Origin of the sequence: Periweissella cryptocerci (genome assembly GCF_004358325.1) — a bacterium.
GTDB classification, from domain to species: Bacteria; Bacillota; Bacilli; order Lactobacillales; family Lactobacillaceae; genus Periweissella; species Periweissella cryptocerci.
The window spans coordinates 1,672,476-1,787,818 of sequence record NZ_CP037940.1 but is presented as its reverse complement, the minus strand read 5'-3'; the positions used below and the strand labels follow the sequence as shown (position 1 = coordinate 1,787,818).

Annotated in this window: 75 protein-coding genes and 1 pseudogene (2 of these 76 cut by a window edge); 5 read left to right on the top strand and 71 right to left on the bottom strand. The window is 41.9% G+C overall.

The annotated features are described in order from the left end of the window. The 18 genes from EQG49_RS07880 to EQG49_RS07795 form a co-directional block, all read right to left on the bottom strand. Positions 1 to 221 carry the 5' portion of an HD domain-containing protein gene (locus EQG49_RS07880; protein WP_133363465.1) on the bottom strand. Its footprint begins 442 nt before the window's first position, so 221 of the gene's 663 nt are visible here — the first part of the coding sequence; the start codon lies at positions 219 to 221; the stop codon falls past the left edge of the window. 121 nt (positions 222 to 342) lie between these two features. Continuing rightward, complete coding sequence (locus EQG49_RS07875) at positions 343 to 834, bottom strand: YbaK/EbsC family protein (protein WP_133363464.1); 492 nt, start codon at positions 832 to 834, stop codon at positions 343 to 345. 83 nt (positions 835 to 917) lie between these two features. Continuing rightward, positions 918 to 2,324, bottom strand: a complete 1,407-nt coding sequence (locus EQG49_RS07870; protein ID WP_133363463.1) for a transporter substrate-binding domain-containing protein — start codon at positions 2,322 to 2,324, stop codon at positions 918 to 920. Continuing rightward, the gene (locus tag EQG49_RS07865) at positions 2,281 to 3,201 is read right to left on the bottom strand and encodes an ATP-binding cassette domain-containing protein (RefSeq protein WP_133363462.1); all 921 of its coding nucleotides are present in this window, start codon (positions 3,199 to 3,201) and stop codon (positions 2,281 to 2,283) included. The genes EQG49_RS07870 and EQG49_RS07865 overlap by 44 nt, the downstream gene beginning before the upstream one ends. Before the next feature lie 319 nt (positions 3,202 to 3,520). Beyond that, the gene (locus EQG49_RS07860) at positions 3,521 to 4,414 is read right to left on the bottom strand and encodes a peptidylprolyl isomerase (protein ID WP_133363461.1); all 894 of its coding nucleotides are present in this window, start codon (positions 4,412 to 4,414) and stop codon (positions 3,521 to 3,523) included. A gap of 5 nt (positions 4,415 to 4,419) precedes the next feature. Next, positions 4,420 to 5,460 (bottom strand): WxLIP family cell surface protein, encoded by a 1,041-nt coding sequence (locus EQG49_RS07855; protein WP_133363460.1) that lies wholly within the window; start codon positions 5,458 to 5,460, stop codon positions 4,420 to 4,422. A 279-nt stretch (positions 5,461 to 5,739) separates the two neighbouring features. Then, positions 5,740 to 6,531: a WxL domain-containing protein gene (locus tag EQG49_RS07850; protein WP_133363459.1), complete on the bottom strand. Its 792-nt coding sequence runs from the start codon at positions 6,529 to 6,531 to the stop codon at positions 5,740 to 5,742. Positions 6,532 to 6,645: 114 nt separating this feature from the next. Then, positions 6,646 to 7,530 carry a WxL domain-containing protein gene (locus tag EQG49_RS07845; RefSeq protein ID WP_165964835.1) on the bottom strand — a complete coding sequence of 295 codons (885 nt, stop codon included), beginning with the start codon at positions 7,528 to 7,530 and terminating at the stop codon, positions 6,646 to 6,648. A 127-nt stretch (positions 7,531 to 7,657) separates the two neighbouring features. After that, positions 7,658 to 8,122, bottom strand: a complete 465-nt coding sequence (locus EQG49_RS07840; RefSeq protein ID WP_133363457.1) for a hypothetical protein — start codon at positions 8,120 to 8,122, stop codon at positions 7,658 to 7,660. Between the two features lie 38 nt (positions 8,123 to 8,160). After that, positions 8,161 to 11,268 (bottom strand): pectate lyase-like adhesive domain-containing protein, encoded by a 3,108-nt coding sequence (locus EQG49_RS07835; protein ID WP_133363456.1) that lies wholly within the window; start codon positions 11,266 to 11,268, stop codon positions 8,161 to 8,163. Between the two features lie 12 nt (positions 11,269 to 11,280). Then, positions 11,281 to 12,063 (bottom strand): class A sortase, encoded by a 783-nt coding sequence (locus EQG49_RS07830; RefSeq protein ID WP_165964834.1) that lies wholly within the window; start codon positions 12,061 to 12,063, stop codon positions 11,281 to 11,283. Between the two features lie 423 nt (positions 12,064 to 12,486). Further along, on the bottom strand, positions 12,487 to 13,587 hold the full coding sequence (locus tag EQG49_RS07825) for a hypothetical protein (RefSeq protein WP_133363454.1): 1,101 nt from the start codon (positions 13,585 to 13,587) through the stop codon (positions 12,487 to 12,489). Positions 13,588 to 13,658: 71 nt separating this feature from the next. After that, positions 13,659 to 14,282 carry a sortase gene (locus tag EQG49_RS07820; RefSeq protein WP_165964833.1) on the bottom strand — a complete coding sequence of 208 codons (624 nt, stop codon included), beginning with the start codon at positions 14,280 to 14,282 and terminating at the stop codon, positions 13,659 to 13,661. A 198-nt stretch (positions 14,283 to 14,480) separates the two neighbouring features. Further along, positions 14,481 to 15,950, bottom strand: coding sequence for an MDR family MFS transporter (locus EQG49_RS07815; RefSeq protein WP_133363452.1), 1,470 nt, complete (start codon positions 15,948 to 15,950; stop codon positions 14,481 to 14,483). 659 nt (positions 15,951 to 16,609) lie between these two features. Beyond that, positions 16,610 to 18,196, bottom strand: a complete 1,587-nt coding sequence (locus EQG49_RS07810; RefSeq protein WP_133363451.1) for a SpaA isopeptide-forming pilin-related protein — start codon at positions 18,194 to 18,196, stop codon at positions 16,610 to 16,612. Between the two features lie 219 nt (positions 18,197 to 18,415). Beyond that, entirely contained in the window at positions 18,416 to 21,625 is a 3,210-nt protein-coding gene (locus EQG49_RS07805) for a pilin N-terminal domain-containing protein (RefSeq protein ID WP_133363450.1), read from the bottom strand. A gap of 152 nt (positions 21,626 to 21,777) precedes the next feature. After that, complete coding sequence (locus EQG49_RS07800; RefSeq protein WP_165964832.1) at positions 21,778 to 25,269, bottom strand: SpaA isopeptide-forming pilin-related protein; 3,492 nt, start codon at positions 25,267 to 25,269, stop codon at positions 21,778 to 21,780. 65 nt (positions 25,270 to 25,334) lie between these two features. Then, positions 25,335 to 30,992: a Cna B-type domain-containing protein gene (locus EQG49_RS07795; protein ID WP_133363448.1), complete on the bottom strand. Its 5,658-nt coding sequence runs from the start codon at positions 30,990 to 30,992 to the stop codon at positions 25,335 to 25,337. Between the two features lie 273 nt (positions 30,993 to 31,265). On the opposite strand from EQG49_RS07795, the gene EQG49_RS07790 reads away from it, so the two are divergent. Together EQG49_RS07790 and EQG49_RS07785 are read left to right on the top strand one after the other, a co-directional pair. Continuing rightward, positions 31,266 to 32,153, top strand: coding sequence for a class C sortase (locus tag EQG49_RS07790; RefSeq protein ID WP_133363447.1), 888 nt, complete (start codon positions 31,266 to 31,268; stop codon positions 32,151 to 32,153). A gap of 98 nt (positions 32,154 to 32,251) precedes the next feature. Beyond that, the gene (locus EQG49_RS07785) at positions 32,252 to 39,142 is read left to right on the top strand and encodes a SpaA isopeptide-forming pilin-related protein (RefSeq protein ID WP_133363446.1); all 6,891 of its coding nucleotides are present in this window, start codon (positions 32,252 to 32,254) and stop codon (positions 39,140 to 39,142) included. A 346-nt stretch (positions 39,143 to 39,488) separates the two neighbouring features. Here the strand turns inward: EQG49_RS07785 and EQG49_RS07780 are convergent, their stop codons facing one another. The 14 genes from EQG49_RS07780 to glgB form a co-directional block, all read right to left on the bottom strand. Further along, a complete protein-coding gene (locus tag EQG49_RS07780; protein ID WP_133363445.1) occupies positions 39,489 to 39,977 on the bottom strand; it encodes a hypothetical protein in 489 nt (162 codons plus the stop codon). Between the two features lie 99 nt (positions 39,978 to 40,076). Next, a complete protein-coding gene (locus EQG49_RS07775; RefSeq protein ID WP_133363444.1) occupies positions 40,077 to 41,000 on the bottom strand; it encodes a phosphate/phosphite/phosphonate ABC transporter substrate-binding protein in 924 nt (307 codons plus the stop codon). A gap of 397 nt (positions 41,001 to 41,397) precedes the next feature. Beyond that, positions 41,398 to 42,780 (bottom strand): branched-chain amino acid transport system II carrier protein, encoded by a 1,383-nt coding sequence (gene brnQ / locus EQG49_RS07770; protein WP_165964831.1) that lies wholly within the window; start codon positions 42,778 to 42,780, stop codon positions 41,398 to 41,400. A 312-nt stretch (positions 42,781 to 43,092) separates the two neighbouring features. Next, complete coding sequence (locus EQG49_RS07765) at positions 43,093 to 43,755, bottom strand: hypothetical protein (protein WP_133363442.1); 663 nt, start codon at positions 43,753 to 43,755, stop codon at positions 43,093 to 43,095. A 130-nt stretch (positions 43,756 to 43,885) separates the two neighbouring features. Beyond that, positions 43,886 to 45,934 (bottom strand): prealbumin-like fold domain-containing protein, encoded by a 2,049-nt coding sequence (locus tag EQG49_RS07760; protein WP_165964830.1) that lies wholly within the window; start codon positions 45,932 to 45,934, stop codon positions 43,886 to 43,888. Positions 45,935 to 46,137: 203 nt separating this feature from the next. Then, complete coding sequence (locus tag EQG49_RS07755; protein ID WP_133363440.1) at positions 46,138 to 49,056, bottom strand: SpaA isopeptide-forming pilin-related protein; 2,919 nt, start codon at positions 49,054 to 49,056, stop codon at positions 46,138 to 46,140. 36 nt (positions 49,057 to 49,092) lie between these two features. Then, on the bottom strand, positions 49,093 to 50,058 hold the full coding sequence (locus EQG49_RS07750) for a class C sortase (RefSeq protein WP_165964829.1): 966 nt from the start codon (positions 50,056 to 50,058) through the stop codon (positions 49,093 to 49,095). Continuing rightward, positions 50,051 to 55,711: a Cna B-type domain-containing protein gene (locus EQG49_RS07745; protein ID WP_133363438.1), complete on the bottom strand. Its 5,661-nt coding sequence runs from the start codon at positions 55,709 to 55,711 to the stop codon at positions 50,051 to 50,053. The genes EQG49_RS07750 and EQG49_RS07745 overlap by 8 nt, the downstream gene beginning before the upstream one ends. Positions 55,712 to 56,763: 1,052 nt before the next feature. After that, on the bottom strand, positions 56,764 to 58,587 hold the full coding sequence (locus EQG49_RS07740) for a glycoside hydrolase family 13 protein (protein WP_133363437.1): 1,824 nt from the start codon (positions 58,585 to 58,587) through the stop codon (positions 56,764 to 56,766). 34 nt (positions 58,588 to 58,621) lie between these two features. Further along, positions 58,622 to 61,045 carry a glycogen/starch/alpha-glucan phosphorylase gene (locus tag EQG49_RS07735; RefSeq protein WP_133363436.1) on the bottom strand — a complete coding sequence of 808 codons (2,424 nt, stop codon included), beginning with the start codon at positions 61,043 to 61,045 and terminating at the stop codon, positions 58,622 to 58,624. 204 nt (positions 61,046 to 61,249) lie between these two features. Then, on the bottom strand, positions 61,250 to 62,686 hold the full coding sequence (gene glgA / locus EQG49_RS07730; RefSeq protein ID WP_133363435.1) for a glycogen synthase GlgA: 1,437 nt from the start codon (positions 62,684 to 62,686) through the stop codon (positions 61,250 to 61,252). Continuing rightward, positions 62,679 to 63,839 (bottom strand): glucose-1-phosphate adenylyltransferase subunit GlgD, encoded by a 1,161-nt coding sequence (gene glgD / locus EQG49_RS07725; RefSeq protein ID WP_133363434.1) that lies wholly within the window; start codon positions 63,837 to 63,839, stop codon positions 62,679 to 62,681. The genes glgA and glgD overlap by 8 nt, the downstream gene beginning before the upstream one ends. Further along, positions 63,836 to 64,984, bottom strand: a complete 1,149-nt coding sequence (locus EQG49_RS07720; protein ID WP_133363433.1) for a glucose-1-phosphate adenylyltransferase — start codon at positions 64,982 to 64,984, stop codon at positions 63,836 to 63,838. Before EQG49_RS07720 ends, glgD begins: the two co-directional genes overlap by 4 nt. 51 nt (positions 64,985 to 65,035) lie before the next feature. Then, a complete protein-coding gene (gene glgB, locus EQG49_RS07715; protein ID WP_133363432.1) occupies positions 65,036 to 66,919 on the bottom strand; it encodes a 1,4-alpha-glucan branching protein GlgB in 1,884 nt (627 codons plus the stop codon). A 357-nt stretch (positions 66,920 to 67,276) separates the two neighbouring features. Between glgB and EQG49_RS07710 the strand changes: the two genes are divergently transcribed. Then, entirely contained in the window at positions 67,277 to 67,663 is a 387-nt protein-coding gene (locus tag EQG49_RS07710) for a hypothetical protein (RefSeq protein WP_133363431.1), read from the top strand. 785 nt (positions 67,664 to 68,448) lie between these two features. Here EQG49_RS07710 and EQG49_RS07705 read toward each other — a convergent pair. The 6 genes and pseudogenes from EQG49_RS07705 to EQG49_RS07680 all read right to left on the bottom strand — a co-directional run bounded on the left by EQG49_RS07705 (position 68,449) and on the right by EQG49_RS07680 (position 74,332). Next, positions 68,449 to 69,510, bottom strand: coding sequence for a Gfo/Idh/MocA family oxidoreductase (locus EQG49_RS07705; protein ID WP_133363430.1), 1,062 nt, complete (start codon positions 69,508 to 69,510; stop codon positions 68,449 to 68,451). Between the two features lie 277 nt (positions 69,511 to 69,787). Continuing rightward, complete coding sequence (locus EQG49_RS07700) at positions 69,788 to 70,405, bottom strand: DUF1361 domain-containing protein (RefSeq protein WP_243115699.1); 618 nt, start codon at positions 70,403 to 70,405, stop codon at positions 69,788 to 69,790. A gap of 600 nt (positions 70,406 to 71,005) precedes the next feature. Continuing rightward, on the bottom strand, positions 71,006 to 71,356 hold the full coding sequence (locus EQG49_RS07695; RefSeq protein WP_133363428.1) for a hypothetical protein: 351 nt from the start codon (positions 71,354 to 71,356) through the stop codon (positions 71,006 to 71,008). A 273-nt stretch (positions 71,357 to 71,629) separates the two neighbouring features. Beyond that, positions 71,630 to 72,898 (bottom strand): annotated as a pseudogene (locus EQG49_RS07690) (ClC family H(+)/Cl(-) exchange transporter); the annotation flags it as partial. Continuing rightward, complete coding sequence (locus tag EQG49_RS07685) at positions 72,899 to 73,186, bottom strand: DUF7671 family protein (protein WP_133363426.1); 288 nt, start codon at positions 73,184 to 73,186, stop codon at positions 72,899 to 72,901. Positions 73,187 to 73,324: 138 nt separating this feature from the next. Next, positions 73,325 to 74,332, bottom strand: coding sequence for an NAD(P)/FAD-dependent oxidoreductase (locus EQG49_RS07680; protein ID WP_133363425.1), 1,008 nt, complete (start codon positions 74,330 to 74,332; stop codon positions 73,325 to 73,327). Between the two features lie 223 nt (positions 74,333 to 74,555). Between EQG49_RS07680 and EQG49_RS07675 the strand changes: the two genes are divergently transcribed. Beyond that, positions 74,556 to 75,548: a nucleoside hydrolase gene (locus EQG49_RS07675; RefSeq protein ID WP_133363424.1), complete on the top strand. Its 993-nt coding sequence runs from the start codon at positions 74,556 to 74,558 to the stop codon at positions 75,546 to 75,548. A gap of 63 nt (positions 75,549 to 75,611) precedes the next feature. Here the strand turns inward: EQG49_RS07675 and EQG49_RS07670 are convergent, their stop codons facing one another. Continuing rightward, positions 75,612 to 77,864, bottom strand: a complete 2,253-nt coding sequence (locus tag EQG49_RS07670; protein WP_133363423.1) for a vWA domain-containing protein — start codon at positions 77,862 to 77,864, stop codon at positions 75,612 to 75,614. A gap of 194 nt (positions 77,865 to 78,058) precedes the next feature. Between EQG49_RS07670 and gad the strand changes: the two genes are divergently transcribed. After that, positions 78,059 to 79,459, top strand: a complete 1,401-nt coding sequence (gad, locus tag EQG49_RS07665; RefSeq protein ID WP_133363422.1) for a glutamate decarboxylase — start codon at positions 78,059 to 78,061, stop codon at positions 79,457 to 79,459. A gap of 76 nt (positions 79,460 to 79,535) precedes the next feature. Here gad and EQG49_RS07660 read toward each other — a convergent pair whose 3' ends face one another. The 32 genes from EQG49_RS07660 to EQG49_RS07505 form a co-directional block, all read right to left on the bottom strand. Beyond that, on the bottom strand, positions 79,536 to 80,681 hold the full coding sequence (locus EQG49_RS07660; RefSeq protein WP_133363421.1) for a cation:proton antiporter: 1,146 nt from the start codon (positions 80,679 to 80,681) through the stop codon (positions 79,536 to 79,538). A gap of 257 nt (positions 80,682 to 80,938) precedes the next feature. Then, entirely contained in the window at positions 80,939 to 81,376 is a 438-nt protein-coding gene (locus EQG49_RS07655; RefSeq protein ID WP_133363420.1) for a DUF4395 domain-containing protein, read from the bottom strand. A gap of 561 nt (positions 81,377 to 81,937) precedes the next feature. Beyond that, a complete protein-coding gene (locus tag EQG49_RS07650) occupies positions 81,938 to 82,168 on the bottom strand; it encodes a hypothetical protein (protein WP_133363419.1) in 231 nt (76 codons plus the stop codon). Between the two features lie 652 nt (positions 82,169 to 82,820). Then, positions 82,821 to 83,501 (bottom strand): beta-phosphoglucomutase, encoded by a 681-nt coding sequence (gene pgmB / locus EQG49_RS07645; RefSeq protein ID WP_133363418.1) that lies wholly within the window; start codon positions 83,499 to 83,501, stop codon positions 82,821 to 82,823. Positions 83,502 to 83,517: 16 nt separating this feature from the next. Then, positions 83,518 to 84,534 (bottom strand): aldose epimerase family protein, encoded by a 1,017-nt coding sequence (locus EQG49_RS07640; RefSeq protein WP_133363417.1) that lies wholly within the window; start codon positions 84,532 to 84,534, stop codon positions 83,518 to 83,520. Positions 84,535 to 84,629: 95 nt separating this feature from the next. Continuing rightward, positions 84,630 to 86,891 carry a glycoside hydrolase family 65 protein gene (locus tag EQG49_RS07635; protein WP_133363416.1) on the bottom strand — a complete coding sequence of 754 codons (2,262 nt, stop codon included), beginning with the start codon at positions 86,889 to 86,891 and terminating at the stop codon, positions 84,630 to 84,632. 52 nt (positions 86,892 to 86,943) lie between these two features. After that, entirely contained in the window at positions 86,944 to 88,296 is a 1,353-nt protein-coding gene (locus EQG49_RS07630) for an SLC45 family MFS transporter (protein WP_133363415.1), read from the bottom strand. A gap of 1,022 nt (positions 88,297 to 89,318) precedes the next feature. Further along, positions 89,319 to 90,272: a LacI family DNA-binding transcriptional regulator gene (locus tag EQG49_RS07625; protein ID WP_133363414.1), complete on the bottom strand. Its 954-nt coding sequence runs from the start codon at positions 90,270 to 90,272 to the stop codon at positions 89,319 to 89,321. A 102-nt stretch (positions 90,273 to 90,374) separates the two neighbouring features. Continuing rightward, positions 90,375 to 91,751, bottom strand: a complete 1,377-nt coding sequence (locus EQG49_RS07620) for an FAD-dependent oxidoreductase (RefSeq protein ID WP_133363413.1) — start codon at positions 91,749 to 91,751, stop codon at positions 90,375 to 90,377. Between the two features lie 35 nt (positions 91,752 to 91,786). Next, positions 91,787 to 92,422, bottom strand: coding sequence for a sulfite exporter TauE/SafE family protein (locus tag EQG49_RS07615; RefSeq protein ID WP_133363412.1), 636 nt, complete (start codon positions 92,420 to 92,422; stop codon positions 91,787 to 91,789). 154 nt (positions 92,423 to 92,576) lie between these two features. Continuing rightward, positions 92,577 to 93,374: a bifunctional hydroxymethylpyrimidine kinase/phosphomethylpyrimidine kinase gene (thiD, locus tag EQG49_RS07610; RefSeq protein WP_133363411.1), complete on the bottom strand. Its 798-nt coding sequence runs from the start codon at positions 93,372 to 93,374 to the stop codon at positions 92,577 to 92,579. Between the two features lie 789 nt (positions 93,375 to 94,163). Next, the gene (locus EQG49_RS07605) at positions 94,164 to 94,955 is read right to left on the bottom strand and encodes a metal ABC transporter permease (protein ID WP_133363410.1); all 792 of its coding nucleotides are present in this window, start codon (positions 94,953 to 94,955) and stop codon (positions 94,164 to 94,166) included. Then, a complete protein-coding gene (locus EQG49_RS07600; RefSeq protein WP_133363409.1) occupies positions 94,948 to 95,682 on the bottom strand; it encodes a metal ABC transporter ATP-binding protein in 735 nt (244 codons plus the stop codon). The genes EQG49_RS07605 and EQG49_RS07600 overlap by 8 nt, the downstream gene beginning before the upstream one ends. Further along, positions 95,682 to 96,572 (bottom strand): metal ABC transporter solute-binding protein, Zn/Mn family, encoded by an 891-nt coding sequence (locus tag EQG49_RS07595; RefSeq protein ID WP_133363408.1) that lies wholly within the window; start codon positions 96,570 to 96,572, stop codon positions 95,682 to 95,684. Before EQG49_RS07595 ends, EQG49_RS07600 begins: the two co-directional genes overlap by 1 nt. A gap of 14 nt (positions 96,573 to 96,586) precedes the next feature. After that, a complete protein-coding gene (locus EQG49_RS07590; RefSeq protein ID WP_133363407.1) occupies positions 96,587 to 97,039 on the bottom strand; it encodes a MarR family transcriptional regulator in 453 nt (150 codons plus the stop codon). Positions 97,040 to 97,280: 241 nt separating this feature from the next. Next, a complete protein-coding gene (locus EQG49_RS07585; protein ID WP_133363406.1) occupies positions 97,281 to 97,517 on the bottom strand; it encodes a hypothetical protein in 237 nt (78 codons plus the stop codon). Between the two features lie 226 nt (positions 97,518 to 97,743). Further along, on the bottom strand, positions 97,744 to 98,742 hold the full coding sequence (locus EQG49_RS07580) for a D-2-hydroxyacid dehydrogenase (protein ID WP_133363405.1): 999 nt from the start codon (positions 98,740 to 98,742) through the stop codon (positions 97,744 to 97,746). Positions 98,743 to 99,173: 431 nt separating this feature from the next. Next, a complete protein-coding gene (locus EQG49_RS07575) occupies positions 99,174 to 100,274 on the bottom strand; it encodes a PTS sugar transporter subunit IIC (RefSeq protein WP_133363404.1) in 1,101 nt (366 codons plus the stop codon). Positions 100,275 to 100,435: 161 nt separating this feature from the next. Continuing rightward, positions 100,436 to 101,182 carry a LytTR family transcriptional regulator DNA-binding domain-containing protein gene (locus EQG49_RS07570; RefSeq protein WP_133363403.1) on the bottom strand — a complete coding sequence of 249 codons (747 nt, stop codon included), beginning with the start codon at positions 101,180 to 101,182 and terminating at the stop codon, positions 100,436 to 100,438. Between the two features lie 4 nt (positions 101,183 to 101,186). Beyond that, positions 101,187 to 102,833 carry a LytS/YhcK type 5TM receptor domain-containing protein gene (locus EQG49_RS07565; protein ID WP_133363402.1) on the bottom strand — a complete coding sequence of 549 codons (1,647 nt, stop codon included), beginning with the start codon at positions 102,831 to 102,833 and terminating at the stop codon, positions 101,187 to 101,189. Positions 102,834 to 103,127: 294 nt separating this feature from the next. Next, positions 103,128 to 103,982, bottom strand: coding sequence for a 4-(cytidine 5'-diphospho)-2-C-methyl-D-erythritol kinase (gene ispE / locus EQG49_RS07560; protein ID WP_133363401.1), 855 nt, complete (start codon positions 103,980 to 103,982; stop codon positions 103,128 to 103,130). A gap of 256 nt (positions 103,983 to 104,238) precedes the next feature. After that, entirely contained in the window at positions 104,239 to 104,481 is a 243-nt protein-coding gene (locus EQG49_RS07555; protein ID WP_133363400.1) for a Veg family protein, read from the bottom strand. Positions 104,482 to 105,176: 695 nt separating this feature from the next. Further along, a complete protein-coding gene (gene rsmA, locus EQG49_RS07550; RefSeq protein WP_133363399.1) occupies positions 105,177 to 106,067 on the bottom strand; it encodes a 16S rRNA (adenine(1518)-N(6)/adenine(1519)-N(6))-dimethyltransferase RsmA in 891 nt (296 codons plus the stop codon). A 16-nt stretch (positions 106,068 to 106,083) separates the two neighbouring features. Beyond that, positions 106,084 to 106,665 (bottom strand): ribonuclease M5, encoded by a 582-nt coding sequence (gene rnmV / locus EQG49_RS07545; RefSeq protein WP_133363398.1) that lies wholly within the window; start codon positions 106,663 to 106,665, stop codon positions 106,084 to 106,086. A 2-nt stretch (positions 106,666 to 106,667) separates the two neighbouring features. Then, the gene (locus tag EQG49_RS07540) at positions 106,668 to 107,468 is read right to left on the bottom strand and encodes a TatD family hydrolase (protein WP_133363397.1); all 801 of its coding nucleotides are present in this window, start codon (positions 107,466 to 107,468) and stop codon (positions 106,668 to 106,670) included. Positions 107,469 to 107,471: 3 nt separating this feature from the next. Beyond that, positions 107,472 to 108,038 (bottom strand): GDSL-type esterase/lipase family protein, encoded by a 567-nt coding sequence (locus tag EQG49_RS07535; protein WP_133363396.1) that lies wholly within the window; start codon positions 108,036 to 108,038, stop codon positions 107,472 to 107,474. A gap of 86 nt (positions 108,039 to 108,124) precedes the next feature. Then, positions 108,125 to 110,173 (bottom strand): methionine--tRNA ligase, encoded by a 2,049-nt coding sequence (gene metG, locus EQG49_RS07530; RefSeq protein ID WP_133363395.1) that lies wholly within the window; start codon positions 110,171 to 110,173, stop codon positions 108,125 to 108,127. A gap of 448 nt (positions 110,174 to 110,621) precedes the next feature. Further along, the gene (locus EQG49_RS07525; RefSeq protein ID WP_133363394.1) at positions 110,622 to 110,999 is read right to left on the bottom strand and encodes a helix-turn-helix transcriptional regulator; all 378 of its coding nucleotides are present in this window, start codon (positions 110,997 to 110,999) and stop codon (positions 110,622 to 110,624) included. A gap of 3 nt (positions 111,000 to 111,002) precedes the next feature. Further along, positions 111,003 to 111,344, bottom strand: a complete 342-nt coding sequence (locus EQG49_RS07520; protein ID WP_133363393.1) for an SHOCT domain-containing protein — start codon at positions 111,342 to 111,344, stop codon at positions 111,003 to 111,005. A gap of 288 nt (positions 111,345 to 111,632) precedes the next feature. Next, entirely contained in the window at positions 111,633 to 112,871 is a 1,239-nt protein-coding gene (locus EQG49_RS07515) for an MFS transporter (RefSeq protein ID WP_133363392.1), read from the bottom strand. A 457-nt stretch (positions 112,872 to 113,328) separates the two neighbouring features. After that, entirely contained in the window at positions 113,329 to 114,411 is a 1,083-nt protein-coding gene (locus EQG49_RS07510) for an FAD:protein FMN transferase (protein WP_133363391.1), read from the bottom strand. Positions 114,412 to 114,538: 127 nt separating this feature from the next. Further along, positions 114,539 to 115,343, bottom strand: the 3' portion of a protein-coding gene (locus tag EQG49_RS07505; RefSeq protein ID WP_133363390.1) for a Cof-type HAD-IIB family hydrolase. It continues 11 nt past the right edge of the window; the window shows 805 of its 816 coding nt (coding positions 12–816); the start codon falls outside the window, past its right edge — the gene reads right to left on this strand; the stop codon is at positions 114,539 to 114,541.

Genomic DNA, 115,343 nt, shown 5'->3' with positions numbered 1-115,343 from the left:
TTAGCTGCTGCCACGTCGGTAAATAACTTATCATCATACGTATCGTGTAATGTTGCTGCAGCGATTACAATAAATGGATCAGCAGTAGGTTCCGTTGCTAAAATAGCTCGTGCACTTTGAACAACGCGATGAATATGGGACATGTCGTGCCCAGATTTATCACCACCCAGAACTCGCTCCGTAAATTCTGTGATGGCTTGTAATTGTACTTCTTGCTTCATATTTGCTTCCTACTCTTCCATATGTCTAGTATACCAAGGACCCCTAACATTTCTGTGAATGCTGATTAGGTCTTTTTATGCCCTAAATAGGACCAAAAAACTTTTCCTTCACAAAAAATGTCTATTGGCGTAAATCTACGAACTTTGCGTGAACAAATTCTGCTAATTCTGTGGCGTCAATCTTAATTGAGCGGCCAACTTCACCACCTGAAACAATCATCGTGCCTTGGCGTTTGGCTTCTTCATCAATGAAAATCGGAAAATGCTTAGTTTGCCAGATACCGACCGGATTGTTAGCACCGTGCACATAACCCGTTGTCTTCACCAAATCCTTCAGTGGAATCATGTCCACTTTTTTATTACCAGAAACTGCTGCTAACTTTTTTTCTGATAAATGATAATCCAAAGGCACCACACCAACCACCGGTCCGGTAACATTTCCAATCAATGCCAAAGTCTTATAAATACTGTGTTCTTCGATATCCCCATGTTCAAACTGAGCGACACCATGTTCTTCATGCCAAGCAAAGGCTAAACTTTCATACGCCACACCGGCTTTATCCAGCATTTGTTCTGGCAGTGTCTTCTTTAATTTATCTTTTTTCTTACCCACGTTCGAGCCTCCAATAACTTTGAATTAGAATCAATATATTAGTTATAGTGTACAAAAAAGCCAAGCAAATTGCTTGGCTTTTGTTAGTTATTATCTTCAATTATGTGGACCACTTTACGTTGCCAAATTGTTAAAATACTCAGAATTACAATAAAACCAACGAAGATACCACTCCAAATTTCAAACGCATACACATCTACCATCATTTTAATCGTGCCAGTTGCAGTGGCAATGTAATATCCAGCCATGGCAAGAACTAAAATATCACGCACCACACCACGTAAATGGTATTGCCGTAATACTTTACGCCGTAGCTTAGTGTCAGCAATTGTAACTTGGTCCAAGCGCTTGGCAAATGCCAATCCTTCTAAGAGGGTAATCAAAACCACTCCAATAATCCAACCAACCCAGTTAAACGTAGAAAACTGTGCCAAGACAAGTGCCAGTACTACCCCAACAACAAGTACTACAACATTCCCAATTATAAATGCTGGGATTCGTTCCAATAAATCATCAAGTTTTGGGTGCTTCTTGCTATGGTGATACAAACTAAGCGCCAATGCTCGTGCCAGCACCCAAATCACACCAAACATCACTACTAATAACACTAAACCAAGTAGTAATACTTTTTTGTTAGCCCGCCAAAAATCGCCCATGTCAACGGTCGTCATTTCGGCAGTGATGGTTGGTTGCGGTCGTTTTGTCGGCATATATTGCTTAACAATTTCATCATAGCGGCCACTCTTTTTTAGTTGCGCCAAACCATGATTGAATTTTTGAATCAATTCAGAATTAGTACCCTTTTTAACTATCAATGAGTTACTAGTAATACTTACCGGTTTAGTAATAATTTTTAACGGCACCCCGTTATCAATCAGACTTTCAATGATGGGTTCGTCGTCAAATGTTGCCGCGACTTTGCCAATGATTACATCGTTATACACGGCGTGCGTGTTACTCGATTCAACAACTGTAAAATTATATTTTGCCGCTAATTTGTAAGCGTGCATCGCATCCGTTGTTCCACGCTTAACCCCAACTTTTTTACCCTTCAAATCCTCTAAACTATTGATATCGGTCCCTTGATAAATCGCGGCCACGATTCCTGATTTAAAAAACGGCTCTGAAAAGTCAAAGCCAGCTTGACGTTCCGGTATAATCGAAACGGGCATTGTCGCATCAATTTCACCGCTTAAGACTTGATCACTTGCTTCCTTAAAATTCTTTTCCACAAATCTGCACTCAAAACCTTCCAGTGCCGCAATTTCTTTCATTAAATCCGGTGATATTCCCACCCACTGACCTATTTCATTTTTTGATGAAAACGGGGCATAGTTATCCTCAAGACCGATTGAATATTCCCGTGTATCAGCATTCATTTGCCCACCAAAAATTTGCAAACCAAAGCACACCGCAATAACCATCAAGACAATCTGGCGCACTTTATTATTCTTGGTCGTCTTTTTCATTCGCGTATTCATCATTTGCATCCTCTACCTCCCCTTCATCAATTGTCACATGATATAAATCATCCAAGGTCACACTTAAAAACTCGTAAAAAATCGGATTTAGCGCTTCAATTTTTTGATGGGTTTCATCTGCATATTCACTAAATACAATTTTGAACACGTGTCCTTCGTGCTCGATAACCGTCCCTGGAATATCCGAAAAGTCAGTATCTTCGTCGCGGACCACAATTTGTAGCTTACGTGCCTTTTCGTTAAGTTCGTTATGGGCGTATTCATGCCACACGGTCCGATTACGTAAAATAACAATACGATCGGCTAATAAATCAAGCTCGTTCAAGTGGTGCGAAGTAATCACAACGCCTACTTTGCGTGCCGCCATTTCCTTACGAATTACCTCGATAACTTCTTCACGCCAAATTGTATCAATCCCATTCAAGGGTTCATCCAATAAGATATATTCCGCATTAGTCGCAAAGCCCAACATGACCCGAAAAAGTGCCTGCATCCCCGTTGAGAGTCGGCTATACTTTTCTTCGACTGGTACCCCACGTTCTTCAAGTTGCCCAAGCAGCGAATACGTTTTAAAATTCGGGTAAGCAATTTCAAAAGTTTTCGCAATCTGCAAAAGCGTATTACTGCTAAAAAAATTCCACGTCGCGTTGGTAAAGTTTATCTTTTGTAGTAACTCCGTTTTCACAAAAATTGATTCACCATTATATAAAACATCCCCGGCATCAATCTTTGAACGCCGGGTTAGCGTTTTTAAAAGCGTTGATAATCCAACTGAATTTCGGCCAACGAGCCCCACGATTTCACCAGTTTTAAATTCAATGTTCACATTTTCTAAGACGACTTTATTTTGAATACTTTTTGTTAAATTTTTAACTTGTAAGGTCATTATGGCCTCCCATCTTACGCGCACGCTTAGTATAGTTATTTACCATCATACCGATTCTTAATACATTTTCTGATAAGAAACTATGAAGTTACCGTGACACTTCTCAGCTAGACTAAATAAAAAAATAGCAAATGATAATTTTATTTAGTCTAGCGCGGAATTGTCGTTTCTGTACATTTGGTTAAGAATACTCACGCACCACGAATATCCCTTATGCACTATTTTGATCACATCACAAAATAACCCGATTACAGCCTCAGAAGAAGGCGTAATCGAGCTATCTAATATGTTGTACCATCACATAAATATCACTGATTCATTATTTGACTGTTTCTAATGACTTGAGTGACTTGTCAGTAATATCCACGTTGGCTGCTTGATAAAGTTTTTTGATAATTTTTTTCATACCGGCGCCATGTTCGCCCGCGATATATTCATCCACAATTAAATTCTTTAATTCAGCCTTATGCGCTTGCCAAGTGCCTTTGTCGGAGTTACTCAACATCTTAATTACGTAGTAACCCTCTGCCCCTTTAACTGGGGTGCTGCTGTACTCGCCTTTTTTTAATTTGAAGGCGGCGGTCTTAATCGCTGTATCAATTTTGGTATTGTTATCGAATGGCGCTAACTCACCATCATGACTATTGGTCGCCATGTCCAAGGATTCAGTTTTTACCAATTCATTAAAATCAGCCCCTGCATTAAGTTGCTTAATTACTTTTTTAGCATCTTTTTCATTACCTAGCATAATTTGTGCAATTGTAACTTTAGGTTGGAACGTTTTGAACCGTGCCACGTAGTCTTGATTACTTAACTCCATGTTTTCAGTGATTGCGATCCGCATTTCAAAATTATCACGAATTTGTTGCTTAAAGGTTTTCTCAGTGTAACTACTTTTCTTTAGAGCCGCATCCCAATCCGCACCAAACGCCGCGGCGGTATTTTGATAGCTTTCATTAACCATTTTGTCACTAACTTTATGACCGTACTTGTGCTGCACGATTTGCTTTGTGATTTCGGCTTGCAGCAATTGTTTAGCACTCGTACTGTCTTTGATTTGATTATAGTATTTTTGTTGGCTAATTTTACCGTATTTAGTCGTAACTAACGTTTCACTGGCGTGGTCACGTTGATTTGCACTACCAAACCCCATTGCGCCACCCAAAATTACGCCGGCTACCGCCGCATACATAATCTGTTTATTAATTTTCATTGTCGTTATTTACCTGTTTCTTCCAGTTGGGCCCGCAAAGCTTTATTTTCTTTATCCTTTTTGCGCAACCGATAGTAGATCAAGCCAATCACTCCCACCAGTAATACCACTCCGGCAGCGACAAACCACCATGTGTTATCCTCGGTAACCGTAACATCTTGCTCATTGAGGCTCCGTGCTTCGCGGCGGGTAATTTCAAAATCTTCTGCAAAATGCCATTCATCCGTACCAGCTTTTACATCAACTTTAATCGTGTACTTCCCGGCTTGTAAACGTTGTCCACCTAGTGAAGTTGGATAGTCCATGATTGCGTTTGGTGCCATCTGCAATTGATTTTTCTTATTAGAATAGAGGGCTTTAGTTCCGTTCTTCTTGTAAATTTTTGAAGTAACTTCAACTTGGTTAATATATTTGGCTGAAGTGTTATGGAGTTCGGCAATGATGTTATTGCGGAAGTTAACTTGCCCCGCATACGCTTTTGGCATCGTCATGGTTGCTGCTACTGGTGTGTTTTCTTCACGTAAAACTACCCCCACAACGTAAGCGTACTTATTAACAATCGAAACCCCTTTTTTCTTTGCAGCTTCTTTAGTTGTGCTAACTTCTTTGAATGTAATCCCACCCGCTAATACACCTTTAAATTGTTTCGCCGGCATCTTTAAGGCCAAATTTAAGTTCTTTGCTGACTTAGCTGGAATCGTAATCGTTTCGGGTGCTGTTAAAATGTCTTTAATGGCAACTGGTAAACTTTTGTCTAGTTTTAATTTGTCGGAATTGTACTCAACAACCCCATTACTATTGGTTTTAGCGGTATTAATTTGAGCTTCAACTACCACCGGTTTATCGGTATCATTTTTAAGTTTTACTTCAAGTGTTTGCTTTTGATTGGGGGCAACTTTTAAATCAAAATATGAATGTTTTTTATTAATCTGATTCTTAGGCAACTGCGGCTCAACAGCAAAGTTAAACTGGTTGGCACTAACTGTTGTGGTCATCAACGTGAACATACCTAGTGTTGCAATGATACTAGCGAACAATTTTTTCATGAGGACGCATTCCTTCTTATTCAATAATTTATGTATGCTTGGCAAAAAATTACTAATCTTGTAATTCTGTTAATTGTAGCAAGCATTTTTGAACAAATAATCAGCCAAATGATGTATTTTTTGTGAACATCTGGCCTGTATTCAAGCTAATACGTTAAAACCATGGGCGTACAAAATGGGGGAAACAGACGTCGGTTCTATTTATTCCAGCGCGGGATTGCCATTCCTGTACTTTTCAATCATCGAATTACTGAGATTCTATTATTAGTGTTGGTTTTACTATGGTGTATCTTCCAACGTCCACGTTAACGTTGTAGTGTAGGTGTTATCTCCGGCTGTGTTACTTTCAGGAACCGTTAATTGTGCCCCACCCGTCGTCAATGGCATATTGGTAAAATCATTTTGTTCTGTTGGAAATGCTGATGATGAACTCGCAAGCGCGCCAAAAGTTTTGACCCAAGTACCAAAACCTTTACTTTCTTCAGCGGTCATTACAATTTGTTGTTCACCGCTGTCATCTAGTTCAATGTCATCATTAACAGGTACTGGTGCATAGTCACCATTGGTATATGGTTCCTCCAAATTATTTGTCAGCGCACCTTGCGTTCCCAATGATAACGTTGCGCCATTAAGTTGCTTACTATCATCACTAGTCCACGTACTCTGTGCCACCTTCAACGACCAGCCCGTCTTCATAGCACGATTATCAGTTACTTGCACATAGGGCGCTACATATTTTTTACTAGTGTCCATACTGATAATCGTGGCATAGGCGGCATACTGCTGTGCTACAGTCGATGTCTTTTGCATACCAAAATTTAAAGATGACACATAATCAATACTCAATGGTCCCGCCGTGCCGACACCTGGTTTGTGACCGTTCGGATCGGCTGGCGTTACCACATTAGTTGGACTCTCTGGATCAACCTGCGAATTATTATCAGTGTTTTCGTGTAATTTAACATGGGTCGCGGTTGTATAGTTAACCGTATCATCTGCCGCACTAGCATTGGGTATTGCAAACCCTACGATGCATATCGCGGCGCATATTACTTTTATTGATAATTTCATCACGCTATACCTCGTATTCCTCTCGATGTGCCCACCCAGTATTGTGTTAATAATCTTTTCTATATGTACAGCAAAGCAGATTACAAATCCACTGCTTGCTATGTTGCTTATTGCCTAATCACTTCCAGGGGTATCACTTAATTCCCAATTGACTTCCGCTTCATATGTGCCATCAGCAATTTCTGCACTTTCAGGAACTACTAATCTAACTGCCTTGTCCACGTTACGATCACCACCGGTTGCATCTTTCTCCGTACCTAAATCACTAGCAGATCCAAATACTGACAACCATGTTCCAAAACCATTATGTGTCGCAGTGTCATCAGTTCCGGCTGACATAATCGTTGTTGCGGCATTGGGCACTAATTCAACAGAACCAGTGGGGGCACCAGGAGAAATTCCTGCCGTATTCCCCTTCTCAGTAATTGTATTAATGCCATCAATCTTAATTGAGACACCAGCTAAAGTTTCCCCTTTATTAGTGAAATCTGAGACTGTCGCTTTCAACGTCCAGCCCGCATTTTCATTCCCCCGTTTATCGGTAACTTGCGCATACAACGGTGCTTTATCGGATAAACTGCCACCTAAATTCGATCCAATTTCACCTGGATCACCTGGGGAAACAAAACCATCCCCACTGTCATCGGGTTCACTAAATGCTTGCGCCGTTGCATTGTATTCATGGTCCTTCCCATCACTAGGAATTAACTGCGTCCCAAATTCAAATGATGACGCATAATCAATTGATAAAGGTCCGGCCGTCCCAAGGTTTGGTCCGTCTGGCATAATGGGATCAATTGGACGAACAGGTTTATCTGGATTAGGGTCAAATGGATTTTCTGGTAAAGTGACTGCATTATCACTTTGAAAGATAATTTGCCCATACGATTGATATGGCGGCAGGTCTGCACTCACTGATGTTAGTGGTACCGCGCCTAAAATGAGTGTTGCAAATAAAGCTGATGTCACAATTTTTGAAAGCTTATTTGATCTTTTCATAATTTTTCTCCTCACACTTTTTATGCTTGCGGGCCTAATTGGCTCCGCATATTCGATTGTTCGAGCTACTCGGTTAATTCCTAAGTAGTTTGTCATTTAACCTATGTTTTATCCTGAAGTACTCGGCTTAATCCTGGTTGGTTGGAGCTCGCCAAACTTGTTTTCCCAAGCCATATGCACCGAGTAAAACTAATCCGCCCAGAATCATGGCAGCGAATTGTAGTTCATTTTGTAACCCTGATTGCGGTAGTTCAGTATTCGTAGTCTCGTTAATCGTACTAACGTTAGTATTGCTATTGCTCCTACCCGAACTGGGTAATTCACCAGTAGTACCACCAGTGTGCTGACCACCACTATTGCCACCAGCATCAGGTAGCTCATCCGGCACATCAATTCCATCCGTATTCGGTGGCGTATAAAACACGGCGGGATTATTCGGTGCTTCAGTTTCGTTCGACTTAATAAATCCAATTGACCCATATGATTGATATTCCGTTGCTAGCGTTGTCGTTGTCGGAATCGCAATCAGTGTCACTGCGCCTAGCGCAATCAAGACAACACTACCTTTTTGAACTCTGTGCGCAAGCTCCATTCGTATCACCTCCTCTCAAGGTACAAAAATCTTTTCCACTACTCAGCTTCGTCATTAGCTGGAACGAAGCCTAAATTCCATTCGATTTCACCAGTTTGATCACCCGCAACGTAACTATCAGAGGCTTTCAAATTCATGAAAATTCCCGGTGCCGTCATGTCTTCGTTCCAACCGGCCGAGAGCTGTTGGCTACTTTTACCAGCTAATGTCCCCGCTGAAATCAACAAACTTTCCTCGTTAATTGGTACTAACTCACCATCAGTTGCCGCCCGATACTTGATTGCATCATCTGTAATCAGTGGTACCGTCAAAGTTGCGGTTAAGGTCCAGTCAACTGCGTAATTGTAATCATTCACGACACTCATACTGCCGAGACTATCTTTATCAGCCATGAATATTTGGTCTTTTGGCACGACATCGTGTGTCCCAAAATCAATCACATCTAGCTGACTTCCCCAATACACCGAATCACTAATGGTATATAGCGTGGCTTTGGGAAAGGTCGCATCGTGAAAGCTCGTTGTCACGGCTGGATTTTCATTACCAACCCGCCCAACAGTATCAATCGTGGGATAAGTCAGTGGGTCATTTGTCCGCCCACTATTATCCGTCGCAAAAATTTGAATTTGATCACCCTGACTTAGTCCACCTGCAACCGGGATGGTCCATTGGTTATTTGTAACTGTGACCGGTGCGCTAAAATCACTCCAGCTACTTTCACCTGCGGCTAATATTTTCAAGCGCACGCTACTGGTGTCTGCCGTAGCCGTGCCGCTGATTGTCGTTGCAGCATGACTCGTGACTTGCACCGGCTCAGGTGGGGTAACATCAATTACGTTAGTCTGGGCTGCCCCAGTTGCACTAACATCAGTTAACCCACGACTACCACGGCTAACAACCGCCTGAATACCTAACCCACCGTTGGTTGTCGCTATTTGAAATGGTGTATCAGTGTCGCTAGTTTTAACTAATTCAAAACCGTTGTTACCAACACTGTTATCGGCTGGTTTTAAATTTTCGACATCACTCGCTAACGAATCAACCGTGATATTCGTCATTTTAGTATTTTTATTTGCCCAAATTGGTGCCATGGTCAAATCACCCGTTGTGTAATTTGGTTCCACTTGACTCGGCAAAGTTCCCAACTGAATACGTGTCCGCACCGCTTTATCGGCGTCTGTAATCAAATTCTGCTTGGTCGCGTCATTGTTAGCTTGGTTCAACAGTTGCGTTAATAAATTACTCGTTGGCAATGTTGAATCTGTCCATGGTTGAATGAAAACTTGCGGGGTTGCACTTACACCCATGATTCGGTTAAATGCCACCGCCCCATTTTTATCCGTTCGTGCTTTGTACGCGTCGGCCAATGCTTGTTCAGATGATGTCACGACTGAGCGATTGGCTAGCGTAGTTGCGGTACCCGACCGTGTGGCGGCAAAGTTTCCAACTTCGACAGCATCATAATCCGGTGGTGTGATAATTGCCCCATCGGCATTCGTCGTTAATAACGAGGTATTGTTCCATAAACTGATATCACTGTTATTAATCTGGAAAGTTCGCGTATGTGTTAGCGTTGTATCACCACTAGTTGAATCACCAAGCGTCATCACCGAATTTTGACCATTGCTATCCGTTGGGTTATTAACACCAATGTTCTTAATATCAAAGGCTTTCGGTTGATTCATGATTAAACTTGCATTCCCCGTCGTCCAGTTAATGACCGGCGTCGTTCCCGACATATTACCAGTAACAAAAAAACTACCATTAGGGTTAATCGCAATCGTTGCTCCGGCTGAGGTTGCTCCATTTGTGTTACGAATAATTTCGGTCGTTGTGGCCTTCGTCAGCGACGAACGCGCATTAATTGTCCCGCCGTTAACAATATAGTTACCAAAACCACCAGTAGTTACACCACCCGTTGTGGTTGCTGTCACAACAGGTGTGGACGAAGGCCGCTGATACCAGTTAATCCCACCGGCCGCCGTTCCTAAATCCAAGACTGCATCTTGATTGACTGTTACATTGCCAAACGCCCACGCAATTGCAGAATAAGAGCCAGCATCGGCGGCACTTACACCCGCCGCCGTTGAGGTTGCCGCAACCGTACCAGGAACATTACGCAATGAAACTTTTGCCCCCGCCAAGAGTGTCACTTCGCGGGAATCAGCCGTCGAAATACTAGAATCTTTTTGCTCATTATTCATCCACAAAATTGGGTTGGGTTTCGTACTAATAAGATTGACGTGGGCATTTTCAGAAAAAATCACACTCCCAGCAATCAACGGCTCATTAGCGGTTTGAATCGTCACATTTCCAGCAAAGGTTACTTCACACCGCGCCATACTCGTCAGGTGCGCACTAGCTGAGTTAATCGTTACATCCTGAAAAACCGCGCGCCATGAACCACGATTCGGCCAATTCCCATACTGGTTGTTACCGTTAAAATCGGTAAATATCGCACCTGAAGTCCCCGTACTACCAGTTGCATCCTGAATTGTCGAAGTGATTCCCGCAAAATCGTGGACATATAATGTTGAACCACCCGTTATTTTGCCGGTGGTACTGTCTTTGGCGAGATTCGTTTCTGTACTTGGTCTCATCGTCATTGTGCTATTACCTAAATCAAGGCTAAAGCCATTCCCATTCAATTCAACACTCACTGTGCGATCTGATTTTGAAGGATCTAACTGACCAGTATTATTAGGCACTGTAATATTATTTTGTAATTCAATATAGCGAATTGCCGTATTGTTCCAAGCAGTTACTAAGTCAGCGCTTGTACTAACTAGTGCTTTTTGACTAGCCGTATAATCACCTGCAGCTCGGGCCGTTTTTTTACTGACTGGTTTTTTCGCTGGCGTTTCTTTGGCCGCTATATCGTGGTTATCTTCAGGTGACTGGGCGATTTCATCACTAATCACTTTTGTAATATCGGTATTTTCTGCCAATAAATCAGCGACATTATCATCCGCAAAAACATCAATATTGTCTTCGCCCGTTGAATCAGCTGTATCAGTTACTTCTGGGTTAACAACATTAACTGAATTGTCATTATTAACTTCGATTGCAGCTACCGCCGGCATTGTGATTAATTGCGCTGATAACATCAGGGCTGTCACAATTGGGATAATTTTCTTGCTCATCATTTGGCTTCCTTTTTAATTTTTTCTAACTAAGCTCACCACCACGGCAGTTAATGCGACTAGTAGTGCAGCTCCCAAAATTGCAAAGCTCAACCAGTTAACGTTCAAATACGTACTCGTACTACTTTTCGTTACTTGAGCAACTTGCTGTTCGACATTTTGTTTATTGGTCTTAACTAAGTCGCCTTGCACAATAATTCGCCGTAACGAATCACTCGTACACAACACTAATGTCACCATTTTTTTATTGCCTTGATCATTAATCACCGAAACTTTATCCGGATTAACAATCGTAATTTTATTTACTTTGTATTGCCAAACTTGCTTTTTATCAGTCAGATAAATTTTGGCATTTTTCTCGATGTTCTCGACCGGCGCAAACAACGTTTTTTTATCGTGTACGTTATGACCGACAACTGCAAAATTGCGTTTTCCCATCTGCTGATTAGGTTTAAGGGTTCCCGCTCCAAGTAGCAGCGCTTCGTTACTAGTCCCATTAACAATTGGGATATTAACACCCACTGACGGAATAATTATTTGCCCCATTTTATCAACTTTTTTCGTATCGACTTTTGATAAACTATTTTGCAAACTATACTCACGCACACTGGCAAAATCGTATTTAACCGGCTTTGTTTGGACCGTCTTCACAATCGGCATTTCTTCAGAAATTTTCCGACTACGGACATCAACAAATAAATTCAGAATTTGGCTGCTAAAAATCAAGACAATCCCAAGTAACGTTAACAAGCTAATTACGATATAAAATTTATTGCGTTTATTTTTATTGCGGCGCATGGACAATTCCTCCTCATAACTTCGTTGCATTCGGATAGTTCCCCCACCCTAATTAATACCTACTTATAATCATAAATAAAACTTATTAACTTTTTGTTGGTGAAGTATGCCTATTTCGCGAACATGATTTCCATACGCTTCATTCGCGCACAAATCCGTCGAAAAACGCGCCACTGATAATCATTTTATTTATTTGTGTATTTTATCCGTCGTTTATCACTCGCAAAGAGCAATGCAACTTAGTTAAGAATCAATTATCAGTAACTACACAAAAACACCCCCACTATGAATAGTAGAGGGTGCTAATTTATTTGGTTATATTTTTTCTAACGTGAAATTGTCGTCTCTGTCCTTTTCAATCATCGAATTACTGAGGTTCTGTTGTCAGTGTTGTTTTCCGTACTACTGCGACGTGCATTTATATCAGGGCGTCATATCGTCTTTTGGCTTGTGGCGGCTTTTCTGATTAAGCACAATTGGATATTGTAAAACCGCTGGATTATAAATTAATTTTGCCAGGATAATCACTAAGATTGCCAAAATGAGTAGCAACATCGCGATATTTACTACCAGCGTTTCGCGTTCCCAATAAAAATAATCACCCGCTAGGATAATCGCAGCATATACCGGAATTGCAATCATCATTGGTTTTTTCAGGTATTCATGGCGAATAAATGATTCATCGGCTTCGCGTAGCAGTTGCTCAAATAGTTTTTGTCCCGCATACATCAGCAACACACATATTATGGCGATAGCCCACACAAACGGCCACCCGGTAAACCATTTCCAGACATAAATGTTAATTGCCGTATTGGGCATGTCGGTCATAAGTCGCATAAGTTGAGCCAAGATACGTTGACAAGCAGTTACAAAAGATAGCACCGTGAAGCCAAAACCGCCTAAGATAACTAGTAACCACGGGGTAGAGCCAAACATCAGGAAGCCACATAAAATTATCAAGCCACCAAACAGTAGGATCAATCCCTGTAACGTAATTGTGTACGGACTATATTGTGTACTCATATTATTAAACCGCTCGAGGACGTTTAATTTAACAAACTGTTCAAAAACTAACAGCCCCAAGCCGGCGGTTGCAATCGGCGTAAAAATAAAGCCGGCCACTTTCACCCAGTATATTTGGCGCACCTTAAACGGTAAGCTAAACAAGAAAACATCATAGTTATCATGCTTATCCATCATCCACAAGAAAATATTAGTTGCCATAACTAATAAAAAGACCGCAAAAAATGGATTCGCCACATCAACCCGTTCAATCGCTGATTCATTAAAGAACGCCATTTCTGAATCAACAAAAGATTGATAACTAATATCTTCACCAAAAATGGCGGTTGGATCGGCCAAATATTTTTCTTTAAATTCGGCTGATGTGTACTTATGATAATATTTACTCCACAATGACACATCAAAAATGGTTGCTAACAGATATGTGGAAAATATTGATGCTAATAAGACGCTAAAAATAGTACGATTTCGGAGCCAAAGCATTTTAAGAAGTTTCCGCATATCCTTCACCTTCCTCATAAATTTTGTGTTCAACGTGGTTTCAATGCCGCAACAGTTGGTGCTTACACCGATTATTTAGCAAAGATTAACCGGTTTTTTGTACTAGTTAAGCACGTCTGCAACGTAATCCGTTCGCCAGGTGCAATGAAGATATTGTACATTTCTTTTTCATGCGTTTGGACATTTTTACCATTATCGTAAACGTCCGCCACGCGGTTAACTTTATAAGTACGCTTCTTACCCTTACTATCGATTACCGTAATCTTGTCGCCCTTTTTCAGTTTCGTAACTTCATGGAATGCCCCAGGATTATGGCCAATGAAGTGGGTTGGTTTCCCATCATGAGTTAACCCAGTTCCGTACCAAGCACCAGCACCTTTTTCGGGTGCTTCTGACGCGCCGGCATCTTTTTTCCAACTCATATAAACATTTTTAAATTGAATGGTGTTCTTAATTTTCTTTTTGCGATTTTTCAAATAGTTCTGGTGCACGATTTTTTCTTGCTTCTTCCGGGCATTATATTTTTTTACGCCGACATTATTGTTGCTTTTGCCCTCAGTATGAGCCGGGTTTGGCCAATTTTTCATCAAATTTGAATACTGATAACTAATAAACCACTGTGATTTGGTAGCAACATATCCACCAACTATTAGTAACGCCAGAATCATTACTATAAAAATTGTATTTCTCTTCATCGAAAAAGCTCCCATCATAAATATCTAATTGTTTTTCAGTATACTAATTAAATTTGCGCTTAATCGCTCCAAACCGTGAAAATTCCATGACTTATCATATGTGCTTCCAGCGCGGTGCACCAAACACTTCCCAGGCATGCATTGGCAAAATAAAAAGCCACCGCAACATTGCGATGACTTTAAGCTTTAAATATTAATTTATGCATCAACCATATGCTTGGAACGTTGGGGATCTTTGTTTAAGAAACGCGACAGAATTGCCGATAAGATTACCAACCCAGTTGCAACGTGATACGTTACCTGAATACCAGTTAACTGACCATGAATACCAGCCGCAGCTGCACTCATGTGACCCACATTCGCCGCCGTTGCACCTTTAGCCGTAATCGACATAATTGTCACGAGCGCCGCTGTACCAAATGAAGCCGCCACTTGGCGAATGGTGGTAAACATTGCCGAACCATCTGGCATGATTTCAATTGGAAGCGAATTGAACGCTTCGGTTTGAATTGGCATTGTCACCATTACGAGTCCCAGTTGCCGGATAGTTTGCCCTGCCATGACGTAGTAAACTGACGTGTGCAAATCTACGAAGCTCAGCATCACCGTCCCAGCCACGTTCGTCAATAACCCAATTAAGGTTAACGTTCGCACACCGTATTTGTCATATAATGAGCCACTCACTGGTGATAACAATGCCGTTATCAGCGCGCCTGGTAACATCACGAGCCCAGATTCAAAGGCCGAGCGTCCCATCACGTTTTGCATGTAAAGTGGTAACAATAATGCACCACCATAGAGTGCCATCATCAAAACAACGTTGATAATTACAGTCACGTTGAATTGACGATACTTGAAGACGTTAAAGTTTAACAACGGAATCTTTGAGTGGGTTTGTTGGAAGACAAAGCTTGCCGTCACAATCAACCCAATCAAGATGAAGCCCCAGACGCTGAAAGAACCCCAATCACCAGAACCGGCATTTGAGAAACCATATAACAACGTTCCAAGCCCGACACTTGAAAGAATGACCCCAAGGACGTTAAATTTAAGATATTTTTGCTCACCAATATTTTTTAGTAAGAAGAAGGCCATGATTAAATCTAAAATAATCAAAGGCGCAACAATAAAGAATAAGTACCGCCAGTTCAAATTAGTCACAATCCAACCAGACAGCGATGGTCCTAACGTGGGCGCAAAGTTCAAGGCTAGCCCGATAATTCCCATGGCATGGCCCCGTTTTTCAACGGCAAATAAATTCATCACCACCACATTCATCAGCGGTCCTAAGACCCCGGCACCCATGGCTTGGATCATCCGCCCACCAATTAGCATTGTGTAATTTGGTGCGAAACCCGAAACAATCGTCCCCGTCGCAAACAACGCTAACGCGGATAGATAGAGCGTGCGGGTAGTTAGCCGTTGAATTAGGAATGCCGTTAAGGGCACCATCACCCCGTTAACCAACATGTACCCATTCGTTAGCCATTGACCTTGCGCGGCACCAATCTGAAATTCGTGCATGATACTTGGCAACGCCGTATTCATCAATGTTTGATTCAAGAAACCTAAAAACGTCCCAATTACCAAAATCGTCAAGACGCGTTGTGCATTTTTATTCTGTGCTTTATCCACTAATTCTCCCCTAATCTTGTTTAACTTCGTCATTTATATCCGCTGATATTTGCTCACATACACTGTAAAATCAACTTATAAAATTAGCAAAGCTCAATGACATCAATCTTTTTGTAACAATCATCTTATGTATACATAATCGTACCAATCAATAATTTTACGCTCACCGCTAGTAAATTGACAGGTTAATGCTTTGGCAATTCGGTTACAATTTGATAACGACATTGTACTTTGTCTGCAATGTATTAAAATATGTGGCTCCAACATAAAATTAAGAGTTCTGTCTATTCGAGCGTGAGATTATCGTTTCTCTTTTCAATCATCGAATTACTGAGATTCTATTATCAGTGTTGTTTCCATGCTACTGTGGCTTGCGGTTGATAATTTTTTTGCTAGCTTGAGAATTATACCTAACTAACGGAGTGGCAGTAAATTACTTGGCGGGCGTAGCCTATACACCGCGACTGGGGCGAGATGTGTGAAACACATGTCGTCGCTGAGGATGAGATGAGGAGTCTAGGGAATTTATTCCCATAGACTCCCAGCTTATCCGAGTTGTTCAAGACCGCACTTTGGCTTGAACATGCGCTTCCAGCGTGGTGCGCCAAGTAATTTACTGGCACGCAGTGGCCAATTTTCATCAACAAAACCCCAGCATTGGATTTGCTCCAACACTGGGGTTTCACTTTAACTTATTCAGTTTCACTAACTGCGACTTTTTTTAGTTTTAATTTGTACTTGCGATAAGTAATAAACGTCGTTATCGTCAAACCAGTCAACGCAACCAAGATTGTCCCACCTGCGATGCTGCCAGCAAGTGGCATTTCTGGGTGTTTCCCCAGTTGTTCATCATTGGATGATTTCATATTCGTTGATTCAAATAACAGCGAAACATAGCGTCGGACAAATGAATCTTGATAATTATGAATAAAGAACGGTTGATGCGCGTCGGACACGCGTGCAATCGTAAATTCGCTAGGCTTCAACTTCAAGTAATCGTCCGGTGCATCGGTTTGCTTTAACCGGTAAGTTCCCCGACGTAACCCGCGTACCTCAAATGAGCCATCCGCTTCACTTGGTTTTAATTCTGAGGCATCACTGATATCAACGACCCATTCATAACTCGTTGCTTGATCAGCAGCCACTTCCCGGCCATCTTCGTTAATGAACCGTAAGTAGTGCCCATAATTAGCACTAGTCGGTGTCCAATCTTGAATCACAAAGTGTCCCTGGCTCATTAAACGCGCCAACTTGGCATCGTAAGCCGCATTCTTACCAACAAATGAATAAAATGTCCGACCAGAAGTCCAAGTACTTGAGCCATCATAGTCATGAATCAAATTATCGCCCTTCTTAGCAACTAACTCAGCATAGTTCCAAATTTTCATTGGCTGTGCATTTACGCGTAACCGTGAATGTAAAACTAATTCAAACCGTTCAAAATTGGCGGCATGCATCACTTTTAATTGGTGTTTATCAAAACTAAAAGTGATCACCGTCTTACCATCAACCGTTGCAACATGGCGCTTGTACTCATCGCCCAATACGAGAAGTTCCTTATTGCCACTAGTATCAATACCCCAGACTTCTTCCACTTCAGGTGTGTAGCGCAAATCGGCGTCCATTGTATCAACAATCGAATATTCCTTCAGCGTATCTAAATCTTCAAAAATTTGCGCGGTTACTAGCCACGGGGCATCTTCACCAAATTCAATTCCGTTTGAACTAATTCCGCTATGATTATCATCTAACCGGCTAGCTTGGGGCACAGTTCCTTCAACCGTCACGTCGATACCGTGACCGTTATTGTTTTTCATGTAAATATCTTTGCGTGCATGCTTATCATTCAGATAAACCAGCTTAGGTGTCGCTTCATTAAGCTGGCGCCCTTGCTTAGTTGGAGCATCGGTTTCGGTAATCAAGTAAGCGTTATTGGTAAGTACGCTTAAATCAGTCCGTCCTTCAGCCGTTGGATCTGTTGTATAGTAGCCCGTCGCATTATCGCGTACATCATCAAGATTAATATCATCAACTGACTTATCAATGTACTTTTGTTCATCGGCTTTTGACAGACGATAGACGTGGAATGTCACCCCATTATCTGGCGCACCGGAAAAACCATGTTTCTCATCATCAACTTCCATGTACTTATGAATCGTCAACTCAACTGTTTCGTGCTTTGCAGCGTTGATAAAATGATACTGTGTAAACGTCAGCATCATGCCAAAAATTGTTAACACCGCTATTAATATTTTTATAGAACGGGCTGTTTTTATCATCGTGATGTTCACCTTTTCATTACTAATTTTATAATTTTGACTGCGACTTTGTTATAGATTTTCTAATAATACTCATTGTAAAGAATTTGTTTGATTAATCTAAGAAGACGTAGTGAAAAAGTGACGTGTTTTTGTCCCGCACAAAAAACAGAGATAATCAGTAGAATTAACTACCAATCATCTCTGTTTATATTAATTAATATTTCAGGAGGTTATTAATTAAGCTTCATTTTTGCGTGTTTTGAAGTAACGGTAACCAACAAAGGTTAACGCCAATCCAAGGGTGATGAAAATTAAGATCCCAATCCCGCCAGTTACTGGGAATGGCACTGCCTTACGGTTACTGATTGTTGCTGTTCCTAATTCAGTTACCCCAAGGCCAAGCGGATTATCATTTGGTACTTCAGGATCCTTAGGAATGACATAAAATTCTTCACCCGAACCAGCAAGTGGTTGATACTTTATAGGGTTTTCACCACTGTATGATAAACCTTCAGGATCTTCAAAGATAAAGTAATGAACGGCTTTTCTGCCTTTATCGAAGTGAGTTTCAACGTCACCGATTTGATCAGCATTTGGCGTTAACCCGTAAATTGAAAACTCACCTGAGCTATCCGTATCGAAGAACATGGTTGCATTCTCGTTATCACCATATTTATCAGTAAATTCAGCTCTAGTCAGAATTTTCTTTTCCCAACCGATAACGGCGCGTTTGACCTTATCATAAACAAGATATTCAGTCGCACCATTAGCAACCTTACGACCAACATAGAAGTGGCCAGCATCGCTCAATGAACCATTGTCTGCTACCGAAGTGTTCAAGATTTCACCGTCTTGATCAACCTTTTTAAAGGTTTGTCCACCAAGAAAGGCTGTAAACGAGTCCTCGGAGTATGGGTGGTCATCTTGATCAAGCAACCATTCAAACTGACCGACATTATGCAATGTTTGTAATTGCAACTGTGATAAGAATGATTGACCAGTTTCATTCAGCTTTGGCATTAAATCAAATTCTAAATCCAAGTTAGTCACACCGGCGAATGCAATATTAGTCTCATGCTTTTTATTGTAATCTTCAATCAGTTCACTAGCATGCTCAAAATCAATATTCCAATACAACTGTGTTCCAGTTGGCGTACCGAATTCAACTAGCCCTAACATATCTTGTTCAAAACCAGTTTCTTCACGCTGCGTATCAAACCACCCTATGCGCGCAATCCCCTCGGGGTTGTCTACACGGTCACCTTCTTCATTAATATCATAGGAACTGAACCGTCCAAGCCAAGGGCCGTACTGTTTCCAATCGGCACTACCTTGATCAGTTTCATCCGTTGTCTTTCGTTGATTACTAAAGTGCCCTAGGACAGTATCACCATCTCTCAGCACTAATGTTGACTTAACTGATTCTGGGTCAATCCCAGTTGTTAAAATATTTTGTGGCTCAGTCGATGACACACCCTCGGCCGATTTATCGACAAAGAAATCTAATACTTTTCCGTCTGTATAATCAATGTCTTTATCGTAATTAATCTTATCGATTCGCGGACCTTGATAGTTTTTGATATCAAAAATTTGAGTAATGTCTAGCAAGCTTGAAAAATCTGTTGGTTCTTCTTCTTCATGATCTGTATACGTTGGATATACAAAATCACCCTCGACTTTTTGCGCTTCATTCCGATAGAAAATATCATAGAACGCGGCGTATTTTCCGTAGAGCACTTGTGGTGTCACTATCGTTGCTGACAATTTATAACGGTAAGTATCGGCCACTGTCGGTTCAATACCACCCCCAATTGCAATACCAGGTGTGGTGTCACTATCGGGTGCGGTAGTCTTGTCGTTAATCACTTCAAGTGATTTGGTTAAAGTTGGCCGCTTATAGTTAGGGAACTGCCAATCGTCGACATCGGCAATATCATCATCAATATGTGAAGCATATGAAGTCGCATGAATTGCTTGTGGTATGCCATCATGGCCACTCCCCATATCAACATTATCTGCATTAACTTCAAACACAACGGGGTACGCATTAATCGAGAAATGCTCTTCCCCCATACTTGCTGGCGTTTGCACTTCAACGAAGAAGTAACGCCCATAAGGCAACTCTGGTGACCTGACGATACCAGTTTTATCTGCGGCTTCAAATAATTCACTAGCACCCTCTGGGTTAGCAACCGGGCGTGAACTGAATCCCGAAACCGTATATGAGCTTGCCTGATCAGCGTCCCCTTTTTTAGAAATTTGGATTTGGGCACTCTCTAGCCGTTCCCAACCAGCCTTCGTCCCGGTGTATTCAAACAAGACAAACTTCGCACCACCAATTGGCAACAGTTCGTGTCCTTCAACTGAGGCACCAGAAGTTACATCGGTAGTACTATCATAGTCAGCTTCTTGGGTATAGTTGTCGTTGCCCATTTTAACCCAACCGTCAGTAACCTCGTCATTTTTAACAATCGGACCACCCGTATTCGATGCATCAACCTTACGGAAGACGGCGCGTTGAGTTGGTAGTTCGTTTTTAGGATAGACATGGACTTCGCCCGAATCGTCGGTCGTCGTCAGTGGCAAATCCAATACAATTGGTGAAGCAGATTGCCGATATTGCTTACCGTTATCCATTGCACCTTCAATTAAAATATAGCGCGCTTCATCATTCAAAAGGTTTTCATACGTCAGCTTGCCGCCATCATCACCGGTCAAACGGTAGCCGTTGGTATCCATATCTGGATAATCAGCACCCTTGTTGTCTTTCGCAAGGGGGAAGGCGGGTGTATCAATATTATTGTTAACAGCTTTCAGTAATTCTTCAACCACGCGACTGAATGAGTAGGCCGTCATTGGATAGTAGTGGGTACCTGTAACAGTTGCCATTGCGGCCGATAATTCACCGTCTTTATCTTTGGCCGCTGCAGCCGCATATGCACGTTGAATATATGTCCGTACTGATGTTTTAGTACCATTGGCAAAAATTTCATCGATCGCAGTTTCCACTGATTCTGGCCACTGTAACCCTTCGCGGACACCATCATCTCGACTACCGTTAGCTGGTGGAACCGTGTCACTAGCACTAACTTCAAATCCGTTAATGAATGCCACCAAAGCTTGCCAAGTATTGTTTTGCACGATATTTGTGTTTACTTGGTATAAGGCAAACGGAACGCCTTCTTTACCAGTTCCACCGGTTCCAGCAATGTCGTCAATTTCATTACCTTGATTATTAAACATGTCATCACCCGTAACTGGGTAATTGCCTTTTTCAAAAATCATCTTGTGCACGACTAAATTAATCGTTTCTTTGGGAGCTGCGCTTGCTGAATTTTTCTGATGTGGGCCAAAGAATGCCGTAAAAAATAACGGTACAATCAAAATGGCAATACACATACCTTGAATTAGCTTAGGCAGTCCTTTCTTTTGTTTTATTTTGTTCATGGTTAACCTCCTAAAATTTCCCATTTCTGGCAGTATCTACTCCTACTATTATCACCGATAGCTATGAACAAACCGTTAGCAATCCATGACCTTCGTGTGAAGATTTCTGCAAATACAAAAACCGCAATCAGTTGCCCGATTGCGGTTTTAAACTATTCTGTAACTAAATGATTACGGCGGTACTTAAAGTAGCGGTACGCAGCGTAGATTAAGGTTAATCCTAGCAGAATGAATGCCAGAATTCCCAATCCACCAGCATCCGGGAAGATAACTGACTTAATGTTTGTTAACTTCGTTGGATACAGCGGTACTGTACTAGTCCCAATCGCATTTTGTGAATCTTTATCAGTATACCCTTCAAATGGCCCATCACCATCTTTATCAAAGAAACGCCATTCTAATGGGGCTACCCAGAATTCTAAGTCCTGATCCATCTTATGATAAGTGTTCGTGCCAATTTTTAGGTCACCAACTTCACCAATAAAGTATTGGAGGTTCTTCTTATTATCTGGCACAAAACCATAGTCACCGCTGACAATTCTATTCGAGTCAATTTCGTAATTTTCTTCATCTGCCGCTTCGTTATCATAATGGGCATTCGGTGCTAAACCATAAACTTTAAATTGACCAATCGTCTTACCAGCTTTATCGACAGTTGGAATTGTGTGGAACAACGTTGCTTCTGATTCATTAGTTGTCCAGCCTAAGATGAGGTCACGTTCTTTATCGTATTTCAGATATTGAACAGTACCATCATCGACCTTGCGTGTCACATAGAAGTGACCATTTCGATTATCTTTTTGGTACACGGCTAACGAGTTGGCTAATACCGCATCGTGTGCATTTTTCGCCGTTTCATACGCGTCCAAATCAGTTAAGTATTGATCATACTTTTCCTTATCTTTATCGTATTGGTCCTTAATGTCGTTGTATTCACCATCTGACATGTTTTCTGTCTTTTCTGGTTCATCACCAGGATCATCAACAGTTTCAGGCTTTACAGGGACAGCGAATTCATTTGCTTGCACCAAGTCATACGCGGCTTTGTCAGTATCATACTTTGCTTTAGCGCTGACATAATCGTCGTAAGCTTTTTTAGCAGCTTCATATGCCGCTTTTTGCTCATTATACGCATCAAGTAACTCAGCGTACTCATCATCTGTCATCTCACCTTGCTCTGGTTTTTCTGGTTCAGCGCCAGGTTCATCAACTGCATCAGGTTCAACCGGTGCAATTGTTGGCAAGCTAATCAGTGATTTATTCGCTTGATCAAATTTCTGGAAAACTTGACCACCAATGTAGGCATCATTCGTGTCTTCATTGTATGGTTCTGGATCCCATGAATTCCATTCAAATTGACCAATATTATGCAATGCTTGGACTTGCTTAGCAGAGAAATCATCCTTAGGTTCCAAATCAAATTCTAAGTTTAACTTACTAATCTGATTCAAAACTTCTTCAATTTGCGCCGCGTTACCAGTCGCAGTTAACTTATCAGCACCAGCTAGTGCACTCCGGATTGCTTCACGCATCCGGGCAGCATCAATCGCCCAGTATAATTGGGTTCCCGTCGGTGTCCCAAGTTCTTCCCACGCATTGGAAACGTGTAAATCAGTATCATACCAACCAACGGCACCAATCCCGTTACCGTCACCATCGGCGTTAAGTGCAAATGGTCCAAAGTACATACCATACTTGTCGGCATCTTCTTGGAGCATTGTATCACCAAAGTATCCAAGTGGAATTGCATTACCCTCAGTATCCTTGGCCTTACTATAGATGACCAAAGTTGATGGTAAACTACCGTGGGCCAAGCCAGTTGTAACAACGCTTGGATCGATGGCATTCGTAATTGGATCAAAGAAATCGTGGGCAACCTTCTCCCCACGTGGCTTACTATCACTGGGACTCCGAGGAGTAAACTTAAATAGTTGGTTGGCATCGAGTAATTCTTGGAACCATGAATATTCATCACGTGGCTTGAAAGTAATACCATCAGCTTTCTCATCATCAGTAATGTGATCTGAACTACCCCAAGTTTCATATCTGCTACCGTCATTATCCCAGTATGCACTATTTTTCATGAAAACATCATAGAAAGCTAAGAAATTTCCAGAAAGTAATTGTGGGTTATCAACAGATGTTGAAAGCGTATATCTGAAGATGTCACCAGCTTGATAAGAAGTGCCCCCATTGTTCCAGTAAACCCCTTCTGAATCTGGCACAAAGTGTGATTCACTGTCAGGATTCGTCGCAATCACATCCAAACTCTTAGTCATTGCTGGCTTTTCATAGTTTGGGAAGTAATCTGAATAATCCGCCAATGATGCATCTAATTTTTGCGCATATGATTGTGGCGTAATCAAGTCACCATCAACATTATCCGCCTTCACTTCAAAGTAAATTGGGAATGAATTTAAGGTAAATGTATCTGGCGCTGCTACTTCGACAAAGAAGTAGCGGCCATATTCAAGCTCGGGTGAGGTAACCTTACCATCTTCATCCGAAACGAATAAGTTACTATTATCATCATCACCACTCTTAATCCACTTCGTACTTAGCTTACGCTGTGCACTATTCTCATTAAGCAAGACATCATAATCGTCGGCGTCTGCATAGTCATCAATGACGGCTTTTTCGGCATTAATCGGCTTCAACATCGCTAGTTGATTCACATTGCTATTAAACGTTGCCCAAGCCGTATTATCACCAGTAAATTCAAACAAGGCAAATTTTGCACCAGCTAAACCTGGCAAATTTTCATCGCTACCATTTACCTTGGTAAACTGGGCCGCTTGCTCTGGAATATCATTTTTCGGATAAATGTGAATGTTTTTCGTGACATTCCCATCTGACTCATTAACAACAGTTTCGGTTTGTGGTGTTGGCACATCAATTGTCATCGGTTTTGACACTTGCCGTGAAACAACCTTACCTGATGCCTTGGCTCCTGGTTGATTAGCAGCAGCTTGCTCCACCAGTATATAACGACCTGGATCAGTCACATTATATGTCAACTGTCCCGAGGCGTTCGTCCGATAAAACGGGTTATCAGCAGTAATGCCGCCATGTTTAGTTGGGGTTTGATGTTCAAAAATATCCGCTAACTGAACATCCAACAAATTAAAAATAATTTGATTGAACACGTCAGAATTATTGGGGTATTTCCCTGCATCGAACAATGGTTCTTGCCCAACGCTTCGGTATGCTGCTCTAATTGCCGACGCCAATGTCTTACTACCATTTTTCGTCAGTGTAACCTCATCTTCGCTATTTACACCATATGTTAGTGGTGTAAACGATTCACGAGTGCTCTGGAAGTCTTCAATGAAAGACCCCAATGTTGTCCATGCTTTATCGCTAATGTTAGCGTTGTTTGCCGTTGGAATACCAAACAATGCAAAGTTTACGTTCGGTTCAACTTCACCCGCGTCTTTATCATTGTTATCGCGCACACCACCTTGATTGTTGATGTTAGTTTCTGCACTACCATCATCACCAACAATCAAGTTATGATTACTTTTCAGGTTAAATTTGACCTTCGTCACCACTAATTGGGTGTTGGTTGCGGCCGTCACGGATTTGGTATTCGCAAGACTTGAAAACGCCGCCACCATTAACGGAATTACCATTATTAATGCCATCACACCGTGTAAGATGGGATGAGCTCTTTTCCTTTTTATTTTTTCCATAACATTCTCCTCGTGTCTCAGTTATTACGATCAGCCAAGACATTTTTTGCTGGCTTTACTTGTCGGCGCTTATGGAAGTAGTAACCCCCACCGGCTGCCAAGGTAGCTCCAAGAACGATGAAAATCAAGATACCAATACCACCAGTCCGTGGCATTAATAATGGTTTACGGTTCTTAAGCCGAATTTCAATTTGGTTAGTAGAATCAGTAAGCAGTTGTGCATAATTCCACTCTGAAGCAACGTTGTTACCTGAACCAGTTGTATCAATCCACTTAGTTGTGTGAATGTCAGCTGGATTCGTTGCTGAAGCGAAACTTCCTAAACCATCACCAGTACCAAAACGTTCAATATCCGCCGTGTTAATTGGTATCAACTTATCCTTTTGAATACCGTCGACGTCGACAAACATCCGGTGGTCTGCACGACGATCTAGACGAACTGTCGTTGCGTTTTCACGTAATAAGTTAAAGTACACAACCCCCTTCAAGTGGGTGTAATCAGTATTTGTTTGTTCTTCATACAAGCGGTAAGTGCCGGCGGCGAGACTTGAGTAATCAAAAATACCATTTTTGATATTGCCTTCCTCACCAGTACTACCTGCTTGTCGTTCTTTCCAAACTTTATCACCGTAATCATAGTATTCAAGTCGGAACCGGACGTTTGACATCACTGCTTCAGAATCTTTATCAATCTTCCACAGACGAATGTTAGTTGTCGCGGTTTGACGCACATTGTTTAACAGATCAAATTGCCAAACGTTTTGGTTAGCATCAGTGTAACCACCAGTGTTTGATAACAATTCATATCCAGCTGGAACATTTTCTTCAATTTCATACGTAACTGGGTACGTTCGTCCGCTGTATTGCACTTGTTTTGGCCAAGAATTAGTATACGTTGGGTTACTATTCGGATTAATGAATGTATACTGCCACACAGCACCTTGACCCGTTCGTTGTACAACCAATTCATGAGCAGAGCCAGGTGGCGTTTGACCATTACTTACTTGCATGGCTGATTCATCAATATTCGGTGTTGCCAGATTATCATTTGCCGGACTAGCAATCCAGGCACCAGTACTTGAACCTCTTGGGTTTAAGTTAATCCGAACCCGTTGTTGTGGAGTACCATTACTAGCTGGAATAGTGATGTAACCATATAAACGAACTGTCAATGATGTCAATGATTCTGGCAAGCTCGTTTGACCAGCCCAACGTTTAATTCCTTGCAATTGCATCGTTGAATCTGACGGTGTGGTAGGCGTATTCGTAAAGTCGAAACGATCAGTATAATCACCTTCTGTCAAAATCGCATGATCACGAGCCGTATTGGTATACCCTTCCGGAAGTACTTCATCTACTGTGTAGGTGTATGGCTGCCATGTTAGGGCATCTGCCCGTGGTAAATCTTTAAAGGCATACAACCAGCGACCAAACTCATCCAATTTCACATAGTCAGCTGCGTTTGGATTAGTTTGTGATTTATTAAGTGTTACGCGGTCAATTTCACGTCCGTTTTGATAAAGCACAAACGTTAACTCATTAGGCCGCGTTGCACTATTATTATCATTCCACGTTTTACGTACTAAGATGCTGGAAACATCGTTCGAAGGTCGGTTAGTAACCGTAATTTCATGTCCCACTTCTTCTTTATTGTCGGATTCAGCCACTAGTGTAAATCCATCTGGAACATTTTCCTTCGCCGTATAGATAATTCTAATTGGACGCTCATTATTAGTATCATCGGCTGCGTACCAATACTTAGGCAGCTGCGACACTGTTGTCGTCCAAATTTGTTGCTTAGTAACATCCACACCAGGTGGGGTCACTTGCACATTTTCCCGAGTGTACACTAACTTATCCTTATTGGAATCATCGGGATCTGGTACATGCCCATAAACATTAAATCCTAGTGATGTCCCTCGATTAGGAATTGAAAGAGCGTCATTGGCATCAACCCACTCTTTATTTATCTTCAAGTCAGTTAAGTCAGTTGGTTCATTACCGTTATAACTGTAACGACTAAGCACAGGTTCTGTCGTACCTTGCCAGTGCCACTGCGCATTAGCATCACTTAAGTCAAAACGTACGCTGGCGTTATTTTCAAAATCATACCATTCATCTTTGTTTGGCATGTGTTCACTTTGCGCAACAACTGGCATCCGATAAATGAACGAATCACCATTAAATTTTAATTGTGAGATTTCATAGAAGGTCATTGCCCAGATTACTAGATAGCGCACTTCTGGCTCATCTTCCGTACCCATATCAACCGCAATTACACGGGGATCTGAACGATACGCAACTTCATCACTTCCATATGCCACCGGTGTTGTGGCAGATCTATCCGCATTCGTTGTCCACAGCGTTGCCATGTTTGCTTGATTACCGACTGGCCAAGAAGTACTGGATTGTGGTGTCCAACGATCAGCATTGTTCTCTGAACCACCCGAAATACCAAGTTGCGTCGTATTGAAAAGTAAACTGTAGACTTCTTCTAATGCCGCTCCTTGTTGATCTTTTTCTAGCTTATTTAAAGCAAGTAATTTATCGTAAATATCTTTACCACTATACACTCTCCCATCACTCGTCGCCGTAAAAGAACCTTTAATCGGTGTATTGGTCGTTCGTGCAGGCGTTAACCCAACTGGCAATAAATCATACATCGTGATTGCGTGCGGCTTGGCAATTGAATCATCGGGATTAAGATAAGTTGGTTGGTGAATATCGTAGTAGAATGGCGTACTATCACCTAAGTCTGGTGTCGCATTATTACGATACAGTAGTTCACCATCGTTCCACACATTGTAGTTATCATACGTATAGGTGTTTGGATTTGGGGTGTTAGCATCTCCACGTGGTCCAACTTCATTAATTGGATAGACATTAATTTGTTGAACTGGTGCAGCGCTACTTCGTGTTTGGGTTGTACGTACCCATAAATAATCGGTTGAATTGTCATTAACCTTATCCCAATCAATGGCATCAGCACTCCAACCTGCAGTAGGAGCGGTTGGCGTAATACTACCAACAGTTCCTGGTGCATTTTGGGTTGTTGTCGATACATGTACATTAACGTATGATGTTGGATTTTGCCCCGCGACGTTTCCACGTTCATAAATGTAGTAGTTTGTATTGCTGTTAGGTGCTTGAATTGTCGTTCGTTTCCATCTGTAAATATTAGCACCAACTGCTACATCCGGGTTGTTACCCCACCCGCCAGGAACAGCTGTCAAACTTGTAGCACCTTGCGAACCTGCGGCATATTGCACTGCCTGGCGAGTACCACGAATATATTCAATACCGGTTGTTTTTACAGCATTATCGCCATGTACTTCACCATTCGTACCTGGACGAATCGCGCTACTTACTGTCTTATACGGGTTGGCCGGTTCGATTGGCCGTGTGTACCCTGAACTAAGCACAGCCCAAGTATCACCACTAGAACCCTTTAAACGGAAACTATTGCTAGATCCAACAATTTGGAATGAAACGGCTGCCCGATCAAAGTCACCGGAACCGAAGAAATCACCAAAGTTACCTGGTTGTGAAAGATTATAGGCATTCTCCCCAGACCCTGGCTTATTCCAGTTACCATTCGCCGTTGAGTACCACATACCGACGTACTGATTATTAGTATTACCTGTGCCGTTCATAATCGATGTCCAAAGTCCTCGTGAACCACCATTAATATCTGGGGTTGAAGCTTGGTTGGTCACTTGGCGTACCAAGGTTCCGATTGATGGTACGGCGGTTGAAATATCTGAGCCTTCATCAACATTCGTGATAACACTGACATTACCAGCCGCATCTTTTTGCAGTTTACCGACTGATTCGGCATACGTAACCCCGGCACGATTAATCCCCGTTCCGTTACCATTAGCTTGTGATGCCGCAGTATTACCAGTTAAATTCGTATAATTATTCAAGGAACCAAATGTTAACCATGAAGCTAAAGTTGGTGCATCAGTCCCAAGCGCTGTCGGCATTTGAACGTCTAACAACTTTGTTAAGCTAGCATTTTCGTCAACATCCACAGAATTACCAGCAGCATCTTTGGTAATCGCCTTACCATTAGTCGTTTGATAAAATTTTAATTCCACATCAAGGCTTTGAATATTGTAATAACGAATTCCTGAGAATAGGCTACCTGGAATCAAGATCGATGGTCGGGTAGTACCATTTGCCGCACTAGTGGGTACGATATTGGACAGCGTCATGATTGCCCCCATTTGGCGGCTAACCCCATCGTTATCGACATAAATCCCGACATTATTGTAGCTCGCGGTTACTGATGCTCCAGGATTACCTGCATCTGGGAGCATCCAGTTATATTGGTTAACAGAACCGTTTCCGTTATTAGTTCGAGGCCAGAACTCAACAAAGAGTTCGTGTTGTTTTTGCCGCATTGCTTCGGCATCATCCCCTACATTAACAGTATTCGGTGCAAAATCACGTAAATTGTAGTAACGACGCATGGCATTACCTGTAGTGTTACTATCATGCGCATTCGTCAACTTAACAATCGTCATCCCACCATTGGCTGATGGTGTGGCTAAATTATCTACAGTTGAATTACCAGTCCCATTTACACCTGTCAAAGTAGCAACACTCAAGTTATTAGTATATTCACGAATTAACTGTGTAGTTGTCGACCCAGTCGACAATTGATAATTGAACTTGCTTGCATCAGTTGTGCGTTCGGTACTCAAAATTCTGATTTGTTTTACTGATTCCTTCTCAGACAAGTCTGGTAAGTTTGGTGTTGTAGTCCGTGAACTTGGCCCTTTAGCTTTGGTTGCTTTTTTAGTATCGTCGGCCTTAGGCGCTTCAGTTTTAGTGTCGTCAGCTTTTGTAGGTGAGGCGTCTTCGTCGGCTTTGGCTGGTTCTTCAGCAATTGCGGCGGTTTCTTCCTTTTCCTCAATTTCAGTTGGGCGTTGTGCTGTCACTTCGTAAGTCTTGATAGGCTTGTCATTACCCTCAGCGTCTGCATCTAATGGTAAGATTTCTTGACCATCAATGTTTAATTCCGCTGCTTCATCATCTTCGTATTCAAGCAATGATGGCGTGAAGTTTAAACTTTGCTCATCAATATCAGCTGATATGTCAGTTGTGAAGGTAATTTCAAATTCTTGTTTGTCTTTACTTGGTGCATCAATATATAAGTAACTACTTTTCTTTTTAGTTTCAACGTTTTCCGCTTGGAGCGTTTGGTTGAGAACTTCTTCAGTAGCGTCTTCAGCTTTGACGGTAGCTGCAGGCATTGTGTTGTCATCTTCTGAACTAGTGACGTCAGAAGCGTCTTTTTGAATAATTGGCTTGCCATCAACCAGGCTCGCTTGCGGGTCTTCCCCATTTAATTTGTAATCATCCAACACGATATTTTTATCAGTTGGTTTTATATCAAGACTAAATAGGCGGGGGTTATCACTCTTTTTACTAGAGAATGTCGCCGTCCACTTAATCTTATTTTCTTTGGTATCGAATTCATGTTGCACTTTGAATTCGATGCCTTTCTTTTTGTCTTTTTCAGATTCGCCAATCAGAACTTCTGTCTGATCCGCTTTAATCTGTTCAGTCGCTTTCGCTAGTAATGATGTCAACGGCGACATAATCGTTGCCACGACAATCACCACTAACATCGCTAACCCTATTAATTTTTTCCTGTGTTTTTTCATATCGATTCACCTTTTTTGTCTTTCACTAGTTTCGTCAGCTTCAATTGTCGCAAACAAAAACGAAGGCTCTATGACCAAAAGCAGTGAAATTGTGAAGTTTTGCCGATTTTTTGTGGGCTAGTTATTATTTTTTTAATTAATTGCGAATAATCACCTTTTGTTCATTTTATCTTCATACAACCCTCCCCAGATAATCATTGTTCTTTTGTACAATTTAAGAAACTGCTTGAACTGTGCGGTTTTATAAAATTTAAAGATTAGGAAACTACTCCGATGGAAAAAAAACGTAGGTTTAAAATTAAACCGCTCGACATCGTGATGGGGACCGTTCTAATCGTCGGTTTGTTGGTCTTGGCATATCCATTTGTGACAAATGCCATGTCATCATTTCAACAGACGCGCGTAGTTAATGAATACCGCAAAAAAATCAACACCATGCCGGACGCAAAACGGGAAGGGGTTGATAAGTGGATTCGTGAACATAATCGCTCACTTAGAACTCCCGATCAACCGATTGATCACGGTGCACCGGCAAATGTCGCCGATCCATTTGTCAGTAATAAAAAAGCAACTAAAAACGATGTCACGGCAAAAGCAAAACCCAACGCCGTTAAAACTAAGGTCGGCGAGGTCATCGGGGTACTAGAAGTACCCAAAATTGATGAAGTTCTCCCTATATATTCCGGGACGAATGTTTACCAGCTCCAAAATGGGGTTGGCTTAGTCGAAGGAACCTCAATTCCATTCAAGCAAAAAGGCATTCATAGTGTGCTTGCTGGTCACCGTGGTTTACCCACCGCGTCAGTTTTCCGTTATTTAGATAAACTAAAAAAAGGCGACTACTTCTTCGTGGAAGAAAATGGTCACCGCTACGCATATAAAGTTAATGATATTCGGATTGTCTCGCCAAAAGAGGCCACTAAATTCGAAATTGATAAAGATAAAAATTATGTATCCTTGTTAACTTGCACCCCCTACATGGTTAACTCACACCGATTAGTGGTGCGTGGTTACCAAGTACCAATGCCCGAAGGAGTTAAATCGGGTTGGCCATGGTGGACGCCATACTTAATTGGCTTCCTGGCAATCATCTTGACTGCCCTCGCCCGTTACTTATATCGGCGCCACCAGATCAAGCAAGACATTAGTAGTAGTGGTTGAAACCCCCTCACCAAATAAACCAACTGATACACCGTAAGCCCTTATCACGGAGCCACGCGGGTATCCTGAATCCATTGAAAATATGAAGGAGCAAAAATATGCTAAAAAGACATTCAAAAAAATTCGCTAGCATACTTTTCTTGGTACTAGGATTAGTTACCATGTTTACGACAACTAATCCTGTCACTGCCGAGAAACGTGAGCAAATGAACATTTCAACAATTCGTAACACCACTGGGGAAACTAATCCGATTAACTTTGTGATGTTTGACCTAGAAAACGCACACGTCAAAAACGCCTTAACTGAGGCACCCTTTGATGTTGAGAACTATGATTTAGCAAGCATGTCATATGGTGATGCTTCTAAACTTTATCTGACACTGAAAAACCTAGCTGATGCAGACGACTCAGGTTTGTCACTTGCTGATGTCGGTATTATTTCAGAAGATAAAGTCACAAAAAGTGACAATAGTTCATCTTCACTATTCACTAACGTTGCCACATTTACTGACGACAATCAGGAACACCCCCACCAATACATTCTGTATGAATTGAATCGTGCTGGAGCGCAATCATATGCTGAACCTAAGTTGATTGATTACGACAACTTGGATCGTGAAAGTGAACTAGAAGAGGGCGATGATGTCGATTTCGTCACGGTGACTCCTAAAACTAACTATCCTTTAGGCTCATACCACTTCATTAAAACTGATGGTACTAACCCGCTCCCTGGAGCAACTTTTGCAATTTTTAATTACAATGATTCATTTGATCCTGCCCATTTTGATTTTTCTACATTATTTAATTCTGAGTCTAACGAATTCGATTCTACTAAGTTACCTACTGGTGTGACGGCAGTTACCCATGAAGTTGAAGGTCAAAAAAAACCAGCACCCCTAACTTCAACTTCAAACGACGAAGGGCTAGTTTTCTTCGGTGATATTGATTGGGCGAGCTACACTAAACCTAATTTCTTCGTCATCGAAACTAACGCACCTAATAAGTACCACTTAAACACAACGCCACTTATTTTCAGCTTCTCAGAAAGCGCTAGCAATGGAAGCACGGTCATTACTGGTGATAACCCCGCTGAAGTTGCCAATGAACCGTTAGACGAAATTTTAGGTCGCGCAAACTTTACTAAAGTCCGGAATGCAGACTTTAGTAACCCGCTAGCCGCATTAGAAGGGGCCACTTTTGACCTTTATTCTTATTCTGTTCCAACGGGAATTGATTTTAGTGCTCCCGTAACTGATAATCCAACATTTGATGGCAAAGGACAGCGTGTCGTAGATGAAGGCGGAACACCAGTATCACAAATTTCTAACCCCGATGGTAGTTTTTCATTCGACTTTAACTACGGCATCCCTGATAAAGTAGGCGAAGACGTTGGTCCTAAGTATTACTATCTTGTTGAACGTACAGCCCCTAATAAATACGTCCAATTGACTTTAGCAGTGCCATTCACATTGACACCTGAAAACAATTATACGTTGAACAGCGGTACCCCCCAGCAAATCGCCAACACCCCTGAAGAGGTTGAAGGTGAGGCATACTTTGTAAAACAAAGTACTAATGGTACTCACCTCGCTGGTGCACAATTTGAACTTTATAGCTACGATCCTGACGAATGGAAAGCAAGCGATGCCGATAAAATGGCATTAATCACTGCAGAAAACCCTATTCCAACTGTTGACGTTGACGGTGCCCTTGTACCTGCACCAGGTGTTACTAAAGTCGGTGACGCTGTAACATCAGGTGAAAATGGTACATTCTCATTTAAGAATCTGGGCCTTGGCCATGAATTCGATGCCGATGGTAATCATCGTTACTACTACTGGGTCGAAGTTAAAAAGCCAGAACTTGGAGTAGGTTTCGTTGATCCGGTGGTTACTACCGCAAACTTCTTTGAATTAAATACTGCATACCGAGCTTACCCTGCAACAACACCAGTGGCTTCAGAGGCTAATCCACAGCCGGTAATCAATGTGCCACTTAGAAACTATGAAGGTGCTGCATATTTCCGTAAGGTAATTACTGATACCGCGGTACAACTCCCAGGAGCTAAGTTCCAACTGTTTAGTATTGACGATGACTATGATGTTGTTGCTAATAGCGATAACTTGGACTGGGCGAAAACAGATGAACACGGTATCAAACCAGTTCAACTTGGTGAAGAAGGCAACAAGTCAGACGCGATTGTTACATCTGATGAATATGGTAATTTCTCATTTGTGGGTATTCCACTCGGACTAGCCGATGAAGCTACAGATATTCCACAACGCTTCTTCGTAGTAGAACTTAACAAGCCCGCGGTGCCACTTGACCAACAAACAACAATTGATGGTTTTGCGGATCGCGCAGCAATTCCATTCACGTTGACACAAGCATCCCCTGTCTTCCCAACCAGCATTCCCGAAATCATCGGGAATGACCCAATTGAAACGAAATTCGGTGAAATCGACTTCACTAAATACAGTATTTCAAAGGGTGTTCGTGACGAAGAAGGTCTTGCCGGTGCCACATTTAAGGTTTACAAAACTAACAAAGAACAAACAATCTCAAGCAAAAAATCTGTTGGCACGGTTGGCTTGTCAGACGTGAATGGTAAAGTTCACATCGAAGGTATTCCAACTGGTAGTTCAATGGAAACTTCAACTAAGTACTACTATGTTGAAGAAGTTACAGCCCCTGACACCCACATTAAGTCAACTGAGAAGCACTACTTCTCAATTACTAATACTAACGGTGTCCTAACATATGGTGGTTCTGACTTTGAAACTAATGCCACTTTAGAAGCAACTGATTTAGATTTTGACAATGAAGAAATTATCCAAGAATATGGTAATGCGCACTTTAAGAAGGTCATCGCCGGTACTGATACTGGTCTTGGTGGTGCAACTTTCGACCTTTACCGGACTGAAGAAGCAAACACAACTACTAACTCAGATCCAATTATGACTGGTTTAACTTCATCAACTGTCGCAGGCAAACTTGGTGAATTATTCATCAATGAAATTCCGCTTTGGATGACTGATCAAGCTAAGGATGCCGCGCACTTCTACTTAGTAGAAACTGGCAAGCCTACCTTGAACGGCAAACAAGATGTCGCTGATTTCGAAACTAATAATGATCCAATTTACTTCACATTAGATACAGATAATGACTTTAGTTTTAGCTCAGCAGAAGAACCTGCTAAGATTGACAACACGCCAATCGGGCACGCCTACTTCGCGAAGGTTGATGCCGGCGATGAGAAAGCTCCATTGCCAGGTGCAATGTTCGAACTTCGTAAAGCTGCGCCTGATCAAACGGAACCTAATGTAAACGATCCCGTAATCGCTTCTACTGTTTCATCCGAAGAAGTGGGCCATGAAGGTGAAATTTCATTCCCTACCATCCCACTAGATGATAACAATACTGGTAACTTCTATGTCATTGAAACTGATGCACCAACCGGTTATGAAACACCAACTACGGATGACAGTAAGTTTTACCGTTTCTTCACATTAAACGAAGAAAATAACTTTACGGTTAACGATATCAATAACCCATTTGAAAATACGCAAACGCGTGAAACTGCGCATATCGAATTCAAAAAGGTTATCGAAGGTACAACTGAAGGTTTACCAGGCGCAACTTTTGAACTCCGTAAAGCCGCTGCTGGTCAAACAGTCCCAGATGCAAACGATGAATTAGTTGAAGTACTCAACGAGGGTGGCGAAAGCGTTAACCCTGTCACATCATCTGCTGCAATTGGTAGCGAAGGTAAAATTTCCTTCGACTTTGATCTTGGGACAGTTAACGCCAACGCCAATGCTAGTTATAACTACTATGTAATTGAAACTGGTCGTTCAACTAGTACTGATACGGTCTTTGAAAAACCAGATGCAACTAATTCAAAGTTCTATCGTTTCTTCACTTTGAACAAGGAAAATAACTTCAGCTATGTACCAACTGCGTTTTCAGACATTTATAACATTGAAAACCAGCCATTAAGTGGTTCTGCTCACTTTAAGAAGGTACTAGCAAGCAATCATGATGTTGCACTAGCCGGTGCTGAGTTCAAACTCTTTAGTTATGATCCTACTGAATTCAACCCTGAAGAAGCTTCATACGCTGAACTCATCGATAATGGTTCTTCAATTGGTACAGCCGTATCTACAGAGGACGGTTCATTCAATTTTGCAAACCTTACTCTGAATATGGCAACCGACAACAACGTAAACAACGTAACGCATTTCTACGTCGTTGAAACTGCCTTGCCAGATATTCCTGATAGCGAAAGTACTAAGAAGCCAGCCACGGTTGGTTTCCTACCACTTGAAGAAACACGGCCAACCCTCTTTACTTTGAATGCTGATAAATTATCTAACTTCAAAGAAAATGGTGACTTGTTTACGACAACAGATCCACAATTGATTGAAAATACTGCCGTTGATGAAATTCGTGGGAATGCCTACTTTAAGAAGGTTGCCACGGAAGGTAAGTTCAAGAATGGCTTGCCTGGTGCTGAGTTTAAGTTACACGAAATCAGTAAGACTGATTTTGATGACAAAAACACGGACGCCAATGATCTTGCCGGTACAAACGCAATTACGAAAACTTCAAGTAATGTAGCTGGTCACATCGGTGAACTTTGGTTCGAAAATCTCGACTTAGGAACCACTCACGATGCTGACAACACGCACTACTACTACCTTGAAGAATCATCAGCACCAACTGATTACTCACTTAATTCTCGTAGCGGAATTTTCTTCAAGTTAGGTGATGGCGAAAATACGCTGCATCTTAATGAAAATTCAGCAGTTTCACCATTAGAAATCAAAAATGCACCAGCGCTTCTCAATGGTTCTGCTTACTTTATGAAGCATGATGATAAGGGACGCGCCCTCCAAGGTGCAACCTTTGAAGTTCGTAATGCCAACGATAACACTGTCGTTGCGCAAGCTACATCTGATGCCGATGGTAATATTTCATTCGATAGCGCTCACGAAAATGCCCTTCCACTTGGTTTAGTCGATGCGGAAGATAATAATCGTCGTGATTTCTACTTGATTGAAACAGCAACCCCAGACGACAAGTATGTGGTTGATAACACTAAGCACCAATTTAGCTTGAGCAGTGCCCAATTGACGTACGAACTTACAGCGCCAATTATTAATGCTCCTATTAAAATGTGGGGTAGTGCTAACTTTACTAAGGTTGATTCTAACCAGCCTGATAACACATTAGCCGGCGCAACTTTCGAACTTTGGGAAACTTCAGTTGCTGGTAAACAACAACCTGTTGGTACTGAACCAATTGCGACGGTAACTACTAAGGCCGATGGTAAAGTAACATTTAACAAGAACATTCCGCTTGGAACAAAGGTCGATGAAAGTAATGAACACCACTTCTACTTAATCGAAACTAATGCTCCAGCTGGTTATAAACTTGAAACAGCACCACTTTACTTCTCATTAGGGGCCCTCGAAAACGATGCGGTTAACACAACTTATCCTGCATCAGGTACTGAAAAGATTGATAATGATCCAATTGGTAACGCCTACTTCAAGAAGGTTGAAGCTAATACCGGTAATGCGTTGCCTGGTGCAACCTTTGAACTCTACCGCGATAACGATAACGATGGTAAAGCATCCGCCGGTGATGGTGATCCAATTGCAACTCGTGTCTCAACTGCAACTGGTGAAATGTCATTTACTAATATTGATATTCCAAAGAACAGCATCAACAACTACTACTTGGTAGAAACAGCCGCACCATTTGGATTTGAAAAACTTGAAGCACCATACTTCTTCAAGTTGAATGCTGATTATACCTTTGCAACGGTCGCTAAGCCTACTGAAATCACCAACACCCGTATTCCAGTACCAACTGACCCAATCACTAAGAAAGAAGCTAGTGGTAACCCTAGTTACGACTTCACTGGTTTAGAAACAACTAAATCATGGATTCTGAACGTTAACTTGCCACAAACCCTTTCTAAGATGGACAGTATGAACATCGCGGATAATTACGCGAAAAACTGGAAGTTTATTGTTGGTAGTACCCAAATCATTGCCACAATGAAAGACGGTTCAGTTCGGACCCTTGTACCTGGCGTAGACTACACTGAAACCGCCACTCCAGCTGCTAACAAGGTTACTTGGAACTTCTGGAAAGACGGCAAACCCGTCGCAGCCGACGCCCAAATCGCTGACGTGCAGAGCTTACAAGTAACGTATTCAACCCAAGTTACCCCACCCGCAAATGGGCCTTGGCACGGATTAGTAAGCTCATACATTGAAGATCCAAGTAAAAATACCGCAACGCTCACTTACCAACCAACCAACGGCCCTGAAGTCTCATACGACGACAAAGCTGAAGTTTGGACGGGTGGTCAACACTTCATGAAGCAAGATCCTGAAAAGAACTTGCTAAACAACGCTCAATTCGTTGTTTACCGGGTAGTCAACGGTAAGAATGAATACTTGAAGTACGTGAAGGTTGGCAACGATGCACGCGGTAAAGTAACTTGGGTTGCCAAGCAATCACAAGCTACTAAGATTAAGTCTGGTGAAGGCTGGCCTGATGACCACGCTAAAACTAGCAAAAAAGGTAAATTTAGCGTGACCGGTTTAGCCGATGGCGATTACTGGATCAAAGAAACCAAAGCACCATCACTTGGTTCAGGTATCTCATTTGATCTACTTAAGGAACCCGCTAAATTCACAATCACCAAGGATTCATGGAATGGTTCGACAATTACAATTACCAACGTCTTAACAATCTGGGATCCAAGTACTGGTGGTGACGATCCAAAACCTAAGCCACACAAACCAACTCCTAAGCCTAAAAAGCCTATCGTAGTTGTACCATTACCAGGTAATAACACATTCCCTGTAACTGGTGGCATGGTTGTAACAAGCATGTTTATCCTCGCTGGTATCTGGATTATCACGATTGCATTACGTATCGTGAAAACCAAAAAAGTCGAAGATAACTAATCATTTTAAATAATGGCAATAAAAGCCGCAAACTCCAGAAATTTTGGAGTTTGCGGCTTTTTAGTTGTACTATTACGAGTTACGTGGGATTGAATAAGATTGGCCACTGCGTGCCAGTAAATTACTTGGCGCACCACGCTGGAAGCAACCTCCCAAGCCAAAGTGCGGTCTTGTGAGGTTCGGATAAGCTGGGACTCTACGGGAATAAATTCCCTAGACTCCTCATCTCATCCTCAGCGTCGATATGTGTTACACACATGTCGACCCAGTCGCGGTGTAAAGGCTGCGTCCGCCAAGTAATTTACCGTCACTCCGTTAGTTCGTAATAATTCTCAGACTAGAAGTCTTAAAAATAAACCACCGCTGCAATAATTGCCGCGCCCATCGCAATCGTCGTTGTCATCATCCACTTGAGATTGCTATCAATTTTAGTATTCACTATGTCGAACTTTTCATCTACTCGCTGGAACTTTTCATCTACCTTATCAAATTTTGCATCTATTTTATCGAAATGTGCATCTACTCGCTGGAATCGTTCGTCCACCTTGTCGAATCGAGCATCTATTTTTTCATCTCTTGCTGCAAATTGTTCAGCTCCCCTATCAAACCAGGCATCCATCTTGGCATCACTTGCCACAAAGCGTTCGTCCATCTTTGCAGTGATGCTCAATTCTAAGTCCTTTAACTTCACATCGGTGCGACTTTCAAGATCGTCTAACCGCGCATCTAAATATTTTTCAGTTACAACTTTATCTTCCATGTCGCCACCCCCGTTTCCGTTATTTTTGTCTTTATTATACAGCATTCCAACGACGTTTTCCGCATTCATATGCATGAAAAAAGAACTTCCAACCGCAATTAGAAGTTCTTCGTTGTTATCATTCCCATACGCACCACTTGATAAACTTGGCAAGCTTAGTGCTAGCCATACAAATTATTTCAACATACCAACTTCAGCTTCATACTGGCGCACGATGTCATAATTTGCATCCTTAGCCGGTGTGACGCCTTCCCATGAGTACACCGTCGACATAATATCATGCCCTTGCTTAGTCTTGGCAATCGCCTGCATAGCGTCTGAAATCTTCTTCTGCCAACGCTTGTTGATTCCTGCTCGCAGGGCAATTGTGTCATTTGGAATAGGGGTCGTCATATAAAGAATTTTCGTATCGTTAAAGATTGTTGGCACGTCGCCTTTTACGATATCACGTGCATCATTGAAAACAAACGCCGCGTCAGTGTCCTTGTTTTCAACAGCGAGCACGCCTAAATCATGTCCTTTTACCGGGACAGTTGTATAATCGCTGGGCTTAATCCCCTTCTTGGCAAGTTCAACCATGGGAAAAATGTAGCCGGCATCCGATGTCGGTTCTTGAACAGCAATGCGTTTGCCTTTCAAATCTTCAATCGTGTTGACACCGGAATCTTTCCGGACTAATACTTCCGCCGCATAACTATCCGTCAGCTTATCAGTTGGTTCCCCCGTGGGTTCTTGTACCCCGTAACGTTGTGCTTGCAGAATTACGTTCGCCCCATACTTTTGGTGGGCAATCGTGTACGGTGCTGGCGGTAAAAACCCCATATCAACCTGCTTTTGCCCCATCGCTTCAACAATTGAATTGTAATCGGTCGAAACAGAAACATGTACTGGAATACCCAGGCGTTTTACCAGTAATTTTTCCAGTGGCTTCACTTTTGTGGCAATCGTGGCGGCATTTGAAGAAGGTACGAATTGTACGGTTAAGTCTTTCAAATCGCCCTTTTGCGGCTTAGGCGCTGCCGGTTTACCGCATGCGGCCAGTAAAATAACGACCACTAAGGACATAACCAGTATTAACCCATGTTTAAAATAACGCATAACTGTAACGTCTCCTTCGTAAATTCTTTGATTTTATATCCGTTAATTATGTACATTTTGATTTTCAAGACGCCTTCACATATTTATTAGCGCAAAGTAAAAGCATCGTAAACATTAATTATACTTGATGAGCCGGTAAAAACAAAATACGCCAACCGAGCTTGTGCTTAATGGTTCTACTTATTCTAGCGGGCGATTGACGCTTCTGTACTTTCAATCATCGAATTACTGAGGTTCTATCCTCAGCGTTGGTTTTTTCATGCTACTGTTGCCTGTTCTTGGTAACTGTTTTTTACTAGTTACATTATTCCTAATTTACCGGCACGCAGTGGCCAATTTTATTCAATCCCATCGCAAAAAAACACACAGCTGAATGCACTGTGTGTTTTGTACTTTATTAATCGTTATTCAATGTTGGTTTGTAAGCAGCGATGTACTTTTGTCGGTTAGCCATGTAAATAATCAAACCAATTACCAAGCCAATCAAGGCTGGCACAATAAAGTCTAATTGGTACTTGTATAACGGCACGTACTTAATCGCCCAGTCCACTAGGTCATGTAGCCATTGCGCTTTAATCAAGTCTTTAAACCCGGCGGCTGCATCGAGAACTGACGAGATTAGAGTCAAGCTTGTCACCCAGACGTACACTGGCCGGGCCCCGTGGAACAAGGGACGTGTCAATGACAAGATAATCAGCGTGATTGCCAATGGGTAAACAAAGAACAGGAATGGCACAGAAATCTTGATCAATTCCGTTAAACCAACGTTAGCTAACAAGAAACTTAAGAAAACCGGTACGGCAACGTAAGTCCGGTAGCTGAAACGTGGCCAACGCTCGTGGAAGGCGACCCCAAAGGCCGAAGCCAACCCGATTGCGGTGGTAATACATGCTAAGCCCGCGATTGCCGCAAAGATCGCTGAACCAAAGGGACCGAAGTAATATTCGGCGATTTGTGCAAGGACAACACCCCCATTGGCACCGATTGGGAAGTGATTCAATGATGTCGCACCGGCATACATCAAACCGGCATAAATGATTCCCATGCCCAAAATCCCAAACAAACCAGCTTTAAACGTTGTGATGGCATTCTTTTTAGGTTCTTTAACACCCAAGTTAGCCACAAACGTCACTGCCAAAATCCCAAATTCCAATGAAGCCAAGGCATCCATCGTCCCATAACCTTGCAAGAATCCATTCGTAAATGGTGCGGTATTATATGGCGCAACTGCATTAAATCCCGCGGTACTACCCATTGGCTTAAAAATGATGAAACCAAGTAAAATAATAACTAATACTAAGAACAATGGGTTCAGGTACTTACCAATAACATCTGAGATTTTATTTTCATTAACTGACAGAATATACGTTAAGCCAAAGAACAGCAATGAGAAAATGAATAAGAACAACGCGCTGTGGCTAGGCTTCACGTATTGTTCAAAAGCAATCGTGTAAGGTACGGTAGCCAACCGGGGCATTGCATAAGCTGGTCCAATCAGCACGAACAACGCTACCATTAGGAAGGTCGCATACTTATGTCCGACTGGTTTAGCCAAGTCGTAAACCCCACGCGCCCGGGTTGCCGCAATCGCCACAATCCCTAGAAGCGGTAATAAAATCGCGGTTGATAAGAAACCGGCCCCAGTACTAAAAATATTATTTGCTGCTTGTTGTCCAAGGCTCACTGGAAAAATCAAATTTCCGGCGCCAAAGAACAAGCCAAAAACAGTTGAAGCAATTAACGCATACTGTTTCCAACTAAGTGATGATCTGTTGTTCATTAGCATGTCTCCTTCTATGAGAAAATATTAATTTAATAATCTTACCACAAATCCATAATTGATTGTAATACCAAGCATTAACGACGTTCTTAAGCTAAAAAATCACGACAAACGGTGGTTTAATAGTTTCGAACGCACAACAATAGGCTCGGTTTTCTCCCTTACTGAACCTCCAATACGGTTTAGAACCGAGCCTATTGTTGTAAGTCAATGAAGCCACATTCCCCATCTAACATAAAATAACGCGCACACTATTTTGTGTACCGGCTTCGTAATTATGTTGTGTCCGGGCTTAGCTACATTTATATCGTCTTATGCAATTGCCATGCCACCATCCGTCGTATTCACCCTAGTCAGGTAGACACTGTGGCTTGCTTTACGGTGCTTGGCTTTCACTACCACATGGTATTGATTATCTTGGAGCATCGCTTTAGTCATCAACGAGAAACTCAAATGCTTGGCTTTCTTACCGAGCTGATAGCTACCGATTTTTTGCTTATTCTTATAAAGAATGACTTTAGCGCCTGCCGTCGCACTGATTGTTCCATCGGTTAAGAAAACACCACTATAAACACTTGCGCCTGGTTCAGTAAACGCAACTGGATTAACGCCTGTCGCCTGCTGAACAACTGGTTTCTTACTCGTATAATGCTTTTCCGAATAACTGGCCGTCCCCGTGCCAGCTTTACCATGCCACTTAAATACTACATTAGGAAAACCAGTGAGCTTGAATGTTGTCCGATATTTATTTTGCTTGGGCTCCACTTGGTACTGCTTGTTACCAACTGTGATAGTCAAGTGCTTAATATTCTTCGCATTCCCCCAGATTGTTAATTTGTTACCCACGTAATTGAAATGTGGTCGTGCTAACTTTGCTGTTCGCGCTACCGGTACTACTGTCGTACTCGCTGCCGCCCCTACTACCGGTGTTGATAATGCAACGATTACCATTACTAACATCCATACTTTTTTCATGATAAACCCCTTTCCCCATTGTTAATCAAATCAATAATATTTTAATTATACCGATATTGTCGCTGCCGTGCTACTCAAACAAATTTCATTTTTCCAAAAAGAACGCCCATCGCTGGTCGCTTCCTTTGGATTAATCAGTGGCTTTATCTTTTCGTTGGCGTTTCCCAAGTAAGAATGCCAATATAATCAAGATAATGCCCCCAACAAAAGCAATCAATTGGATGGCTATTCCACCCGTTTTTGGAAAGAAATTATCTAATCTTTCTTGGATGATATTTTTCTTTCCTGGTTTACTAACTTTTTTAGGATGCTTTACATCTTCACCACCAGTCTCAGGATAGTAAACACTCGCTGCTTTACTAAGGTCGTAACGAATGACAATTGGTGCGTCAAACGAAGCTGGCCATGTCGCTTCATGAATTTCAAACGGCACAATTTGCTTCAAAGGTCGATAACCACCTTTTGGCGGCGTAATTTCTTCCAAATAATACTGGCCCTTTTGCATCCCCGTCAACACGAACTTACCGGTCTTATCATTAGCAGCTTCGTTAACTGTTAACCAGCCGTCACCAGCCGTCAAGACCGTTGCTTCAATTGGCTGCGTCCGCCATTGTAAGGTTGTTCGGCTTTCCAAAGTACCTTGATCATTGTAATGGAGGTATTCTTTAGTCCTAGCACGTTCGCGGTACACCCGATACTTGGCTCCATCAAGTGGGTAGTATTTCACCGGTTTTGTCTGCGAAAGGCCATACTGTTCGGTGCCTTTTAACGTAATAGGATTTTGCTTATGTTTTGGATTGGCAATGACGTCACTCTTAGCTAAATTTTTCTTAGTTGTGACCACTTGAATATGGTATCCACCAACCCACACATGCGCATCAGCTGATAAAGTATGCAACGGATCCGCCAAATTGCTATAGTACATGTCAATATGGTTATCAAAAACCTTGGCATCGTGGTACCACACGCGATTACTGTCAGTTGGTAAATTGTCAGTAATCGTCGTGTAATCAAGTTGCAAACTAACCACATCAGCTATCTTCTGACTGGTTGCCACGCCGTTTTTAACCAATTCCAACGCTAACTCATGCTCGTTTTTGCCGTTCACGGTTGTCGTCATTTGATAATCCACGCCAGCTTGTAGTGTAATTTTTTGTCCAGTAGCTGTTTTACCAATAACCTTAAGTGAATCCGGTGCTAAGTTCCAATGTTTGCCGAGATTATCAACTAACTTCAAATTCTGGAATTCATCAATTTTGGCGTGGAGCTCAGCTGTCACCGTCCACGGCATCCGATATTGCGCTGGCACTTTATCAAACGGCCGTGAATATGAGAACTCAAAACTTTCCCGGTCAGCCGTTTTAGTTAACTGTGGATGAGGATAGTTGTAGAATTTTTCGGCGGGATCAAAGCCCCAAGTTGGCGCACTTGCTGAAATTTCAAAAAACATCGGTGTGTCACGTAAGTCATACTTACCATCCACACTCAGTTGTACCAGGTAATAAAACCCAAATGGCAAGGTATCAACCTTAATCCGCCCATTTTCGTCCGTTGTTAAATCAAAGTATTCCACCCCCAATTGGCTTGGTGATTCACGCAACTCATTTGCCGTCCACTTTGTAATATCCACTTTAGTCGGGTCATAGTGGACCAAACGAAACTGCGAACCAATCAACACGGTACTCGTGCCAATCACTAAATTAGTAACTTGCATTGAGCCAACAACAGACTGTTTCATGTACAAATCAACCTGATTTTCAGCATCAAGTTGTTGCTCTTTGACGATGTTATCGTAATCAATAATCATCGGTAAGAGCATCCGGTCTTTTGCCATCGTGCTCACAGGCACAAGCAAGTAATTGCCTTTAGCTAAAGTTGTTATCCCCGTATTATCTGGGCCAACTGTGACCATCTGGGCAATATCTTGATGCGCTTGGTAGTAGTTAGTCGCTGCTTGTGGCTCAAGCAGACGTTTTTCCGCCGCTTCATCCAGCTTGTCCAATGGCACCAGCGCCACTTGCCCAGCTAACTCGCTATGCACCCGGAGCTGATACGTATTCGACTCATCCGCGTGAATAAAAGCCGAAAACTTCAGCAACCCCGCCACACTTAAAATACTCAATAAAACCAAGCAAAGTCCCCAAAGACGGACATGGTGATGTGGTCTTTTATTTGTCATGCGTTGGCTCCTTTCCGATGTTGTTAGTGCTGCCTTCATGTTTCACGTGAAACTAAATTCAGCGCCACCGATTTTCATTATATGTACACGCAGGTAACAGTTTGTCACCTGCGCGATTGTGCTCCAAATTTCGCTTAAACTACTTATTCGTAACTGTGAATTGACGCAGTACCGAATATCGTAGCTATCGTGCTAAATATTAACTATTCTGCTTCTTGTTCAGCTAAAGTCATTCGACGCTTACGCATGTACCAGTAACCTACGCCAAGAAGACCAAGGAGAATCAAGAATAGTGAACCAATACCACCAGTGATTGGGAATGGGGTAGCTCGTAAATTCCGAACATCAATCAAGCTATTATTCGTTCCCTTAACGTTACCCATCACAATCGCATAATTTTTATCAACAGCTGATGATACTCCTAATTTAATAGCATTATTAGTTTTATATAAATCTTGGGCAACAACAGCAAAGTTAATTGGTTCTTTCTTCAACCGATACTGTTGTGCCGAAGCAGTTTCAGCATTTGGTGTTTTAATTTCGACCAAATCATAATACATGTCATGATTCCTTTCAGGATCTGTATTGAGACCTGCTGGTGCCAAACCACGGACTGCAATCACCCCATTAGCATCTGATTTAAAGACGGTTGGGTGGTTATTACCTGAGTTAGCAATTTTTTTGTCTTTGTAGTACGTAGCAGCACCTGTATCAGTTTTTACGTCTGTAGTCCAATTCAAAACTGTGTTACTAGTGCTAGTGGGTACTGTATACGGTTCTTTAGCACTATTTCCGGCTTGTAAGTAGTCAACTTTCCACGCCGTACCAGTCCAAGTATGTCGACGCAATTGGAACTCTGCTCCTGCTAGTTCATTATATGGATGATCCGCATCAATACCAGCCTCGCTTGCCTTCGACGAACCATCTAACTTAATGAAGTTTTGACCACCTGTTTTGAAGTTAACTTCACGTTCAATAATCGTGTCTTCACTTGTTCCACCGGCCCATTCGAACTGACCGACATTATCGATTTCAATACCCTTGTTAAACAAGCCATCTTCTGGAGTTGCAGTGAATTCGAATTCGATTGAATAAACATCCTTTACTGCCTCCTTTCCACCTAAATGTGTTTCTAATTCTGGAACATTAACCGTACATAACAATTGTGTACCTGCGGGTGTACCTTGTTCAAATGGTTGATTCTGTGGTAACACACCCTCCCATCCGTTACTTGATGGTGCATCTTTACGAATATCAAACCAACCAAGGTGCGCAATTCCTGACTGGCTCTGATCATCAGCATATCCATCCAAGAATTTCCCTTTATAAAGTGGGTCATTTGCAGTGTCTGCCGCTGCACTATAGTATCCCATAGTTTCGCCTTTTTGGTTTTTGATAACTAAGCGCGGATTTAATGTCGTTTCCGTAATTCTTGTTAGCGGCAACATTTCTTGCCCACTATCGTAATAGAGCCCCTTTTTGTGGTCTCCGGTTGTCGGGAAATCTGTTTTTTTAAATACACCATCAGTGTTCACATTTAATAAATCACCTTCGTTAGTCGTTAAATCCCAAGTATTTAATTTTTTTGTTGCAAAAATATCGTAGAATGACAAATACTGACTATCACCAAACACAAGATTAGGATCAGGTAGGGTTGCCTTTAATGTGTACTGAAATTTTTGAATTCCCCTATTATCCATATTAAGCGTATCATTTGTCACACTACCCAAAGTTGCATTAGCATCACCTAACACCTTCAGTGTTTTGTCAAAAGTTGGCTTTACATAGTTGGTAAAAACTTTGGTTACTTCTGGACTTGAGTTGGGTACCGTAAATGTTTCAAACCCATTGCCATAATTTGGCAATGCTGCATGTGTACCAGCTCCATTAGCATTCGTATTATTAATTTCAAAACAAATTGGATAACGATTTAAAGAATAGCCACCGTCTGCCGGTTCTGCTTCAATCCAAAAGTAGCGTCCCTTAGGTAAATTGGCAACAGCAATCTTCCCATCAGCCTGACTGCTAAATTCACCATTAGTTGGCGGTACCGCCTGCGTGCTATTTGATTCCGTTGCAAGTACACGAGTTACATCCGATACCCCACTCACCTTGTATGTTACACCGCTTTCAAAACTCGGCCAATTAGCGGCTGTGTTCCTACTTGCAGTGACATCCAACTGGTTGTTTGGTAATTCTGACCATGCTTTTTCCGTTGCCCCAGCTGGCATTTTGTATAACAAAAATTTAGCTCCGGCAATCGGTGTTTTTGTTGTTTGCTTTAATGAAGTTCCATCATACTTGTAAAATTGTGAACCACCTACTGGATATTCATTTTTGGGATACACATGCAACGTATCATTACCAGTGATATTCAATGGTTCACCTGTTGATTCAACCATAATCGGTAAATCAAGTAACATTGGTGTCGCAACTTGCCGCTTCCCTGTTTTGGTAGTTGCTATTTCAAGCAAGACGTAACGTGAGTTGTTTGAAATATTTGAAAAATTAATTTTACCAGCAGCGTCCGTGTTGTGAGTACCTGTACCTGCACTATCTGTACCTGTAGAACTAACACGTGTCACAGCGTCAGCTGTTATATAGTTTTGCAACAGCAGATTGATTATAGTATTAAATTCTTCACTGGCAGTTACGGAACCAGTATTTTCAATGGTTTTTGTATCTGAGTTACCCAAAGCTGCCTTAAGTTTTTCTTTGATATTCGGGTAATCGTTTGCTTCGATGGTGTAACTTCCCGACTTAATCGCATCAAACCGATACTCTTCAATTAATCCCACTAGATCACTGTACATTTCATCGGTAAAGTGATTTGCTACGGTTGCATCATTTTTATTCCCTAAACGGTACAGTCGAAATTGGGCTCCTTGTTCCGGCGTTCCCAAGTTCGTTTCCTGTACTTTACCTTTGTTATCAATCAAGTTATCACCTGTTGGCATTGTTTCATACCATGTTTTAGTAACTTCGATTTTTATTTTGTCCAAAGGCTCCGCCGCACTGACCTTTGTCTGCCAGATATTAGCAAACGAACTGAACAATAGTGTAACAATCAACACTAATGAAAATAATCTATGTTTATTTTTTCCTTTCAAACTATGTTCCATGTATCTTTCCTCATTTCTTGTGATAGTAATTTATTTTTACTTTACGTAAAAGTCACTATACTTCCGCGTAAATGGATGCGGATATAGTATGATAACTTCTAGTGGCGCTTGTTTTTTCCGTCGATAGAGTAGCCATAGCAAGAACATTAATAATGCAAGCGCTCCTAGTACCCATAACAGTGGTTTCAACCAATTTGGCCAACTCTTCGCTACCTTATTCATCGGTACTTGATAACCCCGTACTAAGAGCCGGTGTGAATTAATCATGTATGGCGTACAAGTCATCAACGTCACGTAATTCTTGTGCTTATCTAATTTAAAGTCAGCCGCTTCGGTTGGTGTCACCACCCGAATGTCATCCACTTTGTAAGCAAACTCCTCGCCGTTACTACTGATATAAAAGTAATCACCGAACTTTAAGGCGTCTAAGTGGCGAAAAACTTCCGCCTTAACCAAACCACGATGCCCCGCAATTACTGAGTGCACGCCTTTTCCATGATATGGAATTGACGTACCTTCAACTAAACCAACCCCTTGTGATAGCTGGTAGGCCGATGTTCCCCCATAAATTGGCAACTTTTGATTAATTTTGGGAATATTTAACGTTCCAACTAAATCACCAATTAAGTTATCCGTTAGCTCTTTATGGGCTGGCCTTTTTTGTTCAGTATGTTTCGTTTTCGCTTTTTCATGTTCAGCTTCCGTAAACGGATCTGTCGTAATCACTTGCCGTTCTAAGGCTGACTGTTCACCATGGAGCGAATCGTTGTAAGCACTAATGTAACGGGTTGCTTTAAATTTTTGGGCTTTCGTGGCTTGTTTAACAACTTGTGAATAGCGATTCACGGCTAAGTCCTCAGTCCATGCCGAGTAAAAATTAGAGACCAATGGATATAGCAATGCCAATGTACCAATAATCCCAATCAAGTTAGTAATTAGCCGATCAACTAGTTTTGGTGGCTTTTTCTTTCGTTGCCTTTGAATTATTTTTTTTCTATTCATCTGCTCCACCTCGTAGTTCGGTTGATTTTTCACGCCAGACACGCCAAGCATAAATACTTAACATTCCTAGCGCCCCAACGATAAATATTACTAACCCAACTCCACCAGTTGTTGGAAATGGCGTTTGCCGTCGATCTAACTTGATAACCAATCTAATTTCACGATCAATATTATTACTATGAATCGCGACACCAGGAATTGTAATAGCTAGTTCTTGGCGTGTTCTTGGATCAGTACCATTAGCACCAACTCCAATTGTTCCGTTGTAGAACGTGGTGTTATTAGTACCAAACTGGTAGGAAGGTGCTCCGTAAATCGCCCCGGTTCCTGTCACAGCTGGGTTCCCCACGTTATGTGAATTACCAATGTTATAATCACGATCCAAAGTAACGGCCGACTGAATGTTACCAAAATTAGCGGTATTAGTCGTTGCCGTGTTCGTCAACGTTTGTGATGTATTAGTAAACGCTTGTCCGCTAGCAACACCGCTTTGTTGCGATGCGCCGGTACCGGTTGGCGTATACAATTTCATTGACGCATTTTGTAACACCGTGTACTTCTTCTCAGGAATAGCGGGTCTTGAACTACCACCAACTGACGCTGTTGCCACCGCCATGTTATACACTAGCTCAAATTCTAATTCGTACTTAGGAACTTCATAACCAATTGGCGCACTAATTGGCACCAAGCGATATTTCACGCCCCGGTCACGCGCTGCCCCGGTACCCGCTGGGTTATTTAAACCGGCATCGAGATTATCAAAACGGACGTCACCATTGGCATTCGTGACACTTTCCTTATAGAACGTCCATGCATTCACACTAGTATCAAATTGATAAACTGCAAAACGCACACCTGCCAATGCTTGCGTCGTATCACTGGCTGAAACCACGTTTAACCACACTGTTTTACGGTTAGTTAAAGCTGTAAAAGTATCAATTGTATTAACTAATGAAAATTCATACCCGTGGGCTGTTTCTGCCGGTGCCTTACCCGTCACTGGGTCAACATAATTAGGTAATGGGGCTAATCTCATTTCAGTCAAACTATTCTTATAACCCGGTACAGAATCGATTTCTTTACCGGCATCATCATAAGTAAATTCTCTAACTGAGTAAGTATACTTTTTACGATTACCATCTTCGTCCAAGTAATCTTTCGCAAAATAACCATATCTTCTTGCATAATCAAGCTGGTCTGTTGGTAAATTCCAAATCGCATTATTCGAGCCAAAATCAAATTCCCAAGCTCCTAGTCCACCAGTACCATCCCCACCATTCGCATCAGTGACATACGTACTAACTAAAGTTGGCGTGCCATTAAACTTTGCCCGATACAGCTTTAAGATTAATTTGCTTGGACGTTTATTAGCGATGTTCCCCGTATCTGACCAACTTTTTTGACCATCAACTGGCATCCAATCGGGTACAAACTGATTGGTATTCGTCATATTATGCGTTACATCACCATTTTCCACGTCGATTGCACGCGTATCGTCTAGCTTGATATAGTTTTCCATGTCATCTTCGGTTACTGAATAGCGGTGTTCAAACCATTTATTATTATTCGTATCAAAACCAAAACGATCACGATTATTAAAACTATAATTCCAGTTAGTCGTTGGCGTCGCTTGCACTGTCGTGTCCATTAATACTGCATCATCTTGAATTAGATAAACTTTCAAACCAGAGTGGGTAATTCCCGTCTTACCGTTCTCATTCCACGCCTTACGACCACTAACTTGCACAATTGGTCGATTAGTAAATTCAAAATATTCATCTAATTCACGATCATGACCATCAACTGACACCGTTAACTCTGGGCGCGTCGGCTCAGTGTCACGCGCATAATGGACTTGTTTGTCTAACCGATAGTGCTCTGGTACAACTTCTTCCACGGAATAAGTTACGGGTTGTATGGTTGTGCCTATCCTTTCCATGTTGGTTAGCCCTTCAATAATTCGGGTTGGCCATTGGTATATCCCAGGATTAGGCTTTTCAATTCGTTCTGCACGGAAGAACGTTTCCGGCTGCGTGCCGATTTTGCGATAAATTCGATATTCGACATAATCCGGTTGTGCCGTATTAGCATTTTGCACAATTTGCATCCCCGAGGCCGCCATTTGTGCTGCATCAGCATTACTTGGATCATTCCAAATTTTCTTCAAGCCTAACCTAATAAAACGTTCATTATCCGCAAAATCAGTAAATCTAATTTGCGTTTTAACGGTATTAGTCAAACCATTCCAGTTAAACGCCAGTCCTTCATTTTGTGGACTTTCCGTTTTAAAATAAGTTTGCGCTTGATTATATATTTCAAATGCTGGATAAGGATTTTCATCCGTGATTTTTTTTATATCTTCGCTAGCAGTATTAACAATTACTGGAATCCGGACAACAAATTTCTCACCATCAAACGTTAAAGCATTAATAGTTGCTGCCGTAAATGTCCATTCAATCGCATATTGTAATTGTCCGTCTTCATTCGTGATTTTTTGAATTTTCACCCGCCCGCTATTATTGTTCAATGTCAGCTGGGCACCTGTAGTGTTCCATAGACTAACAGATGTTGTGTTGTTATTACTGAAATTCCACGGGATGGCGCCTAATGCATTATCATAATCTGGCTCTTGTGTGCCCGGAAAATTCGGTTTTATCCCAACCGGCAAAGTATCTTTAATTGTGATTTCACCTGGCTTAGTCACACTTTCATTTGGAATGTGGTATGTCGGCTGTGAAATGTCATAATAGTGGACCTTAGCTACTTGGTTGTTCCGATATTCACCAGTTGCTGGATTCTTGGTTGCATCATAAAGTTTAGTAGTATTTATCGTGGTTGTTTCAGTCCCCGCCGTATACCGACTAAATGATGTACCCGTTCCTGATGGCAACACCTGCACTTCCAACTGTTCCAACCCTACTGGCAATGTTCCCGTCAAATATGGTGCTACTACTGCACCCGCATATCCTGGCATATTCGCTTGCAATAACGCTTGCGTACTAAAATTGTTCGCTCGTAATTTTCCTTGATAAATTTTGCCACCAACGCGTCTCACATAAGTACCATCTGGATAAAGGGCCCAGTCACCGTCAATTGTAAGCTGGCGCTGACGTGTATCGACATATGTAGGTGCCGTATTGTTCCCTGTTCCTGCTACAATCAACGCATTACCTGCATTTTTCAATGTACCATTATTACGATTCCAAACGATTGCTCCAAATCCCTCACTTTGAGCTGTAAGATTAGCTGCTCCTGTAGGCGTTTGGGCTGTCCCACCCGTATATGTGCCAAACGTTGCTGTAGTATTACCTGTTCTCTGTCTTCTAACATTCATTCCCGATGGATAAGCCGTTGTCAATCCATACCACGTATTATTAGTTCCGCTATTCAACGTCCGATTCGTATTATCATTGTACGTATAATTGGCCGTTGTCGTGGTTGTAGTTTCACCATCGTTCAATCTGATTGTTGATTTATTCGCCGGATTAGCGGCATTCAATTCATCGGCATTAAGATTAGTTTCACTAGCCGTAACCTGCTTAGTCGGTTGTTTTGGTGACACCGGTCGGACGAAACTTGAACTAAAACTTTTTAGGAAATAACCATTCCCATTTTTGAACCTGAATTCGTTCGTCGTTCCAACAACTTGAAATGAAATTGCCTGCTTTTCAAAGTTAACCATTCCGAGCTTGTCTTCCCACCTAGTGGTAGTTGACGTATACATATCCGCGTAAGCATTCATATTATTCCCAGCATTAGTGGGTATTTTAGTCATTAATGAGCCAATTGACGGTTCAATCAGTAAGCTATGATTCCCGATGTCTGACGTTTTTGAAACCGCCTCTGAACCGCGGTAATCACCGGCTGTACCTGCACTGTGATTAACCAATGGTCCAATTGATAACCACGACTGCAATGCTGGATTACTAGTTGTGATTGGCTGAATATCTAACAGCTTGTCAAAATCGCCATTTTCTTTTACCGAGAAGTATTGAATTTGCACCCGAATATCACGGATACCATCCATCATAAATCCACCCATTAATGAATTAGATACATCAAGAATTGGGTGATCAGCCATACCGGTTGTTCGGTTACCGGTACCATTATTTCCAAATTTAAATTCACTGAAGGTCAATAATGCCCCCATCTGCAAGCCAGCAGGATGTTCCGGCGTATAATATTTACCCGCATTACTATACTGAACATACAGTTTCAGACTGTTCGTCCAAGCCGGATTAGCTGGTGCAGCATAATTACCAGCTGCACCGAAATTAAATTCGAACAGGTAGCCTAACCGCGTTGCGTCTGTTCTAGCATTGGCTGCCGTCTGTGGATCACCGAAAAATTCACCATTTGCATAGCGTCTCAAGTTTTGATTAGGCGCCTGTCCATTAAATCCGAAAGAATCATCTTTTTGGTAAATCTGCAAGTTAGTACCGTTTCCCGGTGCAGTCGTGCTATTACTATTTGCGTACGTATTACCAACATTCGTTGTTGTATTAGCCCACGCCGTATATGTTCGCCAATCCGTTGATTGTGCATCTCGTGTTATTTGAATCCGCGATACCGGTTCATTTTCCCAAGTATTATTTGTTGGTTTTAAATTTGTCCCCGCCGCTCCAGTTCCACCGGAAGTTGTAAATTGATACTTTGATGGATCAAATGTTGCCACGCTATAGCCCGGGTCCGTTGATGTAATTTGTGATCGCGTACTTGGCTTTGCAGACGCATTTTTCGTATTTTCAGCGTCCGACGTTTTTTCTGCAACTGCCTGTTTTGGTTCAGGTGTGTCAGTTACTTCTGCATCTGACTCAGTACGTGTCTTATCATTCTGAAAAGTTTCAACAACATCTTGCGCTTCCTTAATCCCATCTGGCGCCTCAGATAGAACCTTAGCATCGACCGTTAATTCATACGACTTGGCATTCTTAGCGAGCTTTTTGTCATCTTCATCCCCAAGTGGCAATTTTTCGGTCATGCCCGCAATCAAGTGTGGTTGAACTTCCAACTTAACTTCCGTATTAGCTGCATAGACTTCATCGTTAATGCGGGTTGAGAAAGTAATCTCGATTTCTTCGGCCTGCTTCGTTGGTTCCGCCGTTGTATAAACTAATTGATATTTAGGCTCATCGTTAGTTTGCTTTGTAGCTTTATCATCGTTTTGCTTCGTATCATCTTCATCGGCCGTTTCTTGCCAAGTTAGCGTCCCATGTTGTGTGGCTTCACGGGCTTCGTCGTCATCTTGTTCTAATTCTTCAATGTCTTCTTTTTCGTCAGCCACGAGTTTTTCCACTGCTTCTTTCACATCGGGAATCGCGAGGTCATTACCGTTAACCGAAAAATCATCAAAGTTATCAAAATCCGTCTGGTTCTCGTTTAAAACTAAGCTGAATTGTTCAGGATCAGTACTCTTATTTTTCGTAAACTTAAATGTCCAATCTACCTTGTGATCATGGCGCTTAGTTTGACTCGTGAACGAATAATTTTCACCATCAATCAGGGGCTTTTCGTCCTTGCTATTAACCTGAACTTTCATCGAGCGCGCATTCGAGATTGATTCAATCGTTGGGACAACTGTTGCGAGGATAATCCCCGTCACCATTAGGAGAACCATCAATATATTTATGTGTTTTATTTTAATTTTGAACAATTGATGCTCCTCCTTCCGGTTAATTTTATGTAGCTAGCATGCCTAGTTGCATTCTGCTGTACTATCTCCACGTACAACGTAGTTAAATTTTAACGATTAAGCATGACGAATTTATGACTTCTACGGTAACAATTAAGGCTTATTTCTATAAAGATTAGAAAATGTTAACCCCATTTCCAAAAAACTAATCAGCGCACTGACTAATTGCCGAATTTCAGGAATACGTATATTAATATCAACTATTTCGGCATTTAATTACCTAAAAATCCAGCGGTTTACCCAATTTCAATCTTCACTCCTGACTTCCACCCATATTTCCAGAATTTCCGGCGATGTCAATTCTGCACAAAAAAATCACATTTTCGACATAAATAAGCGAATCACATCACGCAACACGCTGTTGCCTTAGCTATTTCCATTTATACCCTATTCAATATGCTCGATACTTTACTATTGATAACCAAAATTTTATGATCACCGTCAATTAAAATGATTTATTCAAGCATGGGATTGTCATTTCTGCACTTTTGTTTACGAATGCTCACGTATCACGGAATATACCTTATGCACTCGTTCAAGCACATCACAAAATCAGTGATAACCGATTTTATTGAATCTGCCCACCAACGACTTTTTCACTAGTTTGAGCATTATCACTAACTAACGGAGTGACAGTAAATTACTTGGCGGGCGCAGCCTTTACACCGCGACTGGGGTGAGATGTGTGAAACACATATCGCCGCTGAGGATAAGATGAGGACTCTTAGGAATTTATTCCTTAGAGTCCCAGCTTATCCGAACCTCCCAAGACAGACATCCAGCCTGCAAGGCTAATCTAATCGCGTTAGGATTAGATTCAGTATTTTGTGAAACAAAATGCTGGGATGTTTTGCGTTGCCGGTTCGCAGGCATAAGCACAGACTGGCTTCGAAGGTTGCTTCCAGCGTGGTGCGCCAAGTAATTTACTGGCACGTAGTGGCCAAGCTTCAGCTACATCAAAAAAGGAAGTGGAAAAGCTAGTTTCAGCCTTTTCCACTTCCTTTTTAAAAATATTATGAATTATCAATTGCCACCATACTATATGGCTTTACCACCACATCGTTCAGGTACATTTCAACCAAACGTTCTGGCCATAGCGCCATGCTACTTGTGTCAGCTTGCCCAGATGTAAACGTCTGGGTCATGTCCGTTGGATTCACGGCGAAGATTACATATTGCCCATTTTCGTGGTAATACATGTAACCAACCCCACGTCCCAATGGGAACATATCGAAACTCGCATCAACTAGCCAGCTGTACTTTTTACGCATGGCAATCGCGTCTTGGTAAATGTTCATCGCTTCAGGGTTCACATCATCCCACGGATAGAACGCCCGGTTTTCGGGATCTTTGCCACCCGTCAAACCCGTTTCATCACCGTAATAGATACATGGCACACCTGGCAACGTCATGAACATTTGCACGAGTAAGTTGAATTTGTCCATCGACTTACCAACCATCGTCAGCGCCCGTTCCGTATCGTGGGTGCCGATGTTATTGAAATTATGTTTGAACGTCCAACTCGGATAGTGCTCTTGCAAAGTTTTAACATGCAAAACAAAGTCCATGATACTAATCTCACCATTCAATAACTTCAACATCAAACTGCGGAATGGATAATTCATCACTGCGTGCAACATGTCACCATTCAAATAATAGTGTCGTTCACCATAGGCAATTTTATTGGAGGCGTCTTCCCAGACTTCCCCAATCAATACCGTTTCGCCGTCTTTACCAGCCCGGTCTAGAGCGGTGCGAATCCCTTTGATAAAATTATCAGGTAATTCGTCAGCCACATCAAGCCGCCAACCGTCAACGCCCCGCTTCGTCCAGTAATCAATGACCGAAGTCTGGGGTGTTTTGTAGATGAATTTTTGGTATGCATCATCATTTTTATTCACGACCGGTAAGTCTTTGACGCCCCACCAACTGTTGTATTCCGTTGGAAATTCAGAGAAATCAAACCATGAGAAGTATGGTGAATTTTCAGATTCTGCGCCGCCTAAATCTTCATACGTGCCGTACAGATTGAAATAACGTGAATTTGAACCCACGTGGTTAAACACACCATCCAAAATGACATGCATTCCCCGTTGGTGACAAGCCGCCAACAACGCATCAAAATCGGCTAAGCTACCCAGCATACTGTCGATTTGCAGATAATCTGCCGTATCGTAGCGGTGATTTGAGCGCGATTCAAAAACCGGACTCAAATACAACGCGGTTACGCCAAGATTTTGCAAATACTCCAGTTTCTGGGTGATACCTTTAAAATTACCGCCGTAAAAATCCCAGCGGGCAATTTCATTATCGACTCCACGAATATACATCGGTGCATCACTCATTTGCCCATACAAGAACGTATTAGGTTTAGGTGCCGTCACCTTGCCATCGGGATTACCATTGTTGAAACGGTCGACAAAGATATGGTAGAAAATGGCATTTTTATACCAATCGGGCACCTTTTCGATTTTGCTTACGGTCGTCAATTGGTATGAGTGCACTTCATCCAGGTTGTTATACCACTGGCCGGAGCCGCTCATGCCACTCTCTTTGGCACCATAGTAAATCGTCCGGTCTTGCAACGTGATTTCATAATAATAAAAATACAAACCAGCATTGTTCGCCGTAAATTGACCAATCCAGTGATTACTCTTATTAGGTTGAAATTCGACAACTTGTTTGGGGGCATAACGCTGATCCTCGATTACATTTAAGGTCACCGAGTGGACTTGCTCGTGCTCGATTTTGATGCCAAAATCAATCGTTGTCCCATAGAGGACCGCCCCGAAAGGTTTTTTGTATTCAATTTTTAATGGATCAAAATAGATTGCCATACACTCACCCGTCCTTATTTTTTAGTTGTGCTAATTACTTATCCAGTAGTTGTAAATCTTTCGCATAAGGTGCGTGCCAAATTTCGTCGGCATAACGTGCTACCGTGTAATCTGATGAGAACGCCCCACTTGCTGCAATATTAGCCAGTGACTTCTTCGTCCAAGCCTTCTTATCAAGGTAGTCGTGACTAATTTGGTCTTGGGTCTTCACGTAATCAGCATAGTCCGCTAGCACGAAGTATTGATCGTTATCACGCAACATTGAATCGTGAATGTCCCAGCCTTCTGATTGAATGTTTGGAATTGAGCCATCAATCAATGAGTTAAGCACACGTTGCAATTCAGGGTTACGATCATATTCAGCTTGAGCTGAGTAATCATTGTTTTCGTAGTATTTGTAAACTTCTGCCGTCGTTAAACCAAAGACATATTCGTTTTCACGACCAGCAGCTTTGATGATATCAATGTTCGCACCATCAAGGGTTGCCGCAAGTAACGCTCCGTTAGCCATCAATTTCATGTTTGATGTCCCAGAAGCTTCCTTCCCAGCTGTTGAAATTTGTTCTGAAATATCGGCAGCTGGAATAATCTTTTCAGCAATTGAAACACTGTAGTTAGGAATGAAGACAACCTTCAACTTATCCCCAACTTCAGGGTCGTTGTTAATCATATTAGCAACTTCATTAATCACCTTAATAACTGACTTCGCGTAGTAATATGAAGGTGCCGCTTTAGCTCCAAAGATGTGTACACGTGGTGTGAAGTCAGCCTTGGGGTTAGCCTTAATTCGGTGGTATTCCGTGATGATATAGAACAAGTGCAAGACTTGACGCTTGTAGGCATGCAAACGTTTAATTTGAACGTCAAAGATCGCATCTGTATTAATTTGAATGTCTAGCTTATCATCAATAAATTTCGCAAAGGCGCGCTTGTTTGCTTGTTTAACCTTCGCTAATTCTTGGAGGAATTGGTCATCGTCAGCATAGGCTGTCAAACCATCAATCGCCATTGGTTGGTCACGCCAAACTTTGCCGAGTTTAGAATCAATCAACTTGGCCAATGGTTCATTTGCTTCGTGCACATAACGGCGTAAAGCAATCCCATTAGTTTTGTTGTTAAACTTCTCTGGTGAAATGGCGTACAAGCCCTTCAATACGTCTTTTTGCAGCAAATCACTGTGTAATGGTGCAACCCCATTCACAGATGATGAACCAATCACTGCCAAATACGCCATGCGGATGCTGCCATCCCCAATTGGAGCGATGCTCGTAATCAAATTATCATCAAACTTGCCTTGCATTTCCATAAAGAAACGGCGATTGATTTCGTCAATAATTTGGTAAATGCGGGGAATTTCTGTCTTGATGGCATCAATTGGCCAAGTTTCCAAGGCTTCTGCCAGCAATGTATGGTTTGTGTAAGTCATCGTGTGGGTCGTAATGTCCCATGCTTTTTCCCAATCAATCCCCATATCATCGACCAAAATCCGCATCAATTCAGGAATTACCAACGTTGGGTGCGTATCATTAATGTGCACCGCCACGTATTTAGGCAATTCGGTAATATCATCGTGATGATCCAAGAAGTGACGCACGATTGATTGAATACCAGCTGATGAGAAGAAATATTCTTGGCGCAAACGCAAGATTCGACCATCATACGTTGAGTCATCTGGGTACAAGTCACGACAAATTGCTTTAACGCGACTACGGACTTCAGGGGTCACGTATTCGTTATCAACTGAGTGTGGCAATTCTGCTGACCATAAACGTAAGTTATTGGTTTCCAGTTCACCAGCCCCAATCATTGCGTTGTCATATGGCACTGCCAAGATGTCTTCGCTATTTTCATAAACTGGTTCCATATGACCAGATTCAGTCTGTTGGAGATAAACATTCCCGCCAAAACGTACAACGACCGCGTGGTCTTCACGACGGATTTCCCAGTCGTTCCCATTACGCAACCAGTCATCAGGTAATTCTGATTGATAACCATCGACAAAGACTTGGCGGAACAAACCATAACGATAGCGAATACCGTTACCGTGTGCGGCCAAACCAATACTTGGCATTGAATCCATGAAGTCAGATGCCAAACGACCCAAACCACCATTACCTAAACCTTGGTCGGGTTCTTGTTCAGCAATCACATCCAAATCCAAACCTAAATCTTGTAAACCTTCACGAACCATTTCTAAAAAGTTCATGTTCAAGAGGTTGGGCTTCAGGTAACGCCCCGGCAAGAATTCAATTGAGAAATAGTAGACTTGCTTTTGCTTATCGATATCGTATTTCTTAATTGAGGAAGTCCATTGGCGGTTACTGTAGCGCTTTACCAATTGCGCGAGGGCATGATATTGGTTCGCCACTGATGCTTTGTTAACGTCTTCAGCAAAAAGTGACTGAATCTCATTCTGATAGTCTTCGATAAATTGTTTTTTCGTTACTGTATTAGCCATTCAGGCATATCCTCCGTGGGTAAGTTTGTTACTTTTTAAATTGTGTTTATGCCACTGCGTTAGTCTCGTTCAAAAACCATAACCAAAACCACAGTTTAAGAAAATGAGGACTGTTGCATCGCTGATGCATACAGTCCCGTCTTCCCTTTGGTAGTTCAGCTATAAGTGGCACGTACAGTGGGTATTCCTCACTAAGTTTAGTGATTAAATTCCCATATAGCGTTCGGCGTAGATTTTGGCTGAGTTGGCCCAGTCAAAATCACGTGCCATTCCAGTTTGCATCAGTTGTTGCCAAGCTGGTTGGTTTTCCATGAATGTCCGGAAAGCAAACGCCAAGATTTCACCAAGCACAACTGATGAATAACGATCAAAACCAAACCCAGTACCTTCACCCGTGATTGGGTTGAATGGATCAACCGTATCACGCAAGCCACCCACTAAATGCGCGATTGGCAACGTACCATAGTGCATTGCCACCATTTGTGAAAGGCCTGATGGTTCAAACTTCGATGGCATCAAGAAGGCATCGGCACCAGCATAGATGCGTTGTGCTAAATTGACGTCAAAGGCGATTAAGCCCACAAATTGATCTGGGAATTGTGTTTGATATGCTTGTACACGTTGTTCTAAATCTGGGAATCCCGTTCCCAAAATAATCACTTGCGCATCATGGCGGCTCAAGAAGTCGTGCATCGTATCCATCAGAATATCGACACCTTTTTGGTCCGTCAAGCGTGATACCATCGCAAACACTGGCACGTCATCACGAACTGGCAAACCAACTTCAGCTTGCAAGGCTGCTTTATCCACCGCTTTACCTGATAAGTCGGTCGCTGAATATGGTGCTGGCAAGGCCGTATCCGTCATTGGATTATACAACTTGGTATCAATACCATTCATAATCCCCGAAACTTTATAGCTGACGTTGCGCAAGACCCCGTCTAAACCTTCACCAAATTCAGGTGTCATGATTTCTTGAGCATAGGTTGGTGACACCGTGTTAACGGCATCAGCGTAGTTAATCCCACCCTTCAACCAATTCAACATGTCACCAGCTTTGGCGCGATCGTCACGGAATGTTTCTTGTCCCATATCGAACAATGAGTCAAGAATTACTGGTGGAAAATAACCTTGGAACATCAAGTTATGAATCGTAAGCATCGTCTTGATATTTTTAAAGGCACCCACCCAGTGGAACTTTGTCCGTAATAACACGGGAATGAAGGCCGTATGCCAGTCATTTACGTGGATTACGCGTGGAATGAAATCAATCACTTGCATCATTTCAATAATCGCTAATTGGAAGAAGGCATAACGTTCACCATCATCCCAAAAATCATACAATTGGTCACGGCCAAAGTATTCTACGTTATCAATAAAGTAGTAAGTAATGCCATCCAAATTCAGCGTCTTAATGCCCGCGTACTTATTTTGACCATTGATGTGCACTTCAAAGTTAGCCAAATCAACCAAACGATCTTTATATTTAGCTGGGAAAAGCTCTGAATAATATGGCACAACTACACGTACGTCATCACCCGCGGCATTCAAAGCCCGTGGTAACGCGTAGGCAACGTCACCTAAACCACCCGTTTTGAAGAATGGTGCTGCTTCAGCGGCAGCAAACAACACTTTAGTCATTAAGCACCTCACTTTGTTGCATAATTTTTTGGTTTTTACCAATGATAATCGGTGCATCCGGCGTCCCGATAATTGAGAGACCTTCGCCTAATTGGACGTTTTTGTCGATGATAGCGTGCTTAACGACCGTGTTACGACCAACCTGTACCCCTTGCATCACAATTGAATCATCAATTTCGGCACCAGCAGCGACTTGGATGCTCCGTGAAAGCAATGAGCGATTCACGGTTCCTAAAATTTCACTACCTGAAGCAAAGGCAGATTCAACCACGTGGGCCGTTTCGCCTAAACGAGTTGGTGCACCTTGCTTAGTTTTAGTGTAGATTGGGCGTTCAGGTGCGAACAATGTTTGGTAGTTTGCCAAATCAAGCATCGCCATGTTTGAGTCCACGTATGACTTGATTGTTTCAATACGACGGTGGAAACCGGTGTATTCATAACCAGAAACGGTTTGATTTTCAACGGCATCATTAATCACGGCGTCCATGTTGTCCATGTAGCCCAATTCGTTAGCCCGCTTGAATAAAGCAATCAACGTTTGGGTGTTAAAAATTGCGACGTTAACTGAAACAGCTACCGGATCAGTCAATTCACAATCTTGAGCCCGCTTAACTTCAGTTGCCATCCCATTTCCATCTTGGATAACGATTGGCATGTTAGGGGTTACTTGATCAATTGGGTACTTCTTGTAGGCGACTGAGATGTCCGCATCACTTTGTTGGTGGTGTTCCAACACATCGTGCAAATCAATGTTAGTAACATCACGGGCACCAGTTAAAATTGTGAATTCAGTATTCGCCTTTTCCAAGAACAATACTTCATTATCGTAGTAGTGGTTTTTCAAGCTTTCACGCTTCTTTTCAGAAACCAAGCTCAAATCGTTATATGGAGAAGTATACAGAGCTGCTTGAATTGTGTCCAAGTTCCAGTCTTGACCAGAACGCAAATGATCTTGCACCGAACGCCCTGATGTTGGCATTGCAATCATCACGTTTTGAATATCAGCGTTGGCCACATTTGACAAACTAAAGTCCAATAAACGGTAACGGCCACCAAATGGCAACATCCCAATCGGACGTGTCCGTGTAATTGGTGCTAATTCTTCTGCATTTTCCCACAAATTAATGATGGCGCTCATTGATCCCTTTTTCATGACTTAACATATCCTCCGTGTACGATTTCTCCATAACCAACCAAGGCAATTTGGTCGGGTGTTCCAATAACCGCGGCGCCTTCTTCAAGCACTGCATTTTCACCAATAATGGCGTATTCAACTTTGGCATTTTTGCCAATCTTGGCACCAGGCATAACCATTGAATCCTTGATTTGAGCACCTTGCTCAACTTTGACGCTCTTAGAAAGCACCGCGTGTTCAACGTTACCTTCAATGATTGAAGCATCTGAGATTGTCGCATTTTTAACATCTGCGCCTGCGGTAATCATTGCGGCTGGTAATGCTTCTGATTGTGAGTAAATTTGCCAATCTTTATCTTGTAATTGTAAGTTTTCAGGGGCATCTAACAATTCCATGTTAGCTTGCCACAAGCTTTGGACAGTACCAACGTCGCGCCAGTAGCCATTGAAGGCATGTGCAAAGACTTTTTCGTGGTTCATCAAGAACAATGGAATCACGTGCTTACCAAAGTCCATCAATTGGTTATCGCCACTGTAACCGGCCATCAAGTATTCACGCAAAGTCTGCCAGTTGAAGATGTAAATACCCATTGAGGCTAAGTTTGATTCTGGGTGTTCAGGCTTTTCAACGAATTCAGTCACACGATTTTCATCATCGGTGTTCATAATTCCGAAACGTGAAGCTTCGTCCCATTCAACTGGTAGCACACCCACTGTCAATGCAGCGTTGTTTTTCTTGTGTTCTTGGAGCATTTCATCGTAATCCATCTTGTAAATGTGATCACCAGAAAGAATCAAAACGTAGTCAGGATCTTGTTGGTCAATGTAGTCAATGTTTTGGTAGATGGCGTGCGCCGTTCCTTCAAACATCTTGCTACCTTCTGAAGTTTGGTATGGTTGCAAGATTGTGACACCGCCCCGGTTGGTATTCAAACCCCAACTTGAACCATTTCCGATGTGGTCATTCAATTCGAGTGGTTGGTATTGCGTAATCACACCCGCAGTTTTAATTCCTGAGTTAGCAACGTTTGAGAGGGTAAAATCAATAATTCGGTAGCGACCACCAAATGGAACAGCTGGTTTCGCGGTTGACTTCGTAAGTTTGCCTAAACGAGTCCCTTGGCCCCCTGCCAAAATTAAACTGATCATTTTTTCTTTAGCCATGTTAATGCCTTTCTATGTTTGCGTGTTTTATAAGTTTTTTTAATTTATATTTTATTTCATCCGAATGCGTTTGGGCTTAATGTAGAGGGCACCAGTCGCTGGTAAGGTTACTTCAAAGCTGTAAGGCTGGCCTTTGTATGCGACCGCTTCGGTTTTAAAGGTCGTTTCAACGTGCGTCCATGTGCCACCAAATTCTTCATCTTCGGTGTTCAACACAACTTCATACGTTCCTGGGTATGGCACACCAATTTTAAACTGGCGCTTTTCCACTGGCACAAAATTAAAGGCAGTGACCATAAAGTCGCGTGGCGCAATGCCTTGGCGAATGAACGTCATCGTCGAACTAGCTGCGTCATCAGTATTGGTGAAAATTAAGCCATCCGCCCGATCGTCTTGTTGGAACAAAGCTTTAGAATCCGTGTACAAGTGATTCAACACGTTGGTATATGTGCTCATTTCACGGTTCATTTCATCCGCTAAATCTTTCCATTCGAGCGCTGAATAGTCACGCCATTCGAGGAATTGCCCCCATTCACTACCCATAAAGAGTAGTTGTTTACCTGGGTGTGCCGTCAAATAGGCAAACATCAAGCGCAGATTGGCAAATTGATTATAGCGATCGCCGGGCATCTTGTGCATCAACGACTTTTTACCATGAACAACTTCGTCATGTGATAATGGCAAAATGAATTTTTCATCGTACATGTACATGAATGAAAAAGTTAGTAAGTTAAAATTGTCTTTCCGGAACAGTGGATCCATTTCAAAGAATTTCAATGTATCGTTCATCCAGCCCATGTTCCATTTGTAGTCAAAACCAAGGCCGCCTTCATTCGTTGGCTTCGTAATGCCGACAAAGGGTGATGATTCTTCTGCAATCATCATCACGTCTGGTAAGTTTTGCTTCACAACGGCATTTAGCTTTTGTGTGAACGCAATTGCTGCCAAATCACGGTTATCGCCATGTTCATTACGGATATGATCCTTGCCTTCATCTTGATCAAGGTAAATCATGTTCGTCACACCATCAATCCGCAGACCGTCGATGTGGGCTTCTTTCAACCAAAACATCGCGCTTGAAACTAAGAAACTTTGTACTTGGGGTTTACCTAAATCAAAATTCCAAGTACCCCAACGCACGTTTTTAGCGGTGAACTTATCTTGGGGTTCAAATGTTGCGGTCCCGTCATATTCATACAACGCATCATAATTTTTAATAAAGTGTCCTGGCACAAAATCAGCAATCACCCCGATATTTTCGGCGTGTAACCGGTCGATGAAGTTTAAGAAGCCTTCCCAATTTCCATGACGTGATGTTGGCGCAAAGTAACCAAATGTTTGATAGCCCCACGATGCATCCAGTACGTGTTCAGTAATTGGCAAGATTTCGATGTGCGTGTAGCCAAGTTCTTTAACATATGGAATTAGCTCATCGGCTAATTGCTCATATGAATAGTAAGAATCATCAGCATTCCGACGCCATGAACCTAAATGCACTTCGTAAATGTTTAATGGGCGTTGGTCATGGTGCAGGCGCTTACGCCGGCCAAGATATAAGCCGTCATGCCATTTAAAAGTTGTTGGTGCTGGTACAATTGCCGCCACACCAGGCTTCTTTTCAAACTGCCGAGCATATGGATCAATTTTTAAATACGTCCGACCATCCAGTCCAGTCACTTGAATTTTATAGTGATCACCCGGATGAATTCCATCAGTGTTAGCTTCCCAAATCCCGGTTGTATCAAGCATTGTTAACTCAATCGTTGGTTCCCAATCATTAAAATCTCCGACAATTGCTATCCCTTTAGCATTCGGTGCCCATACACGCAATGTATATGATCCATCGGCTTGTAAATGCAGTCCTAAGAAATCGTAACTTTGAAATGATTGACCTGTATTGAACAGATATGCTGATTCTTGTTTAACTTTAGTCATTCTATCTCCCTTTTTATATCCCTATTGCCCGATTATTAACATTAATTTAGTCCAATTCGTTTAATCCATTCATTAAGATACGCTAAATGATAGAAGACCTAACGGACAAAGTTTGACTTTTCTGTACATTTCGCAAAAAACAATTTCACAAATTCTTCACACGCACAATAAGTGTCTATTAACTCGTTTTAAAACCCATGTTTATTATAATCCTATCAATATATTAATAGTTTCTAATCTTTAGTTAGTGAAATTATGTACAAGGCCCTCGCACTTTCAAAAAGCCTTGTATATTCAATCTTTAAACAGTAATATTAAAGTATTCTAATTTTTAAAATTGAAACGGAGGTAACTTTTATGCATGCTTATCATCCAGCATTAGCCACACCCGCACTGATTTTCGGCATTTTTTTGTTACTATGCTTAGGCATTGCCATATATGCGATTACTAAAGCGCTGATTTTAGAGCGCCGTTTCAAAAAATTACAATCACATCGAAAAGTCACTTTAATTTCCAGCGGGATTACTAACTACATCCATTATCAATCTGATGCCACAACCCACCGCGAAATTATGCAAAATAAAAACGCCGATTTAGTAAAACGACTCTTCGTGGTCTTTGTGTTTACCGGTATCATCACTGGACTTATGCGCGTCGATATTCGGATTATTGCTGCTACGCCATTCTTAGCGGTGGGGTTAATCGCCGGCATTGAGTTTATTCTAAATAAGCTTCGTAAATAAACCGGCCGTGATTAAAAATATTGGTTTTAGCGTGGAACTACGTGTCTGGACCAGTGGACGTGATGGAAGACAAGCATTTGAAGCCACAGTGCGGTCTTCAAATGTTTGCGAAGCTTGGTTTGCTAACGCGGTAACCATCTTCACAAATCCATAATCAGTAACGAAACCCGTTACTGATTATGCCATCACGGTGCGAGCTAAAGTCCAGCCTGTTTCCAGCCTCTTCGTTAGTTTGAGTAGGCAGTCTGACTAGTAATATGCCGTAATCCTTGTCGCTGCAAGTTTAGCGGTAATCAATAATTCCACGCTTATCTAGCGGAGTGACTGAAAATCACTTTGTGGCCGACAGGCTTTACACCGTGATGGGACGAACTTGACACCATGTGTCAAGTTTGTCGCTGAGGGTAGATGAGCAGTCTTTAGCTTTAATAGACTGCCAGCTATCCCGAATTGCCCAAGACAGACATTCAGCCTGGAAGGCTAATCTAATCGGGTTTTGATTAGATTCAGTTGTTTGTTGCAAACAAACTGCTGGAATGTTTTGCGTTGCCGTACCTCAGGCATAAGCAAGCAGTTTTGGGCATGTGCTTCCATCTCGGTGCACAATGTGATTTTCAGGCACACAGTGGCATCATGCATCTCATCACATTTTATAAATTCCACGTCAGACGAAATAGAGCCAGGATTATCATTTCTGTACTTTTCAAGTATCGAATTACTGCGGTTCTATTGTTTTATAGCAAAAAAGTGTTCCCTGGAAATTTAATCCAGACAACACTTTTAAATTATTTATCGTAACGGAAAACTGATGGGCTCGGTGCATCGAAACCGTGGCTCATTAATTCAACCACTGTTAACATTTCTTCATCTGAAACTAATTTTGGTGCACCGTTCGTAATCGTGGCAACGACTGCATCGTAAACGCGACCATAATCACCAACGGGGCTTGGAATGATTTTTTCAATCCAGTCACCATTTTGATTTTGATACTTAACTTTACCAAAGTCCTGTGGTGCTTCGACCCCAAAACCTTCGTCCCCTGGCATAATACCAGTCTTCAAGTCATATTCTTGTTGATCAATATTATTTTTAATAAATGAGCCCTTAGTCCCATGTAAAACCCACTTAGGATATGCGATTGCAGCCATTTCTGTTGCTTGCACAGTTGCTTTCAAGCCATTGTCATACAATAAACCGACTTCAAATTGGTCTTCAATTGTACTATCAGGATTCCGCGTTGCCCGTAAATCATACGTCGCAGCGTTTGGTTTCCCCAGTAATGACACAACTTCGTCCAACATGTGCACCCCGTGGCCATAGTATGCACCATCAATTTGTGCGCCAGTATGCAGCGTTTCATCTTCACGGTAGTGATCCATGTGCACTTCAAGTTCCAACGGACGACCAACATAACCAGCTTTAAGCACGTGCTTCAACGCAAGGTAGTCACTATCAAAGCGACGGTTTTGGAAAGGCATCATCATCACGCCTTTTTCATTTGCCAAAGCAATCAATTCCTTGGCTTCTTCAATTGAAGTTACCATTGGTTTATCAATCACTAGGTTCTTACCGGCATTCAAAACTTGCTTAGCAAATTCAAAGTGCGAAGGTGCCGGCGTGACAATTGAAACTAAATTAATTTCTGGATCGTCAAGAATTGTGTTGATGTCCGTTGAAAAAGTTGTCCCAGTTGCTTCCCACGCTTCTCGTTCCGCAACTCGTTTGTCCAAGTGTGGCGTAACTACGCGTTTAACGGTAATATTTTCACGCAATTTAATATATGGTAAGTGGTAACGATTAGTACTTTTCCCAAAACCAATAAACGCCATTACAATTTTTTCTGTCATTTTAGTGCTCCTTGTCAATTACTTAATAGCTTCATGATACTAAATTGTCCCATAATATGAAAGCGTATTCATGAAATGTTCAATAATATGTATGGCTACGAATATTAAACAGACATTGACCAATCTCTTTCGCACAAAATGTAAATTGGTAATTACGTGACTGGCAATGGTAAACATTTAACGATTAACCGAAAAATAACCTGATTTCTGCCTCATGCTAACAAGGAGAAATCAGGTTATTTGCAGTTGTCGGCCAATTTTGTCGCAACTGTTGCCCTTATAATTTTTTTGAAATTTGGAACACGAGCATTAACACCAGTTGTAGCGCAGCAAAACACAACACAAAAACATAGAAGTCATGCCCAACTGCATTGCGCATGGTTGCCAATGTTACTTGGAAATTTGTGATTAAGTCAATTGAGTTCAACCGGGCAAAACGTCCCATATAAATGGCCGCTGATGAAATAATTGATAACACCGCGTAGAAACTGGCTTGCGGAATTAACCCGTCTTTACCAATAAAACGTTCATAAACCAGGGTTGCACTACTTAACCCAAACAATACCCCCATAAAAATCCCCACCGCTAAAATAGAATAGTGGAAATACTGACTCGCGGTCATTAATCCGGTTCCGATTGATGACAAATGACTAAAATCCGTAATCATATACATCGTATTAGGATAAAAAATTAGCCATGCGACCAAAGAAATCCCGACGACAAGTTTATTTTTGACATTTTTAATCACCAAACTCCAATCAAATGGAATCAGCGCTAAAATAATATTCACAATCAAAAACTCAAACCGATTCTTAGATAAGAAAATAAACGCAATGAAACACGCAACTAAGATATGAATGACGATGATGTTCTTTTTATTATCAATTTTGTTCACTACAATTTCCTCCATCTGCGTGTGTCGACACATCAACACCGCATAAGTAATTGTTAGCCTAACATAGTCCCAAACATTGTTCGATACTCACCGCTACGCCTTGGCGAAAACTTAAAGTATCAACGCCTTAAATGCCAAAAATGGCTAAAATTTTTCTAGCGTGGAATTTCTCAGATTGATTCCCACTACGAGGCTGGAACCAGTCTGGACACCGTGATGGAAGACAAGCATTTGAAGCCACAGTGCGGTCTTCAAATGTTTGCGAAGCTTGGTTCGCTAGCGCGCTAACCATCTTCACAAATCCATAATCAGTAACGAAACCCGTTACTGATTATGCCATCACGGTGCGAGCTAAAGTCCAGCCTGTTTCCAGCCTCTTCGTTAGTTTGAGTAGGCAATCTGAGTAATAATATGCCGTAATCCTTGTCGCTGCAAGTTTAGCGGTAATCAATAATTCCACGCAGTGGCATCATACATCTCATCACATTTTATAAATTCCACGTCAGACGGAATAGAACCCAAAAAATCCAATTCCGCAAAAGAAATGGATTTTTTAAAAATAATTAACTTATAGGTGCTATGTTTTATCTAAAATGGCTATTATTTACCAACTGGTAGCGCCCTTTGTAGCGGTACCATAACAAACGTTGCTTGGCGTTCTATTATTCCTTGCTTGTTTACACTAAGTACCCGTTTGTAAGCGCGGCTCTTTTCCCAGCCACATAATGTGAAGCCTGATTGCTTCGCCTTTTTTAGGGTAATTCTTTTCTTGGACCTAGCGTTATTTAATCCCCGGCAGTTTTTCTTCTTATGATATTTTTTACCATGCTTGGGGGCAATCCAAACTTTTGCAGCAGCATCAGCGTGGGTCGCTGGAATTATCGCGGTGGTTTTACCTGAGACTGTTAAGGCGATAATTACTAACATAATCGTTTTGACAATTTTCGGCATAATCGTGCTCCTTTCAATGGTTTGCTATAACTATTATTATATTTTCAATTATCTCAAAATTCTCTTCACAAGAAAATTAATTGAATTCCTTCAAAAATAAAATTCACGTTTAACCCTCAAGGACTACACCAAATACCAATTTGTTATTATATTACGTTAATTACATATAAACATTTGTTCAAATGCCTAAATAAAGTTACAAACACCAACTAATGTTAGTCTAAATGAATTTGTGGCGAATACCGTTCATTCCATTTAACCAATATTTTAACGTTTGGTTAATTGTAACCGCGCCAACAGCGATTCATAAATTGGTGTGCCACCGAGTAAATCAACTACTAAATAAGCAACCAACGCTACCAGTGCCAATGGTAGTAAATGCATCAATGAACCCACCATTTCGGTGATTAAAATAATTGCCGTAAACGGTGCTTTACTAATTCCAGCAAAATAGCCGGCCATCGCAAAAATAATTAAGTTCGGAATGTACACATTTGGCAATAGTCCCATTTTTACAAATACCATTCCAACGATGGCACCAATTAGCGCTCCTAGCGTCAAAATCGGCAAGAAAATACCACCCGGTAACCCTGATCCATACGAAATCATCGAAAAAACAAAGCGTAGCAGCAACAAACCAACTAAAATTCCCAAGCCTGGTACGCTTTTAGCCACGCTTTGAATCAATGTAGCACCCCCACCAAGTGTATTGCTGAAGTAAATCCCAACTGGAATAACTAACAGCAATGGCACAACGCCTTGAAATTCACGCGGAATTCGGCTAAATAATTGATAGAAGCGGGGCATCCATAGAATGACGCGTTGGTAGCAATAACCTGCTAGGCCTAACACAAGACCTAAGATGACCAGAATCCAATAATAGTGTAGTGGTAGGACATGTGTGTAATGAATAGCCAATACTGGTGTTAAACCAAAAATTTCTTGTGCCACCAAGTCGGCCGTCAATGCCCCAGTTAATGCCCCCAGCCAAACTAAAACCGAAAAACTACGATAAATTTCTTCTAAGACAAACATCGTGCCGGCAATTGGCGCACTAAAGGCCGCCGCCAAACCCGCAGCGGCGCCCGTTGCTATCATTAAACTTCGATTTTGTTGCTTGAAATGCCTTTTTTCTGCATATAGTTGACCAACTGCTGCGCCTAATTGAATTGACGGTCCTTCCCGGCCAAGAAACGTTCCCGTTCCGATAGCGAGAATGCCGGCGACAAATTTGCGCCAGAGTACTGACCACGCATTCATTTCAATTTGTCCGTGTAACTGGCCTTCAACTTGTGGAATTCCCGATCCCATCACATTCGGATTAGGACCGGTAATTTTACCAATAATCCAAGCTAGCCCAACCATACCGAGAATGACTACTAGCATGAGCCAATGATTTTGCGCACTTGTGTGATAAATAACTTTCCAAACTTCAAGTAACTGGCCAATTGCCCAACGAAATGCACTAACGACAATTCCAACTAATAGCCCGACAACAATTGCGCGTAAAACCACGTTTAGGCGTGTTCGATCAATATTCATCTACTTAACCCAAGCGGACACATCGGCATTTTCACTCGTCCAACGTTGCATCGCCGTATATCCATGGCGGTCTTTAAACGGTACCGGTTCAACTTCAATAACCGCAATCGGAATATTATTTTCGGTCAAAAATACTTGCCCGAGGACTTTGAATTTACCTTTGCTATGTTTCCCTGTTCGCCACACGTTTGGCTTGGCGTCAGCTTTAACAACGTACTTGCCCGACGCGTCATTTTCGACGGGCACACCCGTGAATTTATGAACTTCATACTGATCTTTTTTTCCCATTACTTATCACCTTTGTTATTAATGGTATTTATTATACCGCATCTAACATACTTGATTACCTGCCAAACAATGGGTTATTTAAATAGTACGATTTCTTTTCATCGTTAAATGGGCTCGGCGCAAAGCATTTCGTTACCCTTAATGTTTGACTTCGCCGTTCTCAATCGTAAGTGAACTAGAGTGCAAGGCACCGCCGCGTTCAGGATAAATTTGACTAATTGCCGCATTAACTGCCACTGGTGCTTCACCAAAACCAGTCGCAATTAAATCCGCTTTCCCAGCATAGTCGTTGGCATCCCCAATCGCATATACACCATCAATGCTTGTCATCATTTCTGAATTGACGAGCATATTTTGCTTCTCACTGAGTTCCGGTTGAATATTCCAGCCTTGAATAATTTTATTTTCTGAGATAAAGCCATAGCTGACAACAATTTCGTCCACGTTCACGACTTTAATTTCATCAGTTTTCATTTTTTTCAAGCTAACATTCAAAGTTCCATCTGCAAGTTTTTTTATTTCATGCACCATATACGGTGTGTCTTTGATAATTGATGAAATTTCCATTTGGTGGACGCTATGTTCCAACGCCCGGAACTGATCACGTCGATGCATAATATGCACTTCACTCGCATTTTCTGTTAATAATAATGCAGTATCAACGGCCGAATCACCCCCACCAGCGACTAACACGCGTTTCCCAGCAAACTTGCTTAAATCGCCTAAAAAATAATGGATATTCTGACCTTCAAGATTGGCAATCCCGTCCAAAGGTAACTTGCGTGGTTCAAATTTGCCTTTCCCAGTCGCAACAATCACGGCCTTTGTATGGGTTGTTGCGTGATTTGTTGTAATTACAAAACCGGTTTCGTCAGCGACGACATCCGTCACCATCGTATCGGTCTTCACGTCTGGCTCGAATTGCCCAAGTTGTTTTTCAAGGTCAACCACTAAGTCTTTACCTTTAACATTCATATACCCAGCCACATCCAAGATGTTTTTTTCGGGATATAGCGCCTTAACTTGGCCGCCAAGTTCCGCTAAACTTTCAATTAGTTGGACTTTGACATCTCGTAATCCAGCGTAAAAAGTTGCGAAAACGCCGACCGGACCCCCACCAATAATTGTTAAATCGTATTCTTCCATTTTTTATCCACCCCGCTGCATAATTTCTCATATTCTTAAGTCACCGCTATTGTACGCTATTCCTTGTTAGAACGCTATTTTTTGAAAATAATCGTTATTGTGTATGCTTAAGTTTGAAAAACAATTACAAATCCTGTAAAATTAATAAATGACAACGCTTACTAAAGTTGATTCGTAAGCTCGTAAAACATTTTACTAAATTCAGAATGGAGACCTATATAACATGGCTCAAAAGAAAATGATTCTTGATTTGGACACTGGTGTTGATGACGCCCTTGCCCTCGCATACGCAGTTGCTGATCCCGCAGTTGACTTGATTGGTATTATCAGCTCATACGGTAACGTATTGGTTGAAAAGTCAGCTGAAAACTCATTGAACTTGCTCGACCTCTTGGGTGCTAGCGATGTTCCTGTGTTCATCGGCCACTCACACTCATCAGATACTGACCACTTCGACGTAATGCCTATCTCACAAATGATTCACGGTGTAAATGGTGTTGGTGAAGTTGAAGTACCTGCATCATCACGTAAGCCAGAAGCACAATCAGGTGTTGATTTCTTGATTGAAGCAGCTCACAAGTACAATGATGACTTAATCCTCATTCCAACTGGTCCAATGACTAACTTGGATGCCGCAATTGCTAAGGATCCTGAAGTTGCTGACCTCATTGGTAACATTACCTTCATGGGTGGTGCTTTGACTGTTCCTGGTAACGTGACACCATTTACTGAAGCTAACATTAACCAAGACGTTTTAGCTGCTGACCGCGTGTTCAAGTCAAACGCTAAGTCAACAATGGTTGGTTTGGATGTTACTATGCGTACTCTCTTGACTACTAAGGAAACCCAACAATGGCGTGAACTTGGTACTGAAGCTGGTCGTCTCTATGCCGACATCGTTGATTACTACATCGATGCCTACGCTAAGTTAGGTAACCCAGGCGGTTGTGCTTTGCACGATCCATTGGCTGTTGGTGTTGCTATCAACCCTGACTTTGTTAAGACAATCGACTTGAACATGACTGTTACCCACGATACTGAAGCAAGCACTCAAAACGAAGACGGCTCAACTTCACAAGACTTCGGTCGTACTATTGGTGATATGGCTCGTTTGACAGCACCAACTAACATGAAGGCTGCCGTAGCTGTTGATGCTGCTGGTTACCTTGCTTACTTCATGGACCTCTTAACTGGTCTTCTTAAAGAAGCTAAGTAATCATTAAATTTAATCATACAAAAGACCGTAAGATTTCGCTGAAATCTTACGGTCTTTTTGATGTTATCCATTCGGTACATTATCAGATAGTAACTTCTTTTTGCGTTTACGTACCAGAACAAATATGCCTATTAGTACGACACCCGCACTTATTAGCAATATTGCTTTGTTTTTAATCCTTGAATCACCTTTTTGATTTGGTAGTAAAGGTGGGTTCGTTTCTTTAATTAAATCATCTAAACTTGTTACCACGCTTTGTGAAAGTGGCGCTAACGCCTTTACTTCATGTATTTCACTAGCTGATTGATCAGCTATAGCTTGCGTGCTCGCCTGATTATCCTGCTTGGTCAAAGTCGAGTTCACCTGAGTAATTCCTCGCTTAGCTACTGCCTTTTTGGCGTTCGCTTTTTTGGCATTACCTTTTTTAGGCTTACTAATACCTTCGTGGATATAGCTAGCATAACTCGTTGAATCAGCTTCACCAACACTGTTGATATCATCTTCCGGCTTAATCAAACTTGGTGCCTCAGGTTGTGGTACATATCTAACCGATGGCAGACCGAAGTCCGCAATATCGGTATCTTTTCTTGGTGTTAATGTTGCTCGCCCTAGTTGCCTAAAGCCATATTCACTAATTTGCTGCTTTTCCTTAGTGCTTTTGGCAGTCAGCGCCATGGTAAATGGTTTCACTTTCGCATTATACGAGAGTTTAATCTCTTGGCCTTTTAGTAGATTAATATTTTCGACCGTTAGTTCTTTGCTATTATCAGCTTTCGTCTTCACCGTGACATGTAAGTCTGATGTTAAATAATCGGAATACTTCGACAACTTACCCTTTTCATAGGCCTCAAGCTTCGGCTCACTCGTCAATTCTAACCATGATGGAATTTCTTCCGTCAACTTGCCCTCATAAACCGTATTCGTTACTTCGGTAATTCGCTCCAGTAACGTTTGCGTCACGAAAGTCTGACTTAATTCTACTGGTAGCAGCCTGTCATCACTATCAATATTCGCCAAAGTTGCAAAAGCTTTTTTATCGTTGTGGATGCCAATATTTTTAAAGTTTTGACGCACCCCAATTGGTAAAGCATGATAATAAATGCCCAGCTTAGCTTTGTCTAAGTTCACTTCTGAAATTGTTGGATACGCGTGTGAAAATACAATTTGGTCAGTATTATCTTCCGTCTTAACCACGTAAGCTGCCACATCATCTTCAAAACCTAGTTCATCAAAGTAGTTATTAGTAATTCCGAACAATTCAGACGCTCGCCCTGTATTTAAGCCGATGCTACTCTGTTGCGCTAACTTATCAGCATCGACGCCAAACGTTCCATCAATTGCCTCCTCAACCCGAATTCCCAAATCCTGATCGATGTCTTTTTCTGGAATATTCAATTCGGCAGCTTTTTCATAAAGCTCTTTCGCTTGGATATAGCGTTGACCACGCATTCCCTCCGCACCCAAAATCATGTCCGCGTAGTTGTACTTAGTCGCATCAATTGCTTGGGTCACCGCATACGACATTGTTGGTTCACCATCACTCGCTAAGATAATATGATATTCGGCATCAGCTTCCGGATTGGCATCGCGCCACTCCGTAAATTCGCGTTTGGCATCCGCAATCGCTCGTTGCATATTCGTATATTGTGTCTGATTGTCATTCGCATATTTTTCAAATTCAGCGTGTAGCCATTTAACTAATTCCGGTCCTCGTTTCGGTGTATATTCGCGAATGCCCGAGCTCACCATCTGAGTTCCAAAATTAATAAAGCCGACATTGAGGTCTTCAACTTCCGTATGTTCTGATAACTCGGATAATTCTTGCACCTTATTAACAACATCGGTACTAATTTGTTCAACCATCGCAAGCTTGTTAATGCCATTAACCGTTTCGTGTGTTAGTTCAAAATCCTTCATACTAGTTGAGCGATCCAGCAAAACAATGATGTTCACCTTCCGATTACCTTTAAAATCATTGCCCGCAGCCGTTAAATTCACTTCATATTCATTCGGTGTTGCACGTGGTATCAGTTCCTTTTTTAAAGAAAATGCATCGCCGTTATTCCCGTAACCCAATTTACCATTAAAATTACGATAGGTATCATTTTCAACTGTATCGCCTTGAATATAGTTCACTGGATATACTTCAGTTGCATCTGTGATGTATTGATCTGAGTCAGGTGTTACCGTATCCCACTCACCAATATCTGTTCCTAATAGCTTTGGAACATTACTTTCTTTGACATAGGCGTAGCTAGTTAGTGGGTGTCCGATTCCAATCAACAAAAACAGGATTATTAGTATTAGTTTACTCATATAACTGTCCCCCTTTTTACAGTTTTATCGTTTCTATACTTATTTCTAATAAATTCTATCAGAAATATGTGAACATTCTTTGACTATCGCCACAACCACTGCTTGTATCGTCATAAAATGTTCACGATTTTTTTGTACAATATAAATAGAAACTTAAAAAGTAACTGTCAGACGTACTCAACAAGGGGGAAATTATGCCAACATTATATGGACGCGATGACCGTGAAGATACAGAAACTATCCCATTTTTCGGCTCGGCTGCCGAAGCTGTGGATTTACCAAAATACAAATTAAATCAAGAACCGCTAACACCAACGGGCGCGAGTCGTTTGATTCAAGATGAATTGCTCGACGAAGGTAACGCCCGCCAAAATTTAGCCACTTTTTGCCAAACCTACATGGAACCAGAAGCCGTCAAGTTAATGGCGATGAACTTAGACAAAAACGGTATTGATAAATCAGAATACCCGCGGACTGCTGAAATCGAAAACCGGTGTGTCAATATTCTAGCTGATTTATGGCATGCGCCTAAGGGTGAAAAATTTATGGGCACCTCAACAATTGGTTCTTCTGAAGCTTGTATGCTCGCTGGGATGGCGCTAAAATTCCGTTGGCGTGATTGGGCTAAGGAGCACAACGTCGACCCACATGCCAAGTTACCGAACCTCGTTATTTCATCCGGTTACCAAGTTTGCTGGGAAAAGTTTGCCACTTATTGGGATATTGAACTGCGCCAAGTGCCCATGGAACCTGGTGAATTATCCTTAAATCCAAGTAACCTCAATCAGTATTTAGATGAATACACGATTGGGGTTGTCGGTATCCTTGGTATCACATATACCGGTGCTTACGATGATCTTGCCGCCCTCGATCAAGTGGTGGCTACTTATAACCAAACCAACGACACGCAAATCAGCATTCACGTTGATGCGGCTTCCGGTGGTATGTATGCTCCCTTTATGCAACCAGACATTAAGTGGGATTTCCAACTGCCCAACGTCGTCTCAATCAATACTTCTGGCCATAAATACGGGCTTGTCTATCCCGGTATTGGCTGGGTTCTCTGGCGCGATGAAAAGCTTGTCCCCGAAAAACTAATTTTCAACGTGAGTTACTTAGGCGGTAGCATGCCCACAATGGCGATTAACTTTTCACATAGCGCGTCAGCTTTAATTGGCCAATACTACAATTTCATTCGCCTCGGCTTTGATGGCTACAAAGAAATTCACCAACGGACCCATGAAGTCGCTGCCTATATTGTCACTGAAATGCAGAAAACCAACCGTTTTGACATCATCAATGATGGTAGCGGCTTGCCAGTTATCTGCTACAAGATGAATGCCAACGCCCCGGAATGGACACTCTACGATCTATCTGACCGTCTATTAATGAAAGGTTGGCAAGTACCAACATATCCACTGCCAGCCGACATGGACCAAACCATCATTCAACGGATGGTGATTCGGGCTGATTTCGGTATGAATATGGCCAATGATTTTATCGAAGACTTCAAGCAAGCCCTTCTCGATCTCGATAGCGCCCGCGTCCTCTTCCACGACGAAGAAGCACCGCATACCTATGGCTTTACGCACTAAAGCCGCCTTTTATCGCGCGCTAATAAGCCTAATTTCTACCTTTCAATAAGGAGAAATTAGGCTTATTTTTTTCTTTTTACAATTGTTTTTTTAACATAATTGGGGCAATCAAGGTTGTCAAAATAATGACAATCACTAAATCAGAATAGATTTCATTTGACACAATGTTTGCCTGTTGTCCGATACTAGCAACAACTAACGCCATTTCACCACGAGCAATCATCCCAGTTCCAATCAAGATACCCGATTTTTTGTCAAAGCCAGTCAACTGCGCGCCTAAACGACCACCGTATAACTTAGTTAATACTGCTAAAATCGTGAAGATAATTAAGAATGGTAATTTCGCAATCACGCCGTGAAAGTCCATCACTAATCCCACACTCGCAAAGAATACTGGAATAAAGAATGTATACCCCAAACTAGATACGTGCGGAATAATTTTGGCTTCATGTGGCGTTTGGGCAATCATAACACCAACGAAAAATGCTCCTAAGACCCCACTCATACCAACTAAGTCAGCCAACCAAGCAAAGAACAATGCCAAGGCTACCCCGACAATTGCTTCTGAGCTGTTCATCGGTAATTTTTTTGCTAAATCCAAGATTGGGCCAATTAAGAATTTAGCGAACAGCGCAATTACAACTAAGAATACTAATTGTAATAATAACATCCAACCCAATGCAAGTTGTCCACCGTTACCGGCTGCATTACTTCCAAAAATTGCTACAAAGACACTTAAGATTAGCACTGCCAGAATATCATCTGCAACCGCCGCGCCCAAAATTGTCGCACCTTCATTACTATCGAGTTTCCGGTATTCCTGTAATACTTCAACCGTAATCGAAACTGACGTTGCCGCGAACAAGACCCCAAAGAAAATTGCTTCAACACTAGTATAGCCAAATGCCAACCCAGCAATCGTAAACGCAATTAACGGTGCTACTAAACCAATGACCGCAACCGCTAACGCTGATTTGAGGTATTTTCTTAGTAAGCCCAAATCACTTTCCAAGCCAGCAATAAACATCAACAAAATCACCCCTAGTTCACTGGTAAAATGAATGATTTCATTATTATCTGGAATGATATTAAGAATACCATGGCCAAGCAAAATACCGACTAATAGTTCACCAACCACGGCAGGTAAACCAAACCGCTTAAACAGGCTCCCGGCCACCAAAGTCCCGAGTAAAATTATTGCAAAATATAAAAGTGGTTCCATCCATTACCTCATTTCTATCAAAAAAAGGACAGCTGCCCCCGCCCTCACTATGCCCGTAGTGAGAAACCTTGAAAGCAACTGCCCAACCCAAAATTGATATTAATTTATTATATTAAGCATACCTCATTTGTTGGCGCTAGTCCATGTACCTTTCATTTTAATCACACGACTAAAAGATAGGGGTTATACACCTCGCCTGACGCACTAAGTGAAATTCGTCGTAACTCGGCAATCTACATGCTGCCGAGTTGGTAACCTCATTCCGTTATATTACGCTTTTGTACACGGCGATATTTAAATTGAATTAATTGGTACCGGATAAAACAACCGACACAGAAGCCCATAATCGCTACACTTGCAGCCGCCAACACGATACCACTAAAGACGTAACCGGCAATTTGATGTTGTGTAACAAAACTAATTAAGGCTAAGCCTAACATCGCTGAAGCAATCTTTTGATTAAATTTTAAATCAAGTTTATCTTCTGGGGTATACGCTGACCCCGGCTTACGTAAAAAGCGTTTTGCAAAACGAATCACGAAATTGTAATTGAAGAAAATTCCGCCAATCCCAGCTACAAATGGGATTAACAGTAATGCATACCAACCAGTCAACCACGTCAATAAAACGGTGATAACAATCGTTGCTTGATTAGTCCGAACTAAGGGTCTTGGAACTGAATTTGGAATTTGCATCTGGATTACCTCTTTTTTTGATTTAGCTTGAAAGAAATGGGCAAAGAAAAAGCCCGTACCTAATTGTCAATTCAATCAGGTACGAGCAATGTTAAATGTTCGTAAATTAGATTAATTAACAGAATGTTGTTATTTGTACTCATGAAAAAAGCCACGAGTTACAAATCACATTCTGTCAAAATTTGGCGTAATCATTACTTAACCAAACAGACTGTCATGCGATGTAACTCCTGGTTCAAACAACATTGGCACATGACAACTGTTTTCATAATGATTCTCCTTCTCTTTTAAAGGTTGCCGAAACGGCGCCTCTTTTATTTTTCTTTCAATACTATGTGTAAAAGATAACACATTCAGTTAATAAAATCAAAACAATTAAAGATACATACGGCGTAATTGTTCGCATTTTTCTCAACTGCTTTTATTAAATAGATATTCGGCTGACGTGGGATTGAAAAGTACAGAAATGATAATCCCGCGCTAGAACAAATATATCCAGATATCTTAGTTCAAACGACAAAAAAGAGGCTCGGACAAGTCGTCCCAGCCTCACTATTTTAATTATGCAAATGCAAAGAAGTTCTTAGCGTACTTAGCAGCAACAGTTTCATCTGCTAACATTTCCTTCAACAAAGTCATCTTCTTGTTAATTCGGTTGTACTTAAATGCACCCAACATGTTGTAGCCCATGCCATTACTGTGCTTAAAAGCTTCGTTCATCCGATTTAATTCGACGCGAGTCTTTGCAATTTCGTTTTGGATCATTTCTTCAGTAATCATTGATTGACGCATTTTAAGTACCTAACCTTTTCTGTTTTAATCGATGAATGTAGTATACCGCCTTAGGGCAACCGGTTGCAATAGTTAAGTTTCAATGAAAACCCATACATTTAAAAAAACTTTATGAATCCGATTACATTCAGATTAGAGCCCTTATTTAGTAATCTACAAGTTGTGTCTAGCTGAATTCGGCACGTTTTACATACCACCCTTATGTGGGAATCTCCTATTCGGGTAGCGCCTAAAGTCCCCCAAACCACAAAAAAACAACCAGCCATAGTGGCGTGGTTGCTTAATCGGTTCTATTTATTCTACCGTGGGATTGTCATTTTTGCACATTTCAATCATTGGTAGTTGGTAACCGTTTTTGCTAGTTTGAGCATTATTCCAAACTAACGCAGTGTCTGGAAATTACTTGGCGGGCGCAGCCTTTACACCGCGACTTGGGGAATATGTGTGAAGCACATATTTCCGCTGAGGATAAGCTGAGGAGTCTTAGGGATTTATTCCTTAGAGTCCCAGCTTGTCCGAGTTGTTCAAGACCGCACTTTGGCTTGAACATGTGCTTCCAGCGCAGTGCGCCAAGTAATTTACTGGCACGTAGTGGTCAATTTTATTCAACCCTACGTCAGACAAATTAGAGTTGCTTAACGTAGCGCTAGGACTAGCCGGCAAAGTAACTGCTGTTGGCAATGTTTGCTAATGAAACTTGTGCTGTATCAGTAAAGTTGATGTCAGCTTCGTGCATTTCTTGGACATCCCCAATTCCTAATGATACTTCGCCAGCACCATTAATTGACTTCAAACCAGCAGTTGAATCTTCTAAACCAATCACTTCATTGGGTTGGAAATTCAACAATTCAGCACCCTTCGCAAAGATTTCTGGATCTGGTTTACCAGCGTGTAGTGACGCTGGGTCAACAACGCCATCGAACATGTCGATAATGCCTAAGCCCTTCAAAATTGTTGGGGCATTCTTAGAAGCTGACGCAACGGACAAGTGATAGCCCTTTGCTTTTAATTCTTTTAAAAATGCATCCATTCCAGGTAAAATATCGGCTGGGGTCAAAGTTGAAATTAATGTTTTATAGTAGTTATTCTTGTCTTCGGCTAATTGTTCTTTTTGTGCTTGGGTATAATCATTTTCATGACCACCCGCTTTCAAAATCATTTCCAGCGAATCCATGCGGCTGATTCCCTTTAAGGCTACTGCCAATTCAGGAGTCCATTCTGACTTTACCGTGTCCGCAGTTTGGTGCCATGCTTTACCATGTAAAAGCGCAGTATCGGTAATCACTCCGTCCAAATCAAAAACAAAACCTTTAATATCTTTAAAATTTGCCATTTTCTTATTATCCTCTTTATTTGATTGTATAAGTTACGTGATAGTCTTTTTGCGTATTAGCCGGTAACACGATATCACCAAAATTTGCGTGATGCACTGCATCGGGGAGTGTTTGCGTTTCTAGCGCCAACCCATTATACGGATGGCTAGCAATCCACGCATCGTCCTTGCCAATAACCCATGGATTGGCCGTGAAGACAACTGCCCCGTTGCGATCACTCACAATTTCAACCGTCCGACCGCTTGCTGGGTCAGTTAATACTAAGGCGGCCTCATCTTGTGCATCGGTCAAAACGAAGGCATCATCAAATTGATCACCGGCCAACTTTGCTAGTTGCGCACTAATTACTGCTGGTGTTGCAAAATCAAAAGCCGTTCCCGCATTATCAATAAATTCGCCGGTTGGAATTTTTTCACTGTCAACTGCCACATGCTGCGTACTCCGAATTTGTAGCTGATGATCTAAAATAGATGCTTGTCCATCAGCTAAGTTAAAGTACACGTGTGTCATTGGATTAAACAATGTTGCTTCGTCGCTAATCCCGCTGTAGGTAATCGTTAATTGATTAGTTTCGGTTAACGTATACGTAATGGTCACATCTAACGTACCTGCGAAGCCATCGTCGGTAATGGTTTGTGTAAACGTAATTACACCGTTCCCGTCAACAACGGCGGCCTGACCGTGCCAATTGTACGTGTCGAAACCCTTAGCACCACCGTGAATAAGATTGTGTCCTTCATTTGGTTTCACGTGAAACATCTGCTTGGCGATACTAAATTCACCACCCGCAATGCGGCCACCAACGCGCCCGATTGTATTACCAAGGTGAAAGGGATTCGTTTCGTATTCATGGACATCTGGAAAATTAAGAATCAGATCCCGATCATTGCCAGCAACATCCTTGGTTGTAAAACGCCGCCACGTGGCACCAAACGTAATTGCACTTACTTGAACACCATTTTTGTTAATCAGCGTATATTCAGTTACTGGTCCATCTGCTACATGACCGAAATCAGTTGTTTTGATTTGCATTATTTTACTCCATTCATGGAATTGTCCAGTGAACTTCAGAATTCATAGACGACCAAAAGGAGTGGGGCTCTGAGCTCCACCCCTTTTAGTTTGAATTATTTAAGTTCGAGTTTTTGACCATCAAGATCAATTGTCAAAGGTTCACCCTTCAATAACGTTACTGATGAGCCCGCTTTATCAACGGCAACTTCAAGCAAACGACCGCGGAAGTAGAAGCGGAAGTGGTACTTGTCCCATGCTTTAGGGAGGAATGGGGCAAAGTGCAATTCATCATTGCGTACCCGCATGCCAGCGAAACCTTGCACGATTGATAACCAAGCACCAGTCATCGCAGTGATGTGCAAACCGTCACTCGTATCATTGTTGTAGTTATCGAGATCAAGCCGGGCTGTCCGTTCGTACATTTCAACGGCTTTGTCTTCCATGTGTAAATCAGCAGCAATAATTGAGTGGACTGAAGCTGATAAACTTGATTCGTGAACTGTTAATGGTTCGTAGAAATTAAAGTTATCGGCCTTTTCCTTTTCAGTAAAGTTGTCAATGAAGTAGTACATACCTTGCAAGACATCCGCTTGCTTGATATATGGTGAACGTAAGATGTGATCCCATGACCATTTTTGGTTCAATGGTAAGTTGGCAGGATCCAATTCAGCAACTGGTGTCAAATCCTTGTCGAGGTAAGTATCATGTTGAACGAAGATGTGTTTACCTTCATAATCAGCTTCACCAAGATACATCTTGTCGATAATTTCTTGCCACTTAGTCTTTTCAGCATCGGTTACTGCTAACTTAGCCGCGTTCTTATCATCAACATCTGGCAAAATTTCCAAGGCATATTGGAGAACCCATTTAGCCATGTAGTTCGTGTACCAGTTGTTGTTGATGTTGTTTTCATATTCGTTCGGACCAGTTACACCGTGAATCATGTATTTGTCCTTCAAGGCTGAGTAGTGTACCCGGTCAGCCCAGAAACGAGCAATTCCAATTAAGACTTCACTACCGTCACCTTGAACCCAGCTCTTATCACCAGTAATGTGGGTGTAGTTGTAGATGGCAAAGGCAATAGTTGAATTACGGTGAATTTCTTCAAAGGTAATTTCCCATTCATTGTGACATTCAATCCCGTCAAAGGTCACCATTGGGTACAATGCACCCTTCAAACCTTGTTGCTTAGCATTGTGATAGGCACCTTCGATTTGTTGGTAACGATACTTCAACAAGTTTTTTGTAACTGATGGATCAGTTACACCAAGGTAAACTGGGATGGCGAATGCTTCAGTATCCCAATAAGTTGCACCACCGTATTTTTCACCGGTGAATCCTTTGGGACCGATGTTAAGCCGTGAATCATCACCATAGTAAGTTGAGAAGAGTTGGAACAGGTTGAAGCGAATTCCTTGTTGCGCTTCATCAGAACCTTCGATAGTTACATCGGCGATTTCCCAACGAGCGGCCCACTTAGCAGCATGCGCAGCAAACAAATCATCGTAAGAAATACCAGCAACCTTGTCACCAATTTCTTGAACGGCAGCGGTTAAAGCAGCTTCAGTATCGTAATCACGTGATGTTGTTAAGACAACGCGTTTTTCAATCGTGGTCGTGGCACCAGCTGCAAGGCTACCAACAAATTCATTTGATACTTCATCTGCTGCCGGTTGTTCAACTGCCTTAGGTGCTAAATCAGTAACAAAGCGTTGTTCAACTGCTACTGTGAATTGTGGTGTACCAAATGGATTTGGTGTCGTTTTAGTAACTAATGAAGCACGATCAAGTTCTTGCTTGGTGCTTAGTGTTGACCAGAAGTGTTCATCATAGTTTGAATCTTCGTTCACTACGTCAGCATTCATGTTGGCGTCAACAGTCACATCAACCGCTGCATCACTTAAGTTGTTGATTGAAACTCGTTGCACTGATAATTCTTGGATTTCAATTGATAAGAAACGTTCAAACTTGAACGCTACTTTAGCGGCACCCTTAGTAACTGTGAATGAACGCGTAAACTGCGCATTTTTCATATCAAGATCAAGGCTAAAGTCTGAAATTTCATCCGTTGCTAAATCAACTTTTTCACCATTAATGGCGATGTTCATCTTAATGTAGTTAACCGCATTGATAGCTTTCCCGAAGTATTCTGGGTAACCATTTTTCCACCAACCAACCCGAGTCTTATCGGGATACCAGACACCACCTAAGTAAAGTCCTTGTAAGGTATCAGCACTGTAGTCTTCTTCAAAGAATCCACGCATACCCATATAGCCGTTACCAAGACTTGTCATTGATTCTTGGAGGCGTTTATCATCTTGGTTTAAATCATGGCTAACAACATTCCATGGTTGAACTTCAAAAGTACGTTTCATTTTTTCTCTCCGTTTCAGGTTTGATTTTTTATTATTTGCAAGTTTAATTTTATTATTCAGCTGAAGTTTCTTTGATACCGCCAACTGATAAGGCACCAATGGCCATCAAGATACCTGATACTAAGATCATTGTTGGCATGTGGCCACCTAATAATGGGAAGATGGCAAAACTAGCAACTGAAGCTACGATTTGTGGTAAACAGATTGAGCCGTTGAACAAGCCCAAGTAAGTTCCCATGTGGCTACCTGATAAAGCATTAGTAACCATGATGAATGGGAAGGCCATCATTGCGGCCCAGGCGATTCCGATGAAACAGAATGAACCAATCAAAGCATATTGGTTGTGAATGAAGAATACTGAAGCAAATCCAATCGCACCAAGTAGCAAGCTGATTGCATAAGCTGGCTTGTGACGATCATTTGGAATCTTGGTAAGGACTAATGACCAAAGCACAGCGGCAACCGCGTAGATAGCTGATAAGATACCGAACCAGTTACCAGCAGCTTGATATTGAGCAGTCGCAGCGTTAACTGTGTTCCAAACGTTGTCAGCAACCGCACCAGTACCGTAAGTCCAGAGGTATTGGAAAGCCATCCAACAGAAGAATTGAACTACTGTTACTGTCCAGAAAACTTTAGGGGCACGTTTCAACAAGGTGAACATGCCGACTTTTTCTTCGTCTTTTGATTCTTCGGCTAGACCGTGGTAAAGCTTGTATTCTTCAGGAGTATATTCTTTAACCTTGAAGACCGTGAATAATGAACAGATAATCAAGATAACCGCACCAACGTAGAATGATACGACAACTGATTGTGGGATAACCCCAGGAGCAGCAGTGTTAGAAACTCCTAAAATTGTGAGTAAGAATGGGAAGATACATGCGAGCACTGAACCGGTGTTAGACAAGAAACTTTGAATTGAGTAAGCAAAGCCTTTTTGTTCTTCGTTAACCATGTCACCAACCATCATCTTGAATGGTTGCATGGCGACGTTAGAAGATAAATCCATGAACAAAATGGCGATAGCTCCAAACATCAAGGCGGCTAATGAACCAGCCCCAAAACCAAAGCTCCCTGAGTTAGGTAGTAAGAACATCACGATAACTGCGACAACCGCACCAACTAGTAAGTAAGGAATCCGGCGCCCTAACTTAGGCATCCAAGTACGATCTGAATACTTACCAACTAAAGGTTGAACGACCATCCCGGCCAATGGTGGCAAGATGAAGAAGAAACCCAGTTTTGTTGGATCAGCACCCAAAGTTTGGAAAATCCGTCCCATGTTTGAGCTTTGTAGTGAGAAAGCCATTTGAACTCCCAAGAAGCCGAAGCTCATCATCCAAATGGTACTAATTGGTAACGAAGGCATTTTTGATGTTTTAACATCTGTTTGCGTTGCATCCATTTTTTGCACTCTCCTAATTTGTAAAATATTGAATTATTGCTCATTTGATTTCGTCGACTGTTTTATTATGCAACCGCTTACAATTTAATGCAACCGTTTGCACTCAACTTTTTAGATTGTCTTTTAAATCAACTATCTCCAATGTCTATGTACTTACAATTTGTTAATGCTACCAAGGCTTTTGTAGCAATGTTTTGCCCCTACTTTGTTGTAAAATTCGCCTCATTATTCACTACAAATTTTTTTAATTTTATCTGTCCAAAAATGCTGCTATGTTAGCTGATCATGCCCACATCAACTAAATTCATCTGACACGAGGACAGAATTACGATTGTCAGGCTCTATTCCGTCTAACGCGGGATTCTCATTTCTGTCCTTTTGTTTAAGAATACTCACGCACTACGGAAAATACTTTAGGCCCTAGTTTGAGCACATCACAAAATCAGTACCTCAACGAATTGCCGAAAAGTAATATTTCAATCACGGACAGTTTACCGTGGTGAAAACAGGGCTAAAAAAAATCGACATACTATATCAATAACAGCTCGATTTCATGAACCAATTTTAATTATTTCTAATTTCCTCATTATAAATTCTGAACAACCACTGAATTACTGATCGATTAACCGCGCACATTATGTCAGCGGCTCAGTTGGTTTTCAATGTACTTCGGCCCACAACGACTATTTTCCACTAGTTTGAGCATTATTCCTAACTAACGTAGTGGCGGTAAATTACTTGGTGGGCGCAGCCTTTACACCGCGACTGGGGTGATATGTGTGTAACACATATCGTCGCTGAGGGTGAGCTGAGGCTTCTTAGGAATTTATTCCTTAGAAGCCCAGCTTACCCGAGTTTGCCAAGACCGCACTTTGGCTTGGCAATGTGCTTCCAGCGTGGTGCGCCAAGTAATTTGCCGGCACGTAGTGACCAATTTTATTCAATCCCATCTCAGACGGAATAGGTTCGATTATCAACGCAAAAAAGACTTGGCAACATAAATCGCTCCAAGTCCCACATATCTATATTATTGTAAATTCAACGTTCGTGTGACCAGTTTTTACTTCCGCAAACAATAACTTGGCGGCTTCTAACCCGAGCTCATTCGCATGTAAATCAACCGTATGAAATTTTTCACCAGCTAGCTGATTCAATAATTGGTTGTTATTAAACCCGATAACCGAAATATCATGGTGATAGAATTGCCGCCACTGCGTTAACATTGCAAATGCGAGCGAATCATCAGTTGCGATGATGCCATCAATTTCCGGATGTTGACTCACATATTGGAGGATTATATCACTCTTGCTAGTTTCAGCTTTAATCACTAAGGCTTGGATGTCATGCATTTGCGTGGCGTCTTTAAAGCCCCGTTCGCGTTCCGTTTCATAATGCCAATCAGCTTCTGACTTTACAAACAGTGGCTGAATGCTCTGGTGTTCTTTCAACAAAAGTTCAGTCGTTGCATAACCTGCGTCATAATTATCATTATCAACGTAGAGTTTCGTTTCTTGATTCAAAGGTTGGCCAATCACTACGTACCGGACATCTTGTTCGCGCAAAAAAGCACTCACTGGATCGTCTTCTTTCGTATACAAAAGAATAAATCGTTTCACCTTTGCTTGTAGGACCATCGCCCGGACATTGGCCAGGACCTTCTCCGTTGTCGCACCAATTGCGACTGATAAAACATAGCGGTGTTCACTTAATTCAGCGTTAATTCCCGCCATCACATCAATAAAAAACGGATTTTCCAAGCTACGTTCTTCGGCAACCGGAAAAACGACCCCGACCACATTGGCCTCGCCTAACGTTAATGTTTTAGCATTAAAATTAGCCTGATAACCCACCTTAGCGGCAATTTCTTGAATTCGGGTGCGCGTGGCTTGGCTAATTTTAGGATTATCATTGAGCGCCCGTGAAGCGGTTGAAACAGACACACCTGCTTGTTGGGCAATATCTCGAATTGTTACCATTACAAATCTGCCTTCCTACATCTGGAACTTGCCCATAAATATTCCATAACTTAATTCATTAATTATAACAAATATAAGTAACCGATTACCGTAAAACTTCGCTTATACGCGATTATTAGCCGGATTAGTAGCATTTATCTGATCAATTGCCGTTAAAGCCGTATTGTTGATTAAGTTAACTGGATTATTGAAATGCGGTTCAAAGAACACATCCCCAAATGCGAGTTCACTCAAGGTCACCCCATGATTAATCAATAATGAAAAAGTCGTAATTACATCGTGAATATCCTGATTAGAAACCAGTTGCGCGCCCAATACTACTTGCGTGGTGAGATTATAAACGAGTTTTAAAGTTACATGTGAATCTTCATCAACCCACTCAGGCCGGATTTTTTGCGTCACCTCAGTTGAACCAACAGGTATGCCTTTAGCCAAGAGATTCCGCTCCGTAGCACCCGTCCGGAAAAATAACCCGTCAAATAATTTAAGCCCATACGTTGCTTGTGAGCCAGGGGTTTGCACCCATTTTTCAAAAATATTCATGCCGGCAATATTACCTTCACGAATAGCGCCAGAAACTTGCGTAATATATTCGTTGGTTGCCGTTGGCGTGAAATATGAGTCGGTTGCATCACCAACCGCCATTATTTTATGATCAGAAGTATACATGAAACGGTCGACATCAATTGCGCCACGCCCGTTCATATCAACTTTATCCCGTAATAAGGTTGTATTTGGTCGCACACCAGCTGAAACAACCACTTGATCAGCAACATAACGCGCGCCTTGCACCGTCGTTATCTGAACCCGATCGTCAGGTGTTGCTGTAATTGAATCAGCTAGTTGGCCAATTTCTACTTTCACCCCGTGTTTCCGGTACAGCTCCTCTAAACGACTAGCAATTGACATATCAAAATAGTTAGAGCCTAAGCTTACACCACTTTGAATGATTGTCACTTGGTGGCCTTGGTTTTGCAGGGACATTGCTACTTCAAGTCCGAGTAACCCACCACCGACAACGATAACTGCTTTATCATCGCCAACGTTTTGCTTTAAACGATTCGCGTCGTCTAAAGTTTTCATCACCGTCACACGGTCATTATCAACCCCTTCAATCGGTGGAATATGTGGGTATGAACCAGCCGCATAAATCAGCTTGTCATAATGTTGTTCGACAAGTTTGCCCGTTTTCAAGTCCCGCGCATGTACAACTTGGGCTTGCGCATCAACCCGCACAACATTGTGTGCTAATTTTAAACCCGCCCCCAGGTTATAAATATCATCATTTGAAGCATATTCAGTCGAGTGTAATGAGGCAATTTCATTGTTCAAGAACAAGTGCGCTCCGGAGCCAATATATGATAAGTCAGTTTCTTTGCGGTCAAATAAAATCACATCCACGGCCGGGTACAGTTTCTTAATCCGTTTAGCGGCGGCAATTCCTGCATGGGAACTACCAATAATTACGACTTCCATCATTGCCCCTTTCCATATCTGCGGTGAAGTATCAATTTTTACTTAAAGTAAACCCCTTCAATTTTACGTTCATCGGTAAGACTGTAGTCATATGCTAACCCCAATTTTTTCAATAAGGCAGTCTCTTTTTCATAAATATTCTCATATTTGCTACGATAGCGGGTATCTTGATCATCAATTTTAACTAAATCCAAAGCTTCTTCAATGCTCCAAACTTGCTTTGATTGCAGATAAAAAATTAACTGCCCCAGCGTTCTTGTATACCAATATGATTCTGGCACTAGTTCTCGATTAGCGTCCAACACCGAGAGCCGATCGTTAATTTGTTTTTCCAAATCACTAATTTCATGATAATCGGCGCGGCGGCGCGGGCGTGAAAATGCTAAGTAGCCTACGACCAATAAGCGCCGTAAAACTTTGGTAAACATTAAGATTGCCAAGATAACCACACCTGCTAATAATGCCATCAAAGGCCAAGTATCGGGACCTTTCATAATTAAAATCACGGCAATTGCCCCTAGCGTCATTAAGATAATTTGAAAGATGGTGGTGGTGATGGCAAAAAAGTGTTGTTGTCGCACGTCTTGCTGCTCAACAATGGCTTTACGTTGTTCCCGCAGTTCCATTACTTGTTCGAGCATCGCTTTCATCTCACGTAAAATGTCGATATCCATTTCATCACCACACTTTCTTTAGAATTTTTAAATTTTTTTATATGCGTACTTTAATTATATTACTTAAATGTGAATAACTATAACTTAATGCTTAATTTATAAAAAAACTGCAAGAAAATGGCTTTCCTGCAGTTGTTATTATAACTATTTATAATTATGCCCAGTGGTTAATTGGACCATACTTGTGTCCCACCGCAATTTCATTAACAATCGCCGTGTGGACGAAATCATGTCCCAACTTGATGGCTGTTTCAATATCAGTTCCTTTACCAATTTCAGCCGTAATCGTTGCTGACAACGTATCACCAGTACCGTTAACCCGGTCTGTTGCAACGTATGGATCTGCTAACCAGAATTCTTTACCATCTTCTAATAAGACAAAGTCACGGACATCGCCAACTGTTCCTTCAGCGTGTTGACCCTTGATAATGACGTTTTTTGCACCCAATGATTGTAACTTGTGCGCAGCAACAATTGTATCATCATCATTCTTAATTTCCATTTCAGCCAATTTTTGGGCTTCAAAGAAGTTCGGTGTAATCACGGTTGCCAAAGGCACTAATTCATCACGCAACGTTGCGAAGGCTTCCTCTTCCAACAACATGTTCCCATGCTTTGTATAGATTACAGGGTCAACTACAAGTGGGCCAAAATCGTATAACTTGTAGTTTTTAACGACCGTGCGAACCAACGTTGAATCAGAAAGCATCCCGGTTTTAGCAGCTAAAATTTTGTAATCCTCAGCTAATACCTTGAACTCAGTATCAATAAAATCAGTTGGTAAGTTCACTGCTGCATGAATTCCAAATGAGTTTCCCGCAACTGCAGCCGTCAAGATACTGGCACCATATACGCCGCGCGTGAAAAATGTGTGTAAATCAGCTTGCATTCCTGCACTACCATCACTGTCAGAACCAGCAATTGTCATAACTTGTGGGTATTCGTTTGCCATGATTAAATTTCCTCTTAACGTGCTTCCAATTGCAAACTGCGTAATTGAGCCACACTTCCTCTTTCTTACTAAAAATAACTTAAGTTCAATTTAACCGTTTTTATTAGTTTTTTCAACTGTATTCACAGAATTTTCTAATTTTTATTAGTTCCGACCTTCAATTAACGTTTGTGCCTAGCTTGTCACACTTACTATAAAAAGACGGCAGTGCGACAAAAGGCGGGGTGCAACCTTGATATAGTGATGAATTAAATAAGTTATATCAACGGCTACAGCCTTTTCCCGCACGTTAATAGGCCTGATTTCTACCTTACTCAAAATAAGGAGAAATCAGGCCTATGTCACTGGCTGGACAAATTTTGTCATAGCCTGCGTTTTGTATTTTTTTAAGGTTCTATTCTTTCTAACCTAGAATTGTCGTTTCTGTGCTTTTCAAGCATCGAATTACTGAGGTTCTATTGCCAGCGTTATTTTTCCCACGCCACCGCGGCCTGTGGTTAGTAACTGTTTTTCGCCAGTTTGAGTAATATTTCTAACTAACGAAGTGCCGGTAAATTACTTGGCGGTCGCAGACTTTACACCGCGACTGGGGTGATATGTGTGCAACACATGTCGCCGCTGAGGGTGAGATGAGGCTTCTTAGGAATTTATTCCTTAGAAGCCCAGCTTACCCGAGTTTGCCAAGACCGCACTTTGGCTTGGCAATGTGCTTCCAGCGTGGTGCGCCAAGTAATTTACCGACACGTAGTGGCCAATTTTATTCAATCCCACATCAGCCGAAATAATTTTTTAACTATTACGGCGCGCAATCAATAGCGAACCAAAGTAAATCAGCGCTTCAATTGCGGCAATGAAGAATGAGACGGGCCAATCTGTCCAATAACTCAAGGCTAAGCCACTCCAGACCCCAATTAGGGCAAAGATTGTCGCCAAGCCAATCATGCCGCTCGTGCTCTTGGAGAAGTGCTGTGCGGCCGCGGCCGGTAAGGTCAATAGGATGAAAATTAAGAGTGACCCCACGACCTGTGCAGCTACCGAAACACTCAGTGCTACTAAGATTAGGAAAACGATGGAGATGAAAGTTGTGCGTACCCCATTAACCCGGGCACCGATGGCATCAAATGACGCAAATTTTAATTGCCGATACATTAGAATCATCACTACAATCACCACAATCGCCAGCACCATCATACGAATTATATCGCCCTGACTAATCCCAAGTACAGAACCAAATAAAATATTGGTTGCGTAACTAGCATTTTTATTCGATAGCGATAGGAATAATATCCCCAGCCCGATTGCCAACGCCGAAATACTACTAATTGCTGCTTCACGCCGTGATTCCTTAATTGATAAACTACCAATTGCCGTTGAACTCACAATCGTAAACAACAACATCCCCGTGAGCGGCGACCACCCCGCAAACAACCCAAACGCGGCACCAGCAAAGCCGATTTCACTGAGCGTGTGCGTTAAGAATGACAGGTTCCGCGCAATGACAAATACGCCGACAAAGCCACTAACAATCGCAATTAACGTTCCTGCCATGAAGGCATTGCGCATAAATTCAAACTCAAACATGTTCGCAAGCACCTCCATTCATCGTGATGTTAATTTGATTATCATCTGCTCGTAAAACATTCGTATTTAGTTCGTCAATCGTCCCAGTTTCATATTGACCATCTTTCAACATTAAATAATCGGTTGAGTAGCGCTTAGCTAATGGCAAATCATGGGTTACAAAAATCACAGTTAAATTATGTTCTTTTTGATAATGAGCTACTAAATCCAATAATTCGTATTTCATGACATTATCCAAACTCGCCGTTGATTCATCAAGGATCAATAAATCAGGCTGTTCCACTAATGCTTGTGCCAGATAGGCTTTTTGCTTTTCACCACCAGATGCCGTCCCAAGCCGTGTCGCAGCAAGGTGCGTCAGCTCGGTTTCTTTAAGAATCGCATCAAGTTGATGTTGTTCCTTGCGTGAAAGCCATGGTGCAACACGCTTGATTAAGCCGAGCGCCACAAAGTTACGTAAACTCAAAGGATAATCGGAATCAATGTTACGAAACTGGGGGACGTATCCAATCTTCAACTCACGCCGACTTGGATACACTTCAACCTTACCGTTTGTTGGTTTCAGTTGCCCCAACAACGTGCGTAATAGCGTGGTTTTGCCGGCACCATTATCGCCAACAATGCTTAAAAATTGCCCCCGGTTAATTGTCACATTAACATCTGCAAAGACCGTTTTATCTGGAAAACGAACGGTCAAATTATTCACATTAATGATTGGTTCTGTCATTATTTACCAGCTTCTTCTTGAATTTTTTGAATTTGCTTTAATGAGTTCAATTGCCAACTCACGTAGTTTTCACCTGTAGGTAAAGTTTCTGTTACCTTTACGACAGGCACATTTGCTTGCTTTGCCAATTTCACAATCGAACTAATAATATTACCAGATGATTGTGTATTTTCAACTAAAAATTGGACTTTATGATTTTTCAAATCATTTTGCAGTGCTTGTAAATCATTGGGTTTTGGATCAGCCCCTTCTTCGATTTCTTCAGCAAAATCTTGGTCGCTAATTTTATAACCCACTGCACTTAACATTAAATCGTAGACTGGTTCGGTAACAGCAACTGCCTTACCTTTACCTTGTGCCTTGAGTTGCGCCACCATGTCAGTCACTGGTTTCAATTGTTGCACGTATTTTTGAGCATTCGCTTCGTAATCAGCTTTGTTTTTCGGATCCTTTTTGGCAAAATCTGCCGCGAGCTTTGTTGCCAATTTTTGCATATTCGCAGGATTATTCCACACGTGGGGATTCACGCCTACTTTTTCGTGTAAAACATCCTCACCAACACGAATTAACTGTGCTTTACGGCCATTACTCTTTGCCATACCATTCAACCAGCTATCGTACCCAAGACCATTTGCGACCACGACATTTGCTTTTGCGACTAATTTGGCCGTCTTAGGCGTTGGTTCGAATTCTTCTGGTGACACCGTTGAATCGTGAATAACTGCCGTTGCCGTACCATGATCACCCAGGACAGTTTTTGCCACTTGGGCATAAAAATCTGTGGAAGCGACCACCGTGATTTTATCATTTTTTGCGGTCGTGTTTTGGCCACATCCCGCAACTAAGATAAGTATTGGTACTACTAGCAACATTGTGAACATTTTTTTCATCGTTATCAATTCCTTTACTTGGGTGCAATAGCGAGGAGGTCATTCATAAATCGTTGAACAGTTTTAAGCTCCTCGTCAGAGTAATTACTAAAAATATCCTCAAACTCATCCATTGTGCGTTTATGCGTTGCTAAATGGTGTTGGGCAATCAATTGCCCGTTCTCGGTCAAACGATGATAAACCACGCGTTTATCTTGCTTATCGGCTGCTGATGTTAGGTACCCTTTTAGTACAAGCCCTTTTACTGCCTTGGTAACTGCTGGTTTACTTAATTCCATTTCTTCTGCTAAAGCACTATTCGTCAGCGAACGATCAGTGTTTAAGAGTAGCATCAAGATGTGCGCTTGCGTATCGTTGACTAACTCATGCGCATCACCATTCAAAATTTCCGTGCGTGCCGAATACTGCCGCACAAATTCATTCAAGCAATCTGTAATCTTAGCAATTTTGTTTTCCGTGTGAACCATCCCAACCCCCTACTTACTTCTATTAAATTTATGAACTAAACGGATCCGAAAGTCAGGTTATCAGGTTTCATGCCTAATTAACTGTTTTCGTTTTGCTTACTTTAAATACTTAACCGTTTAATTAACCAGTTAACTATATCGCGTAACTTGGCTTCCGTCAACCCCCCGAAAAAATTCATTTTAATACCCCAAAAATAGATTTAGGACATAATTCGTCCTAAACCTATTTTTGCTGATATGTTTATTCAAATAACTGTGGATGTGCATCACGCGTTGGTACCCCATGACCAATCACAACGGGATGATATTCAATCCCCCAATCGTAATTTTTCGGCGTGCCCTTAACGTGCTGGGTTGTTTCGGCGCCAGCTTCACGATTAGCTTCGAAGGCTAACACTGAATTACGCGCAACACACAAACCAACTGCAGCCACTGTTACGAGTGCAATCATGCTAAATGTAATTAATAATTTTTTCATGACCTTATTCCTCCATTCCAATCGATGAGTATTTTTACTCATACGTATATGTACTTTTCATCATTAAGATGACTAAGTGTAAATGGAGTTCAAAACATATCATACATTCAGATTATCAAAGATTGCCAACTAACTGAATTAATAACCCTCATCTTCACAGAAGTTTCGATTTTATAAAAAATAGGCTTAACATCATCACGATGCTAAACCTGCAATACTTATATTTTTAGTTAAACTTAGCAACTACATCAGGAACTTGTCCCATGATGAATGTCTTGTTCGCATCCATTGCGATTTTCACCATTTGGCCAACCGCAGTTTCTGTGTAGAAAGCTGTGTGTGGTGACACTAAGACGTTATCGCGATTCAACAAGTTTTCAATGCGCGCATCGGGGAATACTTTTCCACGCCAATCAGCATTGAACAAACCAACTTCATCTTCGTACACATCAATGGCAGCACCAGCAATTTTGCCGCTATCAAGGCCGGCAATCAAGGCGTCGGTGTCAATCAAGTTTCCGCGGGAAACATTGACAACGAAGACGCCGTCCTTCATCTTAGCGATTGTTTCAGCATTAATCATGTGATCGTTAGCTGGTAAACCCGGTGCGTGGAGTGTAACGACGTCAGCTTGGGCGAATAATTCATCCAGTGAATCCACATAAATACCTTCAGCAGCAAGTTCAGCATTTGGATATGGGTCAAATGCAATCACTTTGGCGCCAAAACCCTTGAAGATGTTAATGGCAACGCGACCGATATTACCAGTTCCAATCACACCAACTGTTTGCATGCGGAGTTCCTTACCGATTTCAGGTGCCCAACGTAAGTCACGTTGCGCAATCTTCTTATCGTATTCAGGCGTCCGACGGAGCAAACGGGTCAATTGAATTACTGAGTGTTCGGCAATTGCATTTGGTGAATATGAAGGCACATGTGACACCTTAATGCCAAATTCGTTCACGGCATCAACGTCAATGTTATCAATGCCGACATTACGTAATGACAAGTTCTTCACATCTAAGTCAGCGAGCACTTGCAAAGTTTCACGCGTATAAGGTAGTTGTTGGAAGGTTACCACACCATCGAAGCCCGCTGCTAATTTAGCAGTTTCTGGTGTTAATAATTCGTCAGTTGCGACCACTTCAACATCCTTATTGGCTGCTTCCCATTCTGCTAAAGCTGGCTTTTCATCTTCACGTAATGCATAAAACATAATTTTCATATTCTTATATTCCTCCATCAATTGGTTGGTATTCAGCAACGCCGGTAAACCGCTTTCATCTGATATTCGTTCCATCATAATACATTTATTCACTAAAGTTATAGAAACCATTGGAAAGGGCTGTTTCCAATCCCTAAATACCCTAACACGCATTCAGGATACCCTAAAGTGAACTTGTTATTCAATTTGCACTGAATTGAGCACTTTGTAATTAAGGTCCTATTTATTCTAGCGTGGAATTGTCGTTTCTGCGCTTTTCAATCATCGAATTACTGAGGTTCTATTGTCAGTGTTTTTTCTCATGCTACTGCGGCCCGTGGTTGGTAACCGTTTTCGCTAGTTTATTCAATCCACATCAGACGAAACAGAGCCGTAATTAAAAACGACTGATACCTCTGGATTAATATTCGAGGTACAGTCGTAATTGTGTGTTAGATTGTGTATTCGTAGTCTTTTGGTGAGTAAAGCTTCAACAACTTAGAGAAGACAAAGTGTGATGCCAAACCAGCCGCAACTGGTACCACTAACCACGTCAACAAGACGAGGGCCATATTTAAACCGGCATCAGCTGACGCAATTGGTCCAACTAAACCGATATACCCAAACCCAGCTGATTGTGGGGTACCTTTTACGCTAAAGGCCCACACTGGAATTGCACTAATAATTGCCGTCGTAATAATTGGTAAGAAAATTACTGGTTTACGGAAGACAACTGGCATCATCGCTTTCATCGCCCCTAAGGCAATCGCCACTGTCACACCAACTTTATTAGTCTTCCATGAGTTAATCAACAAGACGATTGTCGTAGCAGCGACACCGATTGCGGCTGCAGCTGCGGCAACAGCCATTGGTGCTGATGTATCTGTACCACCCAAACCAATTGCGAGCGCCAAACCAACTGTTGAAATCGGTGTTTCCAAGATAATCGCAAAGCTAATCGCAATTAGGATAACCATCAACAATGGTTGTAACGTTGTAAACTCGTTGATCATGTTCCCGATGAACTTAGTAATTAATGAAACGTATGGTAACATGTACATCCCAAGCAAGCCGACACCACCACCAACGACAATTGGTGACAAGATGATTGCGGCTGAACCAAAGCTCCGACCAATCAGGATGGTCACACCAACCGCGATTGCTGCAACCAGGATTGAATTAATCACATCCCCGGTACCTGCCGTGATGAAGGCACCCTTTACACCCGTTGCTGGGTTAACTCCGTTCAAGTAGAACTTAGTTGCACCTGATCCGGCTGCCGTTGCAATTGCAACAACCCCGATATCAAGTGGCTTCATTTTAAATTGAAGCGCAATCGCCAAACCAATCAAAATTGGTACAAATGATTGGAACAATACCAAAATCGAATTTAAATTGCTTGCCCAATTGACAGTTCCTGGTGTAATAAAAAACTTCAGAAGAGCTGCCATAACCGCATTAGGAATAATCCCAATTAAAATACCTTGCGCTGAACCGTTCAACACATTATTTGTAAACTGTTTTGCAGTTAACTTTGTTGTCGTTGTTTCCATAATATCATTCCCCTATTAATTTAGCCTAACGATTTGTGTATCAATTCACATGATCTGATACACACTTCATCTGATGAGATAACTATAGCTCATTTTCGGGGTTTTGTGATTAAATTCACATTAAAAGGGCATTTCATTATCTGAAATACCCTAGCAATAATCTATAATGCCTTTAGTCCTAACTGTTGTTTCATCTTAGGGACAAAAGAACGTGAAACCGGTACCTTTGTACCATCGTTCATTGTTAATTGATACGTATGATTAAACCACGGTTCAACTGCCACAATCGCAGCCAAGTTGACTAGATAGCCGCGGTGTACCTGTAAAAATTCGGTATCTTCCAAGCGCTCTTTTAGCCACGATAAATTTTCATGTGTTTGATAATCTTGAGTCGCCGTATGAATTGTTAACTCACCTTCACTCACCGTGGCCCAAATAATATCCCGCTTATTCAACACTAGGGTTATCCCATCAACACTAATTGGTAGCAATGGATTAACTGTTTGGCGCTCATTTTCACTCACGCGCTTTGGTTTACTTGGTTCTGGTTGAGCTTGTTTAGTCAGCTTGGCAATTGTTTTGTCGATGCGTGCTTGCGAGAACGGTTTTAAAATGTAATCAGTCGCATTCAAATCAAACGCCTGCAACGCATATTCATCAAAAGCCGTCGCGAAGACAATCTTTGGTTGATAGCTCAGCTTGGGAATGCGTTGCGCTAATTCAAAACCATTCTCTTCATTTAGTTGGACATCAATAAAAATTGCATCAAATTCTTCCGCGAATAATTGCACTACGGCTTCACTAATGGACTCAACATCGACCACGGTATCAACCGCTGGATTTTGTTCGAGTAAAAACCGTAACTCATCACGTGCATAAACTTCATCATCAACGATTAATATTTGCATACTTCTATCCCTTCGTCATTGCATTCTCATCATTGCCAGCTATTTCGAGTGGCAAAATTATCGTAACTTCAGTCCCCATATGGTCCGATTCAACTTGAATTTCAGCATTCGTACTATAGAGCCCGACTAACCGGCGATTCAAATTCTCAAGAGCCGTTCCCGAGCCACCATGCGCTGAAGTCACGGCAACTTGTCCTAATTTGCTAAGTAGTACCGGGTCAATCCCTTCACCATTATCACTGACACTAAGCAATAGCTGTTTTTGGGTTTGGTGGACATTAATCCACACTTCATTCCCTGTTTTACGACCACCAAAGGCGTGCTTCAAGGCATTATCCACCAATATTTGGAGCGTGAACGGTGGTAATAGCACGTCATCTTGACTCTCAAGCTCGTAATGAATTTGGTAGCGGTTAGGAAAACGCGTCATTTCTAGCGCCAAATAAGCATTTAAATACTCCAGTTCCTGACTTAACGTCACTTTGGTCGCTCGTGTGCTAGTCAAATTAGTCCGGAAATAGGTGCTCAATTCTAACAATAAATTCCGCGCTTGATCTACATCTTGGCGCATAACTGCCAGAATCGTATTAATTGCATTAAAGAAGAAATGCGGATTAATTTGTGCTTGCAAGGCTTTGATTTCTTCGTCTTTTAGCAGCTGATTTTGCTGTTCAACTTTTCCGACTGCTAATTGCGTTGAAAAAATACTCATCATCCCCGGCACCAATTCAGCTTGAATGTCGCTAATTTCATTTTCGCCGTAGAATTTCATTGAACCAACCAGCTGATTTTCAACGTTCAGCTTACCGCTAATTGCGTGTTTTGAATCATGACTAATTTCTCCTCGCGCAACTAACCGTTCTGTCTGGTTAAAAACCTCAACCCCGACAAATTTTGAATGTGCCAAAATCAATTCCGATACTTCGGTCGCCGTTTCCTGTGATAAACCCGTTCTTAACACTGGCAATGTTGCTTTCATCAAGGTCAACACATCTTGCGTTTGCCATGCCCGCAACTGCACTTCACGGTTCAAATACGTCGTAATAATCGAGATAAACATGACTGACCCAGCACTATTCCAAAAAATCATTGGCAAAGCAATGTAGCGAATAATGTCATGGCCATCACTAGCAAAGAAATACACAAAAACTAATTGAATGATTTCGACACTGGCCCCAACCAACATCGCGGTCACCAGCTTTGGATAGCGATTGACTTTAGCATTTCTCTGACCGACTAGCCCTGACACACAACCAATAATTCCCGAACTAACAATGTAGAACCAATCAACTGAATGGCCTTGAATGAAGCGACCAATCCCACCGATAATACCAACAACAGCACCAACCAATGGTCCCCCGACTAGACCGGCTACGGAAATTCCCAAAGTTCGTGTGTTCGCCATCGAATCATTAGTTGCAAAGACTAACCCACCCGTGTATTCCGCAATATTACCGCTGCTATCTATCCGAATTCCTGTTAAATTACTTAAAATTACAAAACTACTAAATACCAAAATAAGCACAAGCTTGCTCCGCCATGTTGAGCGCGCAACTAATAGTTTGCGAAAGTACTTCACGTTGATTAAAAGAAAGGCAACCATGAGCAGTAACCCAATTCGTTCTGCTAGTAAGAAAAATAATGATCCCATTCTTTGCGCCCACCTTCCATCATGCTCCTGATTTTAGTCAGGAGTAGTTGAATCCATTATAACAAATCCATTCTGGTTCTAACCCGTTAGCTTACATGAATTATCACCGCCACTCAAAATAGCACGGCCAAATAACTCGCCCACCCGAAAAATAAGCCTGATTTCTCCTCATTATGTAGCGAAGGTAGAAATCAAGCTTATTAACGTGCGATAAAAAGCTTCCGGCCGGGACTGGCGAATTTATTTATTCGCGGCAATCATTGATATAACTTCCAATTAACGTGAACTTTTTATTTACCCTAATGGGCGGACAACGTAGGCTTCCTTGCAAAAACCTTTAATTGAGTTATAAACGCGTTGTGCCCGACTAGCTTTGGTACAAATACCGAAAACAGTTGGCCCAGTGCCACTCATCTGGGCAGCATCGGCGCCAAATTTTAGCATGCTATTTTTCAGCTGCAAAATTTGCGGATAATGCTGCGCCGTAATTGGTTCGAGGACATTTCCCATATTTTCACAAATTGCCGGACAATCCTGCGCACTGACGGCAGCTAATAAAGCCGTGGTATCAATGTGATCTAACTGCGCATAATCAATCTGTCGTAGAATTGACGGTGTCGAAACACTAACGTTTGGCTTGGCAATCACAATCCAAACCGATGGTAACTTTGGTAAAGGTTCAATCACTTCGCCCTTACCATGAACATAGGCTGTTGTTGAATACACACAGAACGGGACATCCGCATCAATTTGTAAGCCTAATTCAGCTAACTTGGCGGCACTCAGCCCGAGCTTCCAAATCTTATTAAGTCCCCGCAACACGGCGGCAGCATCACTTGAACCACCGCCAAGTCCTGCTGCAACCGGAATGTGCTTTTCAATCTGAATTTGGACACCTTCGTTAATCTGGTATTCCATTTGGAGTAACTTCGCCGCCTGAAAGGCTAAGTTACGACGATCATTTGGTAAAAAGCCCGTATCCGTTTTTACCTCAATGTTCGTATTATTTGGGGTCGTGTTGATCGTGACGTAGTCCGCTAAATCAACCGCGGTCATGACCATTTCCCATTCTTGTAAACCATCTGGATGATCAAATGGCGTATCAAGACTTAAATTAATTTTGGCTGCTGCTTTTTCAACGATTTGCATGTGTTCACCCCCTTTGTGTCGTTGAAATTTTTGAAACTAAATATATATAAGTAAAATTATACCGAAGTCCACAACTTTGTGCTACTATGACGTGGTTTCGACTTGATAAATTACTATTAGACATGGTTTCAAGTGGATTTTGTAGTTCAAACTTATGTATTGATATCCGCCACTGTATACCTATCGAACCAATAAATACCGAAAAATGGCCAAAAAAAAGCTGACCCCCACAGTCAGACAATTTTTACATATTTAATTATTCTGCTTCGCCAAATGAAAGTTCAATATTGGCAGTTAACACATCCGTATAGCTGTATGAAACAGTTTCTACTGCGCTTTGTGTTTTGTCGTAATCAACAACAAAGACTGCTGGGAAGGTTTCCCGTAAAATCCCTGTACGTTCTGTGACTTTCTTGCGACCGGCTTGTGCTACAACCGTCATTTCTTGACCTAGGTGCGCATCAAGTTTATTTTTAATACTTGCTAATGTACTTGGCATTATATAACCACCTTACCTTTCTTGTGACAAGACAGGTATTATTTTAACACATTTAGCTTGACAAATCAAATCAATAATAGTAAAGCCCCGTTAAGTGACATTGTGTATCGCTTAACGGGGCTTTATTTACATTAATTCTTTTATTGTTGGTAGCTTAACTTGATTAGTGGCTAAAATTTTTCTAGCGTGAAATTTGGATATGTGTCTCAGATTGATTTCCACTACGATGCTGGAACCAGTCTGGACACCGTGATAGGAAGACAAGCATTTGAAGCTTGGTTCGCTAATGCGGTAACCATCTTCACAAATCCATAATGAGTAACGGTGCGAGCTAAAGTCCAGCCTGTTTCCAGCCACTTCGTTAGTTCCAGGCAGTCTGACTAGTAATATGCCGTGATCGCTGCAAGTTTAGCGGTAATCAATAATTCCACGCTTATCTAACGGAGTGCCTGAAAATCACTTTGTGGCCGACAGGCTTTACACCGTGATGGGACGAACGTGACACCACGTGTCGGGTTTGTCGCTGAGGGTAGATGAGCAGTCTTTTGGCTTTAGCCATTAGACTGCCAGCTATCCCGAATTGCCCAAGACCGCCCTTTGGCTTGGGCATGTGCTTCCATCTCGGTGCACAATGTGATTTTCTGGCACGCAGTGACATCATACATCTCATCACATTTTATAAATCACACATCAAACTAAAGTAAGCCAACTTCATGGAACGCATTCGTCAGGTCAATGAAGGTTTCAAGGGGCAACTTTTCCGCGCGGATTTTTGGATCAACACCCGCTTTTTCAAGACCCGCGGTAATTTTTTCTTTGATTTCATCAGTCTTACCGAAATAAACCGTTAAGTTATTCCAGTATGATTTCCGACGGTGGACAAAACTCCCCTTCAAGAACTTAAAGAAGACCTTTTCATCAAATGGTAAAACATCCAATGGTTGGCGCTTAGTCAATTTTACAATTGCTGAATCAACATTTGGTTGGGGCACAAACGCCGTCCGGGGCACAATGAAGGCCACTTCCGTATCCATGCGGTATTGTACAACCAATGAAAGTGAACCGTATTCTTTGGTACCAGGCTTTGCCGTCATCCGGTCAGCGACTTCTTTTTGCATCATAACAACGATGTTAGCGAAATCAATGCCACTTTGTAGTAAGTTCATCAAGATTGGTGTCGTAATGTAGTAAGGCAAGTTGGCCACCAATTTAACTGGGCGACCATCGCCTTGAAATTCTTCTTTAAAAGTTTCAGGCAAATTAGCTTTCAACACATCTTCATTAATGATTTCAACATTGTCGTATGGTGACAACGTGTCATGTAACACTGGAATCAACCGGCCATCAATTTCAAAGGCCAAGACCTTATGAGCGGCGCGGGCTAATTGTTCTGTCAAAGCACCAATCCCAGGACCGATTTCAACCGCGTTATCAGCGTCCGTTAACTCAGCTGCTTCAACAATATTGTGCAAGATGTTCAAATCCGTTAAGAAATTTTGACCAAGACTCTTCTTTGTCGCAATTCCGTATTCGTTCATAATTGCTTGTGTCCGAACGGGCGTTGCAATATCAATATGATCTGCCATTATATTTATTCCCTCATTATTCCATTGATTTTAGGTGTTGGTTATCACCTTCATCCAAGCGCACGACGGCATCTTGGAAATCGGCTTGCGTAACTTGGAACATTTGGAGACGTTTCAATAATTGCTTACCGTTCACGTAGCCAATATTCAACAACATCCCCAAAACTTCCCGGCGCTTGCGGGCAGCCGGACCACCAATCAAGTGGGCGTGAATTAAATCAGCTTGACTAATCACTTGGGGGGCATCTGGGACGACTTCATACAAATCAGCTAGCGCATCGCGAATGACTTGCACACTAGCATGTTCCACGCCTAGGCTACCACCAGTTGTATCTGGGACGCCATCGGCACGTTTAATGAAGGCATGTTTAGCATCTGGGACAGCTTCGCTCACAATTTTCCGAATTCGTTCGCCGTTAAAGTCAGGATCAGTAAAGATAATGATTCCCCGTTTTACGGCCAATTCTTGAATCTGGGCAATTGTTTCACGTGAAACAGCTGAGCCATTAGTTTCAATCGTATCTGCATCAAGCGCTTTATGAATTTGCGTAGTATCGTCTTTACCTTCAACAACAATCACTTCTTTTAATTTCGTCATGCTTAATCCAGACTCCATAATTTATGAGCATTCGCGCGCGTTTGCGTTGCCAATTCTTTATCGTCAATACCCAATTGAGCAGCTAAACCATCGACAACATACTTCACGAAAGCTGGTTCATTTTGCTTACCACGTAATGGGGTTGGCGCTAAATATGGTGCATCAGTTTCGACAAGCATGCGATCCAATGGTACAACTTGCGCTGCGGCTTGAACATCCTTAGAATTTTTGAACGTTACAATCCCACTAAATGAGATATACATCCCTAAATCCAAGAATTTTTCAGCTTCTTCAGCATTCCCGGTAAAACTGTGCATCACACCGCCAAAGTCACCGACATGCGCATTCTTTAAAATGCTGTAGACATCGTCCATCGCATCGCGGGAGTGAATTGTCACTGGCTTATTAAGTTCTTTTGCCCATTCAAGTTGTTGCTCAAAGGCTTTCAATTGGTCTTCACGTGATGAGGTATCCCAGTGATAATCGAGCCCCATTTCACCTAAACCAACAACCGCAACATCATTTAATTGTTCGCGTAATTCTGCTGCCGCTTGGTCATCGAAAAACTTCGCATCTTCTGGTTGAAAACCAATAATTGCGTTAACTCCATCATATTTGTGGGCAATTTCTAAGGCACGTTCATTCCCCTTTGCATCGTAACCCACAATATTCATTTCCATTACACGAAATTCGTGAGCGCGCGCCACATAGGCATCAAGTTCATTCCAAAACGCATCATCATTCAAATGTGTATGGGTATCAAAACTATTCGCCGGCATTTTAGTTGGATCATAGATTGGCATTATTTACTCCTTTTTGGCTTTGCTTATTTCATCTGCATATAATTCTGCAAGTAACCCATACGCCATGGTACCGATGTGCAAACCATCATCAAGTTGGCCATGAACATATTCGACCATGTTCGGTTTGTTACTTAAAATATGATAAAAATCAATTATGCTGAGTTTGTATTCAACTGCTAACATTTGTACCGTCGTCGCATACTCTGCTAGATCAACATTTTTCCGCTTGGGAAATTGTTTACTTTCATCAACGGGTGGGGCGGTCACCAAGACAACTTGGCTATCACCAAACGTCGTAATTATTTTAACTAAATTATCCCGATATTCGGTGAGGGGCACACGCATAAAACGCGCATCGTTACTCCCCAACATAACAAAAATAATATCTGGCGTAGCTTGGGCAATCGGTGCCAAGCGCTTTACGACGTCATTGGTATCTTCGCCTGAAACGCCGTAATTTAATATTACATCATCATTGGCAATAAGTGGTTTGAGTTTGCTTGAAAGCATTGGCTCATTAGCCCCTTCATAGCGGGCAGTTAAACTGTCGCCCAATAACACAATTTTCATTAGCAACCTCCTACCAATTACCACCAATTAAGGCAAAAGAGACTCGGCCAATGCCAAGCCTCTTTTCTTCATTTAAAATTATTTGCTTATTCGATACCTGAACCAGGCACAACATCATCTGGCAAGATGGTTAATTTAACTTCACCATCAAATTCAGCTGATAAAATCATCCCTTGTGAGATGCGACCCATCATCTTCCGTGGCTTCATGTTGGCCACGATGACAACCTTTTTACCAACTAATGATTGGTATTCTGGGTACCACTTCTTAATTCCTGAAAGAATTTGGCGGTCTTGTGAATCACCTGCATTCAAGCGGAATTGCAAAAGCTTGTCAGACTTAGGAACTTCTTCGGCAGCAATGATTTCAGCAACTTTAAGTTCAACCTTGTCAAAATCATCGTATTCGATTGTCGCTTCCTTGGTTGTCGCAAATTCAGTATCTGCTGGGTTCCAGTCATCCGAATCAGCTGCGGGCTTAGCTTCTTCCTTAGCGGCTTCAATTGCGGCACGACCCTTTTTCTTATCAGACTTCGTCAAGAGACCAGCAATGAAGCTTGTTTCTTCTTCAGCGTCACGACGTGGGAAGATTGGCGTTCCCTTCTTCACAACTTGGGCACCCACAGTTAAGTCGGCAAATGCTAAGTCAGCAATTTGCATGTTAGCTGTATCAAGACCAAGTTGTTCAAAGATTTGCTTAGGAGCGTGGGTCATTACAGGTTGTAACAACACCGCAACGACACGCAAGCTAGCAGCTAAGTGTGCCATCACATCGTCAAGTTTTGCACTTTGTTCAGTCTTTGCTAAAACCCATGGTTCAGTTTCATCAATATACTTGTTAGCACGGGCGATTAACTTCCAGATTGCACTCAAGGCATCCGCAGTCCGCACTTCATCCATGTTAGCGTTGAATTCCTTGATACTTTCAGCAGCAACTGCTTCAAGATCAGCATCAAATTCAGTGGCGCCGGAGTTCAAGGCTGGTACAACCCCGCCTTGGTACTTGTTAATCATTGCAACAGTCCGGTTCAACAAGTTACCTAAGTCATTGGCTAAGTCATAGTTCAACTTACCAACGAAGTCTTCTGGTGTGAAGACCCCATCGTTACCAAATGGCATGGCTTTAAGTAAGTAGTAACGCACTGCATCAAGACCGTAACGTTCAACTAAGACGTCAGGGTAAATCACATTCCCCTTAGACTTAGACATCTTACCGTCCTTCATCACTAACCAACCGTGACCCAAGACTTGCTTAGGCAATGGTAAACCTAAAGCATGGAGCATGATTGGCCAGTAAATCGTGTGGAAACGCACAATTTCTTTACCAACTAATTGCACATTAGCGGGCCAGAATTTGTCGAATAATTCAGTATTTTCTGAATCATAACCCAAGGCAGTGATATAGTTTGACAACGCATCAATCCACACGTAAACCACGTGCTTAGGATCTGATGGTACTTGCACGCCCCAGTTAAATGAAGTCCGCGTAACTGCCAAATCTTCTAGACCAGGCTTGATAAAGTTGTTAATCATTTCGTTCATCCGCGCTTCTGGTTGGATGAATTCAGGATTGTTTTTGTAGTAATCTAACAACCAGTCAGCGTATTTACTCATCTTGAAGAAGTATGATTCTTCCTTCACGAGTTCAACTTCGTGGCCAGATGGGGCTTTCCCACCAGTCACGTTACCAGCTTCATCACGGTATACTTCGGCTAATTGTGATTCTGTGAAGTATTCTTCATCAGAAACGGAATACCAGCCTTCGTAAGCACCCTTATAAATGTCGCCTTGCGCTAACAATTGTTCAAAAATCTTTTGGACGGCTTTTTCATGCATGTCGTCAGTCGTGCGAACAAAGCCATCATAAGAAATTTCCATTAATTGCCAGCATTCCTTAATTTGGTCAGCCATACCATCAACGTATTGCTTAGGCGTCATCTTAAGTTCTTCAGCCTTTTGTTCGATCTTCAAACCATGTTCGTCAGTACCAGTCAAAAAATATGTGTCATCGCCTAATAAGCGGTGGTAACGAGCTGCCGCATCAGCGAGAACTGTGGTGTATGAGTTCCCTAATTGAAGCTTACCTGATGGGTAGTAAATTGGGGTTGTGATGTAAAATGTGTTATTTTCAGTCATTATTTTATCGTTTCCTTCCAGTGCGCTGACAAATGACCCAGCGCGGATTATCTTGGCAATTATATCATAATAAAGACCGTTATATTAGTGCTTTCCATTCAAATAACGCAATAATTACTATCCTTAAACGGCTAATTTTTTTCTAACGTGGAATTTGGATATGTGTCTCAGATTGATTCCCACTACGAGCCTGAAACCAGTCTGGACACCGTGATGGGAGACAAGCATTTGAAGCCACAGTGCGGTCTTCAAATGTTTGCGAAGCTTGGTTCGCTAACGCGGTAACCATCTTCACAAATCCATAATCAGTAACCAAACCCGTTACTGATTATGCCATCTCGGTGCACAATGTGATTTTCAGGCACGCAGTGGCATCATACACCGCAACCATTTACAATTTACCACTAAAAAAACGACCAACTAATCCACAAATTAGTTAGCCGTTGTCTTAAACCATCAATAATACTAAAACTGTCAATACTGCGAGAATTAAAGCTAGCAATGTAATTTGGATCATTGCATAGTGCGCAACGTGTTGCTCGGTTTCTGCTGACGGTATGTCCTTGGGATTTATCCAGGAGTGTTCCGCATTCGTCAGGCTTTGCTCAACGACGACTTCTTGATACGTCCGATCACTGCGCAACATACTATCGACCGTCACACCAAACAAATCACTCATTTCCAACAATTTTTCCAAGTCCGGGTATGTCTGATCATTTTCCCATTTTGAAACTGATTGGCGCGCAACGTGGAGTTGTTCAGCTAACTTAGACTGCGACCAGCCGAGCTGTTCACGCCCTTGTTTGATTTGTTTTGCAAGTTCCATTGCTTATTCCTTATCTTCCACTGGTACTTCATCAGTATCTCCTGCCAACACAGCTTTGCGGTGTTTATACGTGGCGTCGTCGATGTTCCCACGGGCATATTCTTCATCCAAAATCGCAAACGCATCTTTACTTGAATGCACTGCATAGTTGCCTAAACGATGCGCATTATGCCGATTTTGTAACACCGTGCGCATATCACCGTTAAAATACTTTTTGGCATAGTGGCGATGTACCAATCCCACTACCACTAACCAAATTACAATCACTACCGGAATCATCCACCAATGTGGTCGCCCACTATTTGCAAAACCTAATGTCGCTAATGCACCTACTATTAATCCCATTTTTACTTACCTCATCTGTTATATGTCAAGCTGCTCAATTAGCTAAGCTGTCCTGGTGACAAACTCATATCTAGCATGCCGCAATTTCACGTTCCTGCCAAGAACCAGTCACGGGCATCCCCGCACTTTCTAGTTGCATCGTTGCTATGACAGCGTTTATGTTTCACTCTGATAGCTAAAATTTTATCACTTCGGATTCCTAATATGAAATTATTTTCCTGATTTATGTATAAAAAATGCCGTTCACTCGAAAGTAAACGGCATTCGCATCTAATTTAATTACGTAACTTAAATATTATTACCAGCACCATCTTGATCCATCACATGGACTGAGTGACCAACGTGCTTTGGCTTGTAGAAGAAGAAATATAAGACCATCGCAACCATTGGAATGATCGCAGCACTCAAGTACAACTTACTGAATGACATTCCATTGTGTAATTGGCCGAGAATAAATGGTCCCACCCCAAGGCCTAAATCAACCCCGATGAAGTACGTTGACAATGAAACCCCAATCCGTTCAACAGAAGGACTTAATTTCAAAGCAATCGCTTGCCCATTTGAAAGGAATGTTCCGTAACCCAAGCCGATAAATGCTCCAGACAAGAGCAACATCCAACCAGTTGTCGTATATGACAACATAATCAAACCAATCGTCAAAGCAAAGTACGTAGGATACATCACGGCATTTTCACCCTTAGTATCAAAAATAGTCCCAGAGATTGGTCGGCTAATCGCAATCACCCCAGCGTAAACGATAAAGAAGAATGAGCTAATCGCAAGCAAATTCAGTTGCGCTGCATACGATGACAAGAATGATAGGACACTTGAGAACGCAAAGCCAATTAAGAAACCAATGAAACTAATAAAGATAACTTTAGTTTCAACGAAGGCACTAAACGTAATTTTCTTCAATGCCGTCCGCTTTTCAGCAGTTAATTTGATATCATCCACATGCAAGACAAACGCAGATACAGCGACGACCGCAATCATGATAATCGACATGATGATAATCGTTTTGAAAGTGGTGTAATTTAATAAAATCATCCCCATGAAAGGTCCTAATGCGGCTGCAAGCGCTGTACTTAAACCATAGTAATTGATGCCCTTACCTTTTTGGTTTTCAGGAATATAGGCGGTGACAATCGCATTCGTTGCTGTTGATGTCATCCCATAGGCAAAACCATTCAACAAACGGACGATATACATCACACCAATATTTGGAATGAATAGGTACGCAATCGTGGTGACCAAATAAAAGAGTGCCCCATAGCGCAAAACGGCCTTCCGACCAAGTAATTCAAGTTGTTGCCCCATGATCAACCGTGCGGCCAACGTCCCAACAACAAAAATCCCTGAGGCCAATCCCGATTGACCAAATGAAGCGTGTAATTGTTGGTGCGCGATGACCGCGATGATGGCCATCAAGAGGAAGTAGACAAAGTACACCACAAAGTTAACTAGGGTGATACTGATGAAGCCTTTGTTAAAAATTTTAGTTATCGGTTCTGGTTCTGCGTTTGACATTTTTCCATCCTTTGAATAATTGCTAGAATAAGTTCTAAAAATTTTCAGCTTTCGAGCAAGCGACTGCTTATCAAAGTATATCGTTTTCCTTCTGGTTGATTATGTTTAAATATACCACTTTGAAACGATAATAAAAGAGGGCAACAAAAATCCCCTTATATGGCAACATTTACTCGAGCTGCCACATAAGGGGATTATCAAAATTTAACGATGTATTTATTGCTTATAAGCCAAATTCTACAAATCGGCATCAGCTCTGTTGTTAGCTCCGACGCCAATCATAATTGCACAAACAGCTACTGAAGTTGCCCCAATCCATAACATTTTTAATTTACTGTAATGCTTGGAGCAACTAAACTATCTAGCTTAATATTTCTGTACTTTTGTTTGAGAATACTCACATACCACGGAATATAACAAAAAAAAGCTCACCGAAGTAAGCTTTTTTAAAATACTATTATTTGGCATCTGCTGGATTACCCAACGTATAGCCTGAATTCTTATCAACCTTGAAAGTCTTTTTCAAACCATCGGTCAGGTACAACTTCTTATCCTTAGTGATAAAGATGGCTTCCGTTCCATTCTTCCGGTGTAGTTGGTTCATATACGCTAAACCGCCCTTTAACCCCTTATTGAAAGCAACGTTTGATAAGGCATCCCCATTAACTGACTTGGCTGAAATAATTGAAACCCCGGCTAAGTTATTTTCATATGGGTAGCCTGTGGCTGGATCAATCAAGTAAATGTAAGTATGATCCTTAGTCTTCAGGTATTTTTCATAAATCCCGGCTGTCACAATTGACTTGTTTTGTTCAGGGACGTAACCTACAGCATCACCACGACTTGCAGTGGGACTTTGAATACCGACGTTCCAGTTTTTATCTTTGCCGGCTGGTGACTTACCCATCACGACTAAGTTACCACCCAAGTCGATAACTGCCGTCGTAACACCGTGCTTTTTCAAAGTTTGCCATACTTGGTCAGCGATGTAACCTTTGGCAATTCCACCAAAGTCCAAACGCACACCTTTTTGCTTCAAAAAGACGGTGTGGTTCTTTTCATCAAGTACCACATTTTGCTTCCAACCAACGAGTGGCTTAGCAGCGTCAATTTCTTTTTGTGCGGGAACATGAGCGTCAGGAAATCCAATCCGCCATAAATTTGTGAAGGCTCCAATTGATGCATCAAACACGCCGCCTGAATTTTCTGAGTAGTACTTCGCCTTTTCAAACAGTGGCCACATATCAGCTGGCACTTTTACCGGGTGCTTCCCAGCAGCGGCGTTAATTTTATCGGCAACTGAACCGTCACCATTAACGGCCATTTGCTTATCTGACTTAGCAATCCGCGCAAAGGCATCCTTAACGGCATCCTTTTTGTCCTTGTCCCAGACACGGATTGTACAGATTGTCCCAATGTGGAATTCCGTTTTTTGGTATGGATCCTTCATTAATTCAACCTTAGGCTTACCACATGCCACTAAAACGACGGCTAGAATGGCAATGACGCTAAACAACCCCACAAGCTTTTTCTTATTCATTATCTATTTGTTCCTCACTATGATTTTTGTGATTGTCGGCTTTCTGCACGGCCAAATTGTAGCTATCAACAGATTAAGTCACACTCACTAACTTTCTTATTGTACCCTATAATGTCGCTTTTGACGATTAGACCAAGGCAAAATAATCAGCCAGGAATTTACCAATCCCATCTTCATCATTAGTGGCTGCGGTCACCGCATTAGCCGTTGCTTTGGCTTCATCAGTTGCGTTTGCCATCGCTACCGCGGTACCGGCATATTCAAACATCCCCAGGTCGTTTTCGGCATCCCCAAAGACCATCACGTTTTCAGCAGTCAACCCATAGTGTTCTGCCAATGCTTTCACCCCAACTTTTTTATCCAATGTTGGTTGGAGAAATTCTAAGATGTGTGGTTGTGAGCGGACAATATGATATTGAGCTTGGAGTTCTGCTGGCATCTTAACTAGCAAATCATCCAAGCGTTCTTTGGTTGTTGAGACCACCGCTTTGGCATACGGTTGATCTGGTAATTCAGCAAATGTCACATATTCAAACAACAACGGTGCTTGCATTAGCCGCACATAATCCGATTTACCAACACCCGCGATTTGCCAGTTTTGGTCAAAGTCTAAAACATCCATCGGATAATCATTAGCTGCCAACCAAGTGTAAAGTGGTGTTAAATCAGCTTTGGTCGTCGCTAACTTAAAAATAGGTTCTTTTGTAACATTATTGATTACCAAAGCACCGTTAAACGTTAATGTGTAGTCTTCTGGCTGTGATAACTCAAGTTGTTGCAAAAATTTGCCAATTGCCGCAATTGGCCGCCCGGTCGTAATCGCAATCTGCATCCCGGCTCGGTGGAGTTGCTTAATCACGTCCGCGGTATATTCTGAAATCTCTTTTTTACCCGTTAATAACGTCCCATCTAAATCAAAACCAATTAATTTA

Bases quoted from the DNA above. Each gene is read 5' to 3' on its own strand.
- EQG49_RS07815 (WP_133363452.1), bottom strand. From the start codon at position 15,950: ATGACGAAGTTAAACAAGATTAGGGGAGAATTAGTGGATAAAGCACAG.
- EQG49_RS07655 (WP_133363420.1), bottom strand. From the start codon at position 81,376: ATGCAAATTCCAAATTCAGTTCCAAGACCCTTAGTTCGGACTAATCAA.
- EQG49_RS07540 (WP_133363397.1), bottom strand. From the start codon at position 107,468: ATGCCAATCTATGATCCAACTAAAATGCCGGCGAATAGTTTTGATACC.
- EQG49_RS07595 (WP_133363408.1), bottom strand. From the start codon at position 96,572: ATGAAAAAAATGTTCACAATGTTGCTAGTAGTACCAATACTTATCTTA.
- brnQ (WP_165964831.1), bottom strand. From the start codon at position 42,780: ATGAACAACAGATCATCACTTAGTTGGAAACAGTATGCGTTAATTGCT.
- glgA (WP_133363435.1), bottom strand. From the start codon at position 62,686: ATGACTAAAGTGTTGTTTGCTGCCGCTGAAGCAGCACCATTCTTCAAA.
- EQG49_RS07670 (WP_133363423.1), bottom strand. From the start codon at position 77,864: ATGAGTAAACTAATACTAATAATCCTGTTTTTGTTGATTGGAATCGGA.
- EQG49_RS07790 (WP_133363447.1), top strand. From the start codon at position 31,266: ATGGAAAAAAAACGTAGGTTTAAAATTAAACCGCTCGACATCGTGATG.
- EQG49_RS07740 (WP_133363437.1), bottom strand. From the start codon at position 58,587: ATGGCAATCTATTTTGATCCATTAAAAATTGAATACAAAAAACCTTTC.
- EQG49_RS07870 (WP_133363463.1), bottom strand. From the start codon at position 2,324: ATGCAAATGATGAATACGCGAATGAAAAAGACGACCAAGAATAATAAA.
- EQG49_RS07755 (WP_133363440.1), bottom strand. From the start codon at position 49,056: ATGGAACATAGTTTGAAAGGAAAAAATAAACATAGATTATTTTCATTA.
- EQG49_RS07765 (WP_133363442.1), bottom strand. From the start codon at position 43,755: ATGAAAAAAGTATGGATGTTAGTAATGGTAATCGTTGCATTATCAACA.
- EQG49_RS07805 (WP_133363450.1), bottom strand. From the start codon at position 21,625: ATGAACAAAATAAAACAAAAGAAAGGACTGCCTAAGCTAATTCAAGGT.
- EQG49_RS07685 (WP_133363426.1), bottom strand. From the start codon at position 73,186: ATGGGAAAAAAAGATCAGTATGAAGTTCATAAATTCACGGGTGTGCCC.
- EQG49_RS07825 (WP_133363454.1), bottom strand. From the start codon at position 13,587: ATGCGGAAACTTCTTAAAATGCTTTGGCTCCGAAATCGTACTATTTTT.
- EQG49_RS07800 (WP_165964832.1), bottom strand. From the start codon at position 25,269: ATGGCATTAATAATGGTAATTCCGTTAATGGTGGCGGCGTTTTCAAGT.
- glgD (WP_133363434.1), bottom strand. From the start codon at position 63,839: ATGAAAAAGGGATCAATGAGCGCCATCATTAATTTGTGGGAAAATGCA.
- EQG49_RS07535 (WP_133363396.1), bottom strand. From the start codon at position 108,038: ATGAAAATTGTGTTATTGGGCGACAGTTTAACTGCCCGCTATGAAGGG.
- EQG49_RS07720 (WP_133363433.1), bottom strand. From the start codon at position 64,984: ATGGCTAAAGAAAAAATGATCAGTTTAATTTTGGCAGGGGGCCAAGGG.
- EQG49_RS07795 (WP_133363448.1), bottom strand. From the start codon at position 30,992: ATGAAAAAACACAGGAAAAAATTAATAGGGTTAGCGATGTTAGTGGTG.
- EQG49_RS07865 (WP_133363462.1), bottom strand. From the start codon at position 3,201: ATGACCTTACAAGTTAAAAATTTAACAAAAAGTATTCAAAATAAAGTC.
- pgmB (WP_133363418.1), bottom strand. From the start codon at position 83,501: ATGGCAAATTTTAAAGATATTAAAGGTTTTGTTTTTGATTTGGACGGA.
- EQG49_RS07840 (WP_133363457.1), bottom strand. From the start codon at position 8,122: ATGGAGCTTGCGCACAGAGTTCAAAAAGGTAGTGTTGTCTTGATTGCG.
- EQG49_RS07605 (WP_133363410.1), bottom strand. From the start codon at position 94,955: ATGTTTGAGTTTGAATTTATGCGCAATGCCTTCATGGCAGGAACGTTA.
- EQG49_RS07585 (WP_133363406.1), bottom strand. From the start codon at position 97,517: ATGAAAAAATTATTAATTACATTTAGCATGATTGCACTCGTAACAGTG.
- EQG49_RS07630 (WP_133363415.1), bottom strand. From the start codon at position 88,296: ATGGATGCAACGCAAACAGATGTTAAAACATCAAAAATGCCTTCGTTA.
- EQG49_RS07510 (WP_133363391.1), bottom strand. From the start codon at position 114,411: ATGAATAAGAAAAAGCTTGTGGGGTTGTTTAGCGTCATTGCCATTCTA.
- EQG49_RS07660 (WP_133363421.1), bottom strand. From the start codon at position 80,681: ATGGAACCACTTTTATATTTTGCAATAATTTTACTCGGGACTTTGGTG.
- EQG49_RS07735 (WP_133363436.1), bottom strand. From the start codon at position 61,045: ATGGCTAATACAGTAACGAAAAAACAATTTATCGAAGACTATCAGAAT.
- rnmV (WP_133363398.1), bottom strand. From the start codon at position 106,665: ATGACGAAATTAAAAGAAGTGATTGTTGTTGAAGGTAAAGACGATACT.
- EQG49_RS07650 (WP_133363419.1), bottom strand. From the start codon at position 82,168: ATGCGTCAATCAATGATTACTGAAGAAATGATCCAAAACGAAATTGCA.
- ispE (WP_133363401.1), bottom strand. From the start codon at position 103,982: ATGCAAATCGTTGAAAAAGCAGCAGCCAAAATTAATTTAAGTCTTGAT.
- EQG49_RS07515 (WP_133363392.1), bottom strand. From the start codon at position 112,871: ATGTCAAACGCAGAACCAGAACCGATAACTAAAATTTTTAACAAAGGC.
- EQG49_RS07830 (WP_165964834.1), bottom strand. From the start codon at position 12,063: ATGCGCCGCAATAAAAATAAACGCAATAAATTTTATATCGTAATTAGC.
- EQG49_RS07625 (WP_133363414.1), bottom strand. From the start codon at position 90,272: ATGGTAACAATTCGAGATATTGCCCAACAAGCAGGTGTGTCTGTTTCA.
- EQG49_RS07855 (WP_133363460.1), bottom strand. From the start codon at position 5,460: ATGAAAAAATTGTTCGCTAGTATCATTGCAACACTAGGTATGTTCACG.
- EQG49_RS07810 (WP_133363451.1), bottom strand. From the start codon at position 18,196: ATGATAAAAACAGCCCGTTCTATAAAAATATTAATAGCGGTGTTAACA.
- EQG49_RS07835 (WP_133363456.1), bottom strand. From the start codon at position 11,268: ATGATGAGCAAGAAAATTATCCCAATTGTGACAGCCCTGATGTTATCA.
- EQG49_RS07525 (WP_133363394.1), bottom strand. From the start codon at position 110,999: ATGGAACTTGCAAAACAAATCAAACAAGGGCGTGAACAGCTCGGCTGG.
- EQG49_RS07575 (WP_133363404.1), bottom strand. From the start codon at position 100,274: ATGGAAACAACGACAACAAAGTTAACTGCAAAACAGTTTACAAATAAT.
- thiD (WP_133363411.1), bottom strand. From the start codon at position 93,374: ATGGCAAACGAATACCCACAAGTTATGACAATTGCTGGTTCTGACAGT.
- EQG49_RS07750 (WP_165964829.1), bottom strand. From the start codon at position 50,058: ATGAATAGAAAAAAAATAATTCAAAGGCAACGAAAGAAAAAGCCACCA.
- metG (WP_133363395.1), bottom strand. From the start codon at position 110,173: ATGACTGAAAATAACACATTTTACATCACAACCCCAATTTACTACCCA.
- EQG49_RS07785 (WP_133363446.1), top strand. From the start codon at position 32,252: ATGCTAAAAAGACATTCAAAAAAATTCGCTAGCATACTTTTCTTGGTA.
- EQG49_RS07695 (WP_133363428.1), bottom strand. From the start codon at position 71,356: ATGCCGAAAATTGTCAAAACGATTATGTTAGTAATTATCGCCTTAACA.
- EQG49_RS07675 (WP_133363424.1), top strand. From the start codon at position 74,556: ATGGCTCAAAAGAAAATGATTCTTGATTTGGACACTGGTGTTGATGAC.
- EQG49_RS07820 (WP_165964833.1), bottom strand. From the start codon at position 14,282: ATGAAGAGAAATACAATTTTTATAGTAATGATTCTGGCGTTACTAATA.
- rsmA (WP_133363399.1), bottom strand. From the start codon at position 106,067: ATGGCAGATCATATTGATATTGCAACGCCCGTTCGGACACAAGCAATT.
- EQG49_RS07580 (WP_133363405.1), bottom strand. From the start codon at position 98,742: ATGAAAATTATGTTTTATGCATTACGTGAAGATGAAAAGCCAGCTTTA.
- EQG49_RS07600 (WP_133363409.1), bottom strand. From the start codon at position 95,682: ATGACAGAACCAATCATTAATGTGAATAATTTGACCGTTCGTTTTCCA.
- EQG49_RS07680 (WP_133363425.1), bottom strand. From the start codon at position 74,332: ATGGAAGAATACGATTTAACAATTATTGGTGGGGGTCCGGTCGGCGTT.
- EQG49_RS07635 (WP_133363416.1), bottom strand. From the start codon at position 86,891: ATGAAACGTACTTTTGAAGTTCAACCATGGAATGTTGTTAGCCATGAT.
- EQG49_RS07620 (WP_133363413.1), bottom strand. From the start codon at position 91,751: ATGATGGAAGTCGTAATTATTGGTAGTTCCCATGCAGGAATTGCCGCC.
- glgB (WP_133363432.1), bottom strand. From the start codon at position 66,919: ATGACTAAAGTTAAACAAGAATCAGCATATCTGTTCAATACAGGTCAA.
- EQG49_RS07615 (WP_133363412.1), bottom strand. From the start codon at position 92,422: ATGGATATCGACATTTTACGTGAGATGAAAGCGATGCTCGAACAAGTA.
- EQG49_RS07590 (WP_133363407.1), bottom strand. From the start codon at position 97,039: ATGGTTCACACGGAAAACAAAATTGCTAAGATTACAGATTGCTTGAAT.
- gad (WP_133363422.1), top strand. From the start codon at position 78,059: ATGCCAACATTATATGGACGCGATGACCGTGAAGATACAGAAACTATC.
- EQG49_RS07760 (WP_165964830.1), bottom strand. From the start codon at position 45,934: ATGACAAATAAAAGACCACATCACCATGTCCGTCTTTGGGGACTTTGC.
- EQG49_RS07520 (WP_133363393.1), bottom strand. From the start codon at position 111,344: ATGGGATTAATAGTAGGTGCATTAGCGACATTAGGTTTTGCAAATAGT.
- EQG49_RS07775 (WP_133363444.1), bottom strand. From the start codon at position 41,000: ATGCGTTATTTTAAACATGGGTTAATACTGGTTATGTCCTTAGTGGTC.
- EQG49_RS07710 (WP_133363431.1), top strand. From the start codon at position 67,277: ATGCATGCTTATCATCCAGCATTAGCCACACCCGCACTGATTTTCGGC.
- EQG49_RS07705 (WP_133363430.1), bottom strand. From the start codon at position 69,510: ATGACAGAAAAAATTGTAATGGCGTTTATTGGTTTTGGGAAAAGTACT.
- EQG49_RS07570 (WP_133363403.1), bottom strand. From the start codon at position 101,182: ATGCAAATATTAATCGTTGATGATGAAGTTTATGCACGTGATGAGTTA.
- EQG49_RS07780 (WP_133363445.1), bottom strand. From the start codon at position 39,977: ATGCATATGAATGCGGAAAACGTCGTTGGAATGCTGTATAATAAAGAC.
- EQG49_RS07640 (WP_133363417.1), bottom strand. From the start codon at position 84,534: ATGCAAATCAAAACAACTGATTTCGGTCATGTAGCAGATGGACCAGTA.
- EQG49_RS07555 (WP_133363400.1), bottom strand. From the start codon at position 104,481: ATGCCAAGTACATTAGCAAGTATTAAAAATAAACTTGATGCGCACCTA.
- EQG49_RS07850 (WP_133363459.1), bottom strand. From the start codon at position 6,531: ATGAAATTATCAATAAAAGTAATATGCGCCGCGATATGCATCGTAGGG.
- EQG49_RS07845 (WP_165964835.1), bottom strand. From the start codon at position 7,530: ATGAAAAGATCAAATAAGCTTTCAAAAATTGTGACATCAGCTTTATTT.
- EQG49_RS07860 (WP_133363461.1), bottom strand. From the start codon at position 4,414: ATGAAAATTAATAAACAGATTATGTATGCGGCGGTAGCCGGCGTAATT.
- EQG49_RS07565 (WP_133363402.1), bottom strand. From the start codon at position 102,833: ATGGGATCATTATTTTTCTTACTAGCAGAACGAATTGGGTTACTGCTC.